The 115343-nt window shown below is 37.1% G+C and carries 116 protein-coding genes and 2 pseudogenes (1 of these 118 cut by a window edge); 100 read left to right on the plus strand and 18 right to left on the minus strand.

All coding sequences use genetic code 11. The annotated features are described in order from the left end of the window. The first annotated feature begins 173 nt into the window (after positions 1–173). The 35 genes from CEF18_RS03635 to CEF18_RS03805 all read left to right on the plus strand — a co-directional run bounded on the left by CEF18_RS03635 (position 174) and on the right by CEF18_RS03805 (position 32887). Positions 174–377, plus strand: coding sequence for a DUF2768 domain-containing protein (locus tag CEF18_RS03635; RefSeq protein WP_110935234.1), 204 nt, complete (start codon positions 174–176; stop codon positions 375–377). Between the two features lie 37 nt (positions 378–414). Then, positions 415–1131, plus strand: a complete 717-nt coding sequence (locus CEF18_RS03640) for a hypothetical protein (protein ID WP_110935235.1) — start codon at positions 415–417, stop codon at positions 1129–1131. A gap of 520 nt (positions 1132–1651) precedes the next feature. Further along, on the plus strand, positions 1652–3130 hold the full coding sequence (gene spoIVA, locus CEF18_RS03645; protein WP_110935236.1) for a stage IV sporulation protein A: 1479 nt from the start codon (positions 1652–1654) through the stop codon (positions 3128–3130). Positions 3131–3385: 255 nt separating this feature from the next. Continuing rightward, positions 3386–3658: an HU family DNA-binding protein gene (locus CEF18_RS03650; protein WP_110935237.1), complete on the plus strand. Its 273-nt coding sequence runs from the start codon at positions 3386–3388 to the stop codon at positions 3656–3658. 403 nt (positions 3659–4061) lie between these two features. After that, positions 4062–4628 (plus strand): GTP cyclohydrolase I FolE, encoded by a 567-nt coding sequence (folE, locus tag CEF18_RS03655; protein WP_110935238.1) that lies wholly within the window; start codon positions 4062–4064, stop codon positions 4626–4628. An 82-nt stretch (positions 4629–4710) separates the two neighbouring features. Next, positions 4711–4929 (plus strand): trp RNA-binding attenuation protein MtrB, encoded by a 219-nt coding sequence (gene mtrB / locus CEF18_RS03660; protein ID WP_110935239.1) that lies wholly within the window; start codon positions 4711–4713, stop codon positions 4927–4929. A gap of 311 nt (positions 4930–5240) precedes the next feature. Continuing rightward, on the plus strand, positions 5241–6059 hold the full coding sequence (locus CEF18_RS03665; protein WP_110935240.1) for a heptaprenyl diphosphate synthase component 1: 819 nt from the start codon (positions 5241–5243) through the stop codon (positions 6057–6059). 3 nt (positions 6060–6062) lie between these two features. Further along, on the plus strand, positions 6063–6764 hold the full coding sequence (locus tag CEF18_RS03670; RefSeq protein ID WP_110935241.1) for a demethylmenaquinone methyltransferase: 702 nt from the start codon (positions 6063–6065) through the stop codon (positions 6762–6764). 31 nt (positions 6765–6795) lie between these two features. Next, the gene (locus CEF18_RS03675; protein WP_110935242.1) at positions 6796–7656 is read left to right on the plus strand and encodes a UbiA-like polyprenyltransferase; all 861 of its coding nucleotides are present in this window, start codon (positions 6796–6798) and stop codon (positions 7654–7656) included. Continuing rightward, entirely contained in the window at positions 7653–8264 is a 612-nt protein-coding gene (locus tag CEF18_RS03680) for a UbiX family flavin prenyltransferase (RefSeq protein ID WP_110935243.1), read from the plus strand. Before CEF18_RS03675 ends, CEF18_RS03680 begins: the two co-directional genes overlap by 4 nt. Next, entirely contained in the window at positions 8261–9118 is an 858-nt protein-coding gene (locus CEF18_RS03685) for a menaquinone biosynthesis protein (protein WP_110935244.1), read from the plus strand. Before CEF18_RS03680 ends, CEF18_RS03685 begins: the two co-directional genes overlap by 4 nt. Before the next feature lie 14 nt (positions 9119–9132). Next, positions 9133–10104 (plus strand): heptaprenyl diphosphate synthase component II, encoded by a 972-nt coding sequence (gene hepT / locus CEF18_RS03690; protein ID WP_110935245.1) that lies wholly within the window; start codon positions 9133–9135, stop codon positions 10102–10104. Positions 10105–10464: 360 nt separating this feature from the next. Next, entirely contained in the window at positions 10465–10908 is a 444-nt protein-coding gene (ndk, locus tag CEF18_RS03695; RefSeq protein ID WP_110935246.1) for a nucleoside-diphosphate kinase, read from the plus strand. A 108-nt stretch (positions 10909–11016) separates the two neighbouring features. Further along, entirely contained in the window at positions 11017–11790 is a 774-nt protein-coding gene (locus tag CEF18_RS03700) for a CheR family methyltransferase (RefSeq protein WP_110935247.1), read from the plus strand. A gap of 166 nt (positions 11791–11956) precedes the next feature. Continuing rightward, a complete protein-coding gene (gene aroC, locus CEF18_RS03705; protein WP_110935248.1) occupies positions 11957–13129 on the plus strand; it encodes a chorismate synthase in 1173 nt (390 codons plus the stop codon). Beyond that, a complete protein-coding gene (gene aroB / locus CEF18_RS03710) occupies positions 13129–14223 on the plus strand; it encodes a 3-dehydroquinate synthase (RefSeq protein ID WP_110935249.1) in 1095 nt (364 codons plus the stop codon). Before aroC ends, aroB begins: the two co-directional genes overlap by 1 nt. Further along, entirely contained in the window at positions 14220–14588 is a 369-nt protein-coding gene (gene aroH, locus CEF18_RS03715) for a chorismate mutase (protein ID WP_110935250.1), read from the plus strand. Before aroB ends, aroH begins: the two co-directional genes overlap by 4 nt. A 304-nt stretch (positions 14589–14892) precedes the next feature. Continuing rightward, positions 14893–16398 (plus strand): anthranilate synthase component I, encoded by a 1506-nt coding sequence (gene trpE / locus CEF18_RS03720; RefSeq protein WP_110935251.1) that lies wholly within the window; start codon positions 14893–14895, stop codon positions 16396–16398. Continuing rightward, positions 16395–17408: an anthranilate phosphoribosyltransferase gene (gene trpD, locus CEF18_RS03725; RefSeq protein ID WP_110935252.1), complete on the plus strand. Its 1014-nt coding sequence runs from the start codon at positions 16395–16397 to the stop codon at positions 17406–17408. Before trpE ends, trpD begins: the two co-directional genes overlap by 4 nt. Next, the gene (gene trpC / locus CEF18_RS03730) at positions 17408–18187 is read left to right on the plus strand and encodes an indole-3-glycerol phosphate synthase TrpC (RefSeq protein WP_110935253.1); all 780 of its coding nucleotides are present in this window, start codon (positions 17408–17410) and stop codon (positions 18185–18187) included. Before trpD ends, trpC begins: the two co-directional genes overlap by 1 nt. Continuing rightward, positions 18184–20013 (plus strand): tryptophan synthase subunit beta, encoded by a 1830-nt coding sequence (gene trpB, locus CEF18_RS03735; RefSeq protein WP_110935254.1) that lies wholly within the window; start codon positions 18184–18186, stop codon positions 20011–20013. The genes trpC and trpB overlap by 4 nt, the downstream gene beginning before the upstream one ends. Beyond that, a complete protein-coding gene (gene trpA / locus CEF18_RS03740; protein WP_110935255.1) occupies positions 20010–20807 on the plus strand; it encodes a tryptophan synthase subunit alpha in 798 nt (265 codons plus the stop codon). Before trpB ends, trpA begins: the two co-directional genes overlap by 4 nt. Before the next feature lie 43 nt (positions 20808–20850). Next, the gene (gene hisC, locus CEF18_RS03745) at positions 20851–21933 is read left to right on the plus strand and encodes a histidinol-phosphate transaminase (protein ID WP_110935256.1); all 1083 of its coding nucleotides are present in this window, start codon (positions 20851–20853) and stop codon (positions 21931–21933) included. 10 nt (positions 21934–21943) lie between these two features. After that, complete coding sequence (locus CEF18_RS03750) at positions 21944–23047, plus strand: prephenate dehydrogenase (protein ID WP_110935257.1); 1104 nt, start codon at positions 21944–21946, stop codon at positions 23045–23047. A gap of 12 nt (positions 23048–23059) precedes the next feature. Next, positions 23060–24358, plus strand: a complete 1299-nt coding sequence (gene aroA, locus CEF18_RS03755; RefSeq protein ID WP_110935258.1) for a 3-phosphoshikimate 1-carboxyvinyltransferase — start codon at positions 23060–23062, stop codon at positions 24356–24358. A 132-nt stretch (positions 24359–24490) separates the two neighbouring features. Continuing rightward, positions 24491–25402: a hypothetical protein gene (locus CEF18_RS03760; RefSeq protein WP_110935259.1), complete on the plus strand. Its 912-nt coding sequence runs from the start codon at positions 24491–24493 to the stop codon at positions 25400–25402. Between the two features lie 83 nt (positions 25403–25485). Further along, positions 25486–26757 (plus strand): tetratricopeptide repeat protein, encoded by a 1272-nt coding sequence (locus CEF18_RS03765; protein ID WP_110935260.1) that lies wholly within the window; start codon positions 25486–25488, stop codon positions 26755–26757. Between the two features lie 250 nt (positions 26758–27007). After that, entirely contained in the window at positions 27008–27556 is a 549-nt protein-coding gene (locus CEF18_RS03770) for a ReoY family proteolytic degradation factor (protein ID WP_110935261.1), read from the plus strand. A gap of 180 nt (positions 27557–27736) precedes the next feature. Next, on the plus strand, positions 27737–28216 hold the full coding sequence (locus CEF18_RS03775; RefSeq protein ID WP_110935262.1) for a YpiF family protein: 480 nt from the start codon (positions 27737–27739) through the stop codon (positions 28214–28216). Between the two features lie 133 nt (positions 28217–28349). Then, positions 28350–28850 carry a QcrA and Rieske domain-containing protein gene (locus tag CEF18_RS03780; RefSeq protein ID WP_110935263.1) on the plus strand — a complete coding sequence of 167 codons (501 nt, stop codon included), beginning with the start codon at positions 28350–28352 and terminating at the stop codon, positions 28848–28850. Between the two features lie 17 nt (positions 28851–28867). After that, positions 28868–29539: a menaquinol-cytochrome c reductase cytochrome b subunit gene (gene qcrB / locus CEF18_RS03785; RefSeq protein ID WP_110935264.1), complete on the plus strand. Its 672-nt coding sequence runs from the start codon at positions 28868–28870 to the stop codon at positions 29537–29539. Between the two features lie 32 nt (positions 29540–29571). Beyond that, positions 29572–30417: a menaquinol-cytochrome c reductase cytochrome b/c subunit gene (locus tag CEF18_RS03790; protein ID WP_110935265.1), complete on the plus strand. Its 846-nt coding sequence runs from the start codon at positions 29572–29574 to the stop codon at positions 30415–30417. 93 nt (positions 30418–30510) lie between these two features. Beyond that, positions 30511–31107 carry a lipoprotein heptaprenylglyceryl N-acetyltransferase LhaT gene (lhaT, locus tag CEF18_RS03795; protein ID WP_456114864.1) on the plus strand — a complete coding sequence of 199 codons (597 nt, stop codon included), beginning with the start codon at positions 30511–30513 and terminating at the stop codon, positions 31105–31107. A 173-nt stretch (positions 31108–31280) separates the two neighbouring features. Beyond that, positions 31281–32108 carry a sporulation protein YpjB gene (locus CEF18_RS03800; protein ID WP_110935267.1) on the plus strand — a complete coding sequence of 276 codons (828 nt, stop codon included), beginning with the start codon at positions 31281–31283 and terminating at the stop codon, positions 32106–32108. Positions 32109–32197: 89 nt separating this feature from the next. After that, positions 32198–32887, plus strand: coding sequence for a zinc metallopeptidase (locus CEF18_RS03805; protein WP_110935268.1), 690 nt, complete (start codon positions 32198–32200; stop codon positions 32885–32887). Positions 32888–32949: 62 nt separating this feature from the next. On the opposite strand, the gene CEF18_RS03810 is transcribed toward CEF18_RS03805, so the two are convergent. Beyond that, entirely contained in the window at positions 32950–33822 is an 873-nt protein-coding gene (locus CEF18_RS03810; protein ID WP_110935269.1) for a YitT family protein, read from the minus strand. A gap of 206 nt (positions 33823–34028) precedes the next feature. Between CEF18_RS03810 and CEF18_RS03815 the strand changes: the two genes are divergently transcribed. The 19 genes from CEF18_RS03815 (at position 34029) to nth (ending at position 51759) form a co-directional block, all read left to right on the plus strand. After that, entirely contained in the window at positions 34029–34367 is a 339-nt protein-coding gene (locus CEF18_RS03815; protein ID WP_110935270.1) for a nucleotide pyrophosphohydrolase, read from the plus strand. A 2-nt stretch (positions 34368–34369) separates the two neighbouring features. Continuing rightward, positions 34370–35164, plus strand: coding sequence for a 4-hydroxy-tetrahydrodipicolinate reductase (gene dapB, locus CEF18_RS03820; RefSeq protein ID WP_407690382.1), 795 nt, complete (start codon positions 34370–34372; stop codon positions 35162–35164). A 30-nt stretch (positions 35165–35194) separates the two neighbouring features. Further along, a complete protein-coding gene (gene mgsA / locus CEF18_RS03825) occupies positions 35195–35611 on the plus strand; it encodes a methylglyoxal synthase (RefSeq protein WP_110935272.1) in 417 nt (138 codons plus the stop codon). After that, positions 35611–36327 (plus strand): bacillithiol biosynthesis deacetylase BshB1, encoded by a 717-nt coding sequence (bshB1, locus tag CEF18_RS03830; RefSeq protein WP_110935273.1) that lies wholly within the window; start codon positions 35611–35613, stop codon positions 36325–36327. The genes mgsA and bshB1 overlap by 1 nt, the downstream gene beginning before the upstream one ends. Then, positions 36324–37460 (plus strand): N-acetyl-alpha-D-glucosaminyl L-malate synthase BshA, encoded by a 1137-nt coding sequence (bshA, locus tag CEF18_RS03835; protein WP_110935274.1) that lies wholly within the window; start codon positions 36324–36326, stop codon positions 37458–37460. The genes bshB1 and bshA overlap by 4 nt, the downstream gene beginning before the upstream one ends. Next, the gene (locus tag CEF18_RS03840; protein WP_110935275.1) at positions 37460–38599 is read left to right on the plus strand and encodes a CCA tRNA nucleotidyltransferase; all 1140 of its coding nucleotides are present in this window, start codon (positions 37460–37462) and stop codon (positions 38597–38599) included. Before bshA ends, CEF18_RS03840 begins: the two co-directional genes overlap by 1 nt. Before the next feature lie 2 nt (positions 38600–38601). Continuing rightward, complete coding sequence (locus CEF18_RS03845; protein WP_110935276.1) at positions 38602–39567, plus strand: biotin--[acetyl-CoA-carboxylase] ligase; 966 nt, start codon at positions 38602–38604, stop codon at positions 39565–39567. Between the two features lie 218 nt (positions 39568–39785). Continuing rightward, positions 39786–39965 carry a hypothetical protein gene (locus tag CEF18_RS03850; RefSeq protein ID WP_110935277.1) on the plus strand — a complete coding sequence of 60 codons (180 nt, stop codon included), beginning with the start codon at positions 39786–39788 and terminating at the stop codon, positions 39963–39965. 75 nt (positions 39966–40040) lie between these two features. After that, a complete protein-coding gene (gene panB / locus CEF18_RS03855) occupies positions 40041–40874 on the plus strand; it encodes a 3-methyl-2-oxobutanoate hydroxymethyltransferase (protein WP_110935278.1) in 834 nt (277 codons plus the stop codon). A gap of 4 nt (positions 40875–40878) precedes the next feature. Next, entirely contained in the window at positions 40879–41733 is an 855-nt protein-coding gene (panC, locus tag CEF18_RS03860) for a pantoate--beta-alanine ligase (protein ID WP_110935279.1), read from the plus strand. An 18-nt stretch (positions 41734–41751) separates the two neighbouring features. Continuing rightward, entirely contained in the window at positions 41752–42135 is a 384-nt protein-coding gene (gene panD / locus CEF18_RS03865; protein WP_110935280.1) for an aspartate 1-decarboxylase, read from the plus strand. Positions 42136–42456: 321 nt separating this feature from the next. Next, entirely contained in the window at positions 42457–45321 is a 2865-nt protein-coding gene (gene dinG, locus CEF18_RS03870) for an ATP-dependent DNA helicase DinG (protein ID WP_110935281.1), read from the plus strand. After that, positions 45305–46606, plus strand: a complete 1302-nt coding sequence (locus tag CEF18_RS03875; RefSeq protein ID WP_110935282.1) for an amidohydrolase — start codon at positions 45305–45307, stop codon at positions 46604–46606. Before dinG ends, CEF18_RS03875 begins: the two co-directional genes overlap by 17 nt. An 81-nt stretch (positions 46607–46687) precedes the next feature. Further along, positions 46688–46861 (plus strand): YpmA family protein, encoded by a 174-nt coding sequence (locus tag CEF18_RS03880; RefSeq protein WP_110935283.1) that lies wholly within the window; start codon positions 46688–46690, stop codon positions 46859–46861. A 10-nt stretch (positions 46862–46871) separates the two neighbouring features. Next, the gene (locus CEF18_RS03885; RefSeq protein ID WP_110935284.1) at positions 46872–47384 is read left to right on the plus strand and encodes a cell wall elongation regulator TseB-like domain-containing protein; all 513 of its coding nucleotides are present in this window, start codon (positions 46872–46874) and stop codon (positions 47382–47384) included. Positions 47385–47506: 122 nt separating this feature from the next. Then, positions 47507–48691, plus strand: a complete 1185-nt coding sequence (locus CEF18_RS03890; protein ID WP_110935285.1) for a pyridoxal phosphate-dependent aminotransferase — start codon at positions 47507–47509, stop codon at positions 48689–48691. A 226-nt stretch (positions 48692–48917) separates the two neighbouring features. Beyond that, entirely contained in the window at positions 48918–50207 is a 1290-nt protein-coding gene (asnS, locus tag CEF18_RS03895; protein WP_110935286.1) for an asparagine--tRNA ligase, read from the plus strand. A gap of 155 nt (positions 50208–50362) precedes the next feature. After that, complete coding sequence (locus CEF18_RS03900) at positions 50363–51088, plus strand: DnaD domain-containing protein (RefSeq protein ID WP_110935287.1); 726 nt, start codon at positions 50363–50365, stop codon at positions 51086–51088. 5 nt (positions 51089–51093) lie between these two features. Continuing rightward, positions 51094–51759: an endonuclease III gene (nth, locus tag CEF18_RS03905; RefSeq protein WP_110935288.1), complete on the plus strand. Its 666-nt coding sequence runs from the start codon at positions 51094–51096 to the stop codon at positions 51757–51759. Positions 51760–51846: 87 nt separating this feature from the next. Here nth and CEF18_RS03910 read toward each other — a convergent pair whose 3' ends face one another. Then, positions 51847–54540, minus strand: a complete 2694-nt coding sequence (locus tag CEF18_RS03910) for a penicillin-binding protein 1A (protein ID WP_110935289.1) — start codon at positions 54538–54540, stop codon at positions 51847–51849. A 42-nt stretch (positions 54541–54582) separates the two neighbouring features. Further along, entirely contained in the window at positions 54583–55194 is a 612-nt protein-coding gene (gene recU, locus CEF18_RS03915) for a Holliday junction resolvase RecU (protein ID WP_110935290.1), read from the minus strand. 244 nt (positions 55195–55438) lie between these two features. On the opposite strand from recU, the gene CEF18_RS03920 reads away from it, so the two are divergent. Continuing rightward, on the plus strand, positions 55439–56395 hold the full coding sequence (locus CEF18_RS03920) for a DUF2515 family protein (RefSeq protein WP_110935291.1): 957 nt from the start codon (positions 55439–55441) through the stop codon (positions 56393–56395). A gap of 34 nt (positions 56396–56429) precedes the next feature. On the opposite strand, the gene CEF18_RS26760 is transcribed toward CEF18_RS03920, so the two are convergent. Next, positions 56430–56555: a hypothetical protein gene (locus CEF18_RS26760; RefSeq protein ID WP_259457908.1), complete on the minus strand. Its 126-nt coding sequence runs from the start codon at positions 56553–56555 to the stop codon at positions 56430–56432. A 169-nt stretch (positions 56556–56724) separates the two neighbouring features. On the opposite strand from CEF18_RS26760, the gene CEF18_RS03925 reads away from it, so the two are divergent. From CEF18_RS03925 to CEF18_RS03935, 3 genes are all read left to right on the plus strand, one after another. Next, positions 56725–57255, plus strand: coding sequence for a helix-turn-helix domain-containing protein (locus CEF18_RS03925; RefSeq protein WP_183041037.1), 531 nt, complete (start codon positions 56725–56727; stop codon positions 57253–57255). A 41-nt stretch (positions 57256–57296) separates the two neighbouring features. Then, positions 57297–57668 (plus strand): YppE family protein, encoded by a 372-nt coding sequence (locus tag CEF18_RS03930; protein WP_110935293.1) that lies wholly within the window; start codon positions 57297–57299, stop codon positions 57666–57668. Positions 57669–57980: 312 nt separating this feature from the next. Further along, complete coding sequence (locus CEF18_RS03935; protein ID WP_110935294.1) at positions 57981–58430, plus strand: TcaA NTF2-like domain-containing protein; 450 nt, start codon at positions 57981–57983, stop codon at positions 58428–58430. Positions 58431–58496: 66 nt separating this feature from the next. Here the strand turns inward: CEF18_RS03935 and cbpA are convergent, their stop codons facing one another. Next, positions 58497–59126 carry a cyclic di-AMP binding protein CbpA gene (gene cbpA / locus CEF18_RS03940; protein ID WP_110935295.1) on the minus strand — a complete coding sequence of 210 codons (630 nt, stop codon included), beginning with the start codon at positions 59124–59126 and terminating at the stop codon, positions 58497–58499. Positions 59127–59276: 150 nt separating this feature from the next. Between cbpA and CEF18_RS03945 the strand changes: the two genes are divergently transcribed. From CEF18_RS03945 to CEF18_RS03965, 5 genes are all read left to right on the plus strand, one after another. Continuing rightward, the gene (locus CEF18_RS03945; RefSeq protein WP_110935296.1) at positions 59277–59852 is read left to right on the plus strand and encodes a cysteine hydrolase family protein; all 576 of its coding nucleotides are present in this window, start codon (positions 59277–59279) and stop codon (positions 59850–59852) included. A gap of 59 nt (positions 59853–59911) precedes the next feature. Further along, positions 59912–60106, plus strand: coding sequence for a hypothetical protein (locus CEF18_RS03950; RefSeq protein ID WP_110935297.1), 195 nt, complete (start codon positions 59912–59914; stop codon positions 60104–60106). A 230-nt stretch (positions 60107–60336) separates the two neighbouring features. After that, positions 60337–60951 carry a cyclase family protein gene (locus CEF18_RS03955; protein WP_110935298.1) on the plus strand — a complete coding sequence of 205 codons (615 nt, stop codon included), beginning with the start codon at positions 60337–60339 and terminating at the stop codon, positions 60949–60951. A gap of 120 nt (positions 60952–61071) precedes the next feature. Further along, positions 61072–61407, plus strand: coding sequence for a thioredoxin family protein (locus CEF18_RS03960; protein WP_183041036.1), 336 nt, complete (start codon positions 61072–61074; stop codon positions 61405–61407). After that, entirely contained in the window at positions 61404–61826 is a 423-nt protein-coding gene (locus CEF18_RS03965; RefSeq protein ID WP_110935300.1) for a TlpA disulfide reductase family protein, read from the plus strand. The genes CEF18_RS03960 and CEF18_RS03965 overlap by 4 nt, the downstream gene beginning before the upstream one ends. Positions 61827–61909: 83 nt before the next feature. On the opposite strand, the gene CEF18_RS03970 is transcribed toward CEF18_RS03965, so the two are convergent. Next, positions 61910–62641, minus strand: a complete 732-nt coding sequence (locus CEF18_RS03970) for a metallophosphoesterase family protein (protein ID WP_110935301.1) — start codon at positions 62639–62641, stop codon at positions 61910–61912. Positions 62642–62786: 145 nt separating this feature from the next. On the opposite strand from CEF18_RS03970, the gene CEF18_RS03975 reads away from it, so the two are divergent. Then, the gene (locus CEF18_RS03975; RefSeq protein ID WP_110935302.1) at positions 62787–63908 is read left to right on the plus strand and encodes a conserved virulence factor C family protein; all 1122 of its coding nucleotides are present in this window, start codon (positions 62787–62789) and stop codon (positions 63906–63908) included. A 311-nt stretch (positions 63909–64219) separates the two neighbouring features. Here the strand turns inward: CEF18_RS03975 and CEF18_RS03980 are convergent, their stop codons facing one another. Then, complete coding sequence (locus tag CEF18_RS03980) at positions 64220–65077, minus strand: dimethylarginine dimethylaminohydrolase family protein (RefSeq protein WP_110935303.1); 858 nt, start codon at positions 65075–65077, stop codon at positions 64220–64222. A gap of 446 nt (positions 65078–65523) precedes the next feature. Between CEF18_RS03980 and CEF18_RS03985 the strand changes: the two genes are divergently transcribed. Genes CEF18_RS03985 through CEF18_RS03995 form a run of 3 tightly spaced genes read left to right on the plus strand, consistent with a single transcriptional unit; the run spans position 65524 to position 67824 of the window. Then, the gene (locus CEF18_RS03985; RefSeq protein WP_110935304.1) at positions 65524–65736 is read left to right on the plus strand and encodes a hypothetical protein; all 213 of its coding nucleotides are present in this window, start codon (positions 65524–65526) and stop codon (positions 65734–65736) included. A 23-nt stretch (positions 65737–65759) separates the two neighbouring features. Beyond that, positions 65760–66239, plus strand: coding sequence for a PH domain-containing protein (locus CEF18_RS03990; protein ID WP_223292220.1), 480 nt, complete (start codon positions 65760–65762; stop codon positions 66237–66239). Further along, positions 66232–67824: a PH domain-containing protein gene (locus CEF18_RS03995; protein ID WP_110935306.1), complete on the plus strand. Its 1593-nt coding sequence runs from the start codon at positions 66232–66234 to the stop codon at positions 67822–67824. Before CEF18_RS03990 ends, CEF18_RS03995 begins: the two co-directional genes overlap by 8 nt. Positions 67825–67968: 144 nt before the next feature. Here the strand turns inward: CEF18_RS03995 and CEF18_RS04000 are convergent, their stop codons facing one another. Further along, entirely contained in the window at positions 67969–68937 is a 969-nt protein-coding gene (locus CEF18_RS04000) for a DUF2777 family protein (protein ID WP_110935307.1), read from the minus strand. Between the two features lie 701 nt (positions 68938–69638). On the opposite strand from CEF18_RS04000, the gene sigI reads away from it, so the two are divergent. Both sigI and CEF18_RS04010 read left to right on the plus strand, forming a co-directional pair. Further along, the gene (gene sigI, locus CEF18_RS04005) at positions 69639–70382 is read left to right on the plus strand and encodes an RNA polymerase sigma-I factor (protein WP_110935308.1); all 744 of its coding nucleotides are present in this window, start codon (positions 69639–69641) and stop codon (positions 70380–70382) included. Then, the gene (locus CEF18_RS04010; protein WP_110935309.1) at positions 70382–71158 is read left to right on the plus strand and encodes an anti-sigma factor domain-containing protein; all 777 of its coding nucleotides are present in this window, start codon (positions 70382–70384) and stop codon (positions 71156–71158) included. The genes sigI and CEF18_RS04010 overlap by 1 nt, the downstream gene beginning before the upstream one ends. A gap of 219 nt (positions 71159–71377) precedes the next feature. Here CEF18_RS04010 and CEF18_RS04015 read toward each other — a convergent pair whose 3' ends face one another. Next, the gene (locus tag CEF18_RS04015; RefSeq protein ID WP_110935310.1) at positions 71378–72304 is read right to left on the minus strand and encodes a hypothetical protein; all 927 of its coding nucleotides are present in this window, start codon (positions 72302–72304) and stop codon (positions 71378–71380) included. Between the two features lie 22 nt (positions 72305–72326). Then, the gene (locus tag CEF18_RS04020; protein WP_110935311.1) at positions 72327–73370 is read right to left on the minus strand and encodes a toxic anion resistance protein; all 1044 of its coding nucleotides are present in this window, start codon (positions 73368–73370) and stop codon (positions 72327–72329) included. A gap of 275 nt (positions 73371–73645) precedes the next feature. On the opposite strand from CEF18_RS04020, the gene CEF18_RS04025 reads away from it, so the two are divergent. The 5 genes and pseudogenes from CEF18_RS04025 (at position 73646) to tatC (ending at position 76983) form a co-directional block, all read left to right on the plus strand. Continuing rightward, positions 73646–74413, plus strand: a complete 768-nt coding sequence (locus CEF18_RS04025) for an NRDE family protein (RefSeq protein WP_110935312.1) — start codon at positions 73646–73648, stop codon at positions 74411–74413. Between the two features lie 315 nt (positions 74414–74728). Next, positions 74729–75139 (plus strand): annotated as a pseudogene (locus CEF18_RS04030) (flavin reductase family protein); the annotation flags it as partial. Positions 75140–75476: 337 nt separating this feature from the next. Further along, positions 75477–75893, plus strand: a complete 417-nt coding sequence (locus CEF18_RS04035) for a hypothetical protein (protein WP_110935314.1) — start codon at positions 75477–75479, stop codon at positions 75891–75893. Positions 75894–76009: 116 nt separating this feature from the next. Continuing rightward, complete coding sequence (gene tatA, locus CEF18_RS04040; protein WP_110935315.1) at positions 76010–76189, plus strand: twin-arginine translocase TatA/TatE family subunit; 180 nt, start codon at positions 76010–76012, stop codon at positions 76187–76189. 77 nt (positions 76190–76266) lie between these two features. Further along, positions 76267–76983, plus strand: a complete 717-nt coding sequence (tatC, locus tag CEF18_RS04045) for a twin-arginine translocase subunit TatC (RefSeq protein ID WP_110935316.1) — start codon at positions 76267–76269, stop codon at positions 76981–76983. A gap of 225 nt (positions 76984–77208) precedes the next feature. On the opposite strand, the gene CEF18_RS04050 is transcribed toward tatC, so the two are convergent. After that, the gene (locus CEF18_RS04050; RefSeq protein ID WP_110935317.1) at positions 77209–77880 is read right to left on the minus strand and encodes a deoxynucleoside kinase; all 672 of its coding nucleotides are present in this window, start codon (positions 77878–77880) and stop codon (positions 77209–77211) included. Positions 77881–77903: 23 nt separating this feature from the next. Then, positions 77904–78554: a deoxynucleoside kinase gene (locus CEF18_RS04055; protein WP_110935318.1), complete on the minus strand. Its 651-nt coding sequence runs from the start codon at positions 78552–78554 to the stop codon at positions 77904–77906. Positions 78555–78776: 222 nt separating this feature from the next. On the opposite strand from CEF18_RS04055, the gene CEF18_RS04060 reads away from it, so the two are divergent. From CEF18_RS04060 to CEF18_RS04075, 5 genes are all read left to right on the plus strand, one after another. Further along, positions 78777–79628 (plus strand): DegV family protein, encoded by an 852-nt coding sequence (locus CEF18_RS04060; RefSeq protein ID WP_110935319.1) that lies wholly within the window; start codon positions 78777–78779, stop codon positions 79626–79628. A 220-nt stretch (positions 79629–79848) separates the two neighbouring features. Continuing rightward, positions 79849–80712 carry a patatin-like phospholipase family protein gene (locus CEF18_RS04065; RefSeq protein WP_223292222.1) on the plus strand — a complete coding sequence of 288 codons (864 nt, stop codon included), beginning with the start codon at positions 79849–79851 and terminating at the stop codon, positions 80710–80712. A gap of 112 nt (positions 80713–80824) precedes the next feature. Further along, a complete protein-coding gene (locus CEF18_RS25700) occupies positions 80825–80995 on the plus strand; it encodes a hypothetical protein (RefSeq protein ID WP_183041034.1) in 171 nt (56 codons plus the stop codon). Positions 80996–81179: 184 nt separating this feature from the next. After that, entirely contained in the window at positions 81180–81725 is a 546-nt protein-coding gene (locus tag CEF18_RS04070; RefSeq protein ID WP_110935321.1) for a DUF420 domain-containing protein, read from the plus strand. Between the two features lie 119 nt (positions 81726–81844). Beyond that, positions 81845–83641: a S8 family serine peptidase gene (locus CEF18_RS04075; RefSeq protein ID WP_183041033.1), complete on the plus strand. Its 1797-nt coding sequence runs from the start codon at positions 81845–81847 to the stop codon at positions 83639–83641. Here CEF18_RS04075 and CEF18_RS04080 read toward each other — a convergent pair. Continuing rightward, entirely contained in the window at positions 83634–83798 is a 165-nt protein-coding gene (locus CEF18_RS04080; RefSeq protein WP_110935323.1) for an aspartyl-phosphate phosphatase Spo0E family protein, read from the minus strand. The two genes, CEF18_RS04075 and CEF18_RS04080, sit on opposite strands and share 8 nt — an antisense overlap. A 458-nt stretch (positions 83799–84256) precedes the next feature. On the opposite strand from CEF18_RS04080, the gene CEF18_RS04085 reads away from it, so the two are divergent. Both CEF18_RS04085 and CEF18_RS04090 read left to right on the plus strand, forming a co-directional pair. Then, positions 84257–85678 carry an aldehyde dehydrogenase family protein gene (locus CEF18_RS04085; RefSeq protein WP_110935324.1) on the plus strand — a complete coding sequence of 474 codons (1422 nt, stop codon included), beginning with the start codon at positions 84257–84259 and terminating at the stop codon, positions 85676–85678. Positions 85679–85964: 286 nt separating this feature from the next. Next, positions 85965–86723, plus strand: coding sequence for a cell wall hydrolase (locus CEF18_RS04090; RefSeq protein WP_110935325.1), 759 nt, complete (start codon positions 85965–85967; stop codon positions 86721–86723). Between the two features lie 90 nt (positions 86724–86813). Here CEF18_RS04090 and acsA read toward each other — a convergent pair whose 3' ends face one another. After that, positions 86814–88526 carry an acetate--CoA ligase gene (gene acsA / locus CEF18_RS04095; RefSeq protein ID WP_110935326.1) on the minus strand — a complete coding sequence of 571 codons (1713 nt, stop codon included), beginning with the start codon at positions 88524–88526 and terminating at the stop codon, positions 86814–86816. A 459-nt stretch (positions 88527–88985) separates the two neighbouring features. Between acsA and CEF18_RS25705 the strand changes: the two genes are divergently transcribed. From CEF18_RS25705 to msrB, 4 genes and pseudogenes are all read left to right on the plus strand, one after another. Beyond that, positions 88986–89138, plus strand: coding sequence for a hypothetical protein (locus CEF18_RS25705; RefSeq protein WP_183041032.1), 153 nt, complete (start codon positions 88986–88988; stop codon positions 89136–89138). A 152-nt stretch (positions 89139–89290) separates the two neighbouring features. Next, positions 89291–90679, plus strand: coding sequence for a class II fumarate hydratase (gene fumC, locus CEF18_RS04100; RefSeq protein ID WP_110935327.1), 1389 nt, complete (start codon positions 89291–89293; stop codon positions 90677–90679). Between the two features lie 97 nt (positions 90680–90776). Then, complete coding sequence (locus CEF18_RS04105) at positions 90777–91700, plus strand: dipeptidase (protein ID WP_110935328.1); 924 nt, start codon at positions 90777–90779, stop codon at positions 91698–91700. A gap of 305 nt (positions 91701–92005) precedes the next feature. Then, a pseudogene (msrB, locus tag CEF18_RS26940) lies at positions 92006–92966 on the plus strand (peptide-methionine (R)-S-oxide reductase MsrB). A gap of 97 nt (positions 92967–93063) precedes the next feature. On the opposite strand, the gene CEF18_RS04115 reads toward msrB, so the two are convergent. Beyond that, positions 93064–94758 (minus strand): ABC-ATPase domain-containing protein, encoded by a 1695-nt coding sequence (locus CEF18_RS04115; protein WP_110935329.1) that lies wholly within the window; start codon positions 94756–94758, stop codon positions 93064–93066. A gap of 198 nt (positions 94759–94956) precedes the next feature. Here CEF18_RS04115 and CEF18_RS04120 point away from each other — a divergent pair, with 198 nt between their 5' ends. From CEF18_RS04120 to CEF18_RS04160, 9 genes are all read left to right on the plus strand, one after another. Beyond that, positions 94957–95637 carry a DUF4397 domain-containing protein gene (locus CEF18_RS04120; RefSeq protein ID WP_110935330.1) on the plus strand — a complete coding sequence of 227 codons (681 nt, stop codon included), beginning with the start codon at positions 94957–94959 and terminating at the stop codon, positions 95635–95637. A 198-nt stretch (positions 95638–95835) separates the two neighbouring features. Beyond that, positions 95836–96990, plus strand: coding sequence for a D-alanyl-D-alanine carboxypeptidase family protein (locus tag CEF18_RS04125; protein WP_110935331.1), 1155 nt, complete (start codon positions 95836–95838; stop codon positions 96988–96990). A gap of 604 nt (positions 96991–97594) precedes the next feature. After that, positions 97595–98776: an alpha/beta hydrolase gene (locus tag CEF18_RS04130; RefSeq protein WP_310793572.1), complete on the plus strand. Its 1182-nt coding sequence runs from the start codon at positions 97595–97597 to the stop codon at positions 98774–98776. 31 nt (positions 98777–98807) lie between these two features. Next, positions 98808–99329, plus strand: a complete 522-nt coding sequence (locus CEF18_RS04135) for a hypothetical protein (RefSeq protein ID WP_110935332.1) — start codon at positions 98808–98810, stop codon at positions 99327–99329. A 22-nt stretch (positions 99330–99351) separates the two neighbouring features. Then, entirely contained in the window at positions 99352–100509 is a 1158-nt protein-coding gene (locus CEF18_RS04140; protein WP_110935333.1) for an aminotransferase A, read from the plus strand. Between the two features lie 296 nt (positions 100510–100805). Continuing rightward, the gene (locus CEF18_RS04145) at positions 100806–103658 is read left to right on the plus strand and encodes a 2-oxoglutarate dehydrogenase E1 component (RefSeq protein ID WP_110935334.1); all 2853 of its coding nucleotides are present in this window, start codon (positions 100806–100808) and stop codon (positions 103656–103658) included. 1 nt (position 103659) lies between these two features. Beyond that, positions 103660–104931, plus strand: coding sequence for a 2-oxoglutarate dehydrogenase complex dihydrolipoyllysine-residue succinyltransferase (gene odhB / locus CEF18_RS04150; RefSeq protein WP_110935335.1), 1272 nt, complete (start codon positions 103660–103662; stop codon positions 104929–104931). A 130-nt stretch (positions 104932–105061) separates the two neighbouring features. Next, complete coding sequence (locus CEF18_RS04155; RefSeq protein WP_110935336.1) at positions 105062–106549, plus strand: phytoene desaturase family protein; 1488 nt, start codon at positions 105062–105064, stop codon at positions 106547–106549. Positions 106550–107207: 658 nt separating this feature from the next. Further along, positions 107208–107930: an HAD family hydrolase gene (locus CEF18_RS04160; RefSeq protein WP_110935337.1), complete on the plus strand. Its 723-nt coding sequence runs from the start codon at positions 107208–107210 to the stop codon at positions 107928–107930. A 116-nt stretch (positions 107931–108046) separates the two neighbouring features. On the opposite strand, the gene CEF18_RS04165 is transcribed toward CEF18_RS04160, so the two are convergent. Continuing rightward, entirely contained in the window at positions 108047–109030 is a 984-nt protein-coding gene (locus CEF18_RS04165) for a DMT family transporter (protein WP_110935338.1), read from the minus strand. A gap of 301 nt (positions 109031–109331) precedes the next feature. Between CEF18_RS04165 and CEF18_RS04170 the strand changes: the two genes are divergently transcribed. Further along, positions 109332–109751: a pyridoxamine 5'-phosphate oxidase family protein gene (locus CEF18_RS04170; RefSeq protein WP_110935339.1), complete on the plus strand. Its 420-nt coding sequence runs from the start codon at positions 109332–109334 to the stop codon at positions 109749–109751. A gap of 381 nt (positions 109752–110132) precedes the next feature. Further along, entirely contained in the window at positions 110133–111266 is a 1134-nt protein-coding gene (locus tag CEF18_RS04175; protein WP_110935340.1) for a zinc-dependent alcohol dehydrogenase, read from the plus strand. A 174-nt stretch (positions 111267–111440) separates the two neighbouring features. Here CEF18_RS04175 and CEF18_RS04180 read toward each other — a convergent pair whose 3' ends face one another. Beyond that, positions 111441–112247, minus strand: coding sequence for a LysM peptidoglycan-binding domain-containing protein (locus CEF18_RS04180; RefSeq protein WP_183041028.1), 807 nt, complete (start codon positions 112245–112247; stop codon positions 111441–111443). 168 nt (positions 112248–112415) lie between these two features. Between CEF18_RS04180 and CEF18_RS04185 the strand changes: the two genes are divergently transcribed. From CEF18_RS04185 to tenA, 3 genes are read left to right on the plus strand one after another with little or no spacing between them, the layout of a single operon-like run. Continuing rightward, positions 112416–113219, plus strand: a complete 804-nt coding sequence (locus CEF18_RS04185; RefSeq protein WP_110935342.1) for an ABC transporter ATP-binding protein — start codon at positions 112416–112418, stop codon at positions 113217–113219. A 23-nt stretch (positions 113220–113242) separates the two neighbouring features. Continuing rightward, a complete protein-coding gene (locus tag CEF18_RS04190) occupies positions 113243–113917 on the plus strand; it encodes an AIM24 family protein (RefSeq protein WP_110935343.1) in 675 nt (224 codons plus the stop codon). Between the two features lie 41 nt (positions 113918–113958). Continuing rightward, complete coding sequence (tenA, locus tag CEF18_RS04195; RefSeq protein ID WP_110935344.1) at positions 113959–114624, plus strand: thiaminase II; 666 nt, start codon at positions 113959–113961, stop codon at positions 114622–114624. A 178-nt stretch (positions 114625–114802) separates the two neighbouring features. Here tenA and CEF18_RS04200 read toward each other — a convergent pair whose 3' ends face one another. Continuing rightward, entirely contained in the window at positions 114803–114985 is a 183-nt protein-coding gene (locus tag CEF18_RS04200) for an H-type small acid-soluble spore protein (RefSeq protein WP_110935345.1), read from the minus strand. Between the two features lie 185 nt (positions 114986–115170). On the opposite strand from CEF18_RS04200, the gene ilvA reads away from it, so the two are divergent. Then, positions 115171–115343, plus strand: the start of a protein-coding gene (gene ilvA / locus CEF18_RS04205) for a threonine ammonia-lyase (protein ID WP_110935346.1). The gene runs 1036 nt beyond the window's last position; 173 of the gene's 1209 nt are visible here — the first part of the coding sequence; it begins with the start codon at positions 115171–115173; its stop codon lies off the right edge, out of view.

Here is a 115343-nt window from a genome sequence, read left to right on the forward strand (position 1 = left end):
AAAAAGAATTCTTTTAACATGCATTTTAGGATGAAGCTATGCTATAATTATGCAGAATTTAGAAGAAACGTTTAATATTCTTGGTTACTGAGTAAATATATTGGGCTTATCAGTAGATGGTTCTTTTTTCTAATGCTTATTTCGTAACCTGGGATAAAATAGGGGGAAATATTATGTTTGAAGATCCATTAATGAAAATGTGGGTATCTTTTATCGGGATGGCCCTAATGACAGTGTCAGTTATCGTCACTGTTTTTACTAAAGAAAAGCTTTCTGGCTTTTTGAGATATTTTTTCTTGACGATAAGTTTTATTTGTATAATAATTTCTGGGATCATTATCGTGCTTGTAGTTTTTACAGGACCAGCCCCGGAATAATAGAAAAATTTATGTTGGATAAGGGTAGGGATCGTTTATGTTATACCTGCGGTTAATTTCTGTGACATTGGCAGTTCTTTTATTATCAGGTTGTTTATATCCTCAAAATGAACGAAGAGAGAATCAAGTACCTAATGAGGCTCAGTTGCAGTCCGTTCAAACAGCAGTTGAGCAATATCAAGAAAATCGTTCTGTTCTTCCGATTAAGACAAGAGAAGCTGATACACCTATCTTTCGAAAATACCCCATTGAATTCGCCCAATTAGTACCTGGTTTTCTAGAGTCCGCCCCTGGTAATTCATTTGAAAATGGTGGAACTTATCAATACGTTTTGACAAACGTGGAAGAAGAACCACTTGTGAAATTAATTGATCTTAGAATTACTCAAACAATCCAAGATTTAGAAAGACGCTTGTACTCCTATCGAGGTGACCATGAATTTGCACCTGTCGAAGAAGTGGTTGGCTATGAACTATTGAAGCTGGATTTCGAGGCGTTGAAGTACGAAGAAGAACCTACGGTAGATAGTCCATTTCATCCTACCCATCGGCTTCCGTTATTTATGAAGACGGATGGAAGCATTGTGATAGATTATTCATTGGATATTCAATATTACCTTGAAGAATACGGGTGGGGAGAGTTTTCGGAAGGTGATGATCTCCGTTGGTTATTGGTTGAGCATGCTCCTTTTGTTCCAGCATACTCTGCGCCGCAAACAGTCGAGAATGGAGAAGTCATATTCATCGAAAATTAAGTTATATCATCATTCGATAGAATCATTTATTTTTACTTGCACGCTTTGAGAGAATGCTCAAAGCGTTTTTTTTGCATTAAACTTAGCAGCCGTAGCTACTTGAGAATGCAATAGTTGGTGACTTCGGCGGGGAAATCAACTACTGAAGACTCCGCAGAGCGGTTTTCCAAGGCTACTGACAAAGTATAAAATTACCTTCATAGAGCCAATTCAAGCACTTGGTATGAAATCAAAACAATCGTAAATAAAATCCGTTGTTCTGCATAAAAAAAGATACCTATGCATATTTGATGTTTACATGAAAGTCATTACAATCTTTTCACTTCTGTAAAAAAACTTATAGGTCTTAAATGTCATCGTTCATCATAGTTATTTCAGTAGACAAAAGTAATGTCTGGAGAGGATTCGTTCTCCTAGTCATAAAAGTTGGACAACGACATAGAGTAATAAAGACAAAGACTCAAATTCATTTATCACTTGCAGAGTGAATTTACGTAGAAATCTAGCAGGAGGCGATTGTGTGGAAAAGGTAGATATCTTTAAGGATATTGCAGAAAGAACTGGCGGTGACATTTATTTAGGTGTTGTAGGTTCCGTTCGCACAGGTAAATCAACGTTTATAAAGAAATTCATGGAATTAGCTGTCATACCTAATATTGAATTAGAATCAGACAGAGCAAGAGCACAAGACGAGTTGCCTCAAAGTGCTGCGGGAAGACAAATTATGACGACAGAGCCTAAATTTATTCCTAATCAAGCCGTATCCATTCATGTAGACGATGGACTGGATGTAAACGTAAGGGTTGTAGATTGTGTTGGATATGCCGTCCCTGGAGCTAAAGGCTACGAGGATGAGCATGGGCCACGAATGATTCATACACCTTGGTATGAGGATGCTATTCCGTTTCAGGAAGCTGCTGAAATCGGTACAAGAAAAGTCATTCAGGAGCATTCCACGCTAGGGGTAGTCGTAACAACCGATGGATCGATTGGAGAAATTGCTAGAGAGGATTATGTAAAATCTGAACAAAGAGTGATTGAGGAGTTAAAAGAGGTAGGAAAACCATTTGTTGTATTAGTTAACTCTGTTCATCCAACTCATCCCCAAACGGAAGGGTTAAGAGCAGAATTAGAGGAGACGCATGATGTACCAGTTTTAGCGATGAATATTGAAGGAATGACGGAACAGGATATCCATAGTGTCATGCGAGAAGTCTTATTCGAATTTCCTGTTCATGAAGTTAATGTGAACTTACCAAGCTGGGTAATGGTATTAAAAGAAGATCATTGGTTAAGAGAAAACTATGAAAATTCCGTGAGAGAAACAGTAAAAGATATTAAAAGATTGCGCGATGTCGATCGAGTTGTAGGTCAATTCTTTGAATATGATTTCATTGAGAGAGCAACACTTGCCGGAATTGAAATGGGTCAGGGAGTTGCAGAAATCGACTTAGATGCACCTGAGGACCTCTATGATCAAATATTAATGGAAGTGGTAGGTACTGAGATACGAGGGAAAGATCATTTACTGGAGCTTATGCAGGACTTAGCTTTTGCCAAATCAGAATATGATCAAGTAGCAGAGGCTTTGAAAATGGTTCGTCAAACAGGATACGGAATTGCAGCGCCAACTATCGCTGATATGAGTCTGGATGAACCTGAGATTATCAGGCAAGGATCAAGATTTGGTGTTCGACTTCGAGCTGTAGCCCCTTCCATTCATATGATTAAAGTTGATGTCGAATCTGAGTTTGCACCAATAATTGGTACAGAGAAACAAAGTGAAGAATTAGTGAGGTATTTAATGCAGGACTTTGAAGAGAATCCTCTATCCATTTGGAATTCTGATATCTTTGGCAGGTCATTAAATTCAATAGTGAGAGAAGGAATTTCTGCTAAACTATCACTAATGCCTGAAAATGCAAGATACAAGCTAAAAGAAACCTTAGAACGCATTATCAACGAAGGATCTGGCGGTTTAATAGCAATTATATTGTAGCTCTCCTATGTGGAGGGCTTTTTTTTATTTTGAATAAATCCCATATTTTAGGATAAAAAATAGGTTAACTTACCTTTTAAGGGAAAAAAGCGATAAAAATGCAAGGAATTACGCAAAAATTGTTGAAATATTATGCTCTATCGTTTAATATAAGCCTAGTTATCCCATGAATAAAGGGAAAACTATGTATAAAGTGTTTATTATTGTGAAAGTAATGGTATAACACAAGTATAAGTATAGAAGGAGGTGAATAGTATGAATAAAACAGAACTTATTAATGCAGTTGCTGAAAAGACTGAGCTTTCTAAGAAAGACGCTACCGGTGCTGTTGATGCTGTTTTCGAAGTCATCACTGGTTCACTTCAAAACAGTGAAAAAGTCCAGTTAATTGGATTTGGAAACTTTGAAGTACGTGAGCGTGCTGCTCGTAAAGGTCGTAACCCGCAAACAGGGGAAGAGATCGAAATTCCAGCAAGTAATGTACCAGCTTTTAAACCTGGTAAAGCCCTTAAAGATGCAGTTAAATAATTACATATAGGGCTATATGTTATTGACTGAAAGTGTCTCATGAGCTTAGCTTTTGAGGCACTTTTTCTTATTTCAAAAAAAATGGATAATTCAGCGGTATCAAAGAAAGTAATTTTGCAAGACCAGAATTTATGAAATTAGCAGCTACCTTCACGCCGCGCGCATCAAGGGAAACCCACCCTCCTTTCGAGTAGCACCTACACGCATTACGTAGGTACTACTCGGGGCGGCGGAAGCTGACGCTGTATTTAACAAAAGACGGCTATGCCGTTTTTCTTAGAGACAATGGCAATTTGTGGCGGTACCATGATAAGAAGGTTTTCTTGTCACAAGGCAAAGCGGTATGCTAAACTTTTATAGATATCTACATAATCAGTTAATATGAAATGGAGGCCGTATTGCTATGAGCCAGGTTGACCATGAAAAAATAGAAAAAGCAGTAACCATGATTCTCGAAGCAGTAGGAGAGGATCCAACCCGCGAAGGGTTACTAGACACACCTAAAAGAGTAGCTAGAATGTATGAAGAGGTATTCCAAGGTTTAAATCAAGATCCACGAGAACATTTCAAAACAGTTTTTGGAGAAGATCACGAGGAACTCGTACTAGTAAAGGATATACCGTTTTATTCAATGTGTGAACATCATCTAGTTCCTTTCTTTGGTAAGGTACATATAGGCTATATACCAAAAGGCGGCAAAGTTACAGGTTTGAGTAAATTGGCAAGAGCTGTGGAGGCGGTGTGTCGACGTCCCCAGTTACAGGAACGAATTACCTCGACCGTCGCCAATTCAATTGTAGAGACACTAGATCCTAGAGGAGTTATTGTTGTCGTTGAAGCTGAGCATATGTGTATGACGATGAGAGGGGTTCGAAAACCCGGATCCAAGACAGTAACCTCGGCTGTAAGAGGTGCATTTGAACGCAGTGATGCAGCTCGTGCTGAAGTTTTATCCTTGATTAAGGATTAGTTATTACCTTTCAATAAAATATCATTATCAGGCTAGGATTTTTATTCAGACTTGATAATGCAATGAAACGGGGGGTCTTCCATTGGCAGAATCTAATGATTATATTGTAATTAAAGCAAAAGAAGATGGTGTGAGTGTAATCGGTTTGACTAGAGGAACGGATACGAGATTTCATCATTCGGAGAAATTAGACAAAGGCGAGATGATGATAGCCCAATTTACAGAGCATACGTCGGCCATAAAAATACGCGGTAAAGCTCTATTACAGACAGCTCATGGTGAAATGAGCAGTGATGAGTAAAACTAAGTGTCGCTCTTAAAACTAGGTATTCCTTTTAATTAGTTTTCTAAAGTTGGTGCACTAATCAATCTGATTAACGAGACCGGGCATAATATAGCCTGGTTTTCTTGCTTTTTAGATTCAGCCAATAGGTTATCCCACCATACATACTACGAGGTCATCCTTGTTCTAAAATTTTGAGCTTATCACGTAAGTAATGTTTTATTTTGTATCCTTATCGCTATGGACTAATTGTGATATACTAGACGTGCATAGAATGCGATATATACTGGATATATTTTTATGCACTTTGAAAGCTGGGGGACTTTTGAATGACTGCGATTTATACGAACAATGAGGAATTAAAAAATATATATGACAGCTTTTATCTGCATGTTAATCATCCGTACTTAAATAAATACATTAAAAATCCAGAGATTGATGAGGATCAGGCGGAAGTTCTTCTTCTGATGCTTAAAGAAAAAGATTTGTCAGTTACATTTATTCACGACTGTATTCTAACAACGATGTTGGTTCAAGCGGCATTAGATATCCATGAAACTGTCGACACGCATGAACTTGGTACAAGCAAGCTAAAAACAAAACGGCAACTCTCTGTTCTTGGCGGAGATTACTATAGCAGTCTTTACTATTACGTTCTTTCCAAGTTAGAAAACAGTTCTTTAATTAGAGCATTTGCTCGCTCCATTCAAGAGATTAATGAATCTAAAATGAACATATATAAACAACATAAAAAAAATGCGCAGCCATCTCTTAATGATTTGAAGAAAATTTATTCTTCAGTACATATAAATATCGCGGAGCTATTAGATCTGAATGATTGGAGTGAAGGATTGGAACAGTTTTTCTTACTCAAATCTTTGCTTAAGGAAAGGTTCGATCTGATTGAATCAGGCAAAACAGGGATTATAGCTCAATCGCTGCATCAAATTATGGGAAACTCTCTAGTGAAATCAGAAACAAAACCTGATACGATTAATTACCTTAATTCTTATATTGCACTCACAGATTCAAACTTAAAACATTTTAATTGGCGAAATGAAGAAATACAAAAAATATTTCAAAAAAGAACAACGAATCTTTTATTGAAATACCAACTATCAGAGCAGTGTGTAGTGGAGGAAGGATAAACTATGGCCAGAACAAAAGAAGAGCGTGTCCATGATGTATTTGAATCGATTTCTGGTCAATATGACAAGATGAATGCTATTATCAGTTTTAAGCGGCATCTTGCTTGGCGAAAAGATACGATGAAGAAGATGGCAGTTCCTAAAGGAGCATCAGCACTGGATGTTTGTTGTGGAACCGCTGACTGGACAATTCATTTAGCTGAAGCAGTCGGTATTAACGGTAAGGTACGAGGGCTGGATTTCAGTGAGAATATGCTTTCTGTAGGTAAAGAGAAAGTAACTAATAAAAAGCTGAATCAGATAAAACTAATTCATGGTAATGCAATGGAGCTTCCATTTAAGGACAATGAATTTGATTTTGTAACGATTGGATTTGGTCTCCGTAATGTCCCGGATTACCTTCAAGTTCTTAAAGAAATGAGACGGGTTGTTAAACCAAATGGCACAGTTGTTTGTTTAGAGACATCTCAACCAACAGCCTTCGGTTTTAAACAAATTTATTGGTTGTATTTCAAGCATGTTATGCCATTATTCGGAAAGGTTTTTGCCAAAAGTTACGATGAATACTCGTGGCTTCAAGAATCAAGTCAGTCTTTTCCTGGTAAGGAAGAATTAAAATCATTATTTAAAGAAGCTGGATTTGAGGATATTACATATAAATCATACTCTGGCGGAGTGGCTGCATCTCATTTTGCTAAAAAATAAAAGATTTAATGTTTTGAAGTGGGGATAACAGATGAGAAAATTAAAGATAATTTTAGAAATGATTAAATTTGAACATACAGTTTTTGCATTACCCTTTGCCTTCCTTGGTACGGTATTGGGTAGTTTGATAATCAATGGAAGTTGGCCAACCATATCCGATTGGATCTGGATCACTCTTGCGATGGTAGGTGCAAGAAGTGCTGCAATGTCATTAAATCGACTAATCGATGCTCAAATCGATAAAGCTAATCCACGTACAAAAGACCGGGCTATTCCTGCTGGTTTGTTATCAAAAATGGAGACATCACTATTTATCGTTGTTTCATTTGTAGTGTTGTTTGTAGCTGCATTTCAATTGAATATGCTAGCCGTTTACCTATTACCGGTAGCTGTATTCTTTCTTGTGTTTTATTCCTATACGAAGAGGTTTACGTGGCTTTGTCATGTGTTTCTAGGGTTTACAATAGGCATAGCGCCATTAGGTGGATGGGTTGGAGCTACAGGAACGTTAACATGGGAAGCTTTTGTTTTGTTTCTAGCCGTAGCTTTTTGGACAGCCGGTTTTGACGTTATTTATGCTACTCAGGATGCTGATTATGATAAAAAAGTAAACTTACATTCGATCCCAAGTTTTTTTGGAATTACAAAAGCTCTGTTAATTGCTAGAGGATTTCACATCGTAAGCTTGGCATCGATGTTAATATTATTTTTTATCGCGCCATTAGGTTGGATTTATCTGGCGGGTGTTATTATTGTTGGATCAATTATGGTATATGAACATATGCTTGTATCTCCAGAAGATTTGTCTAAAGTGAATGTAGCGTTCTTTAAAATGAATGGGATTATTAGTGTGGTCATGCTAGCCTTTTCAATTGGAGACCTATTGCTATGACTCAACAAACGAATAAAAAAGTTCTTACAGTTGCGATCACAGGGGCTAGCGGTGCAGTCTATGGCGTTCGTTTTGTACAAGAACTGTTAAGACAAGGGCATACTGTTCATTTTGTTCTTACAGGAGCAGCGTGGCAAGTGTTTCATTATGAACTTCAATTAGATACCACAGACCAAGAGAAATGTCTTGAAAAATTATTTGGTGGTTATAAAAACTTTCATTATCACACCCAGCAAGATTTTTCAGCACCTATTGCCAGCGGATCAGCCAAAAGCGATGGAATGATCATTATTCCTTGCTCAATGGGTACATTAGCAAAAATTGCCCACGGAATTTCTAGTAATTTACTAGAGAGATCAGCCGATGTTGTATTAAAAGAGCGGAGAAAACTGGTAATTGTGCCCCGAGAGACGCCATTAAACTCTATTCACTTAGAGAACATGAAACGTCTTAGCGACTTAGGTGGATTGATTGTACCAGCAATGCCGGGCTTCTATCATAATCCGGAATCAATGGATGATATGATAAACTTTGTTGTAGGTAAAGTATTGGACCAGGTAGATGTTGATCATAATTTATTTACACGTTGGGGAGGCGGAGAATCATGAGCTTAATCGTTGGTGAAATATCTTACACGAATATTAGGCCGATGTTTCATTATATTGACCGTAGTACCTTAATAAATAAAGGGTGTGAATTTGTCCCGGCAATTCCGGCTAAATTAAACAAGGAAATGAAGGAAGGCACTATTCACGTTGGAGGAATATCTTCGTTTGCTTATGGTGAAAATGCAGAAAAATACAAAGTATTACCTCAACTATCTGTATCATCACCTAAAAGTGTCGGGTCTATTTTTCTGTTTTCTAAGACGAAGATAGAGGACTTGGACAAGGCCTCCATCGCGTTAACGTCGAGCTCGGCAACGTCTGTCAACTTATTAAAAATTATCCTGCAACACTTTTACCAACTGGATGTACATTATGAAACAACGGCACCTGATTATACTCAAATGATGAGTGAACATGATGCATGTCTTTTAATTGGTGATGATGCTATTTTAGCGAAAATGAATAAGCCTAATCATATTTTTCATTATGACTTAGGAGCATTATGGGCTCATTTTACGAATCTGCCGATGACATACGCAGTATTTGCAGTTAGAAAAGAGGCTTGGAAAGATCAACCTGATCTATTAGCAGAGCTTCATGAGCAATTTCTGTGGAGTAAGGACAAGTGCATGAGGGACGGATATTCAAGTATGATAAAATCAATAAAGCTGGAATTGGGTGGCACAACAAGTTTTTGGAGGAATTATTTCTCTGGATTAAACTATGAACTGACAGATCGGCATTTTGAAGGCTTGTATTATTATTACAAATTAGCGTACGACTTAAAGCTTTTATCAAAAGACGTTCGTCATATTTCGATTTGGAACCCTGCCGATCACTTTCATTCTGTTTAGCAAGGTGGACTATTATGAGACTTACTGATATATACTGGCATTTGAGGTCGGACATAACGAGAATTGAAAAAGAAATAGAAAAAACGATTGATGCGCAGCATCCCATTTTACAGGAGGCTTCCTCTCATTTGTTGAAAGCGGGCGGGAAAAGAATTCGACCGGTATTTGTGCTGTTATCTGCACAATTTGGGAATTATGATTTAGAGAAGATTAAACATGTCGCTGTTCCACTTGAATTAATTCATATGGGCTCACTTGTTCATGATGATGTGATTGATGATGCAGAACTTAGACGAGGAAAAAAAACGATTAAATCAAAGTGGGATAACCGTGTCGCAATGTATACTGGGGATTTTATCTTCGCAAAAGCAGTTGAAACAGCCACGTATAGTAATGAACCTAAACTTCATCGGATTTTATCTGATGCGATGGTGGAAATGTGTATTGGCGAGGTAGAACAAATTAAATACCAATATGACTCTAATCAACATTTCAGAGTTTATCTTCGGCGGATTAAACGTAAAACCGCTCTTCTAATAGCTGTGAGTTGTCAATTAGGTGCTATGGTTTCTGGTGCTACAGAAGAACACCAACGTTTATTAAAAAATTATGGGTATAACTTGGGAATGGCATTTCAAATTACTGACGATATTTTGGATTTTGTCGGCACAGAAAAAGAATTAGGTAAGCCTGCGGGAAGCGATTTACTTCAAGGTAATGTAACACTTCCGGCTTTATATGCAATGCAGCAAAGTCAAACCTTAAGGCAAACGATAGAGGCTTACCTAAACAAGAATGGTCTCAACTTTATTGATATGCATGGTACTATTGAAAAAGTTAAGCAGACAGATGCCATTGCCAATTCTAAGAAAGTAGCGGATCTTTATATCCAAAAAGCATTGCAGGCATTGGAAGCCCTTCCTGATACCCAAGCTAAGCACTCATTGACTCAAATAGCTCATTACATAGGAGACAGAAAGTTTTAAGCATCAGGATGTCTCAGTTTGTTAAAAGAATTATGAGACGTCTATGAGAGTAATAAGCAAATATTTCTTAGAGCCCGCTATGATTAATTCTTAATGCTTAGCGGGTAGGGCCCAGTGAAATCATTATTTAAATAGGTGTTAAATGATACATTTTTTAAGAGAATTTATAAAAATGACAGCTATCTTCACGCCACACGTATCAAGGGAAACCCACCCTTGATACTTAAATGATAGTGGCGAAAGATAACACTGTATTTAATAAAAGACGCTTAGCGTTTTTCTTAAGGTGTTGTGAAAGTTTGAAATATTTGCTATAATCTAAATGTTGGAAGTTATATACATATGTTGGAGGAATGCATGATGGAACAGACGTTTTTAATGGTAAAACCGGATGGTGTTCAAAGAAACCTTATCGGTGAAGTAGTTTCTCGCTTTGAAATGAAAGGGTTTACACTAATTGGGGCAAAAGTGTTACAAATTTCTCCCGAATTAGCTGAAACACATTATGGGGAACATAAAGGAAAGCCATTTTTCGAAGGGCTTGTTGAGTTTATTACGTCAGGACCTGTATTTGCAATGGTTTGGGAAGGTGACGGAGCAATTCTAGAAGCTCGTAAAATGATAGGGAAAACAAAACCTCAAGAAGCGGATCCAGGAACAATACGTGGAGATTATGGTGTAAATATGTCTAAAAATATTATTCATGGTTCTGATTCAGTAGAAAGTGCAAAAAGGGAAATTTCACTTTTCTTTAATGACAATGAGATTGAATCCTATAGTAAAACGGTTAATAAATGGGTCTAACTTCAAAAAGCTGCCTACCCGGTAGCTTTTTTTCTATTACACGGTAGTCGTAACAACATAAATATGTTACAAGTAATAGTATCACAGTTAGGAAAGAGGATTATTTCGATGGATGATTACCAATATTTTATAGACCAAGTGAAACAAAAAACAGCAATTGATTTATCCTATTACAAGGAGGCTCAGATGAAGCGGAGGTTAACCTCATTAAGAGATAAAAGAGGTTTCGCCAATTTTGAGGAGTATTATAAAGCAATGACACAAGAACAAGAGTTATTTGAAGAATTCTTACAACGAATGACAATTAACGTATCTGAGTTTTTTCGGAACCCACAAAGATGGACTGTTTTAGAAAAGAAAATCATTCCAAGACTATTGAAAAATCAGTCGTCTATTAAAATGTGGAGTGCAGCCTGTTCCACTGGGGAAGAACCTTACTCTTTAGTTATTTTACTTAACCAATTCCTTACATACAAACAAATAGATTTATTAGCCACTGACTTGGATCAGTCGATTCTGGATCGTGCAATAAATGGATTTTATCCAGAACGTGCTTTAAAAGAAGTAGAAAACAAAAAGTTACAAACTTATTTTGAAAAACAAGATTTAGGTTATTCAGTGAATGATGAAGTAAAGAAACCAATTCGATTTGGACGACATAATTTACTTCACGATAAATTTGAGACTGGATTTGATTTAATCGTATGCAGAAATGTGATGATTTATTTTACGGAAGACGCGAAAGATAAGTTATATCAAAAGTTCGCTGATGCTTTAAAGCCTGGCGGAGTTCTTTTTGTTGGGAGTACCGAACAGATATTTAATGCCCAGCGTTATGGACTTGAAACGGAAGATACCTTTTTTTATAAGAAAATGGAATAAGAAAAGGTCTTGTTTCTTTCTCTCTGGTAGAAAATTTTGTCGATTATTTTGATTAATATTTAAAAAATTCATGTATTTCCCTTGAAAAATTGTCTGAAATCATAAACAATAGATATAATGACTTTTTAACACATAAAAGCGATAAAGAAAGCTGAGGTAGGTATAAATGCGTTTTTTAACAGCAGGCGAGTCTCATGGACCAGAATTAACAGCAATAATAGAAGGGGTTCCTAGTCAACTCCCTTTAACAGTAGAGGATATTAACGAACACCTAGCCAGAAGACAAAAAGGCTACGGCAGAGGTCGAAGAATGCAAATTGAGAAAGATCAAGTTCGAATTACCAGTGGTGTTCGACACGGAAAAACAACTGGAGCACCAATCACGTTGCATGTAGAAAACAAAGATTGGACACATTGGACGAAAATTATGGGTGCTGAGCCTTTAACAGAAGAAGAAGAGCAGGACATGAAGCGAAAGATTACACGTCCAAGACCTGGACACGCTGATTTAAACGGAGCAATAAAGTACCGTCATCGAGATATGAGAAATGTACTGGAACGCTCATCTGCTCGTGAAACAACTGTAAGGGTTGCAGTAGGAGCGGTAGCACAAGTTATATTGAAACAGTTTAATATTGATATTTGTGGACATGTTCTGGAAATCGGGGATGTAGTTAGTAATCAAAAAGACCTGGACTCTGTCCAAGAGCTAAAAGAAATATCTGAAGCATCTGAAGTTAGGTGTATTGATCCTGAAGCAAGTGAAAGGATGAAACAAGCGATTGATGATGCAAAGCAAAATGGCGATTCAATCGGTGGTATTGTCGAAGTGGTGGCAAACAATGTTCCTATTGGATTGGGAAGCTTTGTACACTATGATCGTAAGTTAGATGGGAAAATAGCTCAAGGGGTACTTAGCATCAATGCATTTAAAGGAGTCGAAATTGGACTTGGTTTTGAAGCGGCTAGATTAAAAGGAAGCCAGGTCCATGATGAAATAGCACATGACGAAGAAAGAGGTTTTTTCCGCAAATCAAATCGTTTAGGTGGATTTGAAGGCGGTATGACAAATGGGATGCCTGTTGTTGTTCATGGCGCAATGAAACCTATTCCTACGCTATACAAGCCGTTACAGAGTGTAGATATTGATACAAAAGAAGCTTTCTCAGCTAGTATTGAACGTTCTGACAGCTGTGCAGTTCCGGCAGCTGCAGTTGTTTGCGAAGCTGCAGTAGCTTGGGAACTGGCTGATGCATTTTTAGATAAGTTTGGATCAGATACAATGGATGACATTAAGAAGCATTATGACGCGTATATGAAAGAAGCGAGGGAATTTTAATGAACGCCCCTAGTCTGACGATTGCGAGTGAAAAAAATAGTTACCCTGTTTTTATTCAAGGTGGTTTAAGGCATGAGTGCTTCTCCTATATTAGGGAGGCACTGCAAAAGAGTGTTAGTTCGTATATGATCATGATTGATGAAAATGTAGCTGATCTTTATTTAGCTGACTTACTAGCTTCTTTCCCTGAAAATATTCAACCCACTGTAACGAAGATAGCAAGTGGAGAGGGATCGAAATCGATCGAGAAATTCAGTCAATTATTAACCGAGGCGCTCGAGGTGCCATTAGACAGGCAATCGGTGATCATCGCAGTAGGAGGAGGAGTCACTGGAGATTTGGCGGGCTATGTAGCCGCTTCTTACATGCGGGGAATCCGGTTTATTCAAATGCCAACGACTTTACTGGCCCATGATAGCAGTGTTGGCGGGAAAACAGGTATTAATCACCCGTTAGGCAAGAATCTAATTGGAGCATTTCATGCTCCTTCTGCGGTCTTATATGACTCTGATATGCTGCGCACTCTGCCTGAGACAGAGTGGCGGTCAGGTTTTGCAGAGGTAGTGAAACATGGTTTCATTAAAGATACGGCGTTTCTAGAGTGGCTTGAAAAGAAAGTCATGTCATTCTCTGACATACCTTCTGATATATTGAACGAAATGCTGAGAAGATCCATTGCAGTGAAAGCAGAGATCGTTCAGGAGGATGAAAAGGAAAATGGTGTACGGGCCTTTCTTAACTATGGACATACTTTAGGACACGCATTAGAGTCAGAATTAGGCTATGGAAAACTGACACACGGAGAGGCAGTTGCTATAGGAATGGCGTTTGCCCATAAATTAAGTGAACGAGTGTTCCATACAACTTTACCCACTAAAACGCATGAAATATATATGACCAAACTAGGCTATCAGTTATCTATTCCAGAGGGGATTTCAGCTGCATCACTACTTCAACGTATGAAGCTTGATAAAAAAGCGGAGCATAATCGCATTCGTTTTGTATTACTAGAGGAAATGGGGAAACCGGTCTTGTTACCGGTTGAGGAACAAGTCGTATTAGATCTACTCGTAAGTGAGGGGGTTAACGCATGATTCGTGGATTACGAGGTGCAACCACTGTCGAAGAAAATAATGGTGATTCAATTTTAGCAGCGACAAAGGAACTCATGCTGGAAATTCAAGAAACGAACGGATTTCATCCTGAGGATATCTCTCATATTATAATAACAATGACAGAGGATTTGAATGCTACATTTCCCGCGAGAGTATTACGTGACATTGCAGGTTATCAGCTTGTACCTGTGATGTGCGCTCAAGAAATAGCAGTTCCCGGTGGATTACCAAAATGTATACGACTGATGGTAACTGTAAATACGACAAAATTTCAAAATGAAATTAAGCATATTTATCTTAATGATGCTGTAAATCTTAGACCTGACTTAACGCTTGACAAATGATTATATAGTCAGTACTATTGCTAATAAGTTTAGATTAGTAGAGAAGTTACGAGAGAATTAGTAAATGAGTGAACAAAAGTTGAGAAGAGCAGAGTTGGAGTTGAGGAGAGCAGAGAAGAGTGTATCAATTTACAGGATACGTCTGCCCTTTGGCAGGCGTTTTTATATTTTACCCCGTTCTTCCTCTTGTTACCATCCCTGTCTTAAGGAAGATATTCAATAGGTTGTCAATCCTTACGAAGGTGTTTTTCATAATACCCAATGAGACCAGTTGAAAATACATAATTAAAGAGAGGTGATTGGAATGTTAACGATATCAAAAGAAGCATTTGAGAGAGAATCTCAAACATATAAGACTGTAGCTGTATCGGCGAAGGTATTTGCAGATACAAAAACACCCATTCAATTATTCCATTTATTTAACGACCAAGCAGCATTTATTCTTGAAAGTAAGGACCCGTTATCTCCGTGGTCAAATTATTCCTTTATCGGATTAAATCCAATTTATTCCCTTTTCGATCAAGATAAATCGTATGTGTTTCAAAATAAAGCTGGTGATGTTTTAGCAGAAGGAAGTGCTTTTCAAGATACTTGGGAAAAAGCGTTGAACTATTTAAATATTTCTCCCAATATGCCTGATCTTCCTTTTCCAGGTGGGGCGGTTGGATACTTAGGATTCGAAGCTTATGCTCATTATGAACCTAGGTTAAAGCGTTCAGAAACATCGAGTGATGTATCTTTCTTATTTTGCGAAACCATTTTAGCATATCATCATGAAAAAGAAGAGTTAACAGTTGTTCATCTTCAATCAACAAACAGTACTGATGCGGATAGATCCTATAATCTTGCTAAAACAGAAGTTGATAACATCCTTCAAAAGATTGAAGAGGATAACGTGGTTTCAGCGTCGATGGTTCCAATGACACAAACGAAAGATGAAGATATCTTCAAAGGTGTGGCTTCCAACTATTCTAAAGAGGAATATATGAATCAAGTAAACAAAATCAAAGAATATATTGGTGCTGGTGATATTTTTCAGGCTGTTTTATCGCAAAGATTTGAATTGCCAGTTCAAACGGATGGTTTATCTCTTTATCGCGTCTTAAGAAAGATAAATCCATCTCCATATTTATACTATATAAGATTTAATGATCAGGAAATTATAGGTAGCTCACCAGAGCGCTTAGTAAAAGTGGATGAATCCAAAGAACTTGAAATTCATCCAATTGCGGGTACAAGAAAACGCGGTAAAACGAAAGAAGAAGATGAATTACTAGCTAAGGATCTACTTGGTGATGAGAAAGAACGAGCGGAACATTTGATGCTAGTAGATTTAGCCAGAAATGATATCGGCCGCGTAAGTGAATATGGCTCAGTGAATGTCAAGGATATGATGAACGTATCTTATTTTTCACATGTGATGCACTTAACGACGAAAGTCACAGGCAATTTGCGTAAAGGAACACATCCCTTTGAAGCTTTATTTTCTACTCATCCCGCCGGTACGGTTTCAGGAGCCCCTAAGGTCCGTGCTGTTGAAATCATTCAGGAGTTAGAACAAATGAAAAGAGGAGTTTATGCCGGCGCAATTGCTTACTGTGGATTTAATCAGGTGATTGATTCTTGTATTGCGATTCGGACAATTGTCCTTCAAAAGGGAGTTGCTTATGTTCAAGCAGGTGCCGGTATTGTACAGGACTCTGTCCCAGAAAGTGAATGGGAAGAGACACGAAACAAAGCAAAAGCATTAATATACGCAATTAAATTAGCCGAGCAGAGATTTGAAGCTGAGGAGGTTTCTAAAAGATGAGCAGAGCGTTAGATAAGATAATGTCAAAAGAAACGTTGTCGGAACAGGAAGCGCAACATCTTGTAATGGAGATGATGGAAGGTGCTGTTACACAGGAAGAAATGGCCGCTGTTTTAGCCATTCTCCAATTCCGAGGTGAAACTGTTGATGAGTTAGTAGGTTTTGCAAAAGGAATGAAACAAAAAAGTATTCAAATATCATTACCTTTTGAAGTAATGGATACATGTGGTACTGGCGGCGATGGTTCAAGTACGTATAATATTTCTACCGCAGTAGCTATTTTATTAAGCTCAATGGGCGTAAATGTGGCGAAACATGGCAACCGCAGTGTTTCTTCTAAAACTGGTAGTGCAGATGTATTAGAAGAACTAGGTATTCCTTTTCAGAAAAATGAAAAGGAAGCGGAGGATATGCTTCGAAAACATCATCTGACGTTTTTGTTTGCACAGACTTATCACTCTGCAATGAAAAATGTTGCACCCGTCAGAAAGAAATTAGCAATGAAGACTATTTTTAACTTATTAGGCCCGCTGACAAATCCAGCAGGTGCATCACATAGGATTATTGGGGTTTATGATGTTGAAGCTGCCAGAAAAATGGCTGAGGCATCCCGCCGATTAGGAATTCAACGCGCTCTTTTTGTTTGTGGGGAAGATGGGCTTGATGAAATTACTATCCAAGGTAAAACGACTGTTATTGAAGTAAATCAAGGAACTATTAAGGAATACACTATTTCTCCGGAAGACCTAGGTTTATCAACGAATGATATCGATGGCGCAATAGTCGAGACACCACAAGAAAGTGCAGCGCTCATTCAAGCAATTTTTCAAGAGAAAGCGCCAGAAGCAGCAAGGGATTTACTTCTTTTAAATGCAGGGGCTGGTCTCTACGTTCAAGGTGCTGTATCGTCAATGTCAGAAGGAGTCCATGCTGCTAGAAAAGCTTTGGGTGAGCCTGTCATGAAACATCTAGAAGCATTACAAATGGAGAAGGAGGCTTCGAATACCTGATGACAACTATATTAGATCGTATCGTAGAAAAGAAAAAAGAAGAATTATCATCCTTAATTCTACCAAGCGAACGTCTCGTAACACGTTCGAAGTATTCATTGACGGATTCAATTAGAAACTCTCAACACCCATTAGGGATCATAGCTGAAGTAAAAAAGGCCAGTCCTTCAAAAGGTATCTTAACGCATGATTTTAATCCTGTTGCAATTGCAAAATCTTATCAGAGCATCGGAGCAGCGGGGATTTCAGTATTAACCGATCAATCATTCTTTCAAGGCCATGCGGACTATTTAACAGCAATAAAATCAGAAGTAACAAACCCAATCTTACGAAAAGATTTTATTATTCATGAAAAAGAGGTTTCGTATTCTGAACGAATCGGTGCCGATGCGATCCTTCTCATTGCTGCTATTCTTGAAAGCTCTCAATTAAAAGAGTTGCACACACAAGCAGTCGAACTTGGTATGGACGTTTTGGTAGAAGTTCACAATGAAAGCGAATTAGAAAAAGTACTATCTCATATTACACCGCATTTAATTGGTGTAAATAACAGAAATTTAAGCACTTTTGATACAGATTTGACAACAACGAAGAGACTTCAACAATATATTCCTAAAGAAATTACCTTAATCAGTGAAAGTGGTATTCATTCTAAAAACGATGTTGATAAACTCAGGGAGTTAAATGTAAACGGAATTCTTGTTGGAGAAGGTTTTATGACGAGTCAAAATAAACAACAATTCGTCGATTCTTTGTTTTATGTGAGTGATAAAAAATGAAACCACTTTTAAAGTTTTGCGGTATGATGAATGAAAAAGATTATAAAAAGGCAGTAGCATCAAATACTGATCTCATTGGCTTTATTTTTGCTCCCAGCAAACGACAGGTCGATCCAGGTGAAGTTGGTCAATGGGCAACTGAAACACCTGCAAGCCCCCATCAGAAGCTTGTAGGTGTGTTTGTAAATGAAACAGTCGAAAAAATTGCAAGGGTTGTTCAGGATGCGAAAATAGACATCGTTCAATGTCACGGTAATGAATCTGTTGAAGAAATTCGAACTGTAAAGAGTTTTACAGGTGTGGACGTGTATAAGACGATCCATCATAACGACAGAGCTCTAGAAGAAATGAAAAAATACAGTTCTGTTGTCGATGGTTACCTTATTGATACGAAGACGGCAAATGCTTGGGGGGGCTCCGGAATTGCTTTTGACTGGGAGGCGATACCGAGTTATACCAAGGAGGCAGCTCGACAAGGCGTTCCTTGCCTGATCGCTGGTGGAGTGAAATTAGACAATATTCAAGCTCTATTAAAATATAACCCTTTAGGAATTGATCTATCTTCTGGGATTGAAACAAATGGGGAAAAGGATGAAAGGAAGATGAGTGGAATGACAAAAGCAGTGAATGAAACGTATCAACAACCTGATCATTTAGGACGATTTGGTCCATTTGGTGGAAAGTATGTTCCCGAAACTTTAATGTACGCATTGGAAGAATTAGAAAAAGCTTATGAAGAAGTGAAACATGATGAGAACTTTTCAGCAGAATTACTGAGGGAAATGAAAGAATATTCAGGCCGACCGACTGCGTTAACGAAGGCAGAAAGGTTGTCCAATCATTATGGTGGTGCGACAATTTATTTAAAAAGGGAAGATTTGAATCATACTGGCGCTCATAAAATTAACAATGCTTTAGCACAAGGACTTCTTGCAATAAAAATGGGGAAGAAACAAATTATTGCTGAAACCGGTGCTGGTCAGCATGGAGTAGCTTCTGCAACAGTAGCTGCGAGGTTCGGTTTATCATGTAAAGTATTTATGGGAGCGGAAGATATGCGCCGCCAGGAATTAAATGTTTTCCGTATGCGGCTTCTTGGAGCTGAAGTGATTGAAGTCCATTCAGGAGGCAAAACATTAAAGGATGCGACAAATGAAGCGATCAGACATTGGGTAGCTAATGTACATGATACGTTTTATCTGATCGGCAGTGTCGTCGGTCCACATCCTTATCCGATGATGGTGCGTGATTTTCAGAGTGTCATTGGCGAAGAAACGAAATCTCAGTTAGCTGAGAGAATTGGTCGCTTACCAGACGAAGTTGTTGCGTGTGTTGGTGGAGGAAGTAATGCAATGGGAATGTTTTATCCGTTTATCAATGACGATGTCGCTTTAACAGGCGTTGAAGCGGCTGGAAAAGGTACGGATACTTCGGAACATGCGGCTACACTTACAAAAGGTCGAAAAGGTGTGCTTCATGGATCGCTATCGTACTTGTTACAGGATGAACACGGAAATATTATTGAGCCATATTCTATTTCAGCCGGATTGGATTATCCGGGAATTGGACCAGAGCATGCTCATTTAAGAGATACTGGCCGCGTGAAATATGAAGCGGTAACCGATTCAGAGGCAATGGCTGCATTAGAAGATCTTTGTAAATTAGAAGGAATTCTTCCGGCAATTGAAACTGCTCATGCACTCGCTTATGTTCGTAAACAAGCACCAAAAATGAACAAGGATGATGTATTACTCGTTTGTCTATCAGGTCGGGGAGATAAAGATGTTCATACGATACAGGAAGTTCTCGGGGGTGACAAAGAATGAACCGAATAAAAAAGAGCAATTTTCAGGATAAAAAAGATAGATTTGTCCCATACATTATGAGTGGAGATCCTAGTTATGATGCTGCAATCGATATTGCTTTAGAGCTTCAGAATGCTGGCGTAGATGCATTAGAATGGGGAGTTCCGTTTAGTGATCCTTTAGCGGATGGTCCTGTGATACAAGCGGCGGGAGACCGGTCTAGAAACGCTGGTGGCAGTTTGACAAGCGCGTTGAAAGGAATTAAAGAAGCAAGAACAAGAGGACTTGAGCTACCGGTTGTGCTTTTTACGTATGTCAATCCAGTTCTGTCGTATGGAATCGAAAATGTTGTTTCGGCAATGCGGGAAGCAGATATTGATGGGATCTTAATTCCTGACTTACCGTTTGAAGAAAGTGAAGAGCTTCGTGAGCTTTGCGGGAAAGAGGATATTTCTGTTATTTCTCTTATAGCTCCAAGTTCCAAGCACCGAATGGAAAAAATCAGTAGACTCGGCGACGGTTTTCTTTACTACGTAACTTCTTTAGGGGTCACAGGCACTAGACAAAGTTTTTCTGATGACTTGGCAGCCTCTATTGAAACATTAAAAACCACAGCAACCGTTCCTGTTCTAGCAGGGTTTGGGATTTCTACACGAGAACATGTTCAGCATTTTCAATCAATTGCAGATGGTGTAATTGTAGGGAGTGCGTTAGTGAAATTTATTGGAGAGCGAAATTTGCTTTTGCAAGAGGAAGAAACAAAACAAAAAGCACTTGAAGAGATTAAAGAATTTGTACAAGAACTCATTTCGTAATAGTATAGAAGTAAATACAGTCGATTAGGTGGGGGAGATATCATTGAACATTAAATCATCTATGGTTGGTCTTCAGCCATATCAACCAGGTAAACCGATAGAAGAAGTGAAGCGTGAACTGGGATTAAAAGAAGTGATCAAATTAGCGTCGAACGAAAATCCATATGGTAGTTCACCAAGCGTAGAAAAAGCTATCATGGAGGAATTTCAAAATATTGCTGTTTATCCAGATGGCTACGCGCAGGAATTGCGAACGAAAACCGCTAATTTGCTCGGTGTAAACGAACAGCAACTTATATTTGGGAATGGATCAGACGAAATTATTTTAATTTTATGTCGTTCTTTTCTAACAAATGAAGACAACATTGTCATTGCAGACCCAACTTTTTCTCAATATGCTCATAATGCTGTAATTGAAGGAACAGAAATAAAGGCCGTTCCATTAAACAATGGCGTACATGACTTGGATGAGATGCATAAAGCGATCGATGATAATACAAAAATGGTGTTTGTATGTAACCCGAACAACCCTACTGGAACATACGTCAATGAAGATGCATTTATGTCATTTCTAAAAAAGGTGCCAAAAGATGTCCTTGTTGTAAGCGATGAAGCTTATTATGAATATGTTACAGCAGAAGACTATCCATCCACATTGCCGTTGTTGAAGGATTATCCTAATTTAATGATTTTACGTACGTTTTCAAAGGCATACGGACTTGCATCTTTGCGAGTTGGATACGGGATCGGCAGCGAAAAATTAATTAGGGAAATTGATCCTGGCAGAGGGCCGTTTAATACGAATACTATTGCTCAAAAAGCAGCATTAACTGCCTTGGAGGATCAAGAATTTATTGAATCATGTTACCGGAAAAACAAGACAGAATTAGCGAAGTATGTTGACTTTTGTGAGAAAAATGGTTTTGATTACTATCCGTCACAAGCAAATTTTATCTTAATGGATTTAAGAAAACCAGGCAGCGATATCTTTCAATATTTATTGTCGAAAGGGTTTATTACTAGAAATGGAGAGGCATTAGGATTCCCAACCTCTATTCGGATTACAGTAGGAACACCTGAACAGAATGATAAAATTATTGAAGAATTAACGAATTGGCTCGTATAGGAGGAACACTGTGAGGACACGTATATTTATTATCGGGCTGGGTCTAATAGGTGGCTCCCTCGCTCTTGCAATTAAAAAAGGTTATCCGGAAGCAATTATTGTTGGATACGATATTGATCCTGGTGCCAGAAGACTAGCCAAAAGTCTACAAATTATAGATGAATCAGTAACTTCTGTGTCTGAAGCAGCTTCTGAGGCAGATACAATTATTTTATCAACTCCAGTTGACAGCTCTATCCAGATTTTGAAAGAGCTGACGAATCTTCCTCTAAAAAAGGGCAGTGTAATTACTGATGTAGGCAGTACGAAACAAACAATCGTAGAGAAGGGGCAACAGCTTTTAGAAAAAGGTGTTTATTTCATTGGCGGCCATCCAATGGCAGGATCTCATAAGACTGGTGTCGAAGCATCTAGAGAGCATCTATTTGAAAATGCCTTTTACATATTAACACCAACTGCTGACGTTCCTTCTGCAAAAGTGATTCAGCTTCAAAATTTGTTGAAAGTAACACAAGCGAAATTTATCCAGTTAGATCCTAAAACACATGATAAGTTTGCAGGTCTTATAAGTCATTTTCCACATATCATTGCTTCTGGATTAGTACATCAAATGACGAAACTAGGGGAACAAGACCCTTTAGTCTCACAATTAGCAGCCGGTGGTTTTCGGGATATAACGAGAATAGCTTCTGCATCTCCGACCATGTGGCGTGATATTTTACTGCACAATCAAGAAACGTTATTGGAAATGCTAGGTGAATGGCAAGATATTATGAAAGAAGTAGAAAGTATGTTAATTGATAAGGATGAGGAGAAAATATACGCTTACTTTTCCGATGCGAAAGATGCACGGGATCAATTGCCATCAAAGAAAAAAGGAGCACTTCTACCGTTCTATGACCTTTTCGTAGATGTTCCTGACCACCCTGGGGTGATTTCAGATGTGACAGCTTTGCTGGCAGAAGCAAATATTAGTATCACAAATATCAGAATTATTGAAGCCAGGGAAGATATTATGGGGGTACTGCGTTTAAGCTTTCGCTCAGAAGATGACTTGACTCTTGCTAAAGAACAATTAAAAGTACACATGTATGAGACATACGATGCACCATAAAGGGGGAGACCTATGAGCCAGCAACTTGTGGAACCATTGAAACAATCGTTACAAGGGACAATTGAAATTCCTGGTGACAAATCCATCAGTCATCGAGCAGTGTTATTTGCTTCACTAGCAGAGGGAAAAACAACGATATACGGCTTTTTACGTGGGGATGACTGTTTAAGCACAATTGCCTGTATGAAATCTTTAGGCATTAAAATCGAAGAGAATGAGGATTATATTGTAGTTCACGGTAAGGGACTTCAAGGTTTTCAGGAACCACAGAGTATTTTGGATGTCGGGAATTCAGGAACAACAATTCGACTTTTATCAGGTGTACTTGCAGGCCAGGAGTTTTCTTCGGTTCTTATTGGGGATGATTCTATTGCGAAACGCCCTATGGCGAGGGTTACAGGTCCTTTAAAAATGATGAATGCAACGATTGATGGCAGAAGCTTAGCCTCTTATACACCGTTACATATAAGGGGAGGTAGTTTAAAGGGAATAGATTATCATTCGCCTGTTGCGAGTGCACAGGTTAAATCAGCAATACTGCTTGCAGGATTATATGCATCTGGAACTACGAAAGTGACAGAACCATCTAAGTCCAGAGATCACTCAGAGAGGATGCTGGAGAGCTTTGGCGTTCATTTAGAGGTTACTGAGAAATCTGTTTCACTAGTAGGAGGACAGAAGTTGCAAGGGACGACCGTTCAGGTTCCAGGTGACATATCCTCGGCAGCATTTATGCTAGTTGCTGGAGCAGTAGTTCCCGGAAGTGACATTACGCTGAAAAATGTTGGCATAAACCCTACACGATCAGGAATGATCGATGTATTACTTGAGATGGGAGCTAACCTTGAAATTTTGAACAAAAGGCGCTTTGGAAGTGAACCTGTAGCTGATTTAAGGATTCAATATTCCGCGTTAAAAGGGACTACTATTAGCGGTGATCTGATTCCAAGATTGATTGATGAGATACCCGCAATTGCTGTTCTGGCTTCTCAAGCTGCAGGGAAAACAGTAATTAAGGATGCTGAAGAGTTAAAAGTTAAAGAGACAAATCGAATTGATACGGTTGTAAATCAGCTTAAGATACTGGGAGTAGGTATTGAAGCAACAGATGACGGTATGATTATTCATGGAAATTCAGTTATTTCTGGTGGAACTGTAGAAAGTTTTCATGATCATCGAATCGGCATGGCGATGGCTTTGTGCGGATTAATTTCAAAAGGAAATGTAACAGTAAAAGATACGGATGCGATTGCCGTTTCCTATCCAACTTTTTTTGAAGATCTACGGGGTCTTATGAAAGAAGTTAACTAGATTAGTATGAGGGTGTTTCATCCGGTCTTTTTGACCTTGTGAGGCACCCTCTATTCATTATTTTAGTACAAATGGACATATACACTGCTCTTCTAACATAGCTTGTCTATAAAAAGGATGGGGTGGAGTTAAATGGAATACGTGATGCCAGTTTGGGACGAAAAAACAGGAAGAAATAAAGTGATTCAAATAGAAAACCGATCAATCCGTTACTATAATAAGGCATTTTCCAAGAAGAATATTATGACCCTGGACACAACAACTTTTGATGTTAGGGCAGGTAAAGTTACTATGGATGCCGATATAAGTAATGCCTATATTAGAGGAGAAGGCGTTTCATATTCTAAAAGATTACTATTAGGTGGTTATTCTTCATTTATACACATTGTTGATATTTCTTATGAAAGTCAAACCGATGTCATATTAGATAAATCCAGAAGAGCCTTAATGAACTGTCCTCTTGACTATATTCATGGTGTTCGATTGCCCATTACTAAATTAACTCCATCATGGATCAGACTTCTTAAAAATCATTCCATCTTTTTAATTTGTATTAAACCCAAAACAGTAGAATCCTTATTAAGCATTCCATGGGGAAGGATTTTAGAGGCAGCATTTCCTAAACGTATGATGTTTGTACTTGATCCTGACATAGAAACAGAAAATGAAAAGGGATTAAAAGAAATAGAACAAGCCTGGAGCCGATTGATTACTAGATTTTCAATAAACAGTTTTATGGAAATTTCCTCATTCACGAATGATTTGCCTTTGTTGTTTTTGAAGAGGATGGGACTCTATCCGCATAAAGGGAGCTTCGATTCTGGCAGTGATGCAGATTACTTTATGTATGAGAAAAATGATCCCATGAAAAATAAATATATAGCTCCGGCAATTATCGTACAAAAAGGAGAAATATTGAAGGCTGGAACTTCTTGGTATCTGGACAATAAAAAAGGGAAAGAATTAAAATATATTATTCCAGAGCAATTACTCTCGATTGAAAATATTCATCGGTATCAGATCGAAAGAAGCAAATTTAGTTAACTTGTTAGAATCGAACTAGTTGACTCATTCCATGTGTCCGTTAAAATGAAAGAAACGAAATGATGAAAGGAAGCTTATTTACAATGTATGAAAAATTAGCAAATGCAATTAAACTTATCGAAGAAGGTCAACATGAAGATGGCCTGACACAAATAGATACCTTGGTTAATGAACCAGAAACAGATGACGAAACGAAGAGGACTATTGCAGAATTATATTTTGAACTAGGTTTAGTAGACCGTTCTATTGTAATTGTGGAAGAATTAATGTTTCAGTATCCTGAACATGGAGAACTCTTTGCTTTTGCAGCAGAGTGTTACAGTGAGTTGGGAAAAGAAGATGAAGCAATCGATATGTTAACGGAAATTAAGCAAGATGATGATTCTTATATTCAAGCACAATTATTACTAGCAGATCTTTACGAAAGTCAAGGATTAGAAGAAGTTGCGGAACAAAAATTAATCGAGGCTTTGAAAAATGAACCGAACGACTCCGTCTTACAATTTGGCTTAGGAGAGTTCTATCTCAATCGGGGAGATTATAACCACGCTATATCATACTATAGAAAAGCGATTCATCAAGGCGATCTTCCTGATGAGCTTCCAATTCAACCCCAGTTGAGATTAGCCGAAGCATATAGTGCTACAGGAGAATTCGAAGATGCTCTACTTTATTATAAAGAAGGATTAGATGAAGAAGAAACGACAGATGGCCTATTTGGATATGGCTTTACAGCACTTCAGCTGGAAGACTATGAAACGTCAGTTAAGGCTTTTAACAGACTTCTTGAGATGGATCCGGATTACACAACTGTATACTCTTACTTAGCTAAGGCGTTTATTGCGCTCAATCAACGAGAAGAAGCGATGACCGTATTGCAGGATGGCATTAAGAAAGATGAATTTAACGAAGACTTATATTTGGAACTGGCAAGGCTCCATCTAAAAAGTGGAGAAAATAAAGAGGGCAGGCAGTATCTCGAAAAGGTTATCGCATTAAATCCATCGAATGTTACAGCAGTAAAAGAACTTCTGGCTTATTTTGAGGAAAACGAAGATTTTGAAAGTGTATTGGAATTGTTGAGTTTTTTGGATGACTACAATGAATATGACCCTGTCTACGAGCGTTATAGAGGTAAGGCGCTATTTGAGGATGACCAAGTCGAGGAAGCTTTGGAGGCCTATGAAGTTGCTCTTAATTCTTTAACAAGAGACGATGCTTTATTGGAAGAAGCTGCTTTTACATTTTTAGCAAGCAATAAAAAAGAAAAAGGAATTAATTTACTTGAAGAATTATTTAAGGCTTATCCAGAACGTTATGATATTGAAGAAAGACTCATTGATCTTAAAGATTAATAATGATATTTGGTAATAAATACAAGATCTTATTTGAGGTTTTCATTTGCTCAATTATAAGTAAAAAACATTACCTCAAATCGTTAAGAAATTATCCAAGGAAACAATAAAAAAATTATCAAAAAAAAAGGATTTAACGATAATTTCTCGAATAAGTATATATAGCAATACCATTATTACTTATTAGTCATGAAGAAAAGAAATGTAAGCTGTCCCTAAATTGTTTATAATATAAGAGGGAGGGATTCTGATGGAAAATTCAGTTCCTGTCATGGAGAAGCGAGACTTTCTTAAATGGTTTTTAGAGGAATACCAATTGAAACGTCGAGAATGTGCATGGTTACTTAATTTCTTAATGAGTGATGATATTTTAATTGAACGTGTTCATTTTGTTGAACAAGCAGAGCATTGTCCTAAAGCGCTGATGATATCGGCGAATAATGTAGAGCATGTGCCGTTTGCATTTCATAAAAATCAACATGTTACGATGGATGCTGAAAAGTCTTTTCATGATATCCGATTGAATAGAAATGAGGATATTTTTATTCAATTGAATTTTAAAAACAAGCAAAAAATACCGCAATACTTAGCTGTGTTAGAAGAAAACCCATATTTGCCTATCAATGAAGAGGAAGAAAATGTTCAAAGCTTATTAGCCGAGATGATCTTAGACGAGTCGTTACGGCATCACAAAATGAAAATGCTTGAAGGCTGTATTGATGAGGCCCTTATGAGTGGTGATAAATTGTCTTTCCGGAACCTGGCTGAACAATATAGTGCACTCAAAGCCCTTGAGTAAAAGGGCTTTTCGTTATTGAATAGAGGATATTTCAAAAAAAATAATGACTTTTGACACGTACTTTGAAGCAATCCGTATAGAAGACAGCTTCTTTACGAAGCATCATGGGAAGACCTCATTGATGATTAAGAGATTGTGGCTGAAATATTTAACAGGATGTAGATAAAGGAGATTGGAAAAATGAAATGGAAAATGGATCAGATAGAGATGTACTCAAAGGCAAAAGAATATGTTGACACTGCAATAATACCTCTTACCCCTGTTCAATGGGGAAAGGATGAGAAAAATATTATAAACATGGGAGAATATACAAATTATCTATCAGACTATATTGAGAGACAATTTACAGGAAGAGTTTTTTTATTCCCCCCTTTTACATACTTGAAATTTGAATCTAAAGAAGAAAAAATTAGAAGACTAGTTGAATGGGACAAGCATTTATATCAAGAAGGTTTTAAATATATTATGTATATAACTGCAGACAGTGAATGGAAAATAGTTGAAAAAAAACTACCTGGTGAGCTTATTTGGCTTCCAGCAATTTCAACAGAAACAACAAAAACAGATCAATTTAAAAAAACAATTCAAGAGCAGGTTCAGCAGGTTATGCCTTTGTTTTCCTTGAAGTGGCAAGAAGAGCCAACCGAAAGAGAAGACTAAGTTATTATTCTTCTAAAATGATCTTGTGGATTTTGTTGACATAGACCGTTTTTTTGGGCTATCATTATGATGTCTTAGTATGTTTTTTGTGTGTAAAATAATTGGGAAGAACTGTATGTGAGGAGGGAAGATCGTGAGTGAAAAGAAGCATCGAGTTTCAAGGCGTCAATTTTTAACTTATACATTAACAGGCGTTGGTGGTTTTATGGCTGCGGGTATGCTTAGTCCAATGGTTCGGATGGCATTAGATCCAGCATTAGAAGCCTCAGGCGGTTCAGATTTTATTTCTGTTGGTATTGGTGAAGATGAGTTGACCGGAGAACCTCAACGCGTAGATTTTAATGTAGAAATAGTAGATGCTTGGCATACTTCAGAGCAGTCTCAATCTGCATGGATTTATAAAGAAGGTGATGAAATTGTTGCCCTATCACCAACCTGTACACATTTGGGTTGTACAGTAAACTGGGATGCTAACGAAGATTATCCAGGTAATTACTTTTGTCCGTGTCATGGTGGTCGTTTTGAAAAAGATGGTACAAACATCGCTGGAACACCGCCAACGCGACCGTTGGATATTTATGATGTAGAAGTCAGGGACGGTATGGTTTATTTAGGACAAACTAATGAGCGTTAAAGGGGGGAAATGAAACAATGCTACAAAAAGTATATGATTGGGTAGATGAACGGTTAGATATTACCCCTTTATGGCGTGATATTGCTGATCACGAAGTGCCTGAGCACGTTAACCCGGCTCATCATTTTTCAGCGTTTGTCTATTGTTTTGGTGGTTTGACATTTTTTGTTGTCGTTATTCAAATTCTATCTGGAATGTTTTTGACCATGTATTATGTGCCAGATATAATTAATGCTTATGAGTCTGTGTATTATTTACAAAATGATGTCACTCATGGGATGATCGTAAGAGGGATGCACCATTGGGGCGCCAGTCTCGTTATAGTGATGATGTTCCTACATACATTACGTGTATTCTTTACAGGATCATATAAGAAACCTAGAGAATTGAATTGGGTAGTTGGGGTACTCTTATTCTTTGTTCTTTTAGGTTTAGGTTTTACCGGGTATTTATTACCTTGGGATATGAAGGCATATTTTGCTACTGTAGTTGGACTTGAAATTGCAGAAAGTGCACCAGTTATTGGTGGCTTTGCTAAAACGTTACTAGCAGGTGGAGAAATTATAGGGGCACAAACATTAACACGCTTTTTTGCGATTCATGTGTTCTTCTTACCTGGAGCTTTATTAGGATTATTAGGCGCCCACTTTTTCATGATTAGAAAACAAGGTATTTCTGGACCATTGTAAAAAGGGTGTTTATAAGATAAGGAGGGAAAGCTATGCATCGCGGGAAAGGGATGAAGTTTGTTGGTGACTCACGTGTCCCAGCAGAGAAGAAACCAAATATACCGAAAGACTATTCTGAATATCCGGGTAAAACAGAAGCATTTTGGCCGAACTTCTTGCTTCGCGAGTGGATGGTTGGGGCTGTTTTTCTTGTCGGATACTTAGTACTGACAGTTGCCCATCCAGCACCGCTAGAGCGAGTTGCAGATCCAACTGATTCTGGTTATATACCGTTACCAGACTGGTATTTCTTATTTCTTTATCAGTTATTGAAGTATGAGTTTGCTGCTGGTCCATACACAGTAATGGGAGCAGTTGTTATTCCTGGTATTGCGTTTGGTGCATTGTTGTTGGCACCTTGGTTAGATAAAGGGTCAGAACGTCGCCCATTAAAACGACCAATAGCTACATCGTTAATGCTTTTAGGTTTTATATCTGTATTTTTCTTAACATGGGAATCTGTAGATCAACATGATTGGGAAGCGGCAGCAGAACAAGGTGAAATTACGGATGATGTAGATATGGAAGTTGATGAATCAGCGGAAGGTTATCAAATTTTTGAGTCGCAGGATTCCTGTATCGGATGCCATGGTGGAGATATGTTAGGTGGATCATCTGGTCCAAACATGTTCGAAAGTGACTACGATACCGAGGAAGTAATTGAGATTATTACTAACGGTAAAGGTGCAATGCCTGCTGGTCAGTTCGAGGGTTCCGAAGAGGAACTTGAAACTCTTGCTGCATTTATTGCTAACGACGGACAAAGTGCCGACGGTGGCGATGCTGAGGCAGAAGAAGATGGTAGTGAAGAAGAAGCTGAAGAAGCTACGGAAGAATAATAGATGTTCCCATAGGAAGCTGGCTGAAGAAAATCAGTCAGCTTTTTTTCTACTATCTATTATGAAATTTCTTTGTAAAGGAAGATGATAATGATTTCCTATTTGTTACATATAATTGGTCGGCGATGGTTTATCGCGCTATTGTTAGCAGTGAATATTGGAGGGACGATTTATGGGTATATCTGGTATGAGTCTCAATTAGCAAATACACCTCTAATTTTTCTGTTATTTGTTCCGGATAGTCCAACGGCAAGCTTATTTTTCTGTCTTGTATTAATTGCATTTCTGTTCGGGAAAAATATACCTATCCTAGAAGCACTGGCAGCTGTAACATTATTAAAGTATGGTGTGTGGGCTGTAGTAATGATTTTGGCTGCCAAAGTTGCTGGTAGTAATATAGGAATACTCAATTTCATGCTGATAACCTCTCATCTAGGCATGGCAATCCAAGGTCTTTTGTATACGCCCTATTACAGAATCAGACCATGGCATTTAATCCTTGTAGCTATCTGGACAATACATAATGATGTGATCGATTATATATATAATATGCACCCCGGAGTGGCTAGCTCTATTCAACCCTATATACAAGAAATCGGCTACTTCACTTTTTGGCTAGGCATTGCCTCCCTTTTCACTGTATATATTCTAAATAAAACTAGCTTGGAAAGACAAATAGAAGAAAAATAACTTAATACAGCGTGAGCTTTCGTTACTTAGTTGCACCTTTACAATGCGTGGAGGTGTTTTTTAATTTTGAGGATTGCAGCCGCCAGCTGTACATTCTAGCATTAAAAAAAAGTATCGGTCTACTCTTGTCCTACTCATCATAAGATGAAGTAAGAAATAGAGGAGGGTCGGGCATGAGGAAAGGCAAACAATTACTTATATGGTTTTCATGTTATTTCCTGATTTTTTCTGCACTTTTTTATATAAATGATGGACGAGTATCTGGGAATACTAACGATGGATGGACGGAATTAAATCATCAAAGTGATACAATTTTAAAATACGTTAAGCAAGAACATTATGAAGAAGCTTCAAAGATCTTAGAGGGATTTTCCGAACATTTTCTTGAAATGCTAAACGAAGAAAAGTTAACGATGAAAGAGCTTCAAGTGATAACTATGTCCTATGATGATGCACTTGAAGCTGTCAAAAGTACTTCTTTATCTAAAGCTAAGAGGATTCAATTAGTTTATGAATTAAGACTCTTAATGGATGCTTATATGAAGCATGAGGATCCTTTGTGGAAAGAGATGGAAGAACCTTTACTTTTATCCTTGCAGAGCCTTCATATATCTTCAGATGAAGCAGATTTAAAAGCAATAGAATCCCCATTACGATCTTTTATTGGGCACTATAATACTGTTCAGCCAGCCTTAACTGTTGCACTTGAGGAAACGAATCTTCAAATACTTCATTCACAAGTTAAATACTTAGTTTTAATGACAAACGATTCGATCAAACCAAATGAATGGAATGCCCATCTTGAAAAAATAGAAGCTCAATTAGTAGTTATTTTTGACGAGGAAGAATCAACATTAGCCGATCCATCACTTTATTGGTTAATTATCACGATGAGCAGTGCTATTTTGAGTACTCTTTCGTATGTCGGTTTCAAAAAGTTTCGTGGTCATAAGCAAGAAGTCGTTAATAAAAAAAACAGAAGACGGGATCAGGATAACTAACCAAATCATTTAGATTGACACCAATCAATTATTTGACTAAAATTAATTTTATAATTGAAGAAGAAGTTAATTCTGGGAGGAATAGCAGCATGATTGAATCTTTTGGAGGTTTTATTCTTTACTTTGCGTTGTTAATGATTATTCCTTGGTGGGCTAGTTCAAGAGTGAAAAGTACGTATCGAAAATATTCACAAGTTGCTTCATCCTCAGGAATGACTGGTGCAGAAGTAGCTCGGAAAATATTAAATGATAACGGTATATATGACGTGACAATAGAGCCTGTTAAAGGTCAACTGTCAGATCATTACGATCCAAGAAAAAAAGTTGTTCGATTATCTGAACATAATTATTATGGGAATTCAATTGCAGGGGCTGCAGTAGCTGCTCATGAGGTTGGACACGCTATGCAGGATGCAGAAGCGTACAGTTTTTTACGTTTACGATCTACTCTAGTTCCTGTAGCTAGTTTCGGTTCAAACAGTTCCATTTTCTTAATTATCGGTGGTATACTCTTAACGCAACCGAGTCTGGTATTAGTTGGTATTATCTTCATGTCATTTGCTGTATTGTTCCAGCTTGTTACATTACCAGTGGAGTTTAATGCCTCAAACCGAGCAATGGAACAAATTGTTTCAACTGGAGTTATCAGAAATAATGAAGAAAAAGAAACTAAAAAGGTTCTGAATGCCGCTGCATTAACTTATGTTGCAGCAGCACTAGTAGCTCTAGCAGAATTGATACGATTTGTACTAATGTTTTTAGCAATGAACAGAGAATAATTTAAAGGTGTGTCACTAGGTATAGAAACCAAGTGACACACCTTTTTTAAAATTTTTAGAACCTAAATCTCTAAAGGTTTTTTGTTTTCATCCAAAGTAAAGCCTTCGCCCATTACATCCTGAACATCACCTAACGAGACGAACGCGTGTGGATCTAATTTAGCAATAAGGTTTTTTAGGCGTACTAGTTCATTTCGTCCTACCACACAATACAGTACTTCACGATCTTCACCTGTGAAGGTTCCTTTCCCTTTTAATATCGTTGCTCCTCGGTCCATCTCTTGTAAGATTGCAGAGGCAATATCAGTGGCATGTTCTGAGACAATCATCGCTGCTTTTCCAGAGTATGCCCCCTGCTGCATGAAATCAATAACTTTTGCTGCGACAAACACGGCTAACAAAGTATACATTGCTTCACGATAATTCAAATAAATAAGAGAGGTAGTAATTACAACGGCATCGAAAATAAACATTGTTCGTCCCATGCTCCAACCAAAATATTTAAAACTTAAACGAGCGAGAATATCCACACCGCCCGTTGTGCCACCATAACGAAAGACAATTCCTAAACCAACACCTAGAAAAACGCCAGCAAATAAGGCCGCTAATGTCATATCATCATATAGAGGTATAGAAACAAACGTATACGCTTGAAATAACCATAAGAAAAAAGACACAGACAAAGTTCCAATTAACGTATAGATAAAAGCATTGCGTCCCAGTATTTTCCACCCGATGATAAATAAAGGTATATTCAGAACGAGATTAGAATAAGCTGGATTTATTTCAAAAATAAAATAAAGAATTAATGTTATACCGGTGAAACCACCATCAGCTAAATTGTTCTCCATATTAAAATAAACTAATCCAAAAGACATGATAGCTGTTCCCAGGATAATAAATAAAACATGCTTCCATTGTAATTTAGCAGTCAATCGAACCCTCTCCTTTCTAAAGATAAGACTGTATTAAATGACAGCTTTTTAAAGACCAGAAGAAGCCTATGCTGATTTTAGTCATAACTGCTATATTATAATTCAAAGGAAAATAGGGTTCAATGAAAAAATATTTGTCAAATACGATTGTTTTCGCTAGGATAAGCGTATAGGCTTTTGTAAGAGAAAGGATCGTGAGGATCATTATGAGTGAAAAATCAGTACAGGAAATGCAAAAAGAAGTAGATCAATATATCTCTCAATTTAAAGAAGGTTATTTTTCACCATTAGCACTAATGGCAAGACTAACGGAGGAAACGGGAGAATTAGCTCGAGAAATAAATCATTACTATGGAGAAAAACCCAAAAAAACATCGGAAGAAGAAAAAACATTAGAGCAGGAACTTGGCGACATGTTATTCGTAATGATTTGCATGGCAAACTCTTTAAATATTAACTTGGAGGAGTCATTTGATCTCGTAATGGAGAAATTTCAGACGCGTGATAAAGATCGTTGGACTAAAAAAGAAAACTCGGAGGAATAGACATGATACATATAGTAATCGCGGGACCAAGAGGTAATATGGGAAAAGAAGCCGTAAAAATGGTAAGTGCAGAAGAGAGTTTTCAATTAACCGCTGTTGTAGACCGTCACCATGATGGTTTTCAAATGAAAGATGTAGAAGGTATGGAGCCTTTAGATGTTCCGATTTTTGAGGATATGGAGCAGTGCTTCCAACAAGTAACCTGTGACGTTCTTATAGATCTAACAAGTCCTGAAGTCGGGAAGAAACACATGCTCACAGCTTTCGACTACGGTGTGAGACCTGTAGTAGGAACAACCGGGTTCAGTGACGAAGATATCAGTCAACTTTCACAAATTGCAGAAGAGAAAAAAATAGGCGCAATTATTGCCCCTAATTTTGCAATTGGCGCTATTTTATTAATGAAGTTTTCTAAAATGGCCGCTAAATATTTACCTGATGTTGAAATTATTGAGCAGCATCATGACCGGAAATTAGATGCCCCCTCTGGGACAGCGGTAAAAACTGCTCAAATGATTTCAGAGGTTCGTGAACCAAAGAAACAAGGGCACCCTGATGAAAAGGAACAGCTAAAAGGGGCCAGAGGAGCAGAGTATGATGGAATGAGGATACACAGTGTTCGTCTGCCCGGATTAGTCGCTCACCAGGAAGTAATATTTGGTGGAGAAGGTCAATCGTTAAAGCTCCGTCACGATTCGTTTAATCGCACATCCTTCATGCCTGGTGTAAAATTAGCATGTGAAACAGTCATGGGTCTTACTGTCCTTATTTATGGATTAGATCAAATTGTTGAATAAAAAATAGACTGATAGAGAGGAGTAAAAACGATGAATATAGCTTTTATCGCTCATGATAAAAAGAAGGATGATCTCGTTCGATTCACGATTGCTTATGAGGGAGTATTAAAATCCCATACATTATATTCAACAGGAACTACGGGTTTTAGAATTATGGAAGAGACTTCTTTGAACCTTCATCGATATAAATCAGGACCACTTGGAGGAGATCAGCAAATTGGTGCAATGATTGCTGAAAATAAAATGGATCTAGTCATATTTTTCAAGGACCCCTTAACAGCCCAGCCACATGAACCAGATATTTCAGCATTAATTCGACTATGTGATGTTTACAGTATTCCGCTTGCAACGAATATGGCGACAGCGGAAGTTCTCCTTTCCGGTTTGAAGAGAGGAGAATTCAAGTGGAGGGAAATTTTAAAAGAGAAAAACAGGAATGAAAACTAATGGAAGAAAAAATTGATTTTTTAGCAATAGGGGCTCATCCTGATGATGTAGAAATTGGGATGGGCGGTACAATTGCTAAATTTGTAAAGGCAGGTAAGCGGGGAAAAATCGTTCACTTAACGTATGCTGAATTGTCTTCCAATGGTACAGTCGAGAAACGGCAGGAAGAAGCGCGGGAAGCCTGCGGGATATTGGGAGTAGGAGAACATATTCAACTCCCATTTGCCGATAGAGGTCTTCTGGAAGCACGGATAGAGATTATCGAAGCACTAGTTAAAATCATTCGTACTTACAAACCTAGGTTCGTGTTTGCATCTACTACGAATGATCGACACCCTGACCATGGTCACTGCGGAGTATTAGTAAAAGAAGCAGTTTTTTCGGCAGGAATTAAAAATTATTTGAGTGAGTTCTCCTTTCGTGCTCATCGTCCAAAGGCATTATATTATTATCAAATAAATGGGTTGATAAATCCAGACTTTCTGATTGATACGACGGCTTTTATAGATACCAAATTCAAAGCACTATCCTGTTTTGAGAGTCAGTTTAAAGTAACCGAAAATGATACAGTAACAACACCACTAAATAGTGGTTATTTAGAAAGATTAAAATCTCGTGATCACTTACTCGGAGCAGAGGTTGGCATTGAGTATGCAGAAGGATTCAACAGCGAGAAGCCGATTCTTATACATGACTTACTAGGAGATTCAATATGACTTTAAAAATAGGTATTACGTGTTATCCCACAGTAGGTGGTTCGGGCGTTGTTGCTACTGAACTGGGGAAAGCACTTGCTGAAAAAGGACACGAGATTCATTTTATTACATCAAGCATCCCTTATCGACTTGAAAACGGGGCAGCTAACATCTATTTTCACGAAGTAGAAATTAATCAATATTCTGTTTTTCGATATCCACCTTATGATATTGCTCTAGCAAGTAAAATGGCTGAAGTCATCAAACGAGAAGGATTGGATATTTTGCATGTTCATTATGCGATTCCTCATGCAATCAGTGCTTATTTAGCAAAAGAAATGGTTAATGGGGACGTGAAGGTTGTGACTACGCTTCATGGGACTGATATTACGGTGTTAGGACATGATCCATCATTATCTGATATGATCCGATTTGGGATAGAAAAATCAGATGTTGTCACAGCAGTATCAAATGATCTAGCCGAACAAACAGCAACGTTATTAAATATTGGGAAAAAAATAGAAACCATCTATAATTTCATCGATAATCGTACATATTACCCTCATGACACAACGAATATTAAAAAACAGCTTGGAATTAATGAATCAACTAAAGTAGTTGCGCACGTGTCTAATTTCAGGAAAGTAAAGCGGACACCTGATGTGGTGACGGCTTTTGCTAAAATTCAACAGGAAATTGATGCCGTCATGTTATTCATTGGGGAAGGACCTGAACTCACCATTGTTAGGCAAGAAGTGGAGAGACAAGGTTTACAAGATCGAGTACACTTCTTAGGGAACCAAAAACGGGTGGCTGAGCTGTTGTCAATTAGTGATGTGAAACTATTACTTTCGGAAAAAGAAAGCTTTGGGTTAGTGATTTTAGAAGCAATGGCCTGTGGTGTTCCTGTCATAGGAACAAACATTGGTGGTATTCCAGAAGTAATTGAGCATGGGAAAAGCGGTTTTATATGTAACCTCGGTGATCTTGAAGCAGTCTCTCGTTATGCGATTGATATCCTTCAAAACAATACGTTACAGGAAGAGATGTCAAGAGCTGCGATAGAACGTGCTACCAAAACATTTCATCAGGAATTAATTGTTTCACAATACGAAGAAATATACAAAAAAGCTTTGCAAGGAGAGACCGAGTAATGTACACGTCTCACGGTGCTTCTCATATTATTAACACATTAAAAACAGCAGGATATGATGCTTATATTGTAGGTGGTGCGGTACGAGATCAGATTATCGGACGTGCTATTCATGATGTAGACGTAATAACGAATGCTTCAATCGACGAGATTGAAGCATCTTTTTCGAGAGTTATTAAGGTTGGTATTCAGCATGGCACGATTTTAGTTCCTGTGGCTGGAACCCTTCCAGTGGAAGTCAGTACCTATAAAGGAGATACATTAGAAGATGATCTGCGTCAAAGGGACTTTACCGTAAATGCGATGGCAATGAGCTTGACAGGTGATATGATAGATCCATTTAATGGACAGCAGGATATTAAAAATAAAGTATTACGAACAACTGCAGATCCATCTGATGTTTTTTCATCAGATCCTTTACGTTTGTTAAGAGCATTGAGATTTGCAGTGCATCTTCAATTCAAAATATCTGAGCACACGCAAAGAATGATGAATGACCTATACCCGCTCATACATCAATCAGCAGTTGAAAGAGTTGCGATGGAAATGGAAAAGCTTAGTCAGGTTAGCCTTACCAATCAGGACTGGGATTTTCTATTAAATCAGAAAGTATTTCAAGAGCTCCCATATCTTTTTAAACATAGGGAAATCCAGTACCAACTGAAATCTCCAGCACACATGGCTAAACTGACAGATGACCTTGCTTGGTGGAGTGTTGCCCTTTACCAAAAAGAAATAGAAATTGTTAAAGACGGGTTACGGTACTATAAACTTTCCAATGCGCTCTCCAAAGATGTTAGGTTTATTCATGAGTTAGTAGGCATTTTTTTAGAATCCAGTTGGACAAGCAAAGATCTTTACATATTAGGCACAGAGCGTCTGCACGTTTCGCTTATACTTATAAACTATTTATCAGAATGCACAGTGCATAGTACCTTTTGGTTAATGCATTATAATAACCTTCCAATCAAGCATAGGAAAGACCTGGATGTGTCAGGCAAGGAATTAATACAGGAGTTCCCTGAATGGAAAGGAAGCGAGATTGGCGAAAGGATCAGGGCAGTTGAGACAGCTGTGTTGGAAGCAGTGATTCCAAATGATAAAGCAGAAATTTATCAATGGTTAAGAAAGGAGACTTAATGATGAAATCTAAATTAGTGCAATTATTGCGGGAGAATCAAGGTTTTTTTCTGTCGGGGGAAAAAATTAGTATAGAACTCAATTGCAGTCGTACAGCTGTTTGGAAGCATGTTAATGCATTAAGAAAAGAAGGATACGTGATCGAAGCTGTATCTAATAAAGGATACCAACTCATGCAAAATGAAGACCTTTTAAGTAAACATGCGATTTTATCTAGAGTAAAAGATAATCCATTGTTTCACCACATCGCCTTTTATGATTCCGTCACTTCTACAAATACGATCGCACATAAGCTCATAAATGAAGACGTGAAAGAAGGGGTTGTCGTTGTAGCAGATGAGCAAACTGCAGGAAAAGGGCGCCTTGGAAGGAAGTGGGCATCCCCGAAAAGATCGGCAATAGCGATGAGTATTATTTTGAAGCCAAAGTTGGATTTTCGCCAGGCACCACAGCTGACACTGGTGGCGGCTGTGGCAGTTACAAGAGCAGTAAAAATAGTAACAGGTTTAGAACTGGAAATAAAATGGCCGAATGATTTATTAATTAAAGGAAAAAAAGTTTGTGGTATCTTAACTGAAATGCAGGCGGATTCTGACCGTATTCAGTCGATTATTATTGGTATTGGACTTAATGTGAACCAACAGCATTTTTCAGAAGAACTAGTTGATCTGGCTACGTCTCTGCAGAAAGAGGGAGATCGTGTTTTTGATCGTGCGGAGTTAATCGCAGCAATATTAAAAGAATTTACTTGGTTATATGAAACGTATATAACAAAAGGATTCAGCTTTATTAAGCCTTTATGGGAAGCACATGAAATAACGATCGGTAAAGAAGTAGTGGCAAGGTCTGCTTCAAATACGAAAACTGGCATAGCTATCGGAATTGATGAGGAAGGGGTTCTGTTGTTGCAAGACGACGACCAAGATGTTCATCGAATTTATTCTGCAGATATCTCTTTTGAGAATTAATCTACACACATAATGATACTTTTTTTGTTATACTTACAGTGGACAGTATCCAATGGAACTGTACCTTAAATATCTTTGCAATGTAGATTTTATAATAGTCTGCCTTGATCCAAATACGGACAGGGACAGAGGGTAGAGCTTCGAAACTTACTGGTTGCCGATGTGATGAGATTTGTCTGATCGTTATTGGTTACCGTTTTATTTGAGTAGGCTTTCGAATGACGATGATAATTCAACCTTCTTCCCTTGAAGAGGGTTTTTTGTATGCTAAAAACCTCTTTTTTCGGAGAAAAGAAGATGCAAAAGGTGTGGTGACGCCAGTGTGGGAAAGTAATGACGCAAGCCTCACAGGGTCGATGGAGGCGCTAAAGCACTGCCCGTGTATACAAACCGCCTAGAGTGAATTTATTTACTGATGTTTTAATCAAAACGAACATTAAGATAAACTAAACCATTATTGAAAGGGGCGTACGATGAAAACAACAGCTGACTTTAAAAAAATGAAGCAGGAAAAAGAACCAATCGTAATGGTAACGGCTTACGATGCACCAAGTGCAATACTGGCAGAAAAAGCGGGAGTGGACACGATCCTAGTTGGAGATTCATTGGGGATGGTAGTTCTGGGATATGATTCGACATTGCCTGTCACGGTGGATGATATGGTCCATCATACGAAAGCAGTGAAAAGAGGAGCCAAAGACACATTTATTATTACTGATTTGCCATTCCTCAGCTATCACGCGTCAATAGAAGAAACATTTTCCAGTGCGAGACGGTTGATGCAGGATGCTCAAGCTCATGCTGTGAAAATGGAAGGGAATGGGCCGGTGTTTGAAAAAGCAGAGAAACTTATTCAAGCCGGAGTTCCTGTTGTCTGTCATTTAGGCTTAACGCCTCAAATGGTCGGGGTTTTAGGTGGTTACAAAGTACAAGGTAAAAAGCAAGGTGAGGCAGAACAGTTACTTAAAGATGCAAAAAGAACGGAAGAAATTGGAGCTTCGATGCTTGTATTGGAATGTGTTCCGGAAGGGTTAGTAAAAGAAATTACGGCTAGTCTCACGATTCCAGTAATAGGTATTGGGGCTGGAAGGTATACAGATGGTCAAGTATTAGTTTTTCATGATGTAGTAGGGTACCACTCAGGGCATGTACCAAAATTCGTCAAACAATATGCGAGTATAAAAGATACAATTTATGCTTCATTAACAGACTATACGACTGAAGTTAAAGCCCTGGATTTCCCAGAAAAAAAACATGTCTTCCAGCCAGTAGATGAAGAAGCAATCTCTCTTTACGGAAGGAAATAATTCAATGATAGAAATGAAGACACGTCAAGAATTGACAACATGGATAAAAAAGCAAAAGCAATTAGGGTCTACCATTGGATTTGTTCCAACGATGGGCTTTTTGCATGAAGGACATTTATCACTAGTCGAACAGGCAAAAAAGAAAGCGGATATTGTCGTGATGAGTATATTTGTAAATCCTTTGCAATTTGGGGAAGGGGAAGATTATGAGTCTTACCCCCGTGATCATGATCGTGATAAAGAGTTAGCAGATTCTCACGGAGTTGACGTCTTATTTAGTCCCGGTGTTGAGGAAATGTATCCAAGGCCGATGAGTACGACATTAGTGGTTCATGAAGGAACGGATGTGCTTTGTGGCCAAAGCAGACCTGGTCATTTTAACGGCGTGGCTACTGTTGTGTTGAAGTTACTGCAAATAACCTCGGCTGATTATGCTTATTTTGGATTGAAGGATGCACAGCAAGTTGCAATTATTCAACGGATGGTGGAAGACTTTCATCTAGCAACGGAGATAATTCCAATTGATATTGTCCGGGAAAGCGACGGATTAGCTAAAAGCTCAAGAAATGTTAACTTAAACCTGGAGGAAAGACAGGAAGCACCTGAAATTTATTCATGTTTAAAAGATGCAAGCCGAAAAACACAAAATGGAGATTTTACCAACAGTACTGACTTGGAAGACTGGGTTCGTTTACAGCTGCAGAAGAAATTGACAGGGAAAATAGACTATGTACAAGTGCTTGAATTTCCATCATTAAAAGCGCCGAAGCAACTAGAGGGAAAAATACTTTTGGCGACAGCCGTTTATTATAAACGTGCAAGACTGATAGACAATATTGTGATTGAGATAAAGGGATAGACTAAGGGGGAGTTTTGATTGTTTAGAGAAATGATGAGTGGGAAATTACATCGAGCTACCGTTACAGAGGCTAATTTAAATTATGTCGGAAGTATTACAATAGACCAAGATTTATTAGATGCCGTGGGGATGCTGGAAAATGAAAAAGTACAAGTAGTCAACAATAATAATGGAGCAAGGCTGGAAACCTATATAATCTCTGGGGTCAGAGGGTCAAAAACAATTTGCCTGAATGGAGCTGCGGCAAGACTCGTTCAGCCAAATGATAAAGTTATTATTATTTCTTATAAATACCTTGATGAAGCAGAATGTATGAATCACACACCTAAAGTAGCTATATTGAATGATACAAATGATATTATTGAAATGATGGGCACGGAGCCAGCAGCAACGATTAAATAGGATTCAAAAAACTCCTTTCTTTGAGAAAGGAGTTTTTATGCCATACTTAATACTGGCAGCACTAAACGGAATGCACAGGTGCTTCTGGATTTTAATTTAAATATAATTTATTTCAAGAAACTAGCATACACATGCTACAATGGATAATGACCTTCGTTTAAGAATTTATATAATTGACAGCTATCTTTACGCCACAAGCATCAAGGGAAGTTCGCCCTTGATGCTTAAATGATGGTGGCTTTAAAGATCACGCTGTATTTAATAAAAGACGCTACGCGTTCTTCTTAAACGAATGAGATATTATTGAAGGAAGGTAATGCTATGGAACGATTTGTAGTCCTCGATGTCGAAACAACAGGAGTTGCCTTTTCTCGGGGGGATCGTATTATTCAATTAGCTTATGCTGTAGTTGAAAATGATAAGGTTATTAATCGCTATTCTACATATATCAATCCGGAAAGATCTATTCCAGCTTTTATAAAGTCATTGACCAATATATCGGAAGAAGACGTCATTGACGCACCCTATTTTGGTGATGTCGCACCAAAATTACTCGAAGATTTAAGTCACTCATATTTCGTTGCTCATAATGCGGAATTTGATTTAGGGTTTATAAATGAAGCATTAGTTGATGCAGGTTATTCTCCGTTTACGGGACCAATGTTAGACACTGTCGAGCTAGCAAGAATTACTTTTCCTACAGAGGAAAGCTTTCGCTTATCCAGACTAGCTGAAAGTTTTAATATGGATCATGAAAATCCCCACAGAGCGGACAGCGATGTGGAAGCAACCACGCATCTTCTCAGTGAAATATTCCGTACATTTTCAGAGTTACCTTTACTGACGCTTCAGCAATTAGAGAAGCTATCAGGGAAACTCAAAAGTGATTTAGGGTCACTGTTGCTCACATGGATTCAAAACAAAAATTTAACTGCTGATGAAGCTCATATTGACTCCTTCCAGGGAATTGCTTTGCGGCATGATCAAAAAGTCTACGTGGAAGATGGGTTAACTGGATACGATGAATCGATGAATATTGATGATTTCCTTTCGTCTACGTTAGGAAATTCGGAGAAAATGAATACGATTATTCCAGCCTATGAAACGAGACAAGGACAGATAGAAATGATTACGTTTATTGACGATATTCTATCTAAGGATTGCGTAGGATTAGTTGAAGCGGGTACTGGTACCGGAAAGACACTGGCTTATCTTATTCCGTCAGCTTTTTATGCTAAAAAAACGGGCGAGCCTGTTGTAGTAAGTACGGAGACCATTCAGCTACAAGAACAAATTATAAAAAATGAAATCCCAACCTTACAAAAAATCTTGCCTTTTCAGGTGAATACTGCTCTTTTAAAGGGGAGAAGTCATTATTTGTGTCTGCAAAAGTTTGAAAATATGTTAAGGAATGATCCTTTCGATTCTTATGACCGTTCCCTATCCAAAGCACAAATTTTAATTTGGCTGACAAAAACAGTAACAGGAGATGTAGAAGAATTGAGTCTTGCTTCCGGCAATTCACGTTTTTGGCAAGAAGTAGCCAGTGATTCTTCTTCGTGTTCTAGTCCATCTTGTCCATGGTTTTCGAGATGCTTCTACCAAAGAGCAAAGAAAAAATCACGGCATGCTGATATTATCATTACTAATCATTCCTTACTTTTTTCTGATGTTATGGTCGACCACCAAGTCATTCCAAGCTATTCAACGTTAATTATTGATGAAGCCCATCACTTAGAAGAAACGGCAACGAAGCAGTTTGGCGACCGGTTAGATTACTTGACGCTCATACAACTATTAAATGATGCAGGGGGTCGCGAGAAAGACGATTGGTTACCGGATCGATTATCTCAAATACTAGATAAGAATTTATTGGAACAAACTAGTGAAATAGAAGAGTACGCAAAATTATTTAGACAAGAATGGAATGATTTATTTTTACTGTTAAATCAATATGTAACAAAAGGTACAAATGGTAAAAATGAAACTGGAAGGTTATCTAAGATTATTCATAACGAAGAGACTGTTTGGAAAAATGTTGAGGAAGCGGCTAAACGCTGTAACCAGTTATTTAAAACGTATCTGTCTCGTATTTCTTCTTTTGTAAGGGAGTTAGAAACATTTTTGGAAACGCAAAAAGGAAACAAAGGACAAATCGCTCTTGAATGGCTTGCCACGATGAAGTCTCAGCTTGAACATCAATATGAGATGTTTCATCACCTCCTTTTGTATCAAGAAGAAGGTTCGATATACTGGCTTGAGGTTGAAACTAAGGGACCGAAACAGTCTATCTCTGTGCAAGGTTGTCCAATTCATGTAGCAGAAAAACTGGCCGATGCTTTTTTCTCAAAAAAGGAACGTGTCATATTAACTTCTGCGACATTAACAGTTAATAATAAATTTGATTATGTAATGGACCGACTAGGATTAAAGGACTTTCAAGTAGAGACAAAACAAGTAGACTCTCCATTTTCATGGGATGATCAGGTGTCTTTTATGGTTCCGGACGACATGCCACTTATTCAAGAGGTTGGTGAGGAAGCATATATTGAAGCTGCAGCAATTCAAATCTACCGCATTGCACAAGTGACAAAAGGAAAAATGCTTGTTTTATTTACTTCTTACGATATGCTCAAACGAACCTATCATCAATTGAAAAATATGTTTGATGAAACGTTTATGCTTATTGCCCAGGGGGTACAAACTAAAAGTCGCTCGAAGCTAACGAAAAATTTTCAACAGTTTGATCAGGCTATTCTTCTTGGAACGAGCAGTTTCTGGGAGGGCGTAGATATTCCTGGAGATGATTTAAGTGCGATCGTGATGGCAAGATTGCCTTTTAGTCCTCCAAATGATCCAGTATTCAAAGCACGTTCGGACTTTTTAAAGGAGCAAGGTAAATCACCATTCATGCAACTGGCATTACCGCAAGCAATATTACGGTTCAAACAAGGTTTTGGACGGTTAATTCGTCGCTCAACGGATCGTGGAATAGTGGTTGTGCTTGATCGAAGAATAGTTACTACAAAGTATGGCAAGTTATTCACACGCTCTCTTCCTCAAGTTCCAATGTTGGAAGGTCCTATGTCAGATTTGGAAGAACATATTTATCAATGGTTTTACGATCCATCGAGGAATGAAGAGGGTAATACAGAGGAGTTAACAAACAATGTTGATGATTCATAATGTAAACATTTTAACGATGAATAAAGAGGAGGAAAATTTTAACGGTTTTCTCACAGTGGAGGGAAATGTCTTTTCAGAGGTAAAAAAGGGGACGCCACCTCAAGAATTAATCGATCAAATGGATGACGTAATGGATGGTAATAATAAATGGTTAATGCCCGGACTTGTTAATACACACGGCCATTTAGGAAGCTCTCTTCTTAGAGGGGCAGGCGACGATATGCCGTTAATGGAATGGCTGGAAAAAGTGATGTGGCCAAATGAAGGCCGCTTTGACAAAGAAACGGTTTCTATTGCTGCGCAGGTGGCAATGATGGAAATGATTAGATCAGGAACAACAACGTTTCTTGACATGTATCATCTTCATATGGATGACATGGCGGAGTTAGTATTGGAAAAAGGAATGCGAGCCGTTTTATGCAGAGGAATGATCGGATTAAGTTCAGAAGAGGAACAAGAACAGAAAATCCAAGAATCAGTGGACCTGTTTCATAACTATCATGGTACGGGCAATGGTCGAGTTTCAGTGGCAATGTCTCCTCATGCTCCATATACTTGTCCCCCTCCTTTTTTACAAAAAGTAGCTTCTGCCGCAGTAGAACATGGGATGATGATTCATACGCATTTGGCTGAAACAAGAGGTGAAGTCGAAAGGCACGTAAAAGAGTATGGGAAAAGACCTGTTGCCCATTTAGAAGAGTTAGGTATATTTAATCAACCGTGTCTTATAGCTCACGGGGTTCATCTGAATGAAGACGAGATTCAAATTTTAAAGAAACATCATGTTGCTGTCTCTCATAATCCGATTAGTAATTTGAAATTAGGTTCTGGAATTGCCCCGATACCCGGGATGATTTCAGCTGGCTTAACAATAGGTATTGGCACAGATTCTTCAGCAAGTAATAATAATTTAGATATGTTTGAAGAGATGAGAATGGCGGCACTTCTGCACAAGGGTGTACATGAATCTCCGAGTGTGACAAACAGTGAAGAAATACTTGCCATGGCAACTCATCAAGGAGCTAAAGCTCTTCGAATTAAAAATGTAGGCAAAATAGAAGCAGGTTTTAAAGCAGATTTTATATTGATCGATGCAGAACAACCGCATTTAACACCTGCGAACGAGTCTACTATGCAGTCACATCTTGTTTATTCAGCTAAGGGGAGTGATGTAACAGATGTTTTTATCGATGGAATAGCTCAATACTCTCATCGAACACTCTTGAAATTTGATGAAGAGAAGATATTATATCAGGCTAATCATTTGGCGAAAAATTTTGTCTAACATATCGATTCACGTAAGATCTATGATAAAATAATGAAGTATGCACGAGGTATTGTTTAGAAATCTTTAGGAGGAATCACGATGGGTGAAAAGGAGATTGAGATGATCGCTACATTAAAAATAGATAAGTGTACCGATTTGTATAAGGTAGTAGATACACTGAATCGTACCTTGAAAAAAAGAGATTTAATGTTCGGTCTCGCTCTCGATGATAATGAAAAAGAAAAAATGATATTTACTATTTACGAAACGTGAGGGATAAAGCATGAAAGCTTGGATAATGTCGATCTCTATTATGATCATTGTAGGCTTTTTAGCTTTTGGCTATTATCTCTATCAAGTGACAACGGATCCGTTGGAAGCTCGCGAAAATGCAGCGATACAATTAGCAGGAGAACAGGTAGACATTGCAGAAGTTAGAGAGGTAGAATATTATCATGGTCGCAGGTCCTATCAGGTAGTTGATGCTATCGATTCAGAAGGAAATGAGTTGTACATATGGGTAGAAGAAGTAAATCAATCTGATGAGGATGAATCAAATGAATCCGAAGTAGAGCCCACTATTGTAGTTCGGGATCACACTGAGGGACTGACAAAAGATGAAGTAACTTCCCTTTCTCAAGAAGAACTGTCTATGTCACGTTTAAAATCCGTACGATTAGGAATGATTGGTTCAACACCAGTTTATGAAGTGAACTATGTGGACGATACGGACCGCCATTCTTTTTATTATGTTACATTCGAAGATGGAACGTATATCCGACATTATAATTTTTAATGGTAATCACCATAATCTTTATTTTCAAACAAGTGATGTTACAGACTTATGGTTGGTTTAGGTTAGTTGTCGACTGACAAGGTTCAGTAACAAAGCTAATTATATAAAAGGAGAGATAAACTATGGAATTTTCCTCTAGAGTAACATCTATAACTCCATCATCTACATTAGCAATTACGGCAAAGGCAAAACAGTTAAAAGCAGAAGGGCATGACGTGATAGGTTTAGGAGCGGGGGAACCTGACTTTAATACGCCACAATATATCATTGAGGCAAGTTATCAATCCATGCTTGATGGACATACAAAGTACACACCGGCAGCTGGATTACCTGCTTTAAAAGGAGCAATTGCGCAGAAATTCAAGGCAGATCAAGGAATAGAATATGCAGCTGACGAAATAATTGTGACTAGTGGCGCTAAGCATTCCTTGTCGTTGTTATTCCAAACAATCCTTCAAGAAGGGGAAGAAGTAATTATTCCTTCACCTTATTGGGTTAGCTATCCTGAGCAAGTAAAAGTAGCTGGAGGAGTTCCAGTATTTATCGAAGGCAAAGAAGAGCAAAATTTCAAGGTAACGAAAGAACAAATTGAACAAGTGATCACAGATAAAACAAAAGCATTTATAATTAATTCTCCTAGTAACCCTACTGGCGTTATGTATAGCAAAGAAGAGTTAAAAATAATTGGGGATGTATGTTTGGAGCATGATATTCTTATCGTCTCCGATGAAATTTATGAAAAACTAATATATGGCAGAGAAAGTCACGTTTCTATTGCTGAAATATCTGATGCATTAAAAGAGCAAACAGTAATCGTGAATGGAGTCTCTAAGTCACATTCAATGACGGGTTGGAGAATAGGTTACACAGCAGGAAACAAAGAAATCATTAACAAAATGTCCAATGTTGCAAGCCACACAACATCAAACCCGGCTGTAATGTCTCAATATGGCGCTATTGCTGCCTATCAGGAAGACGATGGCTCCGTTGGGAATATGAGAGATGCATTTGAAGAGCGTTTAAACAAAGTTTATGACCAATTAAATGGTATCCCTGGCTTTTCGTGTGTGAAACCTCAAGGGGCATTCTATTTATTTCCTAACGTGAAAGAAGCCGTGGAAAAGAGTCCTTTTAATTCAACAGATGAGTGGGTAACGGCTTTACTGGAAGAAGAAAAAGTAGCAGTCGTACCGGGAAGCGGTTTTGGTTCTCCTGATAACATTCGATTGTCTTATGCAACGAGTCTTGATCAATTTGAAGAAGCACTAGGACGTATTCGTCGTTTTGTAGATAAGTATAATGGTTAGATGAGGGAAGTTTATTATGCTTTACCAGAAGCACCTACATATATTTCGTAGGTGCTTCTGCGTCGCAGTACCGTTTATTTGAGATAAGGCTTGAAACGCAGGAATCGAGTACCTCTTTACTAAAGTAAAACAACATTGAATTCAATAGAACCTAAGATAAATGTATAATATGTAGTGAAAAATAGAATGCTCATCTTATAAAAAGGAAATTTATGGAGGTAGAATAGTGAAAACAACGATTTCAGAAGTAGGTAAGTATGTAGAACAAATCATTACGATGGGTGTATGGTTAGCAAATAAACGGTCCAGTGGAAAGATTGCTTTTTTACAATTGCGTGATGGTACAGGCTTTATCCAAGGAGTGGTGGTTAAAGCAGAGGTCGAAGAAAAGATATTTCAACAAGCAAAGGATCTTACTCAAGAAACATCTTTATATGTAACCGGAGTTGTTCGGGAAGATGAGCGGGCACCATCTGGCTATGAACTATCCGTTCAAAGTATAGAAATTATTCATGAGGCGAAAGATTATCCAATTACTCCTAAAGAGCATGGTACAGAGTTCTTAATGGATCATCGCCACTTATGGCTTCGGTCTAAACGACAGCATGCTATCATGCAGATTAGAAATGAGATTATCCGTTCTACATATGAATTTTTTAATGAAAATGGTTTTATTAAAGTAGATCCGCCCATATTGACAGGTAGCTCAGCAGAAGGAACAACAAATCTGTTTCATACGAAATATTTTGATGAGGACGCTTATTTGTCCCAAAGTGGGCAGTTGTACATGGAAGCTGCAGCTATGGCGTTCAATAAAGTATTCTCTTTTGGGCCAACTTTCCGAGCAGAGAAATCGAAGACCCGGAGACATCTAATCGAATTTTGGATGATAGAGCCGGAAATGGCATTTATGGATCACGAGGAGAGTTTAGTGTTACAGGAAAGTTATGTTAGTTATGTGGTACAAGCTGTTTTATCTAATTGTAAATTAGAGTTGAAAGCTTTAGATAGAGATATTTCTAAACTTGAAAAAATCAAAGCACCTTTCCCACGTATATCTTATGATGATGCAATTGAATTTTTAAAAGAACGAGAATACGATATCAAATGGGGAGAAGATTTTGGGGCTCCGCATGAAACGGCTATTGCAGAACATTACGATATGCCTGTATTCATTGTAAATTATCCGAAAGATATAAAAGCATTTTACATGAAACCACATCCAACTCGCGATGATGTTGTTCTATGTGCCGATTTAATCGCTCCTGAAGGTTACGGAGAAATAATCGGTGGAAGCCAACGAATTGATGATGAGAAGTTATTAAAGGATCGCTATGAAGAGCACAATCTTTCTGAAGACGCTTATCAATGGTACATGGACTTAAGGAAATATGGTTCGGTTCCTCATTCCGGATTCGGTCTTGGGCTTGAAAGAACTGTAGCTTGGCTCAGTGGAACAGAGCATGTTCGGGAAACTATTCCATTCCCTCGTTTGTTAAACCGGTTGTACCCATAATACAAGCTTCCAGAAGACCTCTTACATTGCTAAGGGGTCTTTTTATAGAGAATTTTCTTATGATCAGTTTTATGGGTTATTCATTGATTCCAATCAATAACATCTATTTGAAGAATAGTCTCATGATATAATAAAGGGGAGGTAGGTGGACAAGTATGAGTAACGAACTAACATTACAATTACTTAAAGAAAAGCCTTTTACGATCTCAGGGCTTTTCTTTAAACATTATAAAGAGATTGGACTAACCGATCAGCAATTTTTAATTCTTATGCATATTCAACAATTCCATGCAGAGGGAAATGAATTTCCGACACCAAATGAATTGATTGAGCGAATGACAATGCCTGAACAGCAATGTACACAAGAATTGAAAGTACTCTTAACCAATCGATTTATTGAGATACTTGAAGGGAAAGGAATAAAAGGGGATGAAAGAATATCGGAAAAGATTTCTATTGACCCTTTATTTGAAAAATTGCACTTATTTTTAAATAATAAAAACGTAAAAAAGGAAAGAAATGATACAGTAGCTTTGGAAGGTCGTATTTTTCAACGTTTTGAAGAAGAATTCGCCAGACCTTTGTCACCAATGGAGATGGAAATGATTTCTATGTGGATTGATGATGATCAACATGCTCCACATATTATTGAAGCAGCCTTGCGGGAATCAGTCGTTTCTTCACGTCTTAATTTTCGCTATATCGATCGCATTTTATTTGACTGGAAAAAGAACGGAATCAGAACAGTAGAGCAAGCAAAGAAACATGGAGAAAAAATAAGACAACATCACGATAAACCTAAATCTTTTCAAACGGCAGGTTCCACTAATGGAAAATCGAAACACCCAGGTTATAACTGGTTAGAAGGAGAGGAAAATTAAGAACTATGTTAACTAAAAAGCAAATTGAGCATGTTCTGCATACGATGGATACAATGTTTCCGGAAGCAGAATGTGAATTGACTCATTCAAATCCTTTTGAACTCACAATAGCTGTCGTATTATCTGCCCAAGCGACGGATGTTTTAGTAAATAAAGTAACCCCAAATTTGTTTGAAAAATATAAGTCACCGGAAGATTATATAGAGGTACCACTAGAAGAATTAGAAAATGATATTAAATCGATAGGCTTATTTCGGAGCAAGGCTAAAAATATTAAAAAGCTCTCTGAATCTGTGATGGAGAATTATAATGGCGAAATTCCAAAGGATAGAGACGAGTTAATTAAGCTTGCTGGCGTAGGTAGAAAAACCGCAAATGTTGTTGCCTCTGTGGCATTCAATGTACCGGCTATAGCTGTGGATACTCATGTTGAACGTGTAAGCAAACGATTGGGAATCTGTAAGTGGAAAGACTCGGTTCTGGAAGTAGAAAAAACATTAATGAAAAAAGTACCTAAAGAAGAGTGGTCAGCAACACATCACCGATTAATCTTTTTTGGTCGGTATCATTGTAAATCACAATCTCCAAGGTGCCTGGAATGTCCACTAGTAGAACTTTGTCGTGAAGGAAAAAAACGCTTGAAAAAGCAAGGTATCGAAGTAGTAGGATAAGCAAAGAAATTCATTAACGCCCTTTAAGCGAAAAAAAAGGAGACAAATGAGAATGATCATTTGTCTCCTTTTTGCTTTTAACAAGTTTTAGGTGTTTGGTTCTTCTTCCGTGTTGCTCGTATTTACTTCAGGATCAGGAGCTTCATTTCCTGGGTTCCCCTGGTCCCCCGGATTTTCAGGGGGGTTTCCATTCCCACCATTATTTTCAGCAGGTGGCGGTTCTTCTTGATTATCGCCGCTATTTTCTCCGTCCGCTGGTACTTCCTCGACGGGTTCTTCAATCTCTTCATCTGTTGGTTCTTCTTCGATTGGTTCTTCTTCGATTGGCTCTTCATTCTCTGGATTTTCTTCCAGCTCTTCTTCCTCTGGTTCTTCCTCTTCTTCGGGAATGACAACTTCTGCGGTTACAGGATCACTTTGTATATCGTTGTCTTCATTATGAACGGCAGTTACCTGGAAAGAGTATGTTTCTCCATATTCAGGATTCTCTAATACGTATTGTAACTCTTTCGATTCACTAATCGTTGTATAGTCACTGTCTGAACCAGCTCTAACCTCTAATCTAAAGCTAAATTCTTCAAGTGAGTCTTGAGGATAGCTCCATTCTACAAAAATAGCATGGGCTTCCGGATCATAAGAAGCTTGAAGTCCTGAAATATTGACGGCTTCGTCTATTTCTTCAACTTCTTCCACTTCAAATTCCTCTGAGACGTTTGAAGGTTCTGTTCCACGAACAAAATATTCGTAAATAATTTCGCTATCTGGAGTGTAAGAACTAGGAAGCAATCCCGTAGATCTTTCAACACCCACTTCAACAACAGAGTCTGGTTGGGGAAAGTCAGAAGTTTCCCGATCTTGATGGGCATAGCTCATTACTTCTTTGAAAATATCTCTCGACACCTGGTGTTCATTATTATTTATTATAATCTGACCATCACTTGGATTTTTGTACCCGGTCCATACTGCGGCCGCTAACTCAGTCGTATAACCGGCAAACCAAGCATCCTTGATAGCTGAGCTAGGTATATCATGGGTCTCCACTTGCTCAGGGGTGAAGTTAGTAGAACCTGTTTTTCCGGCGACAGGGAGTCCGGAGATTTGTGCGGCTGTACCTGTGCCTGATTGGACGACATCTTTTAACATATCTGAAATCATGAAAGCTGTGTAATCATTCATTGCTTGCACGGGTTCAGGTGCTAAATCAATCACTCGACCATCCGGAAATTCTACTTTTCTAACTGTATGTGGCTCATTATATTCGCCTTCATTACCAAAAGCAGCATAGGCGCCTGTGAGTTGAAAAGAAGAAACTTCATTTGCACCCAGTGCATAACTCTCATACATATCATCCAATGGAATTCCAAGCTTTTGTCCGAACTGCTGAGCATTATCAAGACCAACTTCATGTAATGTTTTGACAGCAGGAACATTGATTGATTGCTTTAGTGCCTCACGCACAGAGACGGAACCTTGGAATGATCGGCTAAAGTTTCTAACTGGATCACCTGTGGAGTAGCTGTATTCCTCATCGACAATTTGATGAAACGTTGACCATTTTAGTTGGTCAATAGCTGGTCCATAATCTAAAATAGGTTTCATTGTTGAACCTGTTTGATAATCGGTTGTTGCCATACTCATTGTGCGTGCTGCTTCAGCAGGTTGACGCATTCCACCAATCGCACGAACTTGACCCGTTTGTGTTTCCATCAGCGTAATCCCTGCTTGAAACTGATCATCCGGGAAGTTTTCATCATTTTGCAGAACCTGCTCCGTATGACGCTGTAGATCCTGGTCTAAATTTGTATAAATTTTCAATCCACTAGTATAAATATCGCTTGCCTCGATACCTTCAATTTCTTCGACTTCATTCAATACTTGATCAATATAGGATTGGAACTCATTTGTTTGTTGTTCAGCAGTTTCACCAGGGTTAAGTTGTTCTTCTACTGGTATATTTCTAGCTGTTTCAGCTTGTTCACTTGTAATTTTGTTGTTTGATTCCATGCGATTAATAACTGTATTTCTTCTACTCTCTGCATCTCTCGGATTGTTAAATGGATTATGTGCATTTGGCCGCTGTGGAATACCAGCTAAAAGAGCAGCATCTTCTATCGTTAATTCATCTAACTCTTTACTAAAGTAATAATTTGCAGCTTCAACAACGCCATATCTTGAATCAGAGAAATAAATAGCATTTAAATACATCTCAAGAATTTGATCTTTCGTAAATTGCTGTTCTAATTTCACTGCTAAATATTGCTCTTGTAATTTACGTGTGATCGTTTTGTCAAAATCAAGAAATAGGTTTTTGACAACCTGTTGTGTGATCGTGCTTGCGCCTTCACTGCCGAAACCACCTGTAATATTCGCCAATACAGCTCCACCAATGCGACGTAAGTCCACTCCGAAGTGATCATAAAAACGAACGTCTTCCACAGAAATAACGGCATCTAGTAAAACAGGAGGCATGTCCTCTATATCGGCAGATTGTCTGTTTTCTGCAGCTTCCAGATTGGTGACTGTTTCATCATTCATATCCATAATATCTGGATTTTGAGATAATGTTAAAAGCTCTTCGTCTAACTCAGGTGCATTACTGAAAATAGCAAAAACTGTAATAGCCCCTACTATCATCATTACACCAGCCATCACAACTAGAGCAACGAAGATCTTTTTAAATGTTCCTCTTTTTTTAGATGTGTTTTTTGATTTATTTGTATGACTATTCTTACTATCTTTAGGCTTTTTCCTGTCTTTTCTAGATAAGGACTCATCTGACATAGTTCATCTTCCTTTCATATACCTGGTAAAGAAATTCTTCAATCACTCAGTGGAAAGAAGCTTGTCAACTATTTTTAAGTAATCAATTCTCGGATGGAAACCGATAGGAATGTGATAACTACAAGCTTCTATTTGTTTCTTCGTGATAGACTTCCTGTTTTTTTCTTGTCCATCATAATAAAAAATGAGATCCTCTGCTTTCATTAAATATACTTCATCAAGGGCACTAAAACGGAGAAGAACAAATGTAATTCCTCCATGTTTGATAACAGCTTTCATATGCTGTATTTGATGATCGTGAAAGTTCTTTAGAGGAAAACTAGTTTTATTTTTTGTTTCCTTTGCTTCAAAGTCTATGTGTTTACCTTGATAAACACCATTATAGTCGGTGGTGGATGGCTTTTTGAAATATGCCTCCGTAACAACTGCAGCACTCCTTTTTGGATAATTGACATTAACAATTTGAAGTGGTGTTGGTTTTTTATGAATAATAGCAAGGTTGTGGGTTCGATAATATTCATTCGTTTCATTTATATCTTCTTCTAAACTCATCCCACGATTGCTGAAACGATCATCTTTTATATTGACGTTCTTTTTAACAGAAAGGATTCGGTTTTGTTGAAACTTTTTTCCGTTAGGATATCGAATTGTCATATTACCAACTTCCTTTGCCTTAAATAGTGCGTGTGAACATTAAAAACGAGCATATTATATGACTTCTGATTATTCATGAGACCAGGAAAGAAATCATCATTATATCTTATCACATTTTTAATGATTTAAAATGGACTTTATCCCTATTTGCAAGGGAGTAGTTGGCATAAACACGGATAAACTAAGAGTCTTAACAAATAGACTTGCTTTGAAAAACATCTAAATGTGAGGTTGAAGAAATCCAGTGAAAAATGCAGAAAAAATAGATCATTTTATAAAATATGAGCTTCAGAAAAATAATCTTGATAATGTTTCACGAACACTTGCCTATCAACAGTTTTACAATCACGTTCCAGAAATAAAATGGGCTTATCTGGCTAACATGGTTTCAAGAAATGCAGGTTGGTCTATGTCTGATCTCTTACATGATGCGATGGTGCAATTGTTGGATGATGAGTGGAGAAGAAGATTATTTACAACTTACGAACGTGCAAATTGGTTGATATTTTCAGATGCCTATCCACAACTTCTAATATACAAATTATCTCATGAAGCGAATTCTGGTTTGTTTGATCATCTAAAACGTTGGAATGTTTCAAAATGGATGATTAATGAGTGGTGGATATTTTGGTCAGAAAAAGATGAAGAAAGACTTCTTAAAGCCTTAATTATAAATGAACAAAATACAATTGAAAAACCTGTTTTAAAAGCTCCGTTTTTCAAAAAGAAGGTTTTTGGTCAATTTCTTTATAAAGTGCAGGATTTTAATCATAATAATATCGTTGTTTTTCCTTCTTCAGAAGGAGAATTGTATGGAGCAGCTTCCGCACACTTTACTAAAGTCGCCAAAAGAGTGGAAATTGGTTATAAATTAGCTTGGATATTGTTCGAATCAAAGGCGAAGGAAAGTATCTATTCTTATTATAAGAATTCAACGTATGTAGGCTGTCGGTCTATCGATATTCCTATACATATGTTTCAGAATGACCATTCATTGCCATTAAGAAGTGTGTTTCCTATTATTTATCACCACGATGAAGTGAGGGAAGACTGGTCTTTAAAGCATTACCATCAAAGTAATATACTGCTGAGTAAAAAGGTTCATCCACCAAAAAATAATCATTTAACTAAATGGTTTGAACGTAAAAGAAAGCATTTATTTATGATAGGAAAACTTGCTTCCTTTTTCGATAAAAAATAAGGAAGAGTTTATCTTCCTTATTTTGAATAAAGTATTAAGTTGAAGGGCGGTCTGGACCACGAAGTTTTTTGTCAATTTGACCTTTGGTTGGTCTTTCTTCAGGTTCTTTTTCATGTTGTTTTCCCTTGGATTGCGTTCGTTCAACTTCTTTTTTACTCATCTCTGCACCTCCTTTCTCTCATTTTGCGCACTAGGTTCAATTTCATACGGAAATTATAGAGGAAAAAGCTTTCTTTGCCGAAAACATACTAGTTTTGTCAAGCATACAGGTATTTAAAAAAACGAAGAGAATGAAAAGGAATATAAGAATGAAAGGGGCGTTTAAAGCTATGGAAAAAAGAATGTGGAAAACAAAAGAGATTGCAGAAGAATTCGGAGTGAATCCTTCTACTGTACAACGGTGGGTTAAGTATTTTCAGTTACCTTATACTAGTACGTCACAAGGACATTTTGAAATGGATCAAAAAACATTTCAAAAATTGAAGCATATACATCTTGAAACAAAGACAGGTAAAAAATTAAGAGACATATCTTTTACAAATACCAGTCTGTCTGAACCTTCTATTCTTAAAGGCAGAATGGTATCAGCAAATCAGTTAGATGAACGATTTGAAAGGCTTGGAATTCAATTGGATCACCTAGACCGCAAGTTGCAAACAAAAGCAGATGAAGTAGTTGAGTATCAAGTATTACAACAAAGAAAAGAAATCAATGAATTGAATGATTTAGTGGTACAGCTTACAGAACGTTTAACTTCTATGGAACAAGCTTTGATTTCAAAACATGAAGTGGCAATTTCCATGGATACGGAACATAAACCTATGAAAAAGAGAAGGTTATCAGGAATTTTTAGTTTGTAAAATGGTGTATGTTTGGTACAATCACCATGAGGTGAAGGCGTATGACAGATCAAGAGTTAATGGAATTAAAAAAATTAACTAATCAATTACTAGAACTAAATGAGCAAGCTTTCTTATATTTCAAGGAATATTCTCAAGAGGGAAAAGAAGCAGATTTCTTTGAAACAGTTAAACCATTTGCGGATAGAGTAAAAGATTCCATAGAAATTTGGTTACCTAAGGTATCTGTTTGGCTGGCTTGGGAAAAGCCCGATTATCTTCATAAACAGCAAATCGATCAAATGATTGAGAATTTTGAAGTGCTATCTGTTCATTGTTTTCAAAAAGACACAAAAAAAAAGCGATTTATTGAAAGATATAAATCGATTGAATATACTTTGTCTTTAGTCACTTTTTCGGACAAAACTAATTAATTTTTAAGGTGCGAGAACTTTATTACAAGAAAAGAATTTATAAATTAGCAGCTACCTTCACACCGCAAGTATCAAGGGAAACCCACCCTTGATACTTAAAAGATGGCGGCGGAAGCTGACGCTGTATGTAACAAAAGACGGCTATGCCGTTTTTCTTATCTATTGTTGGTTTGTTAGTTATGTCCATAATTTTAAGAAGGTAGTATCAAACTGGGAATGAGCCTGTTGATACTGCCTTACTCGTGTGAATTAAATTACCACCGTAAGTATAGTAATATTTTACATAGATAGGTGCAGAAGGGAACGAGAGTTTTGAAAAAAGTTGTCATGTTTAGCGTATTGATATTCCTATTGTTTGGGTGTGGGGAGGAAGAAATTTGGCAACCAATCTCGGATCAGGACAAGGAGCAAGAGTTACTTCAATTCATGGAATCATATAAGGACACTTGGGAAAAAAGTCTGGAAGGACAAACATACTCATTAATGGAAACTCATTTTGTACCAAATACTCATGTATATCATATGGAAAGAAAACAACATCAAGACTTAATTGCTGAAAGAAGTATTGAATCTTTGGTTGGATTCTCAAATGTCATTGTTGAGGAAAGTGAGTATGATGATGAGTATCGCGTGCAATGGACAGAAACAATCGCGATTGAAAAAATAGGGTCTTCAGAAGAAGTAACTCGTTTGAGACAATATTATATTTCAGAAGGAAGTTCCGGTTATAGAATTACTGCCATTGAAACTCTCGAAGAATAAGTTTTATCAGTATAGGGAAATGAAGTCTTAATTGGCGAATAAAGGCTTCTTAAGACTTCTGTACTTCTAGATTTTTTCCACATCAAATACTCGAAAGCCTTGGGATTCCAAGTGGTTTGTCAGTTTATCTAGGGTAGTTTTTGTTGTATCTTTAGGAAGAGTCACAATAATTCTGCGGAAGAAAGTGCTTTCGTTGTCTAATGTCATCAGACTGTGAATATTGGTAAACTTCTTCATGCTCGTAAGCATCGTACTTAATGCACCTTGGTACTCATGAGTAGACACAGTTAGTGTATAACTCCCAGTTTTAATTCCCCATGAATCCTCCAGTAATTCCATGACATTCGCGTGTGTTAAAATACCTGTGAAATGGTTGTTTGAATCTAACACTGCTAAATAAGGATATTTTTTAATGTTACTGAATACTCGAAAGAAGGATGCTTGTTCTTGTATGTAAACATCTTCATCCGAAATAAGAGTCATAATAGAATCTTCCCACGTAACAGCTTCTTTTACGATTGCTCGGTAAACGTCTTGTAAATAGATATTCCCTTTAAAACTGCTGGAAAATTCATCTAGAACTGGTATACATCGATAGCCACTTGCCTCCAATTCATCGAGGGCCTCCTTAATAGTGAAGGATTCTCTGCAGAAACGAACATTTTTCTTATCGATAATATTATATTTAATCTTCATGAAGTTCTCCTTTCTTATACAAGAATAACTTTATTATAAATGAAAAAACTCAAGAAAAAAGCAGTCTTTAAAAAACAGTGAATAATTAGATAGATGATTCTTAATAAATGATATAATACTTAATAGAAAAACTAGAGAGGTGTTTAAAATATGAAAGCACTTATTGTCATTGATTATACGAACGATTTTGTAGCAGAGGATGGAAACCTAACTTGCGGGGAACGAGGACAGTCTATTGAAGGACGAATCACAGAAATTTCCCGACAATTTATTGAATCTAACGATTATACTATATTTGCAGTAGACGCGCATGAAGAGAAAGATCTTTATCATCCGGAAACAAAATTGTTTCCTGCACATAATGTGAAAGGGACAACCGGACGGAAGCTATATGGTCAATTAGGTCAGTATGTAGATGATATTACCTACTCAGGTGAGCATAGCTATGAATGGATGGACAAAACGAGATATAGTGCGTTTGCCGGAACTGATTTAGAAATCAAATTGCGTGAACGACAAATTCAGGAGATTCACCTGGTTGGGGTATGCACAGATATATGTATTCTTCATACAGCAGTAGATGCTTATAACAAAGGCTTTACAATCATCATTCACAGAGATGCCGTGGAAAGTTTTAATCCTATAGGGCACGAATGGGCGTTGGGACATTTTAAAGAGACATTAGGTGCAGTTGTCATAGAAAAATGGTCAAATGAAAAAATCTAGCATGTTTTTTCTTCTATAAGGGTATGTAAAATGGTATGTACTTAATAGGAGGGATATTCATGGATTTACGAACAGTACGAAAAAAGTTAGAAGAACTTGCTCATCAGAGTCAAGAACTTAAAAACTCTTATCACAGGCTGGATGAAATGGAAAAGAAAGAATTTAAAGTTGGTTATTCATTGGACCGCGATGTAGATGAATTAGCAGAACATTTATTTGAATGGTCAGAAACACAATTTGAAAGAAATAAATAGAAATTAAAACGAAAGTGGCTTGATACCAACCGCGGGGTTACTATTACAAAAAAGTCAAAGGAGTTAAAAGATTCTGTTGTTACCTTTTAACTCCTTTTTATGTATAAGTTTACAAGTGCCCTTACGTCAAGCGTTTTTCTTATGGTTTTATTATCCCACAGAGTGAATTTATTTTTTCTGAAAAGGTAAAATGATATAATAATGCAAAAGATAAAAAGGTGGTGGAATATATGTTAAAGGATATAACGAAAACGATGGAAAATGGTATGAAAGTGTGGCCGGGAGATATTCATTTCTCATACACATCTTTAGCGGCAATTCGAGACGGAGACGCGGTCAATGTCGGTAAACTAGAAATGAGTACTCATACAGGAACGCATCTAGATGCTCCTTACCATTATGATCAAGATGGAATTGGTATTGATGAAATCCCACTCGATATTTTATGCGGAAACTGTATCGTAATAGAACTTTTTAATGTACATACGATAACGAAAGATCATTTAACATCTCTGAATTTTAAAGGAGTTGAAAAGGTCCTTTTTAAAACTACTCAATTAAAAGAGGGGCATAGTTATCAGGATTTCCCCGTGTTTTCAAAAGACTCGGCTCCTTTTTTAAAGGAAATGGGAGTTCATCTCATCGGCACGGATGCTGCTTCTGTAGATCCGTTAAATAGTAAAAATTTAGAAGCGCATCATTCTTTTAAGGAAACAAACATCTTTATTTTAGAAGGTCTAGAACTTTTTCAAGTGGAGCCGGGGTTCTATCACTTGACAGCACTTCCTTTGAAATTAAAAGGCGGGGACGGTTGTCCTGTTAGAGCTATTTTATCAAGTATCTAAAGGCTTGCTTTTTGTCAAAGTAAATTCATGAAAAAGCACACAATATTTTGTTGCATCTTAGCTTGCTTTTCTCACCTTTTACGATATGTTATAGTATATTTAATAGCGGAGGGAAAAGAAATGATAAAAAAAGAAACCAGAAATAATTTGCTTGAAACATTTGAGAAGCAGCAAAGGACCTTTGTTTATTTTTATGCCCCGATGTGTGGGACTTGCCTGATGGCGAGAAAGTTTATTGAAATGGTCGAACAGGTTGAAGGAGAAGATTTTGTTTATGAATTTGACTTGAATTTTCTTAAGACGGAAGCCTATGAATGGGAAGTGCAAAGTGTTCCATGTTTAATACTATTTAATGGAAACAAACCAGAGAAAAAACTATATGCATTTGAATCTGTTACAAAGGTTTTCGAATGGGTAAAAGAAAATAACAAAACGAGACAAGGAGAGGTACAATGAGCGCACCTGCATTTACACTGAATGACATGCACACAGATAAAGTACATGACTTAGAAGATTATAAAGGAAAAGCACTGATGATCACATTTTGGTCTTCTTCGTCTCCGGATAGTCAACGAGATCTTGCTAATAAAGAAAAGCTTTATCGAGCCATGCAAACAGATAAGTTCGACATGTTAATGATTAATGTCACTGGATTAGAGCATAAAGAACAAGCGGCAGAAACGTATTACAAGGAAAATGATTTTACTTTTCCAGTAGCGAAGGATGACGGGACAAAGATTTACGACAAGTACCAATGTATGTCGGTCCCTACCACATATTTGCTGGATAAAGACCATGAAATTGTATCTCGATTCAATGATAAAGCATCGTTTCCGCAAATGTTGACAACCATTGGAGAAGTTATTGCAGATTAAATTACTCTCAAAATAATATCCGAAAAAAACCTCTAGTCTAATTATGACTAGAGGTTTTTCCTTTTAGTAAGTGTGCTAACTGTTCAAGGTTTCAATGCTGTTCTATAAATCCCTTTGACTAATTCCCTCGCTGCGGCTGGATAGTGCGCTTCATCTAAATCATGACAAGCTTTCTCTATATCGTAACCAACTCTTCGGAATTGGACTTGAATGTCTTTCTCGGCTCTTTCAAACAAAAGATACGAAGCTCGTGGATCCCCATCAAATGGTAAACCCACACTTCCGGTATTAAGTATTTTTTTTCCTTCAAAACTCCTCATATAAGGAAAATGTATGTGACCATACAAATAATAATTGGCACGTGGATTTGCATCGATAAACGGTTTTAAATCATCGTTTGGAACTTGGTTAGAAACTACATCGAATATGCTAGTTGGGGTAGCATGAAAAGCAAATAATTGCGATTGGTTTGATAATGGAATTTCCAACGTTATAGGAAGCTCATGTAAGTAGTTAATGTCTTCGTCACTGAGTTGCTCTCTAGCCCAAGCCTGTTCTGTTTGCATTAATGATAATGCCTTGTCGGGAACATCACCTTGTTGCACGCCTCTGACGATCCATTCATCGGCATTTCCTTTAATCACTTTAGCCTGCAACTCACGAACCAAATTCAAGCATTCTTTCGGTTTTGCTCCACGGTAAGAGATATCACCTAATACGGCTACATGGGTAGCGCCGACCTTGGATACATCATCCAGTACAGATTTCAATGCTTGTTCGTTTCCGTGAATATCTGAAATAACAGCTAATTTCATTGGAAAACCTCCTAATTAATGATCTCTTTTCTCTACTTTAACAAACAAGAGCGAATATGTGAAATAGGCACGCTCGTTGGGTTCAGGATGACTTTATGATACGATAATAAATACAATATAAACAAAACGAAAGGGGTATCCAAACGTGAGAGTTATTTCAGTAGAGCCAACACCGAGTCCAAACACAATGAAGTTTACGTTAAGTGAATCTCTCCCTCATGGTACAGCACATAATTTTACATTAAAAAATAAAGAAGATTCACCATCTTTTGTTCAAGAAATATTTGAAGTAGAAGGGGTGAAAGGGGTTTATCATGTAGCAGATTTTCTTGCCGTCGAGAGAAACCCTAAAGTTGACTGGAAAGTTATTTTGCCAAAAGTAAGACAAGTTTTTGGGGAAGAGGCAGAAGAAGAGCAGGGTACTAAAATCGATGAGCACTTCGGTGAAGTAACAGTGAGTATTCAAGAATTTAAAGGTATTCCTATGCAAGTAAAAGTATCTGATGGAGAAAATGAAGAAAGAGTAGGGTTGCCAGAAAGATTTGTTGATTCTGTTAGTAAAGCAACGTTAGAAGAAGATAATGTTGTCCTCATGAGAAAGTGGAAAGAACAGCGACCTAGATATGGAGATTTAAAAGACGTAGGGAATGAAGTCGCAGAAGAACTTCAGGCAACGTTTACAGAGACAAGATTGAAGGATTTAGTCGAAACTGCTACGCAATCCAATGATAGCCTTACGCTTGAAAAACCAAAAAAAGAATGGTTAAAAGTTACGGAAGATATGCTGGATGATGAAGATTGGAAAAAGCGTTTTGCTGTTTTAGAACAAATGAATCCTGAAATCGATGATTTACCTGTTTTAGAAAAAGCCTTGAAGGATGAAAAACCATCGATCCGCAGGCTTGCAACTGTTTATTTAGGGATGATTGAAGACGATAAAATTATCCCATATTTAGAAAAAGCCTTGAATGATAAAACAGTTACCGTTAGAAGAACTGCAGGAGATGCGATGTCGGACATTGGAAGTAAAGCAGGAATACCGGCAATGATAAGATCGCTGCAAGATAAAAGTAAACTTGTTCGATGGCGCGCAGCTATGTTCTTATATGAAGTAGGAGATGAAACAGCCATTCCAGCTCTGAAGGAAGCAGAGGAAGATCCAGAGTTTGAAGTAAGTATGCAAGTGAAAATTGCATTGGAAAGAATTCAAGGTGGCGAAGAGGCAAGAGGTTCAGTCTGGAAACAGATGACGGAAGCCTTCGAATAAAATAATGGATGTCTCAGTTGTCATAGCTTGAGACATCCTCTTGCTTTTTAAGAGATAATTTATAAAAGAAGCAGCTACCTTCTCGCCGCACGTATTCAAGGGAAACCCATCCTTGATACTTAAATGATGGCGGCGGAAGCTGACGCTGGATTTAATAAAGACGGCTCTGCCGTTTTTATTAAGAGTTAAGAATTTATAAGTTGACAGCTATCTTTACGCCACAAGTATCAAGGGAAACCCACCCTTGATACTTAAATGATGGTGGCTTTAAAGATCACGCTGTATTTAATAAAAGACGCTTTGCGTTTTTCTTATTTATCACGTACTAGAGGCATCGTACAGCATCGAAAAGACCCGCCGGATTTGATAATTTCGGTAATATCAACTTCCAGAACCTCATATCCCCGGATACGAAGTTGCTGGTTCACTTCTCTGTTAATTGGTAAACTAAGAATTTTTTTATTACCTATGGACAGAACGTTTGTTCCTAGAGTGAATTGCTCTTCCTCATTTACTTCAATAAGTTCAAAGTGACTAGCTAGTATTTTCTTCTCTTTATTACTAAAGGCATTAGAATAAATCAACGCTTCTTTTTCGGAAATAATATTGAATACACAATCTAGATGAAGATATTTTTCCAAAAATGGAACAGTGATTACCTCATACTCATGTAATATCTTTTGCATATGGTTAATTGCATTTTGGTTCGTCCGATCGCTTAATCCAATAAATAATTGATGGCCATTAATGATGACGTCTCCGCCTTCAATCATGTCACCTATTAAGTTATAGTAGGAGATGCCGTTTTGTTCCAGCCACGTTTTCAAGACATTTTCTTCTCCAATTCGAGGAGAATGAGCCATATCTGCAACAAACGTTGTTTGACCTAAAGTAAAGCCGATATCCCGTGTAAACACTTGTTCAGGAAATTCCTCCATCTCAGGGAGAAGTGTGACTTGGACGTCATGCCTTCTTAACGTTTCTACAAGGTTTTGATGTTGTTCCATTGCTTTTTCTATGTGTAATCCTTCATCTTTAAAATGCTTTTGGGTTTCGTTAATTAGCGATTTGATGGTCATATGTTTTGGTTCACAAAGAACCACATGCTGTAGCTTGTCATATTCAGTACGGCAGTATGACTTCACAGTTTTATTTGATAATAATGACATAGTAAACCTCCAATTGAATTTCTAATTTCACTTAGTATTTCTTGTTTGAACATCTTTATGAGTAATATTAAAACAATTTTGCGGGGATAATTGAATTTCACACACTAAGTCGCTCTACTTATAAGTGTATAGTCTCGGAATGCTCGCCTATCATTCACGGAAAGCGGGCGGTAATTGTTTCGGAACAGACTTCAGTGATAATAAAGCTACAAAATAAGAAAAAAGACGCTACACGTTTTTCTTATAAGAATTTGACAGCTATCTTTACGCCACGCGCATAAAGGGAAGTTCGCCCTTGATGCTTAAATGATGGTGGCTTTAAAGATCACGCTGTATTTACCAAAAGACACTACGCGTTTTTGGCATCAACTAATAATATGGAAAGTAAAGGTAGTATGTGGTAGCATAAAAATAGCTGTAATATACAAAAAAATGGAGGAATACATATGACACGAGATGAATTAGTAGCTGAACTGGAAAATAAAAAATTGACAGAAGTAATAGACTTAATTGAAGAAGCCGAAGCAGGATACCTTACAGAATTAGAATTAGCACCTTCCTTAGGATTACTTCGAGACGATACCTTAAATGAAGCAGTACTAAACTATTTATCCTCACAAGGAGTAGAAATCATTTACGTAACCGAAGACGAGGAATAAGTACTTACATAAAGGAGTAAATAATGAGACCAACACCAGATCAAGCATTAGATGAAAGAACGTTAACTGTCTGGAAAATTGCAGCGGCAATAGGTTCTATCCTTTACTTTGTGTTTCCGGCAGCTTATTGGGGAGCTTTAAAATTTTGGGAGTTCCCCGATTGGATTTTTTACGCACTTATTTTCGTAGCAATCCTTTTTGCACTAATTAATATTTTTTTTATACAAAAGCTTCAATGGAGCAGATGGCGATATAAAATTTACGATAATGAAGTGGAATTAATGCACGGGGTTTTCGTTGTAAGAAGAGTAATTATTCCGATGATTCGTGTTCAACATGTAGATACACGTCAGGGACCAATTATGCGTTATTATAAACTTGCAAGTGTAACTATCTCAACTGCCGCTACGACACATGAAATACCTGGGCTTTCTCTTGAAAAAGCAGGAACATTGAGAGATCATATTGCGCAGTTAGCAAGGGAAGCTGATCCTAATGAATGATTGGAAACGGCAACATCCAGCCTCCATATTTATTAGTTTTATTAATAATGTTAAACAGATGATTATTACGTTTATCGCGATTTTTATTTTTGGTCAATCGCAAACAACGGGTTCTTTTTATTATTTAATTTTCTTCGGTGCTATTCTGTTATTTTCTATAGGAAGTGGCTTTATTGGTTGGTGGAAATTCAAATATATATTGAGACAAGATGAACTGCAAATTAAACAAGGACTTATTTTCAGGAAAAACAGATTTATTCGGAAGGACCGTATACAAAGCATTGATATCAATGCTAAATTATTACAACGACTGTTCGGTTTAGTCGAAGTAAGAATTGAAACTGCTGGAGGTGGAAATGAGCCAGAGTTTCGAATTGTTGCTTTGAGAAAAGAAGAGGCAGAACAAATAAAGAAACAGTTGTTAAAAAAGTATAAAATGAAAACCAAATTAGAATCTGATGAACAATCGGTAAATAATGAAGATTTTAATGAAAAGCTACCTAAGGAAGAGGAAGAAGAGTTCTATTCCTCTGATGGAACAGAAACGAAAGAATATCAGCTAGAAGAGGTTTCTGAGGACATGGAGGAAGAAGAGGAAAAAAAGCCTGAATATCAATGGGAATTAGGTAATCGCCGTCTTTTCGTTGCTGCATTGACTTCTAGTGGAGTTGGGATTGCAGCCACATTTATTGCTGCAATAATGTCGCAAGCTCCTCAGTTTTTACCTGATTGGCTTTTTGAATCGGTTATCGGGTGGTTTTTAGAGTCAAGTGTCCTACTTATAGGCGGAACTATTGTATTTGTACTTCTAACTGCTTGGTTGTTCACATTAGTTGGGACATTGCTTAAATACGGTTTATTTAAGTTAACGAAAATCAAAGACGAGATTCATATATCTCGCGGCGTCATTGATCAGCGTCAACTGACTCTAAATGCGAGTAGAATAACTGCGGTGAGAATTGTTCAGTCGCCTCTAAGACAGCTGTTCCGATATGTTTCCGTGTATGTGGAGAGTGCTGGTGGTGGCACGAAGGAAGAAGACCTCTCAACCGTCTTAATTCCTTTATGCAAGAGGATGGATGTACCTGAGATTTTAAATCAAATAATCCCGGATTTTGCATTTACACCTACCTATGAAGGAATACCTAAGGAAAGTTTACGAAGATACATGATTAAGCTTATTGTTCCGCCAGTAGTAGTTGCAGGTGTAGCGACATATTTTTTACCATATGGTTGGATTGCATTTGTTCTTCCTATTGTAGGGGCAGTTATTGGTTATTTTCAATATAAGTCAGCTGGTATCTCACTGCATAAAGAATTTCTGTGTATAAAAAGCAGAGTCATATCAAAAACAGAGGTTTTTATACCAAGAAAAAGAATTCAGGACATGGAGTCTACTCAAAATGTTCTCCAAAAATTAGATCAATTATATACGATTCATGTCTCTGTACTAACTTCAATGATGGGTAAAACATTTTCATTAAGACATATAAGCTTGTCTCAAATTGAAAAAGGGCATATGTGGTATTCCTATCAGGAAGAATTTTTACAATCAGCAGATAAAAAGACATCAACCGACCTCTAATAGGTATGGTTGACGTCTTTTTTTTTAAAAGGTATTCGAATTCGCCGCTGTCTTCAGCCTCTTAAACAGAGATATGTCCTGCAAGAACAACTCTATTTCGCTTTAAAGCTACTTTCCACCAACAACAGATTTTAGTCTTATCCATTAATCGTTTGAAAACTGAGTGGCATAGGTCGTTAGGACACGTTCCCCTTTATCAGAAGTAAACTCAAATCGGTCAAAGGTAACATCTGGTGAGTCATCATCTTTTATTTCCCTTTCGTAGTGATGCTGAACAACGAACTGGGTATCGTTATTAGCATAGGAAAGAAAATTAACACCCTCCAGAGATTGTTTTTTAAATGTATCCAATAACTGGATAAGTAAGGAGTTATGACAATATACAGAATGTTCATGGCCAATCCCAAGCTTCTCTAATCCTCTTTCAAGTGCTAGTAATGAAGGACTCTCCAGTTCATTAACCAAAATACGATAAGGATCAAATTGCGCTTTATTTAAGCGAATGACCGATCCATGACTTAATTCAACTTCTTCATTATCAGTAGTTTCAAATAATAGGCCTTTCACGTATAGAGCAGCTTTCCATTGCCCTTCTGTTTTGATTTCGAATTCAAAAGGGCATCCATCAAGACTGAGTGATTCCTTTTTTTTCTCATCATAGATGAATAGCTTTCTTCCCTTTTTGACAATGTGATAGTAAACATAAACATCCTCAAAAATTAGGTGTTCTGATTTTAATTTTCTGAGCTCTTGTTGAATTCTTGATAATGTTCTGTCCGATTGATCAATTTCATCTTGAATTTGGGTCCATCTGTTCTTCAATGCATGCGCAATGGAAGCTTCGTACGATAGTTTAAAAGGTTCAATTAGGGCTTCTAGCTGTTGTCCTGAGAATTCAATCTCTTGATTGTATGCATGGATCAACGGCTCTACTTCCTCGCCATTTATTTCAAGAGGAGGGTATTCGAATACCCCAACAATAGTGACAAGTCCTTTCCATGGTGTGTTGGGGGGAGCTATAATTTTATGAAGCACACCAACATATTGACCATGATCACGTGTCTTAACCTTAACCTGTTTCCCAATATATTTTTTACCTTGTTGTCGATTCATAATCAAACCTCACTTCAATCATTCTTTTTGTCAGACAAAGACTAGCTATCACTCTCATATTCCTCTATATCTTTCTTATTATTCTATCATGATTTGTTAACTAACAACAAAGAGTTTTATCAACATAAGTGGATAAATAATGGCTATTAGGTAACTAGACAGCAATTAATAAGGCACCGTTCCGCGGGCTCTGCTTATACCGTTGCTTTAAATGATGGAGTCGCCGCATTTCGCTTCCTTAATTTTCTCTTTCAAAACAAAAGTGTTTCGAATAAATACACTCAATAAAATTTATAACGTACAGAAGAGCAAATTTATGTTAAATTTATTTCGCTTTCACATGAGCTTTTTTGATAAATTTCTCCTTTTTGTGAGGTGAAGATTTATTCCCCGGAAATTTAATGATTCAAAAGACCCGGACCTTTTACTTGTGGATTTTGTTACAAGTTACTCATAAAAAATGTAGCAGCATGATGCAGACCTTTTAAGACAAGGCTTTGTACACTTATTACAATATATCCCACTTGGAATTGTTGCAAACCGTCATAACTTTGTAAAGCTTCTAACATCTAAATGTAATCCATATTTAGGGACAATGTCTCCTGCTATATACCGAAAAAGTGTTTATGCTGATTTAATGACCCCCCTTAAAAATTAAGGGGCACTCGAACAAATATACTGCACACATAGCGAGGTGTTTTATGGTGCTGAAAAATCTAATAGTAAAATCAAATCAAACTGAAGAAATAGAGCAGACTGTTTTATCCATTCAAATGGGCAATCAGGATATTGAAAATTATTTTATAAATAAATATATACCTTTTATTAAAAAAGTAACTGCGGGAGTATGCAAAAGGTACATTAATCCATCAAGAGATGATGAATTTAGTATTGCTATGATTGCCTTTAGTGAAGCAATTCATCACTATTCATCTAATAAAGGAAGTTCATTTTTATCATTTGCTAACCTTGTCATTCGAAGGAGGGTAATTGACTATATTCGAATGGAGCAGCGAAGGAGAACACCTTTGTCGTTTGACTATAAAGATGAAGAGAAAGAAAACATGGAGAACCTTGCAGAAGTAGCAGCTTCTTTTCAAACCTACCACACAAAACTTGAAAAAGAATGCCGTCAAGAGGAAATTTTACATTTTCAAGAAAGACTTCAATCATTTGGAATCAAATTAACGGAGGTTGCCAATCAGTGTCCTAAACATTATGATGCTAGAATAAATATGATCGAAATTTCGAGAATTATCATGAAGCATGATGATATACTCCACACACTTTTAGTGAAGAAGAGATTGCCGGTGAATCAACTCATGGCACATATTTCAATGAGTCGGAAAACCATCGAGCGAAATCGTAAATATATTATTGCGATGGTTATTGTATTTAACGAAGATTATTATTATTTGAAAGATTATTTAAAGGAGTGGTTTTGATGCAAAGAGGGGTCGTCATGGAGATCACTAAACTCTATATGATCGTCTTGACGAAAGATGGGGAGTTTATCCGTGCTGAATTAAACTTCGGTGCGGATATTGGGGAAGAAGTGTTGTATTCAAAAATTCCTCTCTACAGTTTTCCTCATTTCTTTAATCAAAAACTATACAGTGTACCATTTGTTTTTCTACTAGTATTTTTAATTACATTTCCTATCCCTAATTGGTTTGAATCAAATAAGGCTTACGGAGTTGTCTCACTCGACCTCAATTCCACTATTGAGTTAGCAGTTGATCGTAATTATGAGGTTCTATCTATGAACGGATATAATAAAACAGGCGAAGAATTAGTAAATTCGATGGATTCGTCGGTAGAGGGTAAAACTTTAGGTCGAGCAACTACTTTACTATTGAAGGAGGGAATCAAACTCGGAATTATTAAATCCCTTGATTCTATCTTTATTAGTTCATCGGTGGATTTTGATGAAAACTCTAACTGGGGTACGAACTTTTATTCTTGGTCTTCTTCAATAGTGAATGAGTATGGCTTTGTAATCTATCCAATTTATGTTGAAACAGAGGTAAGTGAACAGGCTAAGCAATTATCAATATCACCTATTAAATATGTGCTCCTCGCTCAGCATGAAGGCGAAATTGATTTTTCTAATATGACAAACACCTCGATTTCAACTATTGAAAAAGAAGTTGGGAAGTCCGTGACTCATCTAAAGGAGCTTGTGTTCCTTTCCGATCAAAACGAAAACATAAGTCCTTGAAAAACCCACATCAATTAATCATATAAGAAAAAAGGCAGAGCCGTCTTTTATTAAATACAGCGTCAGCTTCCGCCGGCTTAAGTAGCACCTACTTAGTGCGTGTAAGTGCTACTCGAAAGGTGGCGGTTTTCCCTTGACAGACGTGGCGTAAAGATAGCTGTCAACTTATACTTTCTTATCTCATATAAAAAAAGATGCAACCTTTTGGTTGCATCTCTTTTAGCTTTTTTCATTTTGTTTATACCTTAGCTCATTTAGTTTTAACAGGTGGTTCATTCTATCCATTCGAGTGGCTTGCAAATCTGATGCCTGTCGTTTCAAAAACGTATTCATTGTTGACAAAGTATCTAGTAATTCATGATATTTTTCATGTTTATGCGAATCGGATAAAGACTGATATGTTTTCAAAAGATTAGGAAGATCATGTTGAATCATCCTTTTTAAATGATGCTTCTCTTCCACATTTAGTAGATGATATTCTTCCGTACATCGTTGTAATTCTAAGACTAATTGCTTTAACGATTTAGCAATAGTATGATCGAGTTTTTGATACTGAGAATACGAATGTTCTGCTGAGCTTAGAAGTGCTTTGACTTGATCTTGAACATCCGGAGATGGCGTAATAGATTGCTCGGGTGAAGTAGATTCAGCCAATTGTGACTCACTAGGTACAGGTTCTCCTGATAAAGATAAGTCCAGGCGGTGGATATGATGGAATAGCGACTGGAACAAGGGATGTCTTCTAATATTTCTTACGGTTGTTGTTTTTCCACCCATTTGATAATAAATAGTAGAGTCGATAATTTTACCGAAACCATTTTCTGTTTTTACATTTTGTCGATACGTCGTAATATAGACTCTTTTCTTAATAGTTGAAGAAGATTTGTTCGTATCGATCATTTCGATATGGATTTTTTTTTCTTTAATTTTAATTTTATAAGCGAAACCTTGAATACTTCTTTTGAATGTTTTATTTAGGCGAGGCAACTCAGAGAGAGAAGACAGGTCTGAAATAAATTCCTCAAGCTCAAAGATGAATTCTTTGGTTTGTTCATTCATAAAGCTAGGTTCTTCTAAGGGTTTCATATAATTAGGAAGTAAAGGGATCACCCAGCTTTGCTCTAATAGTCGCTCACGCCAATTCACGTGGTCACCTCATTCTGTTCCGTTAGTTAAGAAGTTTTTTTTCCATTTGTTTATTTAACTCATCCATTTCAGTAATAAACTTTTTACTGGAATCTATAATACGGGTATTCGATTCTTCCGTCATCTCAATCGCTGCGTATACATCTTCGTAAGCCTTTTTAAATGTTTCTATTGCTATAGCAGGCTCCTCCAATGTTTTAAGTGTTTCTTCTGTATTAGATTTTAGCATTTCAGCATTACTTAAGAGCATGGACTCCGTCGTCTGATTGACATTTTTTACAGCATCGATCACCCTTTTTTGATTACTTAGTGATAGTTGAATAGAGGCTGTGACAGTAATAATATTTTTCGTCATCGTGATCGCGTTGAATATTGCTTCCTCTAGTTTCTCATTATTTTCAACAATAATATCGACAGATGCTAATGATTGCTGTAAAACAAGGACCGCTTGCTGCATGTTCCTGACCCTAGCCAAAACCTTTTGTTGTCCTTTTTGGATAGGGGATGGATCTTCCTGCCACTCATCTTTCTTTAATTCTTCTTCAAGCATGCTATTTAAATGCTTTCCAGTATCAATTTGAGTATTTAACCCAATAATTCTTTCTTTCGCTATATCTTTTAATTGATATAACATGACGGTATCTTCTTGCAAGCGATCTTTGCCGTGTAAGAGAGCTTCTATGATTGTATCTACTTCTGATTCAATCGATTGGTATTTTCTTGCGTATTTTTCAGCTGGACTCTTACGGATAACTTTTGTCATGAATTGCTTGAACTTCCCCTGTTTTAAATGGTTTGGCTCCAAATCAGATACAACATCTTTAAGTTTAGATAACTGATCAGGTAAGTCGTGGTTCGGATCATTCATCATGTCGCTTACAGGACGTCTAAGGGCTTCCAATGATTCCCCTGCTTTTTCTTGTTCTTTCGTTCCTAACTTTCCAATTGACTCAAGAATTTCATGAATATCTTGTTTCTCATATGAGGAGAGATCATTTGGGTTTTGAACATTTTCAGGTGTTTCCTCCGGCTTATTTTCGGCAGTTACTTTTTTATCTTCATTCATATGCAAAACCTCCATTTTTGAGGGTACTGTTTTTTGAGCTTTCTTATTTACGGTAGATCTATGATAAAAGTTTCATTACTACCCTTGTACCCTAAATTATACAGGTATGAAACGAAGGAGACAATTCAAGAGATTAAAAAACAAAGGTTTTTTGTATTTAACTGGGATCACTCTATATTCCTCTATACATATTATGTACTATTAGATAGAATTCTGATAGTAGTAATTTAGAATCCCATAGTGAAATATTGACTATTTATTTGAGGAGTGAAACGATGTGTTTAATAGGCGTCGCCATTAATGAACACAAGGATTACCCTTTTATCCTAGTTGCAAATAGAGACGAATTATACAACAGACCAACAAAAGAAGCTCATTATTGGCCGGATTACCCTTTGATGCTAGCAGGGAAAGACCTTGTGAAAGGGGGAACATGGCTGGGAATTTCCAAGGAAGGGAAACTAGCAGCATTAACAAATTACCGAGAATTAGATGAGAAGCAATATGCTCATTCCCGTGGACAACTGGTTACTTCTTTTATTAACAGTGCTTCTGAATTTGAAAAAATACTAAAAAATAAAAATTGTTATCCCGGTTTTAATCTTTTATATGGTACCACAGAAAAACTGGTATATACTTCTAATAGAGACAATCAAAAGAGAAGTATTACTAAGGGGATTCACGCACTAGCAAATGCTAGTCTGAATTCACCATGGCCAAAAGCTATGGCTTTAAAGAAAGGGCTTCACGAAATATTATCATTATCATCGAATGATGGTTTAGAACAATCATTATTTCAGTTGCTTTCTGATGAAAAGCATTTTAATGACGAATTATTACCGGATACGGGAGTTGGATTAACACTGGAGAGAAAACTTTCACCAATATTCATTAATATCGAAGGTTATGGGACAAGATCTAGTACAGTTATTATGGCAGACCGCAAAGGTAACGTTACTTTTACTGAAAAAGCTCATGCACCTAAATCACATATAAATACCTATGAATTTAAGATTGGTAAAAATACGTTCAATAAAAGGTAGCTTAAAGTGGTGAAAGCTATGGATAGTTAGATAAATACTGGTAAAAGCTCAACATATCAGTTGAAGTTTATCATATAGATTACATCAATTCAGAAGGACCAAAGAAAATTGTAATATCCTTAATAAATTTGGATGCAGAATTGGATTGCAATAATTCTGTGAAAAAAATAGACAGTGGGATGATGATAAAGTGGATTCTAAACAAAAGTTTGATAAGTACAGCTCTATTTATGATTTGAGGTCCCGTGGTGTCTTCTTTGTATCAACTATTGACGGTAACCGTGCTCATTTTCATTTGGCTGCTGGTCAACGCAATGTTCCCATGAACCTCCTCGCATGTTAACTTGTTTTCCAAAGGAGTTTGAAGGGACAGAAATATTAAAGAAATCCGGTGTGTGGGCATTGAGTATGGTGGCTTCAGATCAGGAAGAATTTCATGATCACTTCTTTTCAGGTGATCAATCGATCAAAGATATTGGTGAAGATAAATTTAAGTATGCGGAAACTGGCTGTCCTATTTTAAAGGATGCCGTAGCTTATTTTGATTGCAAAGTTTCATCTTTAATTGACAACGGGGATTTTATTATTGCCATTGGTGATATTGTACAAGGAGAAGCCTTACATCCGGAAAAGAAAACACTTAATGTTGAATATGTCTCTACTGAACGAAACCAGCATTCTCGAAAAGGACCTCTTACACTTCCATATAAAGGCTTTGAATTATGAATAAAAAACATAGAAGATCAAAAATTTTGAGAAATTACAGTATAGTGGTGTACTGATATCAAAATTTTTGTGAGAGTTAACTTCGGATTAGAACATGCATACTTATTTGTCATACATGCTCTTTTTTTGAAAGATAGTCAGTAATTAGTGATTTTCGGTTTATCTTAGCATTTTTAGGTTTGCAATGATTGATTTTGCTGATATTTAATCTTTTTATCTTGATATTCTCCCCCTATGTATGGTACAAAAGATATAAGTAATATGTCCCTGGTTTTCTGGAACAATGTCGGCGTGTCTTATTTGGATTATATGAGTATATAATAAAAGGATGATTAGAATGATAAAATGGATTGGGTTAATAAGTAGTGCTGTGATTGCTGTAACAATTTGGGGTTTGCTGCTATTTACTGTTCTCAAAGATGACAATGTCGAAAGCCAAGAGTCACAAGTTGAACTGGAAGAAACAGTACAGGAAGAGTTGGAAACAGAAAAAGTAGAAGAAGAAATAGAAGAAGAAATAGTTCCTAAAGAACTAGATCAAGAAGGACCTATAGTTTCAGAGGATACCCTTGAGATCGATGATAACAATGTTGTTACTGAAGAAACTATGGATGGGTTACCGGAATTATTAAATTCAATGAACATAGACAAAAAAGAGACTGTAGTTAAAGTTGTCAAAAACGGCGATGCTATTGCATATGGTAGCGGGGTTTCTATCGACGATATACTCGAAGGTATCCTTCCGGAAGAATAAATGGTGAATTTTGATGTAAATTAGCTTCTAGGAATAGTAAAATCTCTTTGAACCCTTTATAATGTAGTAGAAAGACAAAAGAGATTGTTGTCTATGTTTTAAAAGGGAGGTTCAGCATGGCGAATATAGGTTTCCCAAGTTTAATATTAATTTTAGTGATTGCGTTAATTATTTTTGGTCCGAAGAAGCTTCCGGAGATCGGAAAAGCAATAGGACAAACATTGAAGGAATTCAAAAGTTCTACAAAAGATCTAACAAATGATGACGAATCGTCTAACGATAAAAAGTCAAAGTAACAAGGAAAATTGCTGATGTAATAGGTGTAAGGTGACTTTCATCTTACATCTTTTTCATGTTTAAGGAGAGAAATATCATGTCAGAAGAAAACATGAATATGCTGGATCACTTAGATGAACTGCGTAAAAGAATCATGATTGTTGTCGCAACATTTATCGTCTTATTAATTGCCGTTTTTATTTATGTACAAGATATTTATGAATGGTTTACGAAAGATCTTGATATGCCATTAGCTGTTTTAGGACCTCTTGATATTATTGTTATTTACTTCACCTTAGCAGCTGTATTAGCTTTCGCTTTAACTCTTCCTGTACTTGTATTTCAGATTTGGTTATTTGTAAGACCCGGTTTAACCATGAAAGAGCAAAAGGCTTCGCTAATTTATATTCCAGCATCGTTTATATTATTTTTAGCAGGTCTTGCTTTTGGGTTTTATGTTGTACTGCCTATTGTTCTAAGTTTCTTATTAGAGCTTGGTAGCGGGACATTCGAAACAATGTTTACGGCAGATCGTTACTTTAACTTTGTTCTCCGTATGACATTACCATTCAGTATCTTGTTTGAGATGCCTCTCATTGTAATGTTTTTAACTACAATTGGTTTAATTACACCAGCCGGTATGAAAAAAAACAGGAAATATGCGTATTTTGCGCTCATCGTTTTGAGTGTTTTAATATCTCCACCAGATTTATTATCTGATATCCTAGTAATTATCCCACTTCTTTTCCTTTACGAAGTGAGTATTAGTATGGCTAAACTTGTATACAAGAAAAAAACAAAAAGCGATGACTAGTCAGAGAAACTAGATAATAAATAACCTAAAAAGGATGCCGATTATCGGCATCCTTTTTTAACAGATAAGAATGTATAAGATGACAGCTACTTTTACGCCACACGTATCAAGGGAAACCCCACTCGAGTAGCACCTAAACGTACTACGTAGGTGCTACTCGGGGTGGCGAAAGCTAACGCTGTATTTAATAAAAGACGGCTATGCCGTTTTTTGTTATACAGTGATTTAAGTTAACTTAAGATAGTTCAAATCTTTATTTCTTTGTAATGTTTCCAAAGATTTGACTATTTCTTTGATAGAATCTACGTCATTACAATCATAATGGTCGATATCCAAATGTAAAATAGGACATTCTTGAAAAGTACCAATCCATTCCTGATACCTGAAATATAAATCACTCCAAAATTTATCGGGGGTATTTATTTCCATCTCACGCCCACGAGATTGGATGCGCTGTATAATGCTTTCAAACGAGCCATCGATGTAAATTAAAACATCTGGTTTTGGAAAATATGGAGACATAACCATAGCTTCAAACAAGGAGCGGTAGGTATCATAGTCGCGGTTTGTCATATTTCCCTGATCATATTGAAGCTTTGCAAAGATCCCAACATCCTCATAAATACTTCGATCCTGCACATAACCCAAACCTTCTTCGTGCATTTGTTTTTGTTGCTTGAACCTTTCAGCTAGAAAATACATTTGTAAATGAAAAGACCATTTCTTAAAATCATCATAATAATCTTCTAAATACGGATTTCCATCAACCTTCTCGAATGCAGGTTTAAAACCTAGTGCACCCGAAAGTGCGTTGGTTAATGTTGATTTGCCTACACCAACGGTACCGGCTAATGTAATAAGAGATTGTGAATTCAGGTTGTGTTGTATTCGTTTCATAGTTTGCACTCCATAAAATAATTTTAGAAAAATGATTGGCGTTTCGTTAAAGCATGGTCGATTTGATCGATTATGCGTTGGAAATCATGGTCATTGTGAACAAAATCCATCTCATCGCCATTAAAAGTAAGAATAGGGATATCCGGATAGACCCTCTGGTGATCTTTCATAAATTGTTGATAATCATCAGATAGTTGCTTTAGGTAATTTGGATCCATTGTTTGTTCCATGCTTCGTCCGCGTAATTTAATACGGTCTAATAACGTTGGAAGACTAGCATGTAGGTGTACAATAAGATTTGGTTTAGGTAAATCATCTGTAAGAATATTATAAATGCGATTATATTTATCAAAATGGTGATTAACAAGTGTTTGCTTAGCAAATAAATTATTTTTAAAAATATGGTAATCGCTAATTACAGGAAGATCTTTTGCCAAATAGTGATTGTATGTATCTTCTAATTGCTTAAATCTATTACAAAGGAAGAACATTTCTGTTTGAAAACTCCACTCCTCATTGTCTTCATAGAATTTGGTTAAGAATGGATTTTCATCTACTATTTCTTTTAATAAATAATAGTTAAATTTTTCAGCTATTCGAGTTGCTAATGAGGTTTTTCCAACTCCTATAGGTCCTTCTATAGCAATGAATGGAGCATCAAATTGAGTACTCACAGCAGAAACCTCCCTTCAAAAATTTTGTCGAATTATAACAGCAACGTTAATTCTACCATATCTGTAGAGTTTTCAAATGCTTTCTAGTAAATTTTTTGCACTAAATGCGATATATTTTCAAAATGTAGGTCAAAGAATAATATACCTAGGCGTTTTCCTTAACAACTTTTGATATTTATAGTAAAATAGTTATAGAAACTTCTTGATTAAGGGGGCGTGTATATGAATACCCAAGTAAAAATAGTAACAGATTCGACATTAGATTTACCTATGGATGTTATTAAAAAACTAGATATTACTATCGTACCTCTAACAGTAACTATTGATGGGGAATCTTATTTAGACGGTATTGATATTTCATCATCAGAGTTTTCCAAAATGCTTGTGAACGCAAAAGACGTTCCAGGGAGTTCGCAACCATCAACCGGACAATTTCTGGAAGTATATGATCGACTTGGTAAGGATGGGAATCCTATTATTTCGATACATATGACGAGTGGCATGAGTGGAACTTTTAATTCTGCTAAAACAGCTTCAGAGATGACAGATCTTGATGTGACTGTTGTAGATTCAAATTTTATATCTGTAGCATTAGGTTTTCAAGTTCGAGAAGCCGCTGAGATGGCCTTAAAAGGGGCAAATGTTCAAGAAATTTTAGACAGATTAGAACAGGTACGGAAAAATAGTTCACTTTATATCATGGTGGATACATTAGAGTACTTGGCAAAAGGCGGAAGAATTGGAAGAGGACGAGCTCTTTTAGGTTCGTTGTTAAAAATAAAGCCAATAGCCTCTTTAGATGATGGTGTTTATACTCCAATTAACAAAGTTCGTACATATATGCAAATGATTAAATTTATGAAAAAAAAGTTCGAAGAAGAGACTTCAGGTAAAATAGTAAAAGGAGTAGGAATTGCTCAAATAGAGGCAAAAGAATTAGCGATTCAATTAAGAGATGTCCTAAGTCAAATGACTGATTTTGAAGACATATTTATTATTGAAACAACACCCATTGTTAGTACCCACACGGGACCAGGAGCATTGGCATTAATGTATTATTTTGATGATAAATAATAATGAGGTCATGACCATGGTTGGTCATGACCTTTTTTACAGAAAGTATAAGATAACAGCTCTATTCATGCTGCACGAATCACAGGGAAACCCACCTCCTTTCGAGTATCACTTATACACACTACGTAGGTGCAACTAGGGGGGGCGAAATATCACGTTGTATGTAACAAAAGACGCTACGCGTTTTTCTTAACAAAAAAACACAGATGATTAAAAGGAGATGTTAGCCTTGGAGAGGACCGGACTAGTACTTGAAGGCGGAGGTATGAGAGGTGTTTTTACTGGAGGGATGCTAGAATTTTTTCTCGAAAAAAATATTCACTTTCCTTATATTGTTGGAGTCTCTGCAGGAGCCTGTAACGCCGCCTCTTATATCTCAAGACAAGCGGGTAGGAATAAATCGATTACTGTAGACTATGCAGACCATCCTGATTATATATCCGTTAAACGATTAATTCGGTTAGGAGAATTATTCAATATGGATATGATTTTTGATCAGATTCCTAATATCGATAATCCTTTTGATTATAAAGTTTTTTTTGAATCAACTCAGAAGTTTGAAATTGGAGTAACGGATTGTCATAGTGGGGAAACGGTTTATTACGAGAAGCAAAAACTAGGAGATAATTTCAATAAAATACTTCGAGCATCCTCTTCTCTTCCAATGATTGCACCGATTGTCAGTCACGAAGGAAGTTATTATTTAGATGGTGGGATAAGTGATCCGATCCCGATTAACGAATCACTTAAACATGATAATCGTAAACATATTATTATTTTGACACAGTGCGAGGGTTATCGGAAAAGCCCATCAAAAAGAGGAATGTGGTATTTTAATCGTAAGTACAAAAAGTATCCAGGGCTTATTAATGTAGTAAGAAACCGTTCGAATGTTTATAATACAGCATTAGATAAAGTAAAAAAACTTGAAAAGGAAGGAAAAGCTTTTATTTTTCGACCGGATCATTTACAAGATGTTGCAAGAGTAGAACGGAATAAAGGGCGTTTACAGGCTTTGTATGATCATGGTTATCAGAAAGCAGAAGACCGTTTTGAGGAACTGATGAAATTCTTAGATAACTAATTGGGATTTTACTTTGAACGGGGTTTTAAAGTGGTTTCCAGTGTTAAAGAGAAGCAAAAAGGGTATGGAAAAGTGGCTACGGTCGAGATAAATTAAAAGGAGAGGCTGAGTCATGGTATTAACTGACAAAGAGAAAAAATTACTTATACGAGTGTTAAAAAAAGAAAAAATCAAAGTCTTTGGAAAAAAAGAGAAAAAAGATGATGTATCTGCTTTATTAGACAAATTAGAACAAAGTGCCAGAAACGAGAAGGTAAACAAAGTTAAGCCTTCTAAACTTTAACTAGGAAAATAAAGACATTTAGCACATGAAAAAGAGAGCGAATCCATTAATAATCCTTTTTTCTTTCTTTTATCTAGAATGATTTTCTTGTATACTATAAGTTGGTACATATTGAGAATAATTAAATTTAAATGAGAGTAAATCTTACGCAGGGGATACTTTTAGTTATAAGGAGATTAAATGAATGAAAAAGTTTTGGGAAAAAATTGTCCATTATCATGTGAGAACAGTGATAGTTGTGACAATTATAGTAAATGTATTAATTGCTATTCTTTCTTTTTTACCAGGATACGTAGGGGAACTTCCTAATTGGATTACCCGCTTACCCCTATTAAATGCTAGTATGAATTCTCTGACATTTATTTTTTTACTATTGGCTTTAATAGCGATACTAAAAGGAAAGATTCTACTTCATCAACGGTTTATATACGCAGCTTTTACGACAACCTCGATTTTCCTTATCTCGTATATAACGTTTCACTTCACAGCAGAATCGACTCCTTACGGTGGTACAGGTATACTTGCAATTTTTTATTATGTCATTTTAATTTCTCATATTATCTTAGCAGTTGTTATTGTACCATTAGCATTAATGGCCTTTTTCACCGGCATTAAAGATATGCGTGAAACTCATAAAAAATGGGTACACTGGACAATGCCATTGTGGCTTTATGTCAGTGCAACAGGCGTATTAGTTTACGTCATGATTTCTCCATACTATACCTTTTAATAATTGGGCATGTCCAAACGAGTTATTTTACTCGGGACATGCTTTTTTCTTGGTCACATATCTTCTTTATTTTTGTGCATGCTATGAAAGTGAATTTGACTAAAGAGGAGGAATCCTGCGTGAATCGGACATATCGATTATCTATATTTTTTAGCGTATTTCTTATAATTCTGGTAAGTATATTCTTTCGTTCAGAACACTTGGAACAGTCTGAAGGTACTTCTTCCAACCAAAAAGCAATGAATAATTTACAGGCGGAGGATCTGATAATGACTATCGATTTGTTTATGAATCAAGTCAAGCAAGATTTACTGGGGTGGGAACAGATAAGAAAACAGTCTGATAATACAGAATGGATAGTGGAAGAACTGAATCATCATGATCATATTGAAGCATATGCTGTGCTTGATCGGAATACCAAAAAAATAAAAGAAGAAATCGGTGATATTTCAGCGGAGTCTCTCGATAAAATACCTAATGATGAGCAAGATTATCTGGATGAATGGTATACCTCTGATCCATATATTATCAAAGGTTCAAAGAAAATGCTTATCTCCCATCAACAGGAACACGAGCTTATTGTTTCTGAAGTTGATATAAGTTTTGTTGAGCATTTTGTGAAGGATTTTGCGGCTTTATCAGACCGGGAAGGAAGTTTTGTGCTGGGTAATTCAAATATAGATGTTTCATTCGCCAGCCAAGATATGCAAAGCAATGAAAATATTATAAGTAAAAAAGTTCCTGGTTTGGATTGGAATCTGTACCTTGAGTCAGAGCCTTCAAATGAGACAAGAACGGAAGAAAAAAAGGGAGAAGTTGTAGTTACTCTATCTGATGGTGTTTCCCCGGAGCAATGGGTGGAGGATCATGAGGTTGTTTTGTTAGATCAACTTGATAAAACAATCGTTGTTAGAGACTTAACGAAAAATGCAACGGAAATGATGGATGATTGGTTTGGGGATTCTTCTGTAAAATATATGGAACCAAATTATGTGTATGAAAAGCAGGCTAGTTACAACCATAGTCCAACGAAGAGAGGTGCTGTCGGTCAGACAGAAGCAATGTTACCAAATGATGAGTTTTATGATCTCTACCAGTGGAACTTTAAAATGTTGGGTTTAGAAAATGCTTGGGGTTCCACAACCGGAGCCTTTGATGTCCCTGTTGCAATTTTAGACAGTGGGATTGATCCGACACATCTTGATCTAGAACAGCGAATTTCATCTGGATACAATGCATTCGAAGATAATGACTCTTATCAAGATGAAAATGGTCATGGTACGCACGTGGCTGGAATATTTGGGGCTGTGACGAACAATTCCGATGGAGTTGCAGGTGTTACATGGGAAAATCCTATTATGGCTGTAAAGGTGTTGGATCATGATGCATTAGGAAATTCTTTTTCGATTGCGAAAGGGATAAAGTGGGCAACTGATAACGGTGCGAAGGTAATGAATTTAAGCCTTGGCGATGCGCATAGCTCCGAAGTATTACATGATGCGATCAAGTATGCCTATAATAATGATGTGGTTATAATTGCAGCCACTGGTAATGAAAACGTAGAAGATGCAATGTTTCCCGCAGGTTATAAAGAAGTTTTGGCTGTAGGTTCTGTTAATCAACAGAATGAACGAAGTGTGTTCTCTAATTATGGAAATCATGTGGATGTTGTTGCTCCTGGTGAACATATTCCTAGTACGTACATGGGGGATGAGTATGTGATGATGAGTGGTACTTCTATGGCAGCCCCACATGTTACAGGAATAGCAGCCCTGTTAAGATCTAAAGAACCTGACTTAACCAACGAAGAAGTTTACCAACGAATTCGAGATACTGCATTAGATCTAGGGGCAGTTGGATTTGATCGTTATTATGGCTATGGCGAAATTGATACAAGCCGGCTATTTGCTAACTAACTATTTGAGTTCGTTCATTTGATAAATCATTAATTTGGTGATATAAGATAAGCTCGTCCAATTCTTGCGAACAACGGATGACTCGTCTGGAGGATAAACCATATTTGAATGCAATGAAGTGCAGTTCCTTTCGTTTCGTTTCAATTAAATCTAACATACCCATACTCCTTTCCAGCATAGAATATATATATTATCTTACAAAAAAGTGCAAAATGGAAGCCATTCTCCATAATATGTCAAAAGAATTGCAAAGTATGTTTATTTTTATCTCTTTCGACATTAATTATAGGGTAAAATCTTAGTATAAGAGGTAATTGTTTATTATCTGTAGGAAGTATTCTTTAAAAGCCGGCTGTATTTTCAACTCTTTTTTATACAATTGTATAAAGAATGAGTTGATTTTTTAGTTTGGTTGTATTCTCAGCGGATAATATCCTTAAAGGATGAATTTTGTTCAAAATTGCATTACACTTAATGTTAGTAGGAGAACCACTTATTTAAGGCTTCGAGATTTATTGTTAAAATCCCTGCGGTTTCTACGTTGCTCGTAGGACAAGACCGAACTATGAACAATAGCTTTTGGGATTTCTATTTATAAGAAACCGAGGTGATAAAATGATTAAACGAAATCTTTTTATTGGCGGAGAATGGATTGAACCTGAATTTTATCAGGATCGCTACTCCCCATTTACGAATGAGAAAATAGCAGAGGTACCTCTGGCAACAATCCGAGAAGTCGATGCTGCCCTCGAATCTGCACATAATGTTAAGCGATTGTTTAAGAAAATGCCCGCCCATAAGAGAGCAGATATTTTAGAGAATGTTGTAAATCTTATAGAAGAAAATAGAGAAGAATGTGCCAGGCTTATTGCAATGGAGGCAGCAAAACCGATTCAAATAGCACGTGGGGAAGTAACCAGAACGATGATGACTTATAAATTTGCAAGTGAAGAGGCAAGGAGAATGCCCAATGAATTTATAAATATGGATGCTGCTCCAGGTGGTGAAAACCGTGTTGCCTATACTATAAGAGAACCTGCGGGAGTAGTCGCTGCAATTACTCCATTCAACTTTCCGATGAATTTAGTGGCCCACAAAGTGGGACCTGCTATTGCGTCAGGTAATCCTATAGTACTTAAACCTGCTTCACAAACACCTCTCTCAGCATATTTTATAGCGGAACTTTTTGATAAAGCAGGACTTCCTAAAGGGATGTTAAATGTAATAACCGGAAAGGGCAGTGTTGTGGGGGAGGCATTAGTAACGGATTCAAGGACCTCTGTCGTAACCTTCACAGGAAGTGCTGAAGTGGGAATTGCAATGAGAAATAAAGCTGGTTTAAAAAAGATGACATTGGAGCTGGGTTCTAATTCGGCAATTATCATCGATGAGGGAGTAAATCTTGCTGAAATTGTTGATCGAATTGTCACTGGATGTTTTGCATTCCAAGGGCAAGTTTGTATTTCCGTTCAAAGAATTTACGTTCATGAGTCAATTAAGAAGGATTTATTGAAAAAAATGAAAGCTAGACTAGAGAAGTATATTTTTGGGGATCCATTAGATGATGCAACTGAAATGTCAGCAATGATTTCACCCGAAGATAAAGATCGGGTGTTATCCTGGATACATGAAGCAGTAGACGAAGGTGCTAATGTGATCACAGGTGGCGAATCCGAAGGTAATATGATCCAACCGACAATCTTGGACAATGTTCACTCTAAAATGAAAGTTTCTTGTGAAGAAATATTTGGACCGGTAGTAACGGTAACTTCTTTCATAGAATGGCAAGAAGCGATTGACTATGTGAATGAGTCAGAATACGGTCTACAGGCTGGCGTTTATACTGATAATTTGAAACGAGCCTTTTATGCTTCTGAGGAACTTGAAGTAGGAGGCGTGATGATCAATGACTTTCCATCGTTTCGACTTGACCATATGCCGTACGGTGGCGTTAAAAAAAGCGGAATGGGAAGAGAAGGTATTAAATATGCCATCGAAGAAATGACAGAAATGAAACTTGTAACTTTTAAAAAATAAAAAGACTTTTTAAAGGTTACACCAGAAAGTATAAGATGACAGCTCCTTTACGCCACACGCACATCAACGGAATGTGAAATGTAAAAACTAGACTATTGCTTACTACAAGCTTTAGTCTAGTTTTTTTGGTTTTTCTGTGTTGATCAGGCAAAGATTCGTGGGCAACTCCCAGTAAATAGAAATTTACCTATTAATCTACTAACGACATTCTAATCCTTGCTCTATTAATATATATAAAGTGACCCATCAACATACCTTTTGAAAAAACTTTTAAGGAGATGTTTTCATGAAAAAATTTCTTATTCTAAGTATATTAGCAGGTGCCATTTATTTTTCAGTTCCTAGTGAATCTTTTGCATCTTCATACAAAGTGAAAGAAGGAGACAGCCTTTATTTTTTAAGTCAGCGTTATGGTATATCTATCACTGAATTGAAAAACGAAAATAATCTGTTAACTAACGAAATAATTTCAGGGGACTATCTTGTTATTCCTACTAATGCAAAACACTCTCACACGGTTAAACCTGGGGAATCTTTGTGGAGCATTGCGACAAAGTATGGAATGACGATTGCACAGCTACAACAGAAAAATTACTTATCATCTTTTATTGTATATCCTGGACAAGCATTAGCTGTATCTGGAAAGGGAGTTAAAATTTCAAATCATGGATTTAGTGAGGAAGAGAGAAACCTATTAGCACGCCTCGTTCAATCTGAAGCTAAAGGGGAGCCTTTTAAAGGCAAAGTAGCCGTTGCAGCAGTTGTCTTAAATAGAATGGCGCATAAAGATTTTCCATTCAATATTAAAGAAGTCATATATGAAACGCATGACTCAGGAAGAATATTTGCTTTTGAACCCGTTCAAAATGGAGAAATAACTCGTCATGCAGATCAAGAATCTATCCGAGCGGTCGAAGAAGCAATGAATGGGTATGATCCTACCAATGGGGCAGTTTATTTCTTTAATCCGACTACTTCCACTTCCAAATGGATTGAATCGAGAGTAGTAAGACAACGTATAGGTAATCATGTATTTAGTTTCTAGAGAATACTGAAAAGAGGCATCCAAAATAGGATGCCTCTTTTTAAAGGTGAAAACCTTTTATAATACTAGAATTCTGGTTAAAAGAACAAACTAATCATCCATAGAAGATAAATCTCCGGCAGGTTCGTTTAATTCCCATGCTTTTAATACACGACGCATAATTTTACCACTGCGTGTTTTCGGCAGTTTATCCGTGAATTCAATTTCTTTCGGTACAGCATGTGCGGAAAGTTCAGTTTTTATGAACGTTTTGATTTCTTTCTCCAATTCTTCGGAATACTCATGCGAGGGATTGAGTACAACGAATGCTTTAATAATATGACCTCTAATTTCATCAGGTTTACCGATAACTCCGGCTTCAGCTACAGCTTTGTGTTCGACTAACTTACTTTCAATTTCAAAAGGACCGACACGCTCGCCGGCAGTCATAATTAAGTCATCGTTACGACCTTGGAACCAGAAATATCCGTCTTCATCCATATATGCAGTATCACCGGATACATACCAGCCTTCAAAGGCAAAATATTCATTGAATTTCTCGTCATTTTTCCAAATCTTACGCATTTGAGAAGGCCATCCTTTTTTAATGGCTAGGTTACCCATCTCATTTGGCGGCAGTTTTTTTCCGTTGTTATCAATGATGGCTGCTTCAATACCTGGAAACGGTTTACCCATCGATCCAAGTTTAATAGGCTCACTTAAATAGTTACAAATAAGCATGGCACCTGTTTCTGTCATCCACCAAGTGTCATGAATACGGTGCTTAAAGACCTCCCATCCCCAACGAACTACTTCCGGATTTAGTGGTTCACCGACACTCAGGATGTGACGAATGGAACTTAGATCATATTTTTTAATGACATCTGAAGGTGTCGACATTAACATTCTAAATGCGGTAGGAGCACTATACCAAACTGTGACATTATTTTTCTCAATCGTATCGTACCAATCGTCAGGAGAAAACCTTCCCCCTCGTATGACGTTTGTCGCACCATTTAACCAAGGTCCGAAAATTCCATAAGAGGTACCCGTTACCCAACCGGGGTCGGCAGTACACCAGTAAATATCATCCTCACGTAAATCCAACACCCATTTTGCGGTTTGGTAATGTTGAATCATTGCTTGATGCACGTGGTAGACACCTTTTGGTTTCCCGGTGGACCCCGATGTATAATGAAGGATAAAGCCATCTTCTAAGTCCATCCATTCAATCGCAGAATCATCATCTGTACACGCTTTCATTTCTTTGGAATAAGAAAAATGTTTTTCATCTGTTTTTACATCATCACCTACTAGAATTATCTTTTTAAGGTGAGGGAGTTCGTCAACTGGAATACGGGAGACTAGTTCAGGAGTTGTTACGATAACACTTGCTTCGCTATCCTCGAGTCTGCTCTTTACGGCATCTTTCATAAACGCTTCAAAGAGAGGACCAACAACTGCACCCATTTTAATTGCTCCTAGAAGAGCGATGTATAACTCAGGTGCTCGGGGCATGAATATAAAAACTCGATCACCTTTTTCAACATCTAATTTTCGAAACATATGAGCTGCTTGATTTGTTAGTTTTTTTAATTGCTCAAATGTGTAAGTTTCATTGCGGGAAGGATCGGAATATAATAATGCTTTTTTCGCTCCTCTTCCTTCTTTAACATGTCTGTCGATCGATTCATAGGCTATATTAATTTTGCCTGTTTTTGACCAGGTAAACACATCTCTTACATCGTCCCATGAAAAAGAATTTTTTGCAGATTCATAGTTTTGAAGTTGATAGTTACCTTGTTTAGGTTGTAAAATTTTCATGCAGAACACCTCCAAAAAAATACTTTAAATTACTTTCTATAGCAATCATATACCTAATATTCTGATACTTCAAATAAGAACTTATTTAAAGACAGAGATTTTTTTAAGAGATAAGAATGTATAAAATTGGCATCTACCTTCACACCGCGTGTATCAAGGGAAACCCGCCTTCTTTCGAGTAGCACCTTCACGCATTACGTAGGTGCTACTCGGCGCGGTGGAACTAACGCTGTATTTAAGAAAAGACGCTTTGCGTTTTTCTTATAGTATAATTTATAAGTTGACAGCTATCTTTACGCCACAAGCATCAAGGGAAGTTCGCCCTTGATGCTTAAATGATGGTGGCTTTAAAGATCACGCTGTATTTAATAAAAAACAGCAGAGCTGTTTTTCTTATAGAATCTCCTTCTTGATTTTTTTCGTAAATCAACGTAGTTTTAAGGGTAGGGAGTGAATAAAATGGATATTTTTACGATACTCATTCTTATTGTAATTGGAATCATCTTATTAAAAGTTGTAGGAGCAGTTTTCAGAATTGTTATTTTTATAGGAGTTATCTTGTTTATTGTTTATATTTTCCAACAATTAGTAAGTTCAGCTGCTGTATACTGAAGGAATTTTTAACTTTATTGTACGTCCTTGATGTAATGGAATGGAAAGACTGTTAGAGAAGTGATTTACTAATAGAGGTCACTGTAATTTATAGGTATAATGATAGTCATTATAGAGTATAACCACCCAAATATTTAAGAGGAGGAATTTAAATGAGCTATAGAGTAGAAAAAGATACATTAGGAGAAGTGAAGGTCCCAAATGAAAAGTGGTGGGGAGCACAAACACAACGCAGTTTAGATAATTTCAAAATTGGTTCTGAAAAAATGCCAAAAGAGATAGTAGAAGCTTTTACCATTCTTAAAGAAGCAACAGCTGCCGCAAACCTTCGTCTGGATAATTTAGAGGAAGAAAAAAGTTTAAAAATTCAATCGGTATGCCAAGAACTTCGTGAAGAGGGTACATATGAACATTTTCCTTTAGTTGTATGGCAAACAGGAAGCGGCACACAATCGAATATGAATATGAATGAAGTTGTTGCATTTAGAGGGAATGAACAATTGGAAAAAGAGGGAAGCAATGCCAGAATTCATCCGAATGATGATGTGAATCGCTCGCAAAGCTCCAATGATACCTTTCCAACAGCGATGCACATTGCTGCTTTAAAAGAAGTCGAAGATCGATTGCTGCCTGCGACACAACGTTTAAGAAAGACGTTTGAACAAAAAGCGGCTTCATTTGAAAATGTCATTAAAATTGGACGTACTCACCTTCAAGACGCTACTCCGCTCACGCTTGGCCAAGAGATGAGTGGTTGGGTACATATGTTAAAGCGTTCTGAAGAAATGATTGCACAATCAAAAACACAGTTAATGCATTTGGCAATTGGTGGAACTGCAGTAGGAACAGGTATTAATGCACATCCTAAGTTTGGTGATTACACTGCAGAAGAAATCAGTAAAATAACTGGGAAAAAGTTCTATTCCTCTGAAAATAAATTTCATGCGCTTACTTCACACGATGAACTCGTATATGCGCACGGAGCAATTAAAGGATTAGCCGCAGATCTAATGAAAATTGCAAACGACGTTCGTTGGCTTGCTAGTGGTCCTCGCTCAGGCATTGGGGAAATTTCCATTCCCGCTAATGAACCAGGAAGCTCGATTATGCCAGGGAAAGTGAATCCAACCCAGTCCGAAGCGTTAACGATGGTTGTTTCTCAAGTTTTTGGTAATGATGCTACGATTGGTTTTGCTGCGAGTCAAGGTAACTTTGAACTTAATGTATTTAAACCAGTGATTATTTATAATTTCCTGCAATCGGTTCGATTATTAAGTGACGCGATGGATTCCTTTAATGATAAATGTGCAATAGGCATTGAAGTAAATGAAGAAGTAATAGAAAAGCACGTGAAAAACTCACTTATGCTGGTCACGGCTTTAAACCCTTATATTGGTTATGAAAAAGCTGCAGAAATTGCTAAAACTGCATTTAAAGATAATTCGACATTAAAAGAAACTGCAGTAAAACTTGGATATTTAACCGAACAAGAATTTGATGAATACATTAACTTAGAAAAGATGGTTAGACCAACTGAATAATGTAAATACTAAGTGTCTTTTATTGAATGCAGCATGAAGCTAGCTGTCATTTTATACATTGATAGAAAACATCATGACAACAAAGTGAGGCTAGAATATGAATATCGTTGATTTACATTGTGATGCATTATTGAAGCTTCACATGGATCCAGGAAAATCATTTACAAATGATTCAGACTTGGAAGTGAATGCTGAAAGATTGGTAAAAGGAAATGTGAAATTGCAGTTGTTCGCTATTTTTATTGAGCCGGAGGTTACTAGTCACAAACAATTTCAAGTTGCTCTTGAGCAAATCGATCTTTTTCACCGTGAAGTAGTAGGCAAACATCCTAATATAAGAAAAATTGTCCATTGGTCTGATGTTGCTAAACTAAAGGATGGTGAAATTGGAGCTATTCTTACTCTTGAGGGTGCAGAAGCATTTGGGAATGATCTTGTAAAATTAAGGACCTTATATCAACTCGGAGTGAAGTCTATAGGCCTAACATGGAACAATGCAAATTTATGTGCTGACGGCGTAGCGGAACGAAGAGGTGCAGGTTTAACCAAATTAGGGTTTGAAGTGGTGACAATGAATAATCAAGAAAAGGTTTGGACAGACATGTCCCACTTATCAATAAATTCCTTTTGGGATGCAGTCGAGGCAGCCGAGTTTCCAGTTGCAACCCATTCAAATTCCAAAGTGATCTGTGGGGACCGGAGAAATTTGTTAGATGATCAAGCCAAAGCCATTATTGATAAAAAAGGATTTATTGGAATGGTTTTTAATCCCCCATTTTTAAATGGGAAAGAGACAGCCACGATGGACGATGTTTTGAGACATATTGATCACTTCTGCGGTCTGGGAGGATCAAAACACGTTGCATTAGGGTCAGATTTTGATGGTATTACGATGCATGTCAAGGATTTAGAACACGCAGGGAAATATCAAAATCTGGTTAATGAATTGCTAAAAAGATTTAAAGAAGAAGAAGTGCGTGGATTTGCATACCAAAATGTCATTGATCGTCTTCCAGTTTAGAAAATGAGTAGCTTCATGGCGGGTTTATGGAAATAATGGGGGCGGGGGAGGTTATTAAAGGACCTTTACCGCTCCCTTTGTTTACTTTCATAGAGAGAATAGTTAGGCTGCAATTATGCCCTCGCCTACATCGAGTAAAGATCATGATTAATTAAACCCTAAAAAAGGCTTTATAATTACTACTTTTCTAAATGTTTACTTGGTGATAGGAAAGGTAAGCATATTATAAAGTCTAACTCTGCATGCATGTTATACTTGGGTCATGAATGGCTGTTCGATAATTTCTAAGATGGGAGGCATTCAAAATGGAAACAGGCAATTTAAAGAAAGCAACATTTGCAGGAGGGTGCTTCTGGTGTATGGTTTCACCATTCGATAAGCAACCTGGAATTCATGAAGTTATTTCAGGGTACACAGGAGGACATACAGAAAAACCTTCGTATAAAGAGGTTTGTTCAGAGACAACAGGTCATTTAGAGGCTGTTCAAATTACTTACGATCCGGAAATCTATCCGTTTGAGAAAATTTTAGAATTGTACTGGGGTCAAATAGACCCGACAGATCCAGGCGGTCAATTTCATGATAGAGGCGAATCCTATACCACTGCAATATTTTATCATGATGAGGAACAAAAGGAGCTCGCTGAAAAATCAAAAAATGCACTTCAGCAAAGTGGGAAATTCAAAGATCCGATCGCTACGGTAATTCGCGAAGCGTCCACTTTCTATCCTGCAGAAACGCATCATCAGGATTACTATAAGAAAAACTCCCTTCATTACAAAATGTATCGTAAAGGAAGCGGAAGAGAAGATTTTATTAACAAACATTGGGGGTAATAGCATGAGTAAGAAAGACTTAGAGAAAAAGTTAACACCCATTCAATACAAAGTGACACAGGAAGATGCAACAGAGCCTCCTTTCAAAAATGAATATTGGGACTTCTTTGAAGACGGGCTGTATGTAGACGTCGTTTCAGGTGAAGTACTTTTTAGTTCAAAAGAGAAATTCGATTCTAGTTGTGGCTGGCCAAGTTTTACCGAGCCGCTTGAAAAAGAAAAGGTGAAGGAGAAACAAGACAATAGTCTCCGAATGACCCGCACAGAAGTGCGCAGCTCAGAAGGTGACTCTCACCTAGGACATGTGTTTAATGACGGTCCAGGACCAAATGGTTTGCGCTATTGTATTAATTCAGCTTCTTTACGATTTATACCTGTAAAGGATTTGGAAAAAGAAGGGTACAAAGAATATAAATCACTTTTTGAATAAAAAAACCACCAGACCAGTTATTTTAAACTGATCTGGTGGTTTTTATTTTTCAACGAAAGGTTGTTTTGAAGAATGACCGTTCGCTTAGAACGTTTTATTAGTATCTTATTCGATTAAATGCCGAAGCTACTTCTAGTTTTCTTGGTAAAGCAAAGTCTCCAGGATGTTTCCCTTTAAAAGGGGATAAAGAATCCAATCCATCTCTGGTTATTTCTTCATAAACCTTGTCTATTGCTTTTTTGAGACTTGTTTCTCCATTGGCAACGTTAGCAACACGTTTTACCATATGAGCAATGGCTTGCGTTTGACTTGAATCAACTAACTGTTCAACGTGATGCAATGCGAGGTTGGAATTGCCAATTCTTATCGAGTGTAATCCCTTTGCCTCGACCTTTTCTTTACGATCAAATAACTTCCTAATTTTTTGTAGCTCAAGTTTTCTCTCTTCGTGAGCTGAATAAAAAGCTTCTTTGTTGGACACTTCTTTTTCTCTAGTAGATTTAATTGTATCAGCAAGAAACTTCGCTTCTTTCGTTCGGTCAAAAGGCTTATAATCATCCATCATAATAATATGGTCCGCCACATCAAAGTAGTCACCGGATCCACCTAAAACAAGGACAGTTGAAACTCCTCTTTCTTTGAATAACTGCTGAACTCTGTCAATAAATGGCGTGATCGGTTCTTTGGATTTACTCACAAGCTTTTGCATTCTGCCATCACGAATCATAAAGTTTGTCGCACTTGTATCTTCATCTATTAAAAGGAGTGAAGCATCCATTTCAAGTGCTTCAATAATATTAGCAGACTGTGAAGTACTGCCGCTTGCATCTTCAGATGAAAAACTTGTCGTTTTCTTGCCGAAAGGAAGATCATTAATAAATGGACTAATGTTTACTTTTGTAACAGCACGCCCATCCTCAGAGCGTATTTTTACTGCATCTTCATCTGTGATGACATATTCCCGGCCATCTTCCAACTGATGATTGTAAACACCACGTTCCATGGCTTGTAATAACGTGCTTTTTCCGTGGTAACCCCCGCCGATTATGAGAGAGATTCCCTTTTTTATTCCCATGCCAGTTTTACTTTTACCAGATGGGAGATTGATTGTTGTCTCATACTCTCTGGGTGATTGAAACATAATAACGGATTCATCCATTAACGGTTTATTACTTACTCCAGATTCTCTGGGTAATCTTGATCCATTCGCAATAAAGGAAACAAGGTTTCTCTTAAACAATTCTTTCCGGATATAAGCCTGATCCTCAGCAAGTAGAAGAGCTTGATTCAGTTTTTCTCTATCGTAATTTCTAACTGTATTTAGGACAACGTTTGGGATAACTGATGAAAGAAGTGTCGCAGCTTTTTGTCCAAGAATGCGTCTGCCTTGAGCAGGTAAACCTGTGGAAAGACGGAATTCTATTCCACCCTCATCTATAGTTACAGCCGTTCGTTGCAATACTTCTTGACCTGGGCGATCAATGGATATTAGTCCACTTTTGCCGGTTCCATGAACGGGGTTCTTTGTATTTAAGATCTGCCGGTGACACTCATGAGCAAAAAAGTGTGTGAGGGCTGTCTCTTTTTGTAAGTTATCAAATTTATCAAATGTTAAATCCACATGGTTTGAAGATATAAAGAAGCGTACTCGAGAAGGCGTTGCAAAGGGATCTCCTTGGACATAATCGACATGCAACGTATAATTTTCTGCATGATATGTTCCTTGTATATCTTTTAAAGATCGATAAGATTTTCCATCTAATTGCTTTAATTTAGCTTGTAATGTATTCATTGTTTCATTCCTTTCATTGTTATTCTATTCCCTTCTTTGAATGTAACCGGAATACAGAAAAATAAACAGTCGAATCATATAGAATTTATTTGATCATTTATCGTTAGGGTAGAAAAAGTATTTTCTCATTACATAATAATCAGTAAAAGAGGCAACCTAAATCTGTTAAATACAATAAAATTTGGTAGGAGTGGAAAAATGAAAAAAAGTTGGCTTATAGTTAGTTTTATTGCAATAGTAGGTTTGATGATGCAGTTTCCAAACTTCACTAGTGCAGATGATACTACGACAGAACAAGCAAAAGCAAGGGTTGTCCACGCGTCACCAAATGCAACTGCAGTGGATGTGTATTTAGATGACGAAAAAATACTTACTGGTATGCAATTCAAGGAGCTAAGTGAATACCACCCATTGGATGAAAAGAGCTATGAGGTAAAAATTTATGAAGAAGGGAGCAAACCGAAAAACTCAGAACCTGTGTTAGAAGCCAATATAACAGCAATGGCAGGCGAATCATATACTTTAGCAGTCGGGGGTAAAGTTGACGAACTCCAATTATATGAGATAAAGGATGATAAAGAAGTAAATGAAGAAGAAGCCAAATTAAGAGTGATACACTTATCACCAGATGCCCCTGCTATCGATGTTTTTTCTTTAGATACACCAGTTGTGGCAAATGTTGCTTTCTCAGAGGCTTCTAAATATGAAAACTTAGCAGAGGGAAGCTACTCTCTTGACATAAGACCTGCTGGCCAAGAAAAAGAAATATTTAATATTCCAAATTTGCAGCTTGAGAAAGGTAAAAACTATTCGATTATTGCCTTGGGGCTTCTAAAGGGTGACCCAGCTTTCGATGTCATATTAGCAAAAGATAAGTAAATAAATTCTATCAGTGCACTAGAAAAATTTTCTTTTTTAGTGCACTTTTAATGAATGAAGACAGTGTTAACCGCTTACTAGAACTTCTGCGATACAACAGTTAACATCAATTTGTGACAAATAGTTAGAAAAAAAGCTTGTTCTTTCCGGGAGATACTGTATAAAATAATAGTATCTTATTTACACATAGGTGATTAAATGAAATTAATGGATCGAACTATTTACATAGTAATAGCCAGTGTATTGTGTTGGTGCATCCTACTGTTACCCATTAATCCGTCTGTCAGTAAAGCGCTAGCATCTGAATCTTTAGTGCAAAGCGAAGCATATGTAGTGATCGATTCCAACAGCGGGAAAGTCCTTAGTAGTAAAAATAAGCTGAAAGAAATGTATCCTGCAAGTATTACAAAAATTGTTACGGCAATTATGACAATAGAATCTATAGATATCAACGAGAAGACTACTGTAAGTAACCATGCTGTTCACGCAGATGGAACCAGGGTATATCTTTTAGAAGACGAAGAAATAACAATTGATCAACTTTTACACGGATTGATGGTCAGTTCAGGAAATGATGCAGGAATCGCTATAGCAGAACATGTTTCGGGTTCTGTAGAGAATTTTGCCCTAGATATGAATCAATTTCTTCGGGAGGAAGTTGGTGTGGAAAATACCTCGCTCTCAAATCCGCATGGACTTTTTGACGAAAGGCACGTAACGACTGCTCTAGACATGGCCAGAATAAGTGCCTACGCCATGAAAAATGCAAAATTTAGAGAGCTGGTAAATACAGAATCTTATAATTGGGTAGGTGAGGGGTGGGAGACAACATTGTATAATCACCATCCACTTCTAAGAGGTAATGAAGAAGTGATTGGTATAAAAAACGGTTTCGTAACGGAATCTGGTTATACATTAGCTACTGCAGCAATCCAAGAGGATACAGAGGTAATTGTTGTCACACTTAATAGTCCTACTAAAGATATCCTAGTTGATGATACGTTAACACTTCTTAATGAAGCTTTTAGCAAATATGAGACGAAATGGCTTTCTTTTGCCGATAAAGAAACGCTACCAGGCTATATTTACCCTGATTCACTGCCGGTTACGGTCGTTAAAGGGGAGAAAATTCTAACGGGAATATCGGAGACTGGAGTTGTTAGTGTCTACGGTGCAGGGAAACGTTTAATAGATAAAATACAGTTAAATCAAAGGCAAGAGGTTAGATTACCAATTGATTATTTAAATATAGATAAAGATGTAGCGATTAGCCCTAAACCTGAAAGAAGTGAGAGTTCATTTATGTCATGGTTAGTAGTAACCGGGTTTCTTTACTTCCCCCTGGATAAATAAAGACAGGCACCTTTTCAGGTGTATTATTATAAGATTATAATAGATGTATATATAATCATCATGGAGTGAAAGCGCTTGTCTTTATTCCGTAAATTTCAAACAATTCCTTAAATTCCTTATTGTTTGCGGACCATGACTGGTGTAAAATTTAACTATATAAGAAAAACGGCATAGCCGTCTTTTATTAAATACAGCGTGATCTTTCCCTTGATACTTGTAGCGTAAATATAGCTGCTAGTTTTATAAATTCTTTAAAAAAAGTGGTATATTGATAAAACGTTGATGAAAGACTTTTTGCATAAGAACTCGATGACGGAGTCTGGCAATAAGTCTTTTTTTGTAACAATTTATAAGGTTTTAAGTTTTTAGATATAGTTTCTCCTTCGACAAGAGAGACTTGAATCCACCTTAGCTACTTAGAACTTTCAAAAAAAACAGAGTTAAGAAAGCAACTATTTAAAGACTACGAATTTTACTTAGCTAAATTAAGTTTTGATTCAGCTAAATAGCTACCTGTAAATATCTATTTATAGGAATAGATGCACAAATTTTTCTGTGTTTAGAAGAAATACATAAATGAAGTCTATCAGGAGGATTGATCAGCATGGAGATGGCGAAAAATATTGCAAAACACTTCATTATATTTTCTTCTCTTCTCGTTGCTACCGTGTTGATTTTAACGTCAGTTGCAGTTTATCTTTGGCAGTCTACAGACGAGGGAAGATTGCCCGCAAAAACTGCAGTAGTGCTTCACGCAATTAATAATAACCTTGTTTCCTTAGACATAAATATTCAAGTACCACAAATTGTTTCTGGCGGTAGCGGCGGAGGTTCTCCTCTTTTAAAAGAAGACCTTTACATTCCTGTTCAAGGAGATGTCCAAATTCCTATGAGGATGTATCGACCTCAAGGAGAGGGGCCATTTCCAATTATTATTTATTACCATGGCGGTGCCTTTTTAAAGGGATATGGTAATATTGAAACGCATGATAATATTATTCGCTCTTTAGCTTCAAGAACAAAGAGTGTTGTAATAGCACCTAGTTACCGAGTTGCACCAGAGTATGTTTTTCCTACAGCAATAGAAGATAGTTATTCGGCTCTCATCTGGGGTGTCGAGCAAGCGGAGACTTTTCACGGTGATCCTGAACGAGTGAGTGTTGTAGGAGACAGCGCAGGGGGGAATATTGCAACAGTTGTGTCAATGATGGCTAGAGACCGTAATGGTCCAGACATTATTTCTCAAGTATTAATGTATCCTCTTACAACATTCCAGGATGTTCAATTAGAATCCAGGGATGTCTATGATAGCGGATATTATTTATTATCTAGGCAAGTCATGTATCGGGCAAGAGATTTATATACTCCAGAGGAATTGATGTGGTCGAATCCATATTCATCACCCTTACATGCAGAGGACTTAACGGATTTGCCACCAACACTTATTTTAACTGCAGAATTTGATCCTTTAAGGGATGAAGGTGAAGCGTATGCAGAAAGACTTGCAGAACAGGGGATTCCTGTAAAAGCGACTAGATACCGAGGTGTTATGCACGGGTTTGTCTCTTTTTATGAAGTGATGCAGAGCGGTCGATATGGTCTTCAAGAGGTTTCCAGCTTTCTCAGACAGTCAAATCAAGGAACGCTTCTTGTGAATGATAATTACCAATTACAAGTACGTCAAGCACCTCAAGGACTTGATCGTGTAAGAGAACAAACAGAAGCATTTGCTATTGCTGCCTATTTAATAGGGAGAACAGGTGTAGACCTATTTAACGATCAATAGTGGAGACTAGTTTTGAATAGAAGGAGGAAACATGGAAAAAAGGCTGCGAATTTTCATGATTATTTTTGCTGTTAGTTTATTAGTATTTGTCATTTCATATTACGGCTACTATATGTATATTGGTTTTATGTGGGTTTTAAACGACAGAATGTTAATGTTACTCGTATCCGATGGTCTATTTATTCTTTTTCTACCATTAGCTATAGTGTTACTCCTTCGGTTAAGAAGTGCTTGGTGGTTGACAATGATTCTTTTTACACAGCTGTTTGTTGCGAAGATTATAGCCATCTTTGCAAATCTATTTCTTGTTTTTTCGGGAACTATTGCCGAACCGTTACAATGGTCAGGATATGTCCTTGAGCTTATTTTTATATTTGTATACTTGCTTATCATCATTGTCTTTGCAATGCCATCCATTAGAGATTTTTTTACCATAACGTTAACACCTAAACAATGGGTCTGGAGAGTTTTTGCCGGAGCTATGCTGTTGTACATTTTACATTTTTTGATTACAATGGGTACAGTATATTTCGTAAATCCACAAGCGCCTTAATTATTAATGGGGGAACAGAACGATGGAGTCACTTATAAATTCATACACTAAAAACATAGAATTATCAGGGATTAGACAGTTTTTTAATCGTGTCCAAGCATATCCTGACGCTGTTCAGTTAACATTAGGTCAGCCGGATTTTCCTACGCCAACTCATATTAAAGAGGCTGCTAAGCTCGCGGTGGATAACAATATGACAACCTATACTCCGAATGCGGGCTTATTAGAACTTAGAAGTTGCGCGGTTGATTTTGTTAAAAATAAATATGAATTGGACTATAATCCTGAGAACGAAGTAATCGTAACTGTGGGAGCTTCACAAGGTATTGATATTACAATGAGAACGATCTTAGAGCCTGGAGACGAAGTTTTGATTCCTGCCCCTGTTTATCCGGCCTATGAAAATATCATTCGCCTCTGTGGGGCAATACCTGTATTTATTGATACAACGGAATCCGACTTTATTGTTACTGTCTCCCAGTTAAAGGCTCAGCTAACAGAAAAAACAAAAGCTGTTATGTTACCTTATCCTTCAAATCCAACTGGAGCAGTGTTAACAGAGGAAGATCTTACATCTCTAGCAAAGTTTCTATCTACGCAAGAAATCTTTACAATTACTGATGAAATTTATTCAGAATTGAATTATACAACAAGGCACCAGTCTATTGCTACATATCCTGGTATGAGAGCGAAGACAATTGTGATCAATGGTTTAAGTAAATCACACTCGATGACCGGGTGGCGAATTGGATTTGTGTTTGCTCCAAAAGAAATTACCCAGCATTTACTTAAAGTTCACCAATATAATGTCAGTTGTGCGAGTTCGATTTCACAATATGCAGCGCTAGAAGCACTTAAGAACGGTAAAGATGATGCTATATCGATGAAAGAAGTGTACAAAAAGAGAAGAGATTTTGTTTTAGCAAGATTAAAAGAAATTGGGATTCCAACGGTTATTCCAAATGGCGCTTTTTACGTACTCCCATCGATTAGGGAATCTGGACTTTCTTCTTTCGATTTTTCAGTAAAACTGTTAGAAGAGCAGGAGTTAGCGGTTGTACCGGGTGATGCCTTTTCTCCTATAGGTGAAGGGTATATTCGGCTATCCTACGCATATCATATGGATGAATTAAAAGAAGCACTCCAAAGATTAGAACGTTTTTGGAAAGGAATTGTATGAAGTTATCAAGACTACTCTAATTAAATTATGAGTAGTCTTTAGCGATGCTTTAAAGTATTTAAGAGGGCTAAACTCTGTTAAATAATTTTAACTATAAAAAGGTGATTTAGATTTTAATTAGGAGGGAAAAGATAAAAGACAGAAAAAAACGATTTTTTAGCTGATTTTCAAAGAAAATCTTTGAGGAATGTACAGTATAGTGATAAAATAATTGTGGAAACGCTTTACGATGTTAAAATAGTGTAAAGTTAATTAGTAGTATGTATGTATTTATTCAGCAATGGAGGTAGCGGAAAATGGCAAATCAATCGATTCGATTGAATGAAGGCTGGTCCCAGTTTTTTGGTCCTAACTTGGGATACATGCTCGAACAATATGATGATTATCATGAGGACGCTGAGTTAGTCGAAGAAGAATTAAAGCAGTTTTTTGATAAATGGGGGCCTTATAAAGAAGAGGACGCATCTACAAAAGCAGAGCAGACTGAAGCAAAAAGTGACTATAATGGAAATGTATCTGCTGCTATGAAAGCAATGACGTTGGTAGAATCCATTCGCAGAAATGGACATCTTATGTCGGACATTTCTCCAATTAACTTAGAAGAAAAACCTGAGATATTCAATTTTGAAGACTATGGTATTTCCGAAGAACAACTAAAGCAAATTCCTCCCGATTTATTATCACCGTTTAATTCCATTTCATTTAAGGATGGTTTAGAAGCAATTAAGTATTTAAAGAGTGTATATACAAAGAAACTAGCTTTTGAATTTACTCAAGTACATGATTTAGAAGAAAGAAGATGGCTGTTTCAAATGGTTGAGTCTGGAGATTACCTGCCAGAGGTGACCGATGAAAAAAGAAAACAATTACTTAATCGTTTAAATCAAGTAGAAGGCTTTGAACACTACCTTCACAAAACGTTTAAAGGCCAAAAAAGATTTTCTATTGAAGGCTTGGACAATATGGTTCCAATGCTCGATGAAGCTGTCAGAGAATCTGTAGAAGACGGCACAGAAAAAATATTAGTAGGAATGGCTCACCGCGGACGTCTAAATGTGCTTGCCCACGTCTTAGGGAAACCTTATGAACTAATTTTTTCTGAGTTCGTTGATGCCCCGAACAAGGAGTTAGTACCTTCAGAAGGATCTTTAGGGATTAACTATGGTTGGACAGGTGACGTTAAATATCACCTAGGAGCCAATTTCAGAATTCCAAAAAGCCAATCAAACGCAACGATAACATTAGCAAATAACCCAAGTCACTTGGAGTTTGTTGACCCCGTTGTAGAAGGATTAACGAGAGCTGCTCAAGATGATCGATCAGAACCGGGAGTTCCAAAACATAATAAGAAGAAGGCATTACCAATTTTAATTCACGGAGATGCTGCATTTCCTGGTCAGGGTATTGTCGCAGAAACTTTAAACATAAGTCAATTAAATGGCTATTCTACAGGCGGAACGATCCATGTTATCGCCAATAATATGATTGGTTTCACAACAGTAAGTGGAGATTCAAGGTCAACAAAATACGCCAGTGATCTGGCTAAAGGCTATGAAATTCCTGTTATTCACGTGAATGCTGATGATCCTGAAGCCTGTATTGCTGCGATGCATTTATCTTACTTATACCGAAAAACGTTCCATAAAGATATAGTGATCGATTTAATTGGTTATCGCAGATACGGTCACAACGAAATGGATGAGCCGTTAGCTACTCAACCAAAACTTTATAAATTAATCAAAGAGCATGATACTGCTTTTGAAATATACGGTAAAAAATTAGTAGCTGATAAAATCATTGAAGAAGAAAAATATAACTCCATGCGCGATGAATTTAACGCTAAGATGGATGATCTATATGAAAAAATTAAAAACAACAAACGTGAAACTATCGACGAGACGATGATTCCTCCTTCCTATGTCAGTGATACGCTTGAAGGAATTATAACGAAAGTACCGTTGACTTCTTTACGACTATTAAATCAAGAATTATTAGAATTCCCTAAAGAATTCAATGTCTTTCCAAAGTTAAGAAAAATTCTGGAGCGGAGATTAGAAGCACTTGAGGATGAAGGAAAAGTAGACTGGGCACTTGCGGAAACGCTAGCCTTAGGTACAATCCTGTCTGATGGTATTCCGATAAGAATGACTGGTCAAGACACGGAGAGAGGTACATTCTCTCACCGACATTTGGTATTACACGATTATGATTCTGAAAATATTTATTCACCACTTCATATTATTCCTTCCGCTAAGGCATCTTTTGCTATCCATAACAGCCCTTTGTCTGAAGGAGCCTGTGTAGGATTTGAATACGGTTATAATGTCCAAGCCCCAGAAACACTAACGATCTGGGAGGCACAATATGGTGACTTCTCAAATGGAGCCCAAGTTCTTTTTGACCAATTTATCTCAAGTGGACGAGCAAAGTGGGGGCAAAAGTCGGGACTAGTGTTACTTTTACCACACGGGTATGAAGGACAAGGACCGGAACACTCCAGTGGACGTATGGAAAGATTCCTTACCTTGGCAGCCGAAAACAATTGGCATGTAGTTAATTTAACGAAAGCAAGTCAGTATTTTCATTTACTTCGTCGCCAAGCAAGTTTACTTAAGGAAAATGAAATCAGACCATTAGTATTAATGGCACCAAAAAGTTTATTACGAAATGAAAGAGTAGCTTCGAATCCTCTCGAACTAAGTGAAGGGAAATTTGAGCCTATTTTGCCAAATGAAAGATTAGGAAAGAATAAAGATAAAGTCGAACGAATTCTGTTCTGTTCTGGAAAAGTAGCAGTGGATCTTGAAGAAGTCATCGATGAAAAAGAAAAAGAACTTGATTGGCTTCATGTGGTTAGAGTAGAAGAACTGTATCCGTTCCCTATAAAGAAAATTGAAGAATTGTTAAAAGAATATCCGAATCTTGTTCAATTCGTATGGTTGCAGGAAGAACCACAAAACATGGGATCTTGGCATTATGTTTTCCCTTATTTAAAGAAGCTTACACCAACGACAAATACTCCTGTGCACTTTATCGGTCGTAAACGCAGATCAAGTACTGCAGAGGGAGATCCGAAAGTTCATAAAAAAGATCAAGCTCGAATCTTAAGAGAAGCGACAACGAAGAATCTAGAAGGGGGATATAAATAAAATGCTAGAAATCAAAGTTCCAGAATTAGCGGAATCTGTCACAGAAGGAACCGTAGCCGAGTGGTTAAAAAGTCCAGGAGACTACGTTGAAAAAGGCGAGGATATCGTTGAACTAGAAACAGACAAAGTGAATGTTGAAATTGCAGCGGAAGAGGCTGGCGTTTTAAAAGAAACACTTTTTGAACCTGGTGATACTGTCAAGGTCGGAGATGTCATCGCAAGAGTAGACGAATCCGGTAAATCTAGTGGTTCTCAACAAGAGTCTGAAGCTAAGACCGAAGCTTCTAAAGAAGAGAAGAAAGCAGAGGAGAAATTGGAAAGTAAACCAGAACCATCAACTCCTGCTTCTAATTCTGAAGAGTCAACGAATGGAGATCGTCCACTTGCTTCTCCTTCAGCTAGAAAGTACGCAAGAGAAAAAGGAATCAGCTTGAGTGAAATTAGTCCTCGCGATCCCTTAGGCAGAATTCGTAAGGATGACGTTGATGAGCACCAACAAAAGCAGCAAAGTGCAAAAACTAGTGCTCCGGCACCAAGTGCTCCTTCGGCTGAAAAGAAAGATGACCCAGCTAAGCCAGTGGAACGTTTGAAAATGTCACGTCGTCGCAAAACAATTGCTAAGCGTTTAGTGGAGGCACAACAAACTGCTGCTATGCTTACAACATTTAACGAAGTTGATATGACAAACCTGATGGAACTTCGTAAAAGACGTAAAGACAAATTCTTAGAATCTAACGGTGTAAAATTAGGATTTATGTCTTTTTTCACAAAAGCTGTTATTGGTGCTTTGAAGAAATACCCTTACGTAAATGCTGAAATCGATGGTGACGACCTTCTATTGAAAAAATACTATGACATTGGTATGGCAGTCTCTACTGAAGAAGGTTTAGTTGTTCCAGTTGTAAGAGATGCAGATCGCTTGGATTTCGCAGGTATTGAAAAGGAAGTCGGTCGATTGGCTGAAAAGGCGAATGCAAAGAAATTAGCAATTGCTGATCTTACAGGTGGTTCTTTTACAATCACTAATGGTGGTGTCTTTGGTTCCCTATGGTCTACTCCAATTTTAAATGCACCTCAAGCAGGTATTTTAGGAATGCACACGATAAAAATGCGTCCAGTTGCCGTTGAAGACAATAAAATTGAAAACCGTCCAATGATGTATCTTGCATTGTCTTATGATCATCGTGTCATTGATGGTAAAGATGCAGTTGGCTTCCTAGTTAAAGTAAAAGAATTGATTGAAGATCCAGAAACTTTATTATTAGAAGGTTAATTAAGATTGAAGAGAAGGTGCCCCTGAGATATTCAGGGGCACCTTTTTTGGGTATATAATTTACGACTAGTAGTTTTTAATGTGTCTATTCCGAAAAAAATATAGCAGTAGGAATTTGAGGTGAAGAAGGTTGAATAAAAGAGTAACAATCGTGGGATCTGGTTTTGGAGGTTTAACTGCGGGAGCCCTTCTACAGAAACAAGGCTATAACGTAACTGTCTTGGAAGCTGCAGTGGAGTGGGGTGGCTGTTCTGGTAAATTTCAGCGAAAGGATTTTACTTTTCCAGTAGGCGCTACATTAGCAATGGGATTTGAGAAGAATGGCTTACATAAACAGATTAATGATTACCTTGGATTTAAAACAGAGTCCTATCCTCTTGAGAAGGTGATGGATGTCCGAATTGGCGAAAGAATTATACCGTATCATACTGATCGTGATTTATTTTTAAAAGTGTGGGAGAAAGAGGAACAAAAACAAATACAATCGATCCGGAAATTTTTTCAAGAAGTATGGAGTATCGGTCAAATATTGCGAAGACATATGTTACAGTATCCTGTTTTTCCACCTAAATCACGGCAAGAAACTTTCTCCATACTCAGGGGCGTTAAGCCAAATTATATTCGTCTTCTTCCATACATAGGGAGATCCCTTTCATTCTTAGTAAAAAAATATAATCTGGAAAATTGTAAAACTTTTATTCACTTCAATAACGGGGTCCTTATGGATAGTATGCAAACAACGTATGAAGATTGCGAAATTCTAATGGGAGCAACCGCATTGGATATTTATCACCATGGAGCATTTTATGTTGATGGGGGGCTATTTAAAGTTGCTGAGGAGTTAGTTAACTCGATAAAAAGTAATGGTGGGAAGACGCTGAAACCACGGCGGGTAACTAATGTGAACAAAAGAGATTCTATTTGGGTCGTCACAGATCATCGAGGTAATATCTTTGAGAGTGAACACGTCATTATGAATGTTCCTTTAGCAAATCTAAACGAGTTATTGACTAAAGAAACTTACGAAAAAATTAAGCCTGGTTTGAAAACGAAAGAAACTTCCCTGAAGCAATGGGGAGCGTTCACAATGTACTTAGCTATTGACGAGGATATCGTTCCAAATAATTTCAATTTGTTTCATCAAGTAATGATCGCCCCAAATAAATTACCGTCCAGTGATAATCATTTTTTTATGTCTATGTCAAAAAAAGATGATGAGTTTAGAGCCCCAAAAGGCTATCGAACGATTACTATTTCTACACATATTAACATCGAAGAATGGCAATCAATAGAAAACTATGAAAAGATGTCCGAACTTATAAAGAAAAAGGTACTGACTAAGCTTGAAAGCATGATACCGGGTATTAATGAGGAGAAGATATATACAATAACGGGCGGTCCGGTTGCTTGGGAACGATTCGTCCTCAGAAAAGAGGGAGGGGTTGGAGGTTTCCCACAGACGAGACAACATGCCATATGGAACGCTGTTCATCATCGAACAAATGAAAAAGGTTTGTGGCTGTGCGGAGATAATATTTTCCCGGGAGCCGGCAGTATCGGAGCTTCTAGTTCAGGTGTCCATGTAGCAAGATCTATATCAGGTAAACGGATATTGTAATCAATTAAGGATAGACGTGTTCAATTTAAGGTAGACACAATCAATTAAGGGAGGCATCCGATCAATTCAGAAAGGCGCAATCAAATGAGAGAAGAACGCATTCAATTCAAAGGCTGACGCCATCAATTGAGGAGAAGACGTGATCAATTCAGAAAGACGCATTCAAATGAGAGGTGAACGTGATCAATTCAGAGAGACGTAATCAATTGAGGGAAGAACGCATTCAATTCAAAGGTGGACGCAATCAATTGAGGGGAAGACGTGATCAATTCAAAAAGACTCATTCAAATGAGAGAAGAACGCATTCAATTCGAAGGCTGACACAATCAATTAAGGGGGGCATCCGATCAATTCAGGAAGACGCAATCAAATGAGAGAAGAACGCATTCAATTCAAAGGCTGACGCAATCAATTGAGGAGAAGACGTGATCAATTCAGAAAGGCGCATTCAAATGAGAGATGAACGTGTTCACTTCAAAGAAGAACGTATTCAATTGTGGAGAAAATAGTTACAATCCAGGCCAGGAAGGTTTTTACTTGAGCCACTGAGTTATCTTTTGAATAAGATTTTTATCAAACTAAGTTCTAGATTTTTATATTAAGTTAATTTCTGTGTTAGACTGATAGAAAATATAAAGAATTTGAGAGGCATTTTAAAATGACAAAGGCTATATTATTTGATTTGGATGGAACATTATTACCAATGGATACAAATATGTTCGTAGAAAATTATGTAAAAGAATTAGCACCAAAAGTAGCACATATTATCAGTCCTGATGAATTCGTAAAGGCTTTATTCGCAGGTACAGAAGCGATGATGAGAAATTTAGACCCTGAAAAAACAAATGAAAAAGTGTTTGAAGAAACTTTTTTAGAATTAACAACATTAACCCGAGAGGAAATTTGGCCAACTTTAAATGATTTTTACGAGAATACATTTCCTAGCTTTTCTCATATGTGTGCGCCGACACCGCTTGCCAGGATTGTTGTGGAAGAAGCGATTAATCAAGGTTATCGGGTAGCAGTTGCTACAAATCCAGTATTCCCTAAAGCGGCAATTTACCACCGGCTCAAATGGGCTAACATAGATGACCTTCCATTTGATCTAGTGACTGTATATGAACAAAGTTCTTTTACAAAGCCACATCCTCAGTATTACCAAGCGATATGTGATCAAATTGGTTTTGATCCAAAAGAATGTATTATGATTGGCAATGACAAGCAAGAAGATATGGCGGCCTCACAAACTGGTATGAAGACTTATTTGGTAGAAGGCTGTGTGATTGATCGGGGAGAACCTGTTTTTCCTATAGATGATTCGGGATCGCTAGAAGATTTGTATGAAAGCATAAAGAATAATGAAGGTATGTTCCAAAAGTAATTTCATTATATCCAAAAGTGCAACTAGAAGGAGTTTGAATTTCAAAAATAATTATTCAAAAAAGGCATTGAAGTGATTTAGCTTCAATGCTTTTTTTGCTTTGAAACTACCTTTACTTAAGCTTTCCTGGAAACCTTTTCTTTAATTAACGCTGCTTTGTTACTCATTTTCTTAGCTAGTAAACTATGCGCTAACATGCCTAATATGATAATAAATAAGCCGATAATAGCAAGACCACTTGGTAATGGTGTTGAAAGAAGAAGTACTTCCCCGAAAACTACAAAAAATATTTGCGCAGACTGAGTTGCTTCTACTGCTGCTAATTTCCCTTGATCTTTTCGGACTCCATCGGTTGCCATAAAAAATAACGTTGTAGCAATAACACCAGAGCTAATTGCTACGATAAATGTTTGAGAAACTTGTGAAGTGGATGGAGGCCCCACATTAATCATTCCATATACACTTAAAAGTATCCAAAAAGGCAGTGATGCGATTGTCATCCCCAGTACTCGTTGAAAAGTATCAAGTCTACCACCACAAAGTTCCATCATTTTACGATTGCCTAAAGGATAGGCAAAAGCTGCTAATACTACGGGTGCCACCCCTGCTAAAAGCATGGTCGTGGTAATAGAGGTTGCATGTTGCCATTGTATTAAAACAACGCCAACTAAAATGATCGAAGAAATAGACATAGCCTTGAATGGGATCTTATACCTTACTTTTATGTAGCCATCTGCAGTCTTTATTTGTTCATAAAATAAAGGAACGAGCAAAGTTCCAGTAACAATCGTTAGTTGCCATGTTCCAGACACAAGCCACCCAGGTCCAAAAGCAGCTGCATAAGTGATTGGCGCGTAGAACAGTACAAATGCAAAAAAACTCCAGAAAATCCATTTGAAGATATTTTGTCTCATTTCAGTAATTAATTGTTTCAAGTTTTTTCGAAAGAGTACAATAATGAGTAAAAATGGAACCATGAAGAAAAAACGAAGTGACGAACTCCATATCCAACTGCCGCCTGTAAGTTCCATCGATCGATTCAAGATAAACGTTACTGCAAAAAACATTGATGCTAAAACTCCGAGAAGGATTTGCTTCATAATACTCACACTCCACAACCATAGTAAAAAAAGTCTGATTTATTAACACAGTAAACAGTATACTACTTTACAGTCACTAATGGTGAATTACTCTACGGTTATAGAAGAAATTTTTCACGTATTAATGTCTTGTCAGTTGCATGTGTTATAAAGGGCTTGATTCGAAGAAGAACTGAAAATACTAATTTTTTTACCGGTGCTCTCAATAACGCGAACTACTTTTATCTGCATATCGTGTTTAAGGATAGATATTATAAGGAATACTTACTATATATTTATTGAAGAAGGAGTTGTTTTGGAAATGACGCAACAGGAATTAAAAAATAAAGTTTTAGATATATTTAAAGAGAACAAAATTGGAACGCTTGCATCAGTTAAAAATAATCGTCCTCATTCAAGGTACATGACGTTTTACAATGAAGAATTTACGCTTTATACACCTACACACAAAAATACTCATAAGGCTGAGGAAATAAAAGAGAATCCTTATGTGCATATTCTACTAGGTTATGAAGGTGAGGGATTAGGGGATAAGTTTATTGAAGTTGAAGGGAAAGCAACAATCTCTAATTCGAATAAACTAAAAGAAGAACTATGGAAAGAAGACTTTGAAAATTGGTTTGATGGAAAAGATGACCCAAATTATATTGTTTTAGAAATCGAACCTTCGATGATTAGATTAATGAATGATGGCAAGGAACCACAAACGATTACATTTTAAAAATATCAAAAAGTATGTCATGAGGAGATTGATATTCCTTATGGCATACTTTTTTAAAGAGAATTTATAAAATTGGCAGCTATCTTTACGCCACAAGTATCAAGGGAAACCCACGTCCTTTCGAGTAGCACCTACACACACTTAGTAGGTGCTACTCGGGGGTGGCTAAAGATCACGCTGCATTTAATAAAAGATGCTTTGCATTTTTCTTATAATCTAGTAATAAGCAAGAAATGAAAAACTCAGTATTACTAATTCATTTAGTGTACTGAGTTTTTTAGTGATGAAATAGAACTTTACAGAATGAACAGATAGAAAACTAGACACACTAACAGTGACTGATTTGACGGTGCATGAAAATTGAAATAGGAGCGTGAACGAATGAAAGCTGTAACTTATCAAGGACCAAATCATGTGGAAGTAAAAAATGTCCCTGATGCAGTAATAGAAGATAGAGAGGATATTATTGTTAAAATTACATCAACAGCTATTTGTGGATCTGATCTTCATCTATATCAAGGAAATATGCCGTTACCGAAAGGATATATCATTGGACATGAGCCGATGGGGATTGTTGAAGAGGTGGGACCTGGCGTAACAAAGCTGAAAAAAGGCGACAGAGTGATTGTTCCTTTTAATGTTGCGTGTGGTCATTGTGTGTATTGTGAGAAGGACTTAACAAGTCAATGTGACAACTCAAACCCTCACTATGATTCAGGAGGGTATTTTGGATATACAGAAAAGTTTGGCGATCATCCGGGTGGTCAGGCAGAATATTTAAAGGTGCCTTTTGGCAATTTTATTCCGTTTTTGGTTCCTGAGTCATGTGAACTAGAAGATGAATCACTCTTGTTTTTATCAGATGTCATACCCACTGCTTACTGGAGTGTGGAACATGCTGGTGTTAAAAAAGGAGACACGGTTATTGTTCTTGGTTGTGGACCAATAGGATTAATGACACAAAAATTTGCGTGGATGAAAGGAGCGAAACGAGTTATCGGAGTCGATTATATTGATTATCGATTGAGTCATGCAAAGAAAATGAATAAAGTGGAGGTTTACGATTTTACGAAAGATCCAGATATGGGTGAGACGCTAAAAGAAATCACAAACGGTGGGGCTGACGTGGTGATTGATTGTGTTGGAATGGATGGCAAAAAGTCCCCATTGGAGTTAGTGGAGCAGAAATTAAAGCTGCAAGGAGGAACGCTCGGACCGATCCAAATTGCTACGAAGGCAGTGAGAAAAGCCGGAACCGTCCAAATATCTGGTGTATATGGCAGTAACTATAATAATTTTCCTTTGGGGCCATTTTTTGCAAGAAATATAACTCTAAAAATGGGTCAGGCACCAATAATACCTTATATTCCCATGCTGTACGATAAAATAACAAACGAAGAATTTGATCCGAAAGAAATTATTACACATAAAGTTCCGTTAGATCAAGCTGGCAATGCTTATAAAATATTTAATGAGCATGAAGACAATTGCATCAAAGTGATTATTAAACCGTAGTTTAACAATTCTGGCTTCTTGATATGAAAATAGTAGTAGACACCTTTAATTAAAAAGGTGTCTTTTTTGCAAGACCAGAATTCATAAAATTATTGAATTTTTTGAGATTGTTATTTTCTATCGACCAGAGAGACTCGAATCCGCTCTAAGTTGCTGCTTTAAGCGGGACCTTGGCTATTCAAATCGAACTTTTATTTCCACTAAATCTTGTATCGAACCATCTCTTGCACTTCTTGTAAATACTTGCAGTGTACCTTCTTCAGAGGTTGGTTCAGTGTCAAATGTTACACTTTCTCTGAATCGCCCATAGTTTGGTCCTGCATATTCGGCAGTTGTAAAGGTTTCTTCGATAACTTCCGTATTGTTAGCATCGACTAGACGGTATAGTACATTCGCTTCAAAGGCTCTTGCAAATCCTTCAATTATAGAATTGTCACGAACGATACTTCCTGGAAAAGGTTGAACAACTACGATGTTTTGTGAAGACGGTATTGGAATAAGTACTTTAATCCCCTCATAAATAAGGTCTTGGGAAATGGCAGGCCGAGAACTGTTTGCTAACAAAATTTCTTCGATCGGTACACCAGTAACTTGTGAAATAGAATTCAACGTATCATTTAACTCGACATCGTATGCGAATACAGGCACCCTTAATTGTTGATTCGGAAAAATGATATTAGGATTTTGTACGGTTGGGTTTATTCCAGCTAGAAGCTCCCAATGAGTGGAGAATCGTTGTGCAAGTAATATTAAGTTATCACCTGGCTGTGCCACGTAAAAGGTTTCAGTTGGATCAACTAATTGTCTAGGGATGACTAACACTTGCCCTGTATAAATAACAAAAGGATCTGTAAAAGGTGGATAAAGACCGTTCGCTTGACTGATAGCATCGACATCACTTTCATATCTCACGGCAAGACTGTAAACAGTATCTCCTGGCTGAACAGTATGAATGATATGTGTACCATATTGAATCGCCATGTTCATCACTCCCTTTACTTCATTATTAATAACTATGATGTAACTTTTTGTCCATATGCTAGTTAAAATTCAGCTTAATTTATCAAAAGAATTTCCTATTTATGTTAAAATGATATTATTATTAATTATTCAATTAATTTAAAGATGGTTAACTCAGGAGGATAGTGAATGTCAAAGGAAACAGTGATTACTTTGAATGATGTTAGCGTTAGAAGAGGCGAAAAACTTCTTTTAAAAAATATTTCATGGAATGTACATAAAGGACAAAATTGGGCGATCTTAGGATTAAATGGCGCTGGAAAAACAACCCTTTTAAAAATCATTACTTGCTATATGTGGCCAACTCTAGGTTCCGTTGATGTGTTAGGGTATCGTTATGGAAAAGTAAATGTTCATGAACTAAGAAAGTCAATTGGGTGGGTTAGTAATTCTTTGGATCAGCAACTGCAGTCCCATCAAAATGATACAGCGCTTGAAATCGTACTTAGTGGGAAATATGCTTCTGTAGGTTTGTATGATTCTATTACTGAGGATGATAACCATCAAGCAATGGAACTTTTAAAGAAATTTGACATTCAACATATAACAAATGAACCTCTCCGTGTTTTTTCCCAGGGAGAACGGAAAAAAGTATTGCTTGCGAGAGCTTGGATGTCAGAATTAAAATTGTTAATTTTAGATGAACCTTGCGCGGGATTGGATATTTACTCAAGGGAAGAGTTCCTGAACACATTGGAAAAGATGACAAAAGAAGAAAATGCACCAACTATTGTTTTCGTAACTCATCATATCGAAGAAATAATCCCTTCGATAACTGATTTACTGTTTATCCATTCAGGGGAAGTGGTAGATTCAGGAACGAAAGAACAAGTTTTAACGGAAGAGAACTTAGAGCAGACATTCCGGGTTCCTTTGAATCTTCATTGGCATAATGAACGACCTTGGATTAGTGTGAAAGCAAAACTTTTATAAAAATTTCAAGGAGTTGAGATGAATTGGGTAAATATTCTATTGACGAGTTTATTAATCAAACAAAACAAGATGCAGGGGAAAATAACTTTTTTGAATTAGAAACACCACGTATTTTAGAAGTGAATTTAACAGATTTAGTATGGGCGAAATTAGGGTCAATGGTTTCCTATAGTGGAGATATAAAATTTGAACGCGAAAAATTATTGGAACACGGGGCTGGGCGTATGGTTAAAAAAGCATTTACCGGGGAAGCAAGTTCCTTAATGAAAGCACAAGGTCGAGGTCAATTGTATTTAGCAGATGCAGGAAAAAGAATCACTATTCTTGAACTGGACAATGATGTCATCGCGGTTAATGGGAATGATCTTCTTGCATTCGAACCTAGTATTGAGTGGGATATTAAATTGATGAGAAAAATAGCAGGCATGATGTCGGGAGGTTTATTTTACGCGACTCTTCAGGGCAAGGGGCTTGTGGCAATTACGTCACATTTTGAACCGTTGACATTGCCGGTTCGTCCTGGTCTTCCTGTGATGACTGATCCTAGTATGACAGTGGCTTGGTCCGGGCACTTACAACCTGAGATACGAACCGATATGAATTACAGAACGTTATTAGGAAGAGGAAGCGGAGAGTCTTTCCAAATGGAGTTCTCTGGTGAAGGATTTGTCATCGTTCAATCTGCACAAGACTCTTAATACACTTTATTAAAATTAAATGATAAAGGAGATAGTGCAATATGAAAAAGTTTTCAGAGAGAATTAGAAAGAAAGCAGATCCAATTTGGCAGGATAACTTTAATCATCCATTCATCAAGGGACTTGCTGATGGTACGCTTCCAATTGAATCTTTTAAATATTATGTTCTTCAAGATTCTTATTATTTATCTCATTTTGCAAGGATTCAATGCGCAGGAGGAGCTAAAGCAGAAGATTTCTATACGACCAGCCGAATGGCTATTCATGCGCAAGGCTCGTATGAAGCAGAAATGGCCCTGCACGAAAAGTTTTCTAAGATGTTGAATATAACTACTGAAGAGTTTGAAAACTTTATTCCTGCCCCTTCAGCGTATGCCTATACTTCACATCTCTATCGTGTGGCGTACAATGGGAATCTTGGTGAGATTATTTCTGCACTGCTTCCATGTTATTGGGTGTATTTGGAGATAGGAGATTTATTACAAGGTGCTACTCCAGAAGAGGAAGTGTATCAAGAATGGATCGCTGCTTATGGAGGAGACTGGTTCAGGGACTTGGTAAATGAACAAATCGACCGGTTGGATGAAATTGCCGAAACAGTTACGGAAAAAGACCGCAAAAAAATGGAAGAGCATTTTCTTATTAGCAGTCATTATGAGTATGCTTTTTGGGATATGGCATATAATCGAGAAGATTGGACCAGATGATTAATTTAGGATATAAAAAATGATAGAGCAATTTAGTAAAGAGATGGAGGATCGACTCATTCTCTAAATAGGGCCCTGAAAAAGTAAAGATTACTTTTTTCAGGGCCCTGTTTTTTAAAATGATGGTGACGAAAGCTCACACTGTATTTAACAAAAGGCGCTAAGGGTTTTTCTTAGCTTATGAGTTCTCTATTAAGTTGTTCAGGTCAATATCTTGTTCATTTTCGGGGTCATCAAGATGATACACTCTTGCTGTTTCCTGTGAATCATTGACATGTTGGATATATACTCGTGACCCGTTGAATGTAACATTTGCCATAATAGATGATTCAGAAATCTCTATTGCTCGTTGCGTATTCATTCATGCACTCCTCCTTAGCATAGTTGATGCAGTCTGTTAAAACAGGATTTCTATTTATTTTTTGCTTAATTAGGGGGAATTATTCCGAACAGGTGAAGGTTCTCCTCGATCCCATTACTAACTTTGATTTAAAAAGTTTTTTTAGGAAAAAATAAAGTTTAACTGATCTTTAAGGAGGTATGTAGATGATTTCAAAGGCAGATGTACAAAAAGCACGTGAAAAAATAAAAGATATGATACATGAAACCCCGCTGGATTTTTCTTATACTTTTAGTGAAATGGCCAACAATTCCGTTTACTTAAAGCTAGAAAATTTACAAAAAACAGGTTCCTTTAAGGTAAGAGGTGCCTATAATAA

Origin of the sequence: Salipaludibacillus neizhouensis (genome assembly GCF_002886185.1) — a bacterium.
Classification (GTDB): domain Bacteria; phylum Bacillota; class Bacilli; order Bacillales; family Salisediminibacteriaceae; genus Salipaludibacillus; species Salipaludibacillus neizhouensis.

What these genes read in the sequence shown, in the direction of transcription:
- acsA (WP_110935326.1), bottom strand. Translation starts at nt 88,526, where the DNA reads ATGAAAATTTTACAACCTAAACAAGGTAACTATCAACTTCAAAACTAT.
- CEF18_RS04135 (WP_110935332.1), top strand. Translation starts at nt 98,808, where the DNA reads ATGGAAAAAAGGCTGCGAATTTTCATGATTATTTTTGCTGTTAGTTTA.
- CEF18_RS03700 (WP_110935247.1), top strand. Translation starts at nt 11,017, where the DNA reads ATGGATGATTACCAATATTTTATAGACCAAGTGAAACAAAAAACAGCA.
- CEF18_RS03840 (WP_110935275.1), top strand. Translation starts at nt 37,460, where the DNA reads ATGTACACGTCTCACGGTGCTTCTCATATTATTAACACATTAAAAACA.
- CEF18_RS03950 (WP_110935297.1), top strand. Translation starts at nt 59,912, where the DNA reads ATGGATTTACGAACAGTACGAAAAAAGTTAGAAGAACTTGCTCATCAG.
- trpA (WP_110935255.1), top strand. Translation starts at nt 20,010, where the DNA reads ATGAACCGAATAAAAAAGAGCAATTTTCAGGATAAAAAAGATAGATTT.
- trpE (WP_110935251.1), top strand. Translation starts at nt 14,893, where the DNA reads ATGTTAACGATATCAAAAGAAGCATTTGAGAGAGAATCTCAAACATAT.
- CEF18_RS04130 (WP_310793572.1), top strand. Translation starts at nt 97,595, where the DNA reads ATGGAGATGGCGAAAAATATTGCAAAACACTTCATTATATTTTCTTCT.
- CEF18_RS03980 (WP_110935303.1), bottom strand. Translation starts at nt 65,077, where the DNA reads ATGTCATTATTATCAAATAAAACTGTGAAGTCATACTGCCGTACTGAA.
- tenA (WP_110935344.1), top strand. Translation starts at nt 113,959, where the DNA reads ATGAAAAAGTTTTCAGAGAGAATTAGAAAGAAAGCAGATCCAATTTGG.
- CEF18_RS04165 (WP_110935338.1), bottom strand. Translation starts at nt 109,030, where the DNA reads ATGAAGCAAATCCTTCTCGGAGTTTTAGCATCAATGTTTTTTGCAGTA.
- CEF18_RS03995 (WP_110935306.1), top strand. Translation starts at nt 66,232, where the DNA reads ATGAATGATTGGAAACGGCAACATCCAGCCTCCATATTTATTAGTTTT.
- CEF18_RS03960 (WP_183041036.1), top strand. Translation starts at nt 61,072, where the DNA reads ATGATAAAAAAAGAAACCAGAAATAATTTGCTTGAAACATTTGAGAAG.
- CEF18_RS04070 (WP_110935321.1), top strand. Translation starts at nt 81,180, where the DNA reads ATGAAAAAGTTTTGGGAAAAAATTGTCCATTATCATGTGAGAACAGTG.
- sigI (WP_110935308.1), top strand. Translation starts at nt 69,639, where the DNA reads ATGGTGCTGAAAAATCTAATAGTAAAATCAAATCAAACTGAAGAAATA.
- CEF18_RS04035 (WP_110935314.1), top strand. Translation starts at nt 75,477, where the DNA reads ATGATAAAATGGATTGGGTTAATAAGTAGTGCTGTGATTGCTGTAACA.
- CEF18_RS03875 (WP_110935282.1), top strand. Translation starts at nt 45,305, where the DNA reads ATGTTGATGATTCATAATGTAAACATTTTAACGATGAATAAAGAGGAG.
- CEF18_RS04000 (WP_110935307.1), bottom strand. Translation starts at nt 68,937, where the DNA reads ATGAATCGACAACAAGGTAAAAAATATATTGGGAAACAGGTTAAGGTT.
- CEF18_RS04010 (WP_110935309.1), top strand. Translation starts at nt 70,382, where the DNA reads ATGCAAAGAGGGGTCGTCATGGAGATCACTAAACTCTATATGATCGTC.
- CEF18_RS03850 (WP_110935277.1), top strand. Translation starts at nt 39,786, where the DNA reads ATGACGATGATAATTCAACCTTCTTCCCTTGAAGAGGGTTTTTTGTAT.
- trpB (WP_110935254.1), top strand. Translation starts at nt 18,184, where the DNA reads ATGAAACCACTTTTAAAGTTTTGCGGTATGATGAATGAAAAAGATTAT.
- CEF18_RS03685 (WP_110935244.1), top strand. Translation starts at nt 8,261, where the DNA reads ATGAGCTTAATCGTTGGTGAAATATCTTACACGAATATTAGGCCGATG.
- CEF18_RS04125 (WP_110935331.1), top strand. Translation starts at nt 95,836, where the DNA reads ATGAAATTAATGGATCGAACTATTTACATAGTAATAGCCAGTGTATTG.
- CEF18_RS04185 (WP_110935342.1), top strand. Translation starts at nt 112,416, where the DNA reads ATGTCAAAGGAAACAGTGATTACTTTGAATGATGTTAGCGTTAGAAGA.
- CEF18_RS03930 (WP_110935293.1), top strand. Translation starts at nt 57,297, where the DNA reads ATGACAGATCAAGAGTTAATGGAATTAAAAAAATTAACTAATCAATTA.
- CEF18_RS04140 (WP_110935333.1), top strand. Translation starts at nt 99,352, where the DNA reads ATGGAGTCACTTATAAATTCATACACTAAAAACATAGAATTATCAGGG.
- odhB (WP_110935335.1), top strand. Translation starts at nt 103,660, where the DNA reads ATGCTAGAAATCAAAGTTCCAGAATTAGCGGAATCTGTCACAGAAGGA.
- CEF18_RS03650 (WP_110935237.1), top strand. Translation starts at nt 3,386, where the DNA reads ATGAATAAAACAGAACTTATTAATGCAGTTGCTGAAAAGACTGAGCTT.
- CEF18_RS04105 (WP_110935328.1), top strand. Translation starts at nt 90,777, where the DNA reads ATGAATATCGTTGATTTACATTGTGATGCATTATTGAAGCTTCACATG.
- CEF18_RS03890 (WP_110935285.1), top strand. Translation starts at nt 47,507, where the DNA reads ATGGAATTTTCCTCTAGAGTAACATCTATAACTCCATCATCTACATTA.
- bshB1 (WP_110935273.1), top strand. Translation starts at nt 35,611, where the DNA reads ATGGAAGAAAAAATTGATTTTTTAGCAATAGGGGCTCATCCTGATGAT.
- dinG (WP_110935281.1), top strand. Translation starts at nt 42,457, where the DNA reads ATGGAACGATTTGTAGTCCTCGATGTCGAAACAACAGGAGTTGCCTTT.
- CEF18_RS04060 (WP_110935319.1), top strand. Translation starts at nt 78,777, where the DNA reads ATGAATACCCAAGTAAAAATAGTAACAGATTCGACATTAGATTTACCT.
- CEF18_RS03910 (WP_110935289.1), bottom strand. Translation starts at nt 54,540, where the DNA reads ATGTCAGATGAGTCCTTATCTAGAAAAGACAGGAAAAAGCCTAAAGAT.
- CEF18_RS04025 (WP_110935312.1), top strand. Translation starts at nt 73,646, where the DNA reads ATGTGTTTAATAGGCGTCGCCATTAATGAACACAAGGATTACCCTTTT.
- CEF18_RS03665 (WP_110935240.1), top strand. Translation starts at nt 5,241, where the DNA reads ATGACTGCGATTTATACGAACAATGAGGAATTAAAAAATATATATGAC.
- CEF18_RS04115 (WP_110935329.1), bottom strand. Translation starts at nt 94,758, where the DNA reads ATGAATACATTACAAGCTAAATTAAAGCAATTAGATGGAAAATCTTAT.
- aroB (WP_110935249.1), top strand. Translation starts at nt 13,129, where the DNA reads ATGAACGCCCCTAGTCTGACGATTGCGAGTGAAAAAAATAGTTACCCT.
- CEF18_RS03800 (WP_110935267.1), top strand. Translation starts at nt 31,281, where the DNA reads ATGAGGAAAGGCAAACAATTACTTATATGGTTTTCATGTTATTTCCTG.
- CEF18_RS04160 (WP_110935337.1), top strand. Translation starts at nt 107,208, where the DNA reads ATGACAAAGGCTATATTATTTGATTTGGATGGAACATTATTACCAATG.
- CEF18_RS04090 (WP_110935325.1), top strand. Translation starts at nt 85,965, where the DNA reads ATGAAAAAATTTCTTATTCTAAGTATATTAGCAGGTGCCATTTATTTT.
- CEF18_RS03815 (WP_110935270.1), top strand. Translation starts at nt 34,029, where the DNA reads ATGAGTGAAAAATCAGTACAGGAAATGCAAAAAGAAGTAGATCAATAT.
- CEF18_RS04020 (WP_110935311.1), bottom strand. Translation starts at nt 73,370, where the DNA reads ATGAATGAAGATAAAAAAGTAACTGCCGAAAATAAGCCGGAGGAAACA.
- tatC (WP_110935316.1), top strand. Translation starts at nt 76,267, where the DNA reads ATGTCAGAAGAAAACATGAATATGCTGGATCACTTAGATGAACTGCGT.
- CEF18_RS03990 (WP_223292220.1), top strand. Translation starts at nt 65,760, where the DNA reads ATGAGACCAACACCAGATCAAGCATTAGATGAAAGAACGTTAACTGTC.
- CEF18_RS03805 (WP_110935268.1), top strand. Translation starts at nt 32,198, where the DNA reads ATGATTGAATCTTTTGGAGGTTTTATTCTTTACTTTGCGTTGTTAATG.
- CEF18_RS04175 (WP_110935340.1), top strand. Translation starts at nt 110,133, where the DNA reads ATGAAAGCTGTAACTTATCAAGGACCAAATCATGTGGAAGTAAAAAAT.
- CEF18_RS03790 (WP_110935265.1), top strand. Translation starts at nt 29,572, where the DNA reads ATGCATCGCGGGAAAGGGATGAAGTTTGTTGGTGACTCACGTGTCCCA.
- mgsA (WP_110935272.1), top strand. Translation starts at nt 35,195, where the DNA reads ATGAATATAGCTTTTATCGCTCATGATAAAAAGAAGGATGATCTCGTT.
- CEF18_RS04120 (WP_110935330.1), top strand. Translation starts at nt 94,957, where the DNA reads ATGAAAAAAAGTTGGCTTATAGTTAGTTTTATTGCAATAGTAGGTTTG.
- CEF18_RS03880 (WP_110935283.1), top strand. Translation starts at nt 46,688, where the DNA reads ATGGGTGAAAAGGAGATTGAGATGATCGCTACATTAAAAATAGATAAG.
- trpC (WP_110935253.1), top strand. Translation starts at nt 17,408, where the DNA reads ATGACAACTATATTAGATCGTATCGTAGAAAAGAAAAAAGAAGAATTA.
- folE (WP_110935238.1), top strand. Translation starts at nt 4,062, where the DNA reads ATGAGCCAGGTTGACCATGAAAAAATAGAAAAAGCAGTAACCATGATT.
- CEF18_RS04050 (WP_110935317.1), bottom strand. Translation starts at nt 77,880, where the DNA reads ATGAAACGAATACAACACAACCTGAATTCACAATCTCTTATTACATTA.
- CEF18_RS03775 (WP_110935262.1), top strand. Translation starts at nt 27,737, where the DNA reads ATGAAATGGAAAATGGATCAGATAGAGATGTACTCAAAGGCAAAAGAA.
- bshA (WP_110935274.1), top strand. Translation starts at nt 36,324, where the DNA reads ATGACTTTAAAAATAGGTATTACGTGTTATCCCACAGTAGGTGGTTCG.
- CEF18_RS03885 (WP_110935284.1), top strand. Translation starts at nt 46,872, where the DNA reads ATGAAAGCTTGGATAATGTCGATCTCTATTATGATCATTGTAGGCTTT.
- trpD (WP_110935252.1), top strand. Translation starts at nt 16,395, where the DNA reads ATGAGCAGAGCGTTAGATAAGATAATGTCAAAAGAAACGTTGTCGGAA.
- CEF18_RS03675 (WP_110935242.1), top strand. Translation starts at nt 6,796, where the DNA reads ATGAGAAAATTAAAGATAATTTTAGAAATGATTAAATTTGAACATACA.
- aroA (WP_110935258.1), top strand. Translation starts at nt 23,060, where the DNA reads ATGAGCCAGCAACTTGTGGAACCATTGAAACAATCGTTACAAGGGACA.
- qcrB (WP_110935264.1), top strand. Translation starts at nt 28,868, where the DNA reads ATGCTACAAAAAGTATATGATTGGGTAGATGAACGGTTAGATATTACC.
- CEF18_RS03925 (WP_183041037.1), top strand. Translation starts at nt 56,725, where the DNA reads ATGGAAAAAAGAATGTGGAAAACAAAAGAGATTGCAGAAGAATTCGGA.
- CEF18_RS04080 (WP_110935323.1), bottom strand. Translation starts at nt 83,798, where the DNA reads ATGTTAGATTTAATTGAAACGAAACGAAAGGAACTGCACTTCATTGCA.
- CEF18_RS03845 (WP_110935276.1), top strand. Translation starts at nt 38,602, where the DNA reads ATGAAATCTAAATTAGTGCAATTATTGCGGGAGAATCAAGGTTTTTTT.
- hepT (WP_110935245.1), top strand. Translation starts at nt 9,133, where the DNA reads ATGAGACTTACTGATATATACTGGCATTTGAGGTCGGACATAACGAGA.
- CEF18_RS03635 (WP_110935234.1), top strand. Translation starts at nt 174, where the DNA reads ATGTTTGAAGATCCATTAATGAAAATGTGGGTATCTTTTATCGGGATG.
- fumC (WP_110935327.1), top strand. Translation starts at nt 89,291, where the DNA reads ATGAGCTATAGAGTAGAAAAAGATACATTAGGAGAAGTGAAGGTCCCA.
- CEF18_RS03955 (WP_110935298.1), top strand. Translation starts at nt 60,337, where the DNA reads ATGTTAAAGGATATAACGAAAACGATGGAAAATGGTATGAAAGTGTGG.
- CEF18_RS03640 (WP_110935235.1), top strand. Translation starts at nt 415, where the DNA reads ATGTTATACCTGCGGTTAATTTCTGTGACATTGGCAGTTCTTTTATTA.
- aroC (WP_110935248.1), top strand. Translation starts at nt 11,957, where the DNA reads ATGCGTTTTTTAACAGCAGGCGAGTCTCATGGACCAGAATTAACAGCA.
- tatA (WP_110935315.1), top strand. Translation starts at nt 76,010, where the DNA reads ATGGCGAATATAGGTTTCCCAAGTTTAATATTAATTTTAGTGATTGCG.
- CEF18_RS03760 (WP_110935259.1), top strand. Translation starts at nt 24,491, where the DNA reads ATGGAATACGTGATGCCAGTTTGGGACGAAAAAACAGGAAGAAATAAA.
- ndk (WP_110935246.1), top strand. Translation starts at nt 10,465, where the DNA reads ATGGAACAGACGTTTTTAATGGTAAAACCGGATGGTGTTCAAAGAAAC.
- CEF18_RS25700 (WP_183041034.1), top strand. Translation starts at nt 80,825, where the DNA reads ATGGTATTAACTGACAAAGAGAAAAAATTACTTATACGAGTGTTAAAA.
- CEF18_RS03985 (WP_110935304.1), top strand. Translation starts at nt 65,524, where the DNA reads ATGACACGAGATGAATTAGTAGCTGAACTGGAAAATAAAAAATTGACA.
- CEF18_RS03900 (WP_110935287.1), top strand. Translation starts at nt 50,363, where the DNA reads ATGAGTAACGAACTAACATTACAATTACTTAAAGAAAAGCCTTTTACG.
- CEF18_RS03680 (WP_110935243.1), top strand. Translation starts at nt 7,653, where the DNA reads ATGACTCAACAAACGAATAAAAAAGTTCTTACAGTTGCGATCACAGGG.
- cbpA (WP_110935295.1), bottom strand. Translation starts at nt 59,126, where the DNA reads ATGAAGATTAAATATAATATTATCGATAAGAAAAATGTTCGTTTCTGC.
- CEF18_RS26760 (WP_259457908.1), bottom strand. Translation starts at nt 56,555, where the DNA reads ATGAGTAAAAAAGAAGTTGAACGAACGCAATCCAAGGGAAAACAACAT.
- CEF18_RS25705 (WP_183041032.1), top strand. Translation starts at nt 88,986, where the DNA reads ATGGATATTTTTACGATACTCATTCTTATTGTAATTGGAATCATCTTA.
- CEF18_RS04200 (WP_110935345.1), bottom strand. Translation starts at nt 114,985, where the DNA reads ATGAATACGCAACGAGCAATAGAGATTTCTGAATCATCTATTATGGCA.
- CEF18_RS03970 (WP_110935301.1), bottom strand. Translation starts at nt 62,641, where the DNA reads ATGAAATTAGCTGTTATTTCAGATATTCACGGAAACGAACAAGCATTG.
- nth (WP_110935288.1), top strand. Translation starts at nt 51,094, where the DNA reads ATGTTAACTAAAAAGCAAATTGAGCATGTTCTGCATACGATGGATACA.
- CEF18_RS04145 (WP_110935334.1), top strand. Translation starts at nt 100,806, where the DNA reads ATGGCAAATCAATCGATTCGATTGAATGAAGGCTGGTCCCAGTTTTTT.
- panC (WP_110935279.1), top strand. Translation starts at nt 40,879, where the DNA reads ATGATAGAAATGAAGACACGTCAAGAATTGACAACATGGATAAAAAAG.
- CEF18_RS03945 (WP_110935296.1), top strand. Translation starts at nt 59,277, where the DNA reads ATGAAAGCACTTATTGTCATTGATTATACGAACGATTTTGTAGCAGAG.
- panB (WP_110935278.1), top strand. Translation starts at nt 40,041, where the DNA reads ATGAAAACAACAGCTGACTTTAAAAAAATGAAGCAGGAAAAAGAACCA.
- recU (WP_110935290.1), bottom strand. Translation starts at nt 55,194, where the DNA reads ATGACAATTCGATATCCTAACGGAAAAAAGTTTCAACAAAACCGAATC.
- CEF18_RS04170 (WP_110935339.1), top strand. Translation starts at nt 109,332, where the DNA reads ATGACGCAACAGGAATTAAAAAATAAAGTTTTAGATATATTTAAAGAG.
- CEF18_RS03770 (WP_110935261.1), top strand. Translation starts at nt 27,008, where the DNA reads ATGGAAAATTCAGTTCCTGTCATGGAGAAGCGAGACTTTCTTAAATGG.
- aroH (WP_110935250.1), top strand. Translation starts at nt 14,220, where the DNA reads ATGATTCGTGGATTACGAGGTGCAACCACTGTCGAAGAAAATAATGGT.
- CEF18_RS03670 (WP_110935241.1), top strand. Translation starts at nt 6,063, where the DNA reads ATGGCCAGAACAAAAGAAGAGCGTGTCCATGATGTATTTGAATCGATT.
- dapB (WP_407690382.1), top strand. Translation starts at nt 34,370, where the DNA reads ATGATACATATAGTAATCGCGGGACCAAGAGGTAATATGGGAAAAGAA.
- CEF18_RS03765 (WP_110935260.1), top strand. Translation starts at nt 25,486, where the DNA reads ATGTATGAAAAATTAGCAAATGCAATTAAACTTATCGAAGAAGGTCAA.
- CEF18_RS03965 (WP_110935300.1), top strand. Translation starts at nt 61,404, where the DNA reads ATGAGCGCACCTGCATTTACACTGAATGACATGCACACAGATAAAGTA.
- CEF18_RS04085 (WP_110935324.1), top strand. Translation starts at nt 84,257, where the DNA reads ATGATTAAACGAAATCTTTTTATTGGCGGAGAATGGATTGAACCTGAA.
- CEF18_RS04065 (WP_223292222.1), top strand. Translation starts at nt 79,849, where the DNA reads ATGTTAGCCTTGGAGAGGACCGGACTAGTACTTGAAGGCGGAGGTATG.
- CEF18_RS04180 (WP_183041028.1), bottom strand. Translation starts at nt 112,247, where the DNA reads ATGGCGATTCAATATGGTACACATATCATTCATACTGTTCAGCCAGGA.